Genomic DNA, 110,240 nt, shown 5'->3' with positions numbered 1-110,240 from the left:
CCGGGGGTGTAACCGGCGCCCTTGATGGCCTCGACGATCAGGTCGAGCGCGGCGCGGTTCGACTCCAGGTTGGGGGCGAACCCGCCCTCGTCGCCCAGACCGGTGGCCAGACCCTTCGACTTCAGCACGCTCTTGAGGTTGTGGTAGACCTCGGCGCCGATGCGCACGGCCTCGGCGAAGCTCTCGGCGCCGATCGGGGCGATCATGAACTCCTGGATGTCGACGTTGGAGTCGGCGTGCGACCCACCGTTGAGGATGTTCATCATCGGCACGGGCAGCACGTTGGCGGTGGGGCCACCCAGGTACTTGTAGAGGGGCAGGTCGGCCGAGTCGGCGGCGGCGTGGGCCACGGCCAGCGAGACGCCGAGAATGGCGTTGGCGCCGAGCTTGCCCTTGTTGTCGGTGCCGTCGAGTTCGAGCATGGCCTGGTCGATGCTGCGCTGGTCGGCGGCATCGAATCCGAGCACCTCTTCGGCCAGCGTCTCGGTGACGTTGTCGACGGCCTTGGTGGCGCCCTTGCCGAGGTAGCGCGCCTTGTCCCCGTCGCGCAGCTCGACGGCCTCGAAGGCACCGGTCGACGCGCCGGAGGGAACAGCGGCGCGGCCCTGCGCGCCGTCTTCAAGGATGACCTCGACCTCGACGGTCGGGTTGCCACGGGAGTCGAGGATCTCGCGAGCGTGGACGAATTCGATAAGCGCCATGTGGGCTCAACCTTTCACAGATGGTGTGGTCACGGCTGAGCCTACCGCTGGCCCCTCCTGAACCGCGCGGGCGGGTGCCACGTGGTCACCATGAGTTCACCAGCCGTTCCTCCCTCAGGCCTGCCAGCGCTTCTGGAACTCGGTGAACGCGTCGATCTTGGTCTGCGGGTCGTAGGTCGTGGCGGTCAGCATCAGTTCCTGCACCCCACAGGCCCGGACGAGGTCGCCGACCCGCTCGACCACGTCGTCATGGCTGCCCACGAACTTGGTGGCCGGCATCTGGCTCAGCATCATCTCGTCGAGCTGGGTGAGGTGGCGCGACTGGGCCTCCTCGGGCGTGACGATCGGCTCGCGGGCGTTGCTGCGAATGCCCAGCCACATCACCCGGGCCGGGCCGGCGAGATATTCCGCCTCCTCCTCGGTCTCTGCCGAGATCACCGAGGTGCAGATCATCGCGTGCGGTTCGGCAAGCGCCGGCGACGGCTCGAACCGCGACCGGTAGGCCTCGAACACGGTGGTCGGATTCAGCCCCCCGAAATGATGGGCGTAGCAGTAGCGCAGCCCCAGCATGCCCGCCAGTTGCGCCGAGTAGGCGGACGAACCGAGCAGCCACACCTCGGGAGTGCCAGCGCCGACAGGGGTGGCGGCGAGCCGCTCGACCAGCGGGTCACCCTCGAGGCGGTTGTCGCCCAGCCAGGCCATCACCTGCAGCACATGGTTGGGGAAGTCCTCGACGGAGAGGCCGTCGGGTGAGCGCCGCAGCGCGCTGGCGGTGACCTGATCGGTGCCGGGGGCTCGTCCGATACCCAGGTCGATGCGCCCGGGGTGCAGCGCCTCGAGCAGCGCGAACTGTTCGGCGACCACCAACGGCGCATGGTTGGGCAGCATCACGCCACCGGAGCCGATCTTGATGCGCTCGGTGCGGGCCGCGAGCGCGGCGATCAGCACCGGCGGCGTGGTGGAGGCGACGCTGACCATGTTGTGGTGCTCGGCCACCCAGAACCGCTCGAACCCGGCGCCGTCGAGGGCCTGGGCGACGCGGATGCTGCCGGCAAGGGCGTCGGCGGAGGTCTGACCGGCCGAGACGCTGGCCAGGTCGAGGGCGGAGAGCGGGAGCGCGGTCATGGTTCGACGCTACTGCCGTGTCCCGTGGGGGTGGGCATGGGTTCGCTGACCGCGGAGTGCTCGGCATCCCTCAGTCGCCGCTGGTCGAGTAGGAGCGAGGAACGAGCGACGACGAAAGTTGGGTCGCGCTACTCGACCGACGATCGGGGTGACTCGGCCTCGCGGACCCGGGCCTCCAGGGCCCTCAGCGCGTCCCGGGTCGCCTGATCGGCGTCGACGCCACTGGCCTGCGCCCGCAGCACCAGCGCAACGATGCCCTCGCCCACTTCGTCCGCGGTGACCGGCTCGTCCGGCAGCTCGATGGGCACGTGATGATTGCGGGCTCGGGAGGCCACCTTGGTGGTGCGCGCGATCGCCGACAGCGACTCGGCGATCCCCTCCAGTGCCGACGACCGACCCTTCTCGGCGCGCTTGCGTGCCTCCCAGGTGGCGTGCAGGTCGGCGGGCACGTCGTCGCCGGCAAAGACGTGCGGGTGGCGGGCGATCAGCTTGTCGCTGATGCCGCGGGCGACGTCGTCCAACCCGAAACGCCCCTCCTCCGCCGCGATCTGGGCGTGGAAGTAGACCTGCAGCAACAGGTCGCCCAGTTCCTCGCGCAGGTCGGCGTCGTCTCCGGCCTCGATGGCGTCGACCACCTCACCCGTCTCCTCGACCAGGTAGGTGACCAGACTCCGGTGGGTCTGCTCGCGATCCCAGGGGCAGTCGCGGCGCAGCCTGGCCATCACCTCGACCAGGCGCAGCAGCTGCGACTGCGGAGCCTCGCTCACTGGCCCGTGGACGAACCGAAGACCCGACCCAGCGACGACATCGATCCCGACCGGGCGACGATCTCGGTCTTGGACGAGTTCACGCCGCCGACCGCGGGATTGACCGACACCTCGACATTCTTGAGCAGCTCGGCGGTCTTGTCGGCCCCCAGCTTCTCGGTGAGCAGGCGCGCCCGCAGCACCCCCTTCAGGGCATCGCGGCACTCCCCCGTCAGCTGAGCGGTGCCCAAGCTGTCGAGGCTGGCATCAACGTCCGACTCGGCCACCGTGGTGCCGCTGGCCGACAGCACGCGCGACACCGCCGCGCCGTACAGCCCATTGGCGACCACCGACCGCACGTCGGCCTCCGAGTCGTTCGGGAAGGCGGGCAGGCAGTCCCGGGCCGCGGTGTCGAGCTGGCTGATCGAGACCGTCTGGTCGCCGACGGTGAAGGCCGCCGACGGCGCCTGACCGCACCCGGCCAGCAGCGCGGCCGCGGCCCCCGCCACCAGCATCGTCCGAACCGACAACACCCTGCTGCTCAACACCCTGTTCCTCAACGCAATCACCCGGCCACCCTACCCAGCCCCGAGACCCAGTCCCGACAAGCGCGCTCCCCACCGAGATCGGTCAGCCGGCGACCGCCGGGGCGGGGGCATAGATCAGGTCGATGAACGTCGATGCCCACTCGAGCAGGTCGCGGTCCTCGATCAACGTGCCCGTCACCGACTCCGTGCGCGGACGAGGCACCAGGATCACGTTCTGCTCGGGCTTGTACTTGGCACCGGGATACATCCGCTGCAGGCGCACCAGCCGCGAATCGGGAATGTCGGCGGGGGTGAACCTGATGTAGGGCCCCTGCGCCACCACCTCGTTGACCCCGACCTCCTGGCAACGCAGCCGGAACCGGGCCACCTCGAGCAGCGCCTCGACGGGCGCCCCATACTCGCCGTAGCGGTCGACCAGTTCGGACGAGACCTCGGCGATGTCATCGGACGAGGCCACCTCGGCCAGCCGCTTGTACATCTCCAGCCGCAACCGCTCCGACTCCACGTAGTCGACCGGCAGGTGGGCGTCGATGGGCAACTCGATGCGCATCTCAGGTTCCTCGGCCACATCTTCACCGCGATACATCGCCACGGCCTCGCCGACCAGCCGGATGTAGAGGTCGAAGCCGACGTCGGCGATGTGCCCCGACTGCTCGCCGCCCAGCAGGTTGCCGGCGCCGCGAATCTCAAGGTCCTTCATCGCGATCGACATGCCCGCCCCCAGATCGGTGTGCGCGGCCATGGTGGCGAGCCGGTCGTGGGCGGCCTCGGTCAGCGGCTTGTCGGGCGGATACAGGAAGTAGGCGTAGCCGCGTTCGCGGGAGCGGCCCACTCGTCCGCGAATCTGGTGCAACTGCGACAGGCCCAACAGGTCGGCACGGTCGATGATCAGAGTGTTCGCGGTCGAGATGTCGAGCCCGGCCTCGACGATGGTGGTGCAGACGAGCACGTCGGCGCGACGCTCCCAGAAGTCCTGCATCACCTGCTCGAGGCGGGTCTCGCCCATCTGTCCGTGCGCGGTGGCGACGCGGGCCTCGGGCACGAGTTCGCGAATCCGCTTGGCCGTCTTCTCGATCGACTGCACCCGGTTGTGCAGGAAGAAGACCTGTCCCTCGCGGGCCAGCTCGCGTCGGATGGCGGCCACCACCTGCCCCTCGTCGTAGGGACCGGCGAAGGTGAGCACGGGGTGGCGTTCCTCCGGCGGGGTGGCGATCACGCTCATCTCGCGCAACCCGGTGATCGACATCTCGAGCGTGCGCGGAATCGGCGTGGCCGACATCGACAGCACGTCGACATTGAGGCGCAGCTTCTTCAGCGCCTCCTTGTGCTCGACCCCGAAGCGTTGCTCCTCGTCGATGATCACCAGACCGAGGTCCTTGAACTCGATCTCGGAGCCGAACAGCCGGTGGGTGCCGACGACCACGTCGACCTTGCCGCTCTTGAGACCCTCGCGGACGGCCTTGGCCTCGCCGTCGGACTGGAAGCGCGACAGCGCCTGCACGTTCACCGGGAACCCGGCGTAGCGGTCGATGAAGGTCTGGGTGTGCTGGGTCACCAACAGCGTGGTGGGGACGAGCACGGCCACCTGCTTGCCGTCCTGCACGGCCTTGAAGGCGGCCCGCACGGCGATCTCGGTCTTGCCGTAGCCGACGTCACCGCAGACCAGGCGGTCCATGGGGACGATCCGCTCCATGTCGGTCTTCACCTCGGCCAACGTTCCCAACTGGTCGGGGGTCTCGACGTAGGCGAAGTTGTCCTCGAGCTCACGTTGCCACTGGGTGTCGGCCGAGAACGCGTGGCCCCGGCTGGCCTGCCGGGCGGCGTAGAGCTTGATCAACTCGGCGGCGATCTCGCGCACCGCCTTGCGGGCCCGCGTCTTGCGGGCACGCCAGTCGGCGCCACCCATGCGGTCGAGGGCGGGCGACTCCCCGCCGACGTAGCGGGTGACCAGGTCGAGCTGGTCCATGGGCACGTACAGCCGGTCGCCGGGCTGGCCGCGCTTCGAGGGCGCGTACTCGATCACCAGGTACTCGCGCGTCGAGCCGCCGGCGGTGCGGGTGACCATCTCGACGTAGCGACCGACCCCGTGACTCTCGTGGACGATCGGATCGCCGGCCTTCAGCTCGAGCGGCTCGATCTGGTTCTTGCGGCGACTGGGCATGCGCCGCTGCGACTTGTCGGCGACCTGCTGGGCAGCGAGGTCGCCCGTGGTGAACAGGGCGAGCCGCAGCTTCTCGGCCCGGAAGCCGTGGCGCTGCTGGGCGGCCACGATGGTCACCAGACCCGTCTGCGGGGCCTCGTCCAGTTGTTCGACGACGGTGGCAGGCAGCTCGTGCTCGCGGAGCACCTCGGCCATGCGCTGGCCGAGGCCGGGCCCGTCGACGGTGAGCACGACGCGCCAGCCCTCGCCGACGGTGTGCTTCATCGCCAGTACCGCGGCCTCGACGTCACCGCGCCAGGGGTCGATCGCCTCGATGTCGAGGGTGATCGACTCGACGTGGTCGGCGCCGGTGTCGGACGAGTCCAGGGCGCTCGAGAAGTCGATGATCGAGCCGTCCTCGGCATACACCGGCTCGTGCCCGGTCGCTTCGTCGGGGGGAGGGCCGGCGGCGAACGGCGACAGCGACCACCACGCCTGTCCGCGGTCGAGCGCGACCCTCCTGATCTCGGCGAGGTCACGGTAGGCGGACGAGCCCAGGTCGATCGGTGCGCGGCCGCCGCCGGCGGCCGCCGACCACCCAGCGTTGAGGAACTCGCGGCTCGTCTTGACCAGTTCGACCGCGCGGGTGCGCACCAGTTCGGGGTCGCTGACCAGCACCATCGCATCGGTCGGCAGCACCTCGACGAGCAGTTCGAGCCCGTCGACCAGCGCGGGGGTCAGCGCCTCCATGCCTTCGACGTAGTGCCCCTCCGAGAGCTTCTCGAGCATCTCGGACAGTTCGGGATGGTCGGGGATCAGCGCCTTGGCGCGCGCCCTGACGTCATCGGTGAGCAGCAGTTCGCGGCAGGGATCGGCCTGCAGAACCGGGAAGGTGTCGGCGGCCGAGCGCTGGTCGGCCACGGTGAAGCTGCGGATCTCTTCGACGGTGTCGCCGAAGAAGTCGACGCGCACCGGGTGTTCCGAGCGGGGCGGGAAGATGTCGACGATGCCACCGCGCACCGCGAACTCGCCGCGCCGCTCGACCAGGTCGACCCGGTTGTAGGCGGCGTCGACCAGGGCCTGGGCCAGGTCGCCGATCTCGATCTCGGCGCCGACGGTGAGGGTGACGGGTGCGATGTCGGCCAGCCCGGCGGTCTGGGGCTGCAGCACGGAACGAATGGGAGCCACCACCACCTTCGGGGCAGGCAGGTCGCCCTTCCCGGCGATGCGGCGGAGCACCTCGAGTCGGCGGCCCACGGTGTCGGAGCGGGGGCTCAGGCGCTCGTGCGGCAGTGTCTCCCAGGCCGGGAAGTAGGCGACCTCGTCGTCCGAGAGCCACGAGCCGAGGGTGGCGACCAACTCTTCGGCCTCGCGGAAGGTCGACGTGACCAGCAGCACCATGCGGTCGGCCTGGGTGGCCAGCAGGGCGGTGACCGCCGCGCGCGACGAGGCGGGGGTGGTGAGGTCGAGGGTGCTGCCGCGGCCCGGGCTGCCATCGGTGGAGGGTCGGGGCGCACGGCGGCGCGCCCGATCGAGGGCATGCGCCAGCCCCGGATCTGAAGCGAGAAGGTCAACCAGCCCGTGCAGAGTCACCGGACGAGCCTACCGCGGGGTGCGCCACACCCTCAGACCAAGCTCGTGCCCTTCTCGCCATCGACCAGGTCACGATCACCGAGCGATTCGGAGAGCACGCACTCGAAGGCGCCCGCATACGCCGGACCAATGCCGGGCGGAACCGACGATGGTCGGGGCCGTGGCGGCGCATCGGTGACCCAGAGCTTCACGGCCGTCTGCCCGTACTCCACCTGGCAGGCCAAGGGGATGGGGTCGGGAGTCGGCACGGAGATGGTGAGCGACCAGTGCAGATCGTCGGCACCCTGGGTCGCGGACAGAATCGCGTGCGTCTCGTAGGGATAGGGCTCTGCCGCCGGCGAGCACCCCGCCAGCAGGGCAGCGACGAGCAGCGCCATCGCCACACGCTTCTTCATGACCAGACGGTACCTCCGCCCGGCCCCGGCCACCCAACGAACGTCAGCGATTGAAGAGGTTCTGGGCGCGCTCCAGCCCCTGCCGGAGCAGCGCCTCGACGGCCTCGACGACCCTGGTCGTCTCGACCGCATAGTCCTCGCGAAGCTTCGCCGGGATGGGCGACAGCACGTAATCGGCCGTGGGCTGCTGACCCGGCGGTCGTCCGATGCCGTAGCGCACCCGGAAGTAATCGCCGGTGCCCAGGTGCGCGCGAATCGACTTCAGACCGTTGTGGCCGTTGTCGCCGCCGCCGAACTTCATGCGCAGGGTGCCGAAGTCGAGATCCAACTCGTCGTGGATCACGACAATGTGATCGGGTGCCACCTTGTGGAAGTCGGCCAGCTTGCGCACCGCCTTGCCCGAGTCATTCATGAACGTGCGCGGCTTGGCCAGCACCACGGACGAGGCCTCAGCCCCCGGTACTCCCCACCCCGCGGACGACAGGCGGGTCGTCCCGACGTCGGCGTGCATGCCCCGGGGGGCAGACAGCGACACCCGGCCGACGCGGGCGATCTCGTCAATGACGAAGAAGCCGACGTTGTGCCGGGTGTGGGCGTAGGTCGGGCCCGGGTTTCCGAGCCCGACCAGCAGCCAGGTGGTGTTCACTGTCGCGGAGTGAGCCGCAGCGCTCAGGCGTCCTCGCCCTCGGCGGGAGCCTCGGCGTCGCCCTCGGCGGCCTCGTCACCCGCGGGGGCCTCGTCCTCGGCGCCGGCACCGGTCTCTTCCTCGGACTCGGCGATCTCGGCGTCCAGAGCCTCCTGCGAGATCTGCTGGGTCACGTTGACGACCAAGGTCTCGGGATCGACGTCGGTGGTGACGCCCTGGGGCAGCTTCAGGTCGGAGACGAGCACCTGCGTGCCGGCCTCGAGGCCCTCGATCGAGACGACGATCTCGTTGGGGATGTGGGTGGCCTCGGCGTGCACCGACAGCGAGGTGATGTCGACGACCACGACGGTCTCGGGACCGGCCTCACCCTCGGTGACGACGGGAACGTCGACGACGACCTTCTCGCCGCGCTTCACGATGACCAGGTCGACGTGCTCGATGAAGCCCTTGATGGGATCACGCTGAACCTGCTTGGGCAGGGCGAGCTGGCTCTTGGCGCCGTCGATGGCGATGTCGAGCAGGGCGTTGGCCTGACGCAGGGCGAGCAGGGTCTCGTGACCGGGCAGCGAGATGTGGACGGGGTCACCGCCGTGCCCGTAGATGACGGCGGGCACCTTGCCGGCGCGACGCAGGCGACGCGAGGCGCCCTTGCCGAACTCGGAACGGGCCTCGGCGGCGAGCTTGATTTCAGCCATGTGTTGGTCTCCTCAACCTTGTGCAACGTGGTGGGCACCCAGCACGGTGCCCGATGTCTCGGCAGCAAGGGAGGTCAGCGTCATGCCTTCAGCATGCAGATGTCGATCACGGACGCCCACGTCCCTCGCCAAGCAGCCTGACGAGCTTACCCCGAAGCGGGCGGCGGTGGAAATCGGCGGGCTCCGTGGTCGCGACACGCTCGCTTCGCTCCCTACTCGACCGACGATGGGGTCGCCTACTCGACCGGGGTGCGCACCACTCGGGCGACGCCGATGGCCTCGTCGGCCATGCCGTAGAAGCAGAACAGCTCCTCGCCTCCCCCGGGCTGGGCCACGGGAACGATCGCCGTCGGGAAGACCACGTTCCCGACGATGCCGATGCGCTCCTCGTCGGTCTCAGGAGCGAGCAGCGGCTCCTCGGTGCGCGCCACCACCAGGGTCGGGTCGTCCGCGGAGAGAATCATGCCGCCGGCCGCATAGAAGACGTTCTTCTGCTGGTCGAAGCTCGAGCCAGCCATCGTGCCCGACACCCCGTGGTGCAGGAACAGCCAGCCCTCGGGCACCCGCACGGGCGGCGGACCACCGCCCACCTTGAGCACCTCCCAGTCACACTCGCTGGCGGCCAGCTGCCGATGCCCCCACGGACGCAGCAGCGCGCGCGGGTCGGCCAGCGCCGACTCGAGGTCGACGAAGCTGATCCAGATGGCGGCCCGGTCGTCCGTGACACCCGTCGGCAGGGTCGGCTCCTGGCCCTCGATCTCCCACATCGGTCGATGGATCAGCGCGAGACAGTCGCGGCCGTCGGGGCCCGGAACGGCCTCGGGGAACCAGACGATGTCTTTGTTCGGGAAGAGGTTGAGGTCGGTGCCCAGCGACTCCTCCCACGCGAACTGGATCGGCCCCCAGCGTTCCCAGGTCTGCAGGTCGGACGACACCAACAACGCCGGACGAGGCCCGAGCGGGCCATAGGCCACATAGGTCATCACCCACAGCGACAGCGGTTCGACGAAGGTCAACCGCGGGTCCTCCACTCCCCCGTGGTCGGAGCCGTGCTCCCAGCCCTGGTCGGGGGCGAGCAGTACGTCGTCCAACCGGAACCCGGTGGGCACCCCGTCGGTCACCTCGACCTCGCCGACGCCGATGCGCGAGCGGTTGCCCTCGGCGACCAGTCGGGGGTACATCAGCACTCGTCCGTCGGGGGTGACGGCCGCCGCCGGGTTGAGCACTCCCTCGACCTGGTGGGGGTCGTCGCGGTCGGGGCGCATGACGATGCCGACCCGCTCGAGGCGGTAGGGGAACCTCATCAGTGCAGGTCGCCGAACAGGCTGGTGACCGAACCGTCCTCGAAGACCTCGACGATGGCCTTGGCCAACAACGGAGCGATCGAGAGCACGGTCAACTTGTCGATGCGGTTCTCCTCGGCGATCGGCAGCGTGTTGGTGACGATCACCTCATCGAACTTCGACGACTTCAGTCGCTCGATGGCCGGGCCCGACAGCACCGGGTGGGTGGCCGCCGCGATCACGCGCGAGGCCCCCCGCTCGATCAGCGCCTCGGCGGCCTGGCAGATGGTTCCGGCGGTGTCGATCATGTCGTCGACCAGCAGGCAGGTCTTGCCCTCGACGTCGCCCACCACCTCGTGCACGGCCACGGTGTTGGCCTTGTTGGGGTCGCGGCGCTTGTGGATGATCGCCAGCGGGCAGTTGAGCTTGTCGGTCCACATGTCGGCCAGCCGCACGCGACCCGCGTCGGGCGAGACCACCACCATGTCGTCGACGGCGTACTTCTCGGCCACGTAGTCGGCCTGCACGGGCATGCCCCACAAGTGGTCGACGGGGCCGTCGAAGAAGCCCTGGATCTGGGCGGCGTGCAGGTCGACCGACATGATCCGGTCGGCACCGGCCGCCTTGTACAGGTCGGCCATCAGCCGGGCCGAGATGGGCTCTCGTCCGAGGTGCTTCTTGTCCTGCCGGGCGTACGGGTAGAACGGCGAGACGACCGTGATGCGCTTCGCCGAGGCGCGCTTGAGCGCGTCGACCATGATCAACTGCTCCATCATGGCCTCGTTGACCGGGGCGCTGTGGCTCTGGATGACGAACGCGTCGCAGCCGCGCACCGACTCCTCGAAGCGCACGTAGATCTCGGAGTTGGCGTAGGTGACCGACTTCGTGGGGGTCAACTCCACGCCGGCCAGTTCGGCGATCTCGGCGGCCAGCTCCGGGTAGGCGCTGCCCGCGAACAGCATCAGCAGCTTGTCATTGGGTCGCTTGCTGCCGCTCATGCCTGTCCATCCTCATTGCTCTGGTTGTCCGCGTTCTGGTTCGCAGCATTCTGGTTCTGGGCGTTCTGGCTCTGGGCGTTCTGGCTCTGGGCGTTCTGATTCGGGGCATTCAGTTCGTCCCGCTTGCCCGCGACCGCCCCATGCACCTGCCCGGACGACCCGCGCGCCGCCTCGTCCCACTTCGAACCCGGGCGCGTGCGTCCGATCCAGTTGGACGAGTTGTGCTGCCGCCCTCGGGCGACGGCCAGATCACCGGCGGGCACGTCCTCGGTGACGGCAGAACCGGCCGCGACGAAGGCGCCGTCGGCGATGTCGACCGGGGCGACCAGCACGGAATTGGAGCCGACGAAGGCGTTGCGGCCCACATGGCTCGGGGACTTGTTGACGCCGTCGTAGTTGGCGAAGATCGTGCCGGCGCCGATGTTGGCTCCCTCGTCGATGAACGCGTCACCGGCGTAGCTGAGGTGGGGCACCTTGGCCCCGGCGCCGATCTTGGCGTTCTTGGTCTCGACGAAGGTGCCGATCTTGCCCTTGGCCCCGAGCTCGGTGCCGGGACGCAGGTAGGCGAAGGGACCGACCTCGGCGTTCTCACCGATCACCGCGAGCGAGCCATGGGTGCGGATGACGTGCGCCCCGGCACCCACCTCGACGTCGATCAGCGTGGTGTCGGGCCCGACCACGGCGCCCTCACCGATGCTGGTGGCGCCCTCGAGCGAGGTGTTGCGCAGCAGGGTGACGTCGCGTTCCAGAGTGACGTCCTCCTGGATCCAGGTGGTGTCGGGGTCCTGCACCGTGACGCCGGCGCGCTGCCACTTCTCGACGATGCGGCGGTTGACCTCGCGGTTCATCTGGGCCAGCTGCACGCGGTCGTTGACACCCTCGGTCTGCCACAGATCGGTGATCTGGTGCACGCCCACCCGCTCGCCGCGCTCGTTGGCGATGCGGATGACGTCGGTCAGGTAGAGCTCGCCCTGGGCGTTGTCGGTGGTCAGGTTGGCCAACCCGTGCCGCAGCGTGGCCGCGTCGAAGACGTAGATGCCGGAGTTGATCTCGTCGACCTCGGCCTCCTCGGCGGAAGCGTCCTTCTGCTCGACGATCCGCACCACCTGGTCGCCGTTGCGGATGACCCGCCCGTAGCCGGTGGGGTTCGGAACCCGGGCGGTGAGCACGGTGACCTGGGCGGCCCCGGCGCGGTGGGAGGCCACCAGGTCGGCCAAGGTCTCGCCGGTCAGCATGGGCACGTCACCGTAGGTGACCACCACCTCGCCGGACAGCTCGCCGAGGTCAGCGAGGCCGCACTGCACGGCGTGGCCCGTGCCGTTCTGCTGGTCCTGCACGGCGGTCTGCACGTGCGGCGCGATCTCGTCGAGGTGCGCCAGCACCTGCTCGCGCTCGTGCCCGACCACCACCACCAGATGCTCGGGCGTGAGGTGCTGGGCCGCGGCCACGGCGTAGCTGAGCATGGTCTTGCCGGCGACCTCGTGCAGCAGCTTCGACTTGCTCGATTTCATGCGGGTGCCGCCGCCTGCGGCCAGCACGACCACGGCGGCGACGGGAGCGCCTGCCGTCGTGGTCTCCTCGGCGGATTCGTGGGTGGTCACGGTCGCTCCTCCACTGGTACCTGGCCCCGGAGCGGGGCCGCCATCGCACTCAGCCTATTGAGTTCGCACGACCGTCGCAGAATCGCCGGGCGCGCGGCCGCACCAAACCCTCAACCCATACCTGTGAGTATCTGAGAAAAAGTTGAGATTCCCTCAGCGTGTGCTTACGGTGGTGGGCGCCCCGAGGCCGTCCAGCCCCCCAGGCCGGCGACGGCCGCTCCCCCGAGCGGCCCGGGGCTCCGTGGTGACGGACGTCGCTGCGGTCGGCGCGGTCCGGTGTGCTCCTGAGCCACCAGCCGGATCTGATCGGGAGAGCCCCGAGCGTCCTGGTGGAGGACTTCCCCTCAGGAGCACGACCTAGGACCCGAAAGGCCCACGCATGAAGAAGTTCTCCCGCATCACCGCCCTCGCGGCCGCCTCGGCCGTCGGAGCCGGGCTGGCCATCGCCGCCTCCCCCGCGACCGCCCACGCCGACACCGGTGTCTGGGACCGCGTCGCCGCCTGCGAGTCCAGCGGCAACTGGGCGATCAACACCGGCAACGGCTTCTACGGAGGCCTGCAGTTCACCCAGCAGACCTGGGCCGGCTTCGGTGGCACGCAGTACGCCCCGCGGGCCGACCTGGCCACCAAGGCCCAGCAGATCGCCACCGCCCAGAAGGTGCTGGCGGTGCAGGGCCCGGGCGCCTGGCCCGTGTGCTCGGTGCGCGCCGGCCTCACCAAGGCCAACGGCGGCGCCTCGACGAGCGCCGTCGCCCCCAGGACGACCACCGTGAAGACCAGCACCGTGAAGACCACCCCGGCGAAGAAGACGGTGACCCAGAAGGCCACCACCAAGCGCAGCACCGCGGTCACCCGGTCGACCACTCGTCCGGCCGTCACTCCCGCGACCAAGACCGTCAAGGTCGGCGCCGGGGACACCCTCAACAAGATCGCCGCTCGTCACGGCGTCAAGGGCGGCTGGCAGAAGCTGTTCCAGCTCAACCAGGGTGTGGTGAAGAACCCCAACCTGATCTTCATCGGCCAGACCCTGCGCCTGGCCTGAGGCCCAGCCCGTCAGGGGTCCTGAGTTCTGCACCCGAAACGCCCCGTCGTCCCATCGCGGACGAGCGGGGCGTTTCGTCGTCAGCGGCGCGTCACGAACCGGCGGCGCGAGCGGCCTTCAGCTCGCGCACCCAGGACAACTCGGCATGCACCGGTCGTCCGACCACGAGCGAGTCGCCATCGACGAATCCCTCCTCACGGTCGCGCAGGTGCTCGACCAGCCGCGAGCGCCACTGGGCCACCTCGTCGGCCCGGGCCGGGTCGCCGGTCAGGTCGTGGCACTCCTGCGGGTCTGCCTCGAGGTCGAAGAACTGCTCCAGACCCGATCCCGACCACCAGATGAACTTGCGTCGTCCGTCGGTCACCCACTGCACCGACTGCCAACCGAAAACGGCGTGCACGTGCTCGCCGTGCAGGTCGTCACGCCACGACCCCGCCTCGGATTCCATCAGCGGCAGCACACTTCGTCCGTCGACCCCGTCGGGGCACGGCACGCCCGCGATGTCGAGCACCGTCGGCAGCACGTCACGCAACTCGACGACCTCGTCGGCCACCGGACGAGCCGGACGACCCCCCGGCAGCGTCACCAGGAACGGCACCCGGGCACTGCCCTCGTAGGGCACCGTCTTCCGGTAGAAGTGGTGGTCGCCCATCATGTCGCCGTGGTCGGAGACGAACACGAAGGCCGTGTTGGCCAGCACCCGGTGGTCGCTGAGCGCTTCGAGGAAGCGGTTGAGCTGGTTGTCGATGTGGGTGATGTTGCCGTAGTAGCCAGCCACCGCCCGCCGGTGCATGTCGGGGTGCTGAGCACCGTGCTCACCCTCGGCGGTGAAGTCCTTGCGGTGGTCCGCGAACGCGTCGACCCAGTCGCCCACGGGCGGCTCCGGCATTTCCGCGTCGCGGTACTGGTCGAACGCGTAGGCGGGCGGGTCGTGCGGCGCGTGCGGACGGTGGAACGAGAGGTACAGGAAGAACGGCACCGTCGGGTCACGCCGGTCGAGGAAGTCGATGGCCTCGGTGACGGCCCAGGTCGTCGGGTGATACGCCTCGGGTTTGTCCCACGGACGGGCGATGTGGGAGTTGCAGCCCACCCCGTGGTCGGTGTGGTCGGCATCGGCCATGCCGGGTTGGCGGCGCAGCCAACGCAGGTAGTCGTCGTTGGCCTCGAGGTGGCGATCACCGTGCTGTCGCGCGAAGTGCAGGAACCCGTCGTGCAGCGTGACGTTGTCGAAGCCGCAGCGCGCGCGTTCAGGGTAGACGTGCATCTTCCCGATCGCTTGGGTCTGGTAGCCGGCCTCGCCCAGACAGCCCTGCATGGTCACCGGGTGGGCCTCCTGGAAGGGCACGCCCTCGGAGTAGCCCACTCGTCCGTGATTCTCCTGGGCCTTCCCGGTGAACAGCGCGACCCGGGCGGGCACGCAGGTGGGCGTGGCGCTGTAGGCATGCTCGAAGCGGGTGCCCTGTGCGGCCAGTGAGTCGATCCACGGGGTGCGGACGACCGGGTGGCCGGCGGCACTGAGGGCGTCGCCCCGCATCTGGTCGACACAGATGAGCACGATGTTCGGACGGGCATCGGGTGAGGGCATGCTCCACCCTTGTCCGAACGCGCGCTCCGACGCAACCGCCGCGATCGGTTCGCTCCACCGGCGTGGCGGTTGCCCCGGCGCAAGGTTCGGGGGTTGTCTGGTCGCATGTCGACCACTCCCGCCACCCGCGGCTCCCGCATCGTCCGCAGTCGAGTCCCCTGGCTCACCGACCTCTCGCTGGTCGGGGCATCGGGGCTGTGCGCGGGCCTGCTGTGGTTGGTGGTGGCCCAACTGGGCAAGGTCTCGCTGGTCGTTCCGATCGGGGACGAACCTCGCCCCGTCACCCTGCCGGCCGTGCTCGGCGCCGCCATGATCGGCTCACTGGTGGGCATCGTGGCGTTGCGGCTGCTCGAACGGTTCACCACGAAGGCACTCATGACCTGGGTGGTGCTGGCCTGCGTGTTCACCCTGTTCTCGCTGATCGCGCCGCTGGGGGCCACGACCGCCGCAGCGATCGGCACCCTGATGGCCATGCACCTGCTGGTGGCCGCCATCACCGTGGTGGGCGCGGTGCGCGCACGCAGGGTGTTCGGCGAGGCCTCCTGATGATGACCGGTTCGAGGCAACCGAACGAGCACGCCGCCGCGTTGTGAGGGTGACGGGGCCCACCCGGGACCCCCGGACCAAAGGAGAGCGACCATGTCTCACGTGAGAACGGCCGTCGCCATCAGCACCACCCTCGTCGCTGCAGCCGGCTCAATCACCCTCGCAGCCCCCTCGGCGACCGCAGTCACCACCTGCAACGGCCTGGCCCCTGTCAGCCAGCTCAGCGCCACCACCTACGCCGACCGGCTGATCCGAGCCTGGGGGCGGGGCGACACGCGCACCACGGCGTGCTACACCAGCGCCGCGGCTCGATCGACGCTGTGGGCCATCTCTGACACCGGAGGGGCCGGATGGGCCCGCACCGGTGTCGAAGGCGCCGCCGGCACCATCTACGTGACCTACACCCAGGCCACCACCCGGGCGACGATCGTCGTCGGAGTGCAGAACATCGGCCTGCGCGGCAGCGGCGGATGGCATGCCGCCTACACCGCGAGGTCGTCCGGTCGTGTGGTTCACGCGCCTCGCGCCGACGCGTTCGTGCGCAGTTGGGGGCAGGGCGATCGGACGGCTGCCGCCTACTTCGGCACCGCGACGTCGGTGAACCAGCTGTTCTCGTGGCGCTCCCGCGGCGGCGGCCAGTGGTACCTGGTGCGGGCCGAGGGCACGGCCGGAAGCACCTACTCCACCTACCGCGACCGCACCTCGGGCCACGTCATCGTGGTGCGGGCGCTCGACCCGGGAGCGACCGGCTCCTGGGCGCACGACGTGGTGAGCGTGTCCATCCGGTGACCGACCCGACAGCCGACCCCGGCATCGCCAGCTTCACGGCGTACGTGCACGCCCACCAGCGCAGGCTGGTGGGCTTCGCCGAGGCCCTGTGTGGCGACCGCGCCACCGCCGAAGACCTGGTGCAGAACGCCTTCGCCAAGGCGTGGCTGCGCTGGGGTCGGCTGTCATCGCCCGGATTCGACACCGATGCCTACGTGCGGCGCATGATCGTGAACGAGAACAACAGCTGGTGGCGACGAGCCTTTCGACGCCACGAACGAACCAGCGACGCCCCACCCGAACGACCCGTGCACGACCCCGACCTTCCCGATGACGAGGTGTGGCGGGCTCTGCAGTCCCTGCCCCCGCGCCAGCGGGCGGTGGTGGCGCTGCGGTTCCTGGCCGATGCCGACGTCGCCGAGACGGCCCACCTGCTGCAGTGCAGCGAGGGCACCGTCAAGAGCCAGACCTCGAAGGCGATGGCGACCCTGCGCGCCCGCCTTCCCCAGGAGACATCATGATTGACCCCCATTCCTCCCAGCCCTACCCCGACGATTCCCGCGCGGACGAGACCGACCCGCACGAGTTCGCCCACGACGAGGTGGCGGCCGCCCTCAGAGCGCACGCCTCCCGACGGACGACCCCTGACCTGGCCGCCGGGGCCTTCGTCCGGGCGACCGAACTGCGACGACGCCGGGCTGGAGTGGCCGCGGCCGCCGTCGCCCTCGTGGTGGCCGGCGGGGCAGCCGTCGCGGTGCAGGCCCTGCGCCCGCCACCCTCGGTGCAGGTGGCGACGGCCTCACCCTCGGTCGACCCCAGCCTGCCTGCGACCACGGCCCCCACGCGATCGACGACCCCGACCCGGTCGACGACCAGTGGCCCGCCGCAGCCCTCGACCACCGCCGATCCGTCGGCGCCCAACCCGACCAGCCCCGGCCCCACGGCCAGCGGACCCACGACCGGCGCGCCCGACTCTCCGGCCTCGACCGCCGTCCCCGGTGCCACGACCGGCGCTAGTAGCCCGAGTGGAACTGGTCGCCCGGGTGGGGTGGCCGCGTGCGGGCCGTCGTCGGTGCGCCTGCAACTGGTCGCCGACAACGCCGGCGCGGGGCACGTGCAGTACCGGTTGGTCGCCACCAACTCCGGCACGGTCGCCTGCCAACTGGCTGGCTACCCAGGGGTGTCGATGGTCGATGCGGCCTCGGCCCAGATCGGGGCGCCTGCGGACAGAACGGCCGTGGGGTGGTCGGCGGTGACGCTGGCGCCCGGTGCCTCGTCCACCGCGTGGATCGAGGTCACCCAGGCGGCCAACTACGGCTGCAGTCAGGTGCAGGCCGCCGGGGTGCGGGTGTACCTGCCGGGGCGCACGGACTCGTCCGTGGTGGCCGAGAAGCTGACCGGCTGCCGCGAGACCGACGTGGTGCTGATGCAGGTGAAGCCCTTCGGAGCTCCCTGACGGGCGGGGTGTCGCAGCGGCGCTGATGGGTGGCGAGGCAGGCGCGCACCGCGTGAGCTCCCCGGGTAGGAGTCGAACCTACGTCGCTTGTCCTGATTCAAAGTCAGGCGGGCCCTGCCGGCAGACCAACCGGGGAACGTCGCCGCTCGACCGAGGCCCGCGGGACCCGCTCAGCTTACCCGCGGCCAGTCGGCGGACGCACCTTCGCCGGGCGCGCGGGCAGGTGGCAGACTGACCCCATGCCCGCATCCCGCTCCACCGAACCCGCGGTGAGACCGGGAGCGCACGTTTCCGCGGACGACGCCGACACCCGGACGACCTCCGGCCGTGCCCGCCGCGGGCGGGTGCGGATGAGTTCCTCGGAGCGTCGGGAGCAGTTGATCGACGTCTCGCGCGGACTGTTCGCCACGCACGGCTTCGAGGGCACCTCGGTGGAGATGATCGCGCAGCAGGCGCAGGTCTCGAAGCCAGTCGTCTACGAGCACTTCGGCGGCAAGGAGGGCCTCTACGCCGTCGTCGTCGACCGCGAGTCCCGAAGGCTGACCGAGGCCATCCGGTCGTCGCTGACCAAGTCGGGGGCCTCGAGTCGGGAACTCATCGAGCGCGGTGCCATGGCCCTGCTCGACTACATCGATTCCGAGCCCGACGGCTTCCAGATCCTGGCTCGCGACTCGAGCGTGGGTTCGGCGGCTGGAACCTTCGCGAGCATTTTGTCGGACATCGCCTCGAAGGTGGAAGACCTGCTCGCCGAGCCGTTCGAGCGCCACGGCTACGACGCCAGCTTCGCGGGGCTCTATGCCCAGGCTCTGGTGGGACTGGTGGCCATGGTCGGGCAGTCCTGGCTCGACGTGCGCGAGCCGTCGAAGGAAGTGGTGGCCGCGCACCTGGTGAATCTGGCCTGGAACGGCATGCGCAACCTCGAGGAGGAGCCGATGTTGCTCAAGGACGCCCGCCCGCGCGAGGTTCCGCGCCGCGCCCGCCGAGGCTGACCTTCACACCGATCCGAAACGGCGTTACCGTGCGCGTTCTTGCCACCGGGAGGCAAGAACTCGCAGGGTAACGCCGTTTCCGATCGCCCAAGGTCGCAGACCCATGCTCACTGCGCGTCGGAGACCCAGCCTCACTGCAGGCGCAGCAGGGCCCGCAGGTCATCCGCCAGCCGCAGACGCCGCTCGGCCGGAAGCGCCGCCAGCAGTGCCTCCTCGGCGACCAGCAGGCTCGACAGGGCGGCGTCGACCACCCCGCGGCCCTCGAGCGTGAGCCGCACGAGCACCGCCCGCCCGTCATCGGGATGATTGCCGCGCTCGACGAACCCGCGCGCCACCAGCCGATCGATGCGGTGGGTCATGGTGCCCGAGGTGACATGGGTCTGGGCGGTCAGTTGCCCGGGGCTCAACTGGTACGGCTCCCCCGCCCTGCGCAGCGCCGCCAGCACGTCGAACTCGTGCACGTCGATGCCGTGCTCCGCATAGGACTGCCGACGGGCCGCGTCCAGATGCTGCTCCAGTCGCTTGATGCGCGACCAGATGTTCATCGGCTCCGTGGCCAGATCGGGGCGCTCGCGATCCCACGCCGCGATCAGCGCATCAACCTCGTCGGGCACGAACTCGTCCGGCACGGCCACCTCCCGGCAGACAGTCTGACATGTCGCGGGGTGGTCGTCGCGGCAGCCGCCCTGGGCTCCCGCCTCAGGCCGTCGGACGAGCCCCCGGTACGGGGCCCTTGGCCCGGCGCACCTGACGCACATCGGGGTGCCGGCTGAGGCTGGCAGCCACGTCCATCGCCACCGTCTCGGAGGCACACAGGAACGCGCAGGTCGGGCCGGACCCCGACAGCACCGACGCCAGTGCCCCCGCCCGCACACCGTGCGCGAGCACCTCCCCCAGCTCCGGGCGAAGGTCGACCGCAGCGGGCTGCAGGTCATTGCGCAGGTGCCGTGCCACCTGGTGAACGTCGCCCACGGCGAGAGCATTCAGCAGTTCCTGCGCCACCGAGATGTCGTCGTCCGCCCCCGAACCGGCCGACCCCAGCTCATCGAAGCGCCGGAACACCGCCGGGGTCGACAGCCCCTCATGCGCCATCGCCAGCACCCAGTGGTACGAGCCACGGCTGAGCAGCGGCACGAGTTCGGTGCCTCGTCCGGTACCCAGGGCGTTGCCACCGGTGAGCGCGAACGGCACGTCGCTGCCCAGCTCGGCGGCGAGATCGTGCAACTCGGGCGGGTCGGTGTCGAGGTCCCAGAGCATCGAGCAGGCCAGCAGCGCGGCGGCACCGTCGGCCGATCCCCCGGCCATGCCGCCGGCCACCGGGATCTGCTTGCGGATCTCGAGGTCGACGCCCACGTCGAGCCCGAACCGGTCGATCAGCAACTGGGCCGCCTTCACCGCCAGATTGCGATCGTCGGTGGGCAACCGGTCGGCACCCTCGCCCTTGTGTTCGAGGACGATGCCCGGCTCGTCACGGCGGCGGGCGATCACCTCGTCCAGCAGCGAGACGGCGTGGAACACCGTTCCCAGCGGGTGGTAGCCGTCGTCCCCGAGCGGGCCGACCCGCAGCGACAGGTTGATCTTGGCGGGCACCCGCACGCGCACTTCGGCCAACGGCTCGGTGGGCGTTCTGCGCAGGGTCACGCTGCGAACCTAGCGAACGAGCCTGCCGCTCGTCGTTCACCGCCCGAAACCGTGGGGGAACCGTGCCTCGCTCTCACCGGGCAGCGAGCTGTTCGGCGATGCGCGCGAACTGGGCGATGTCGAGCATTTCGCCGCGCAGTTGCGGGTCGATCCCGGCAGCCTCGATGGCGGACGAAGCCGCCGCCGACGAACCCGCCAGGCCCGCCAAGGCCGCCCGCAACATCTTGCGGCGCTGCCGGAAAGCCTCGTCGACGACCCGGAAGACCTGCTCACGGGTGGCCGTGGTCTCGGGAGGCTCGCGACGGATCAGCCGCACCAGCCCGGAGTCGACATTGGGCACCGGCCAAAACACCTTCGGCGGCACCGTGCCCACTCGGGTGGCCTCGCAGAACCAGGCGATCTTCGCGCTGGGTACGCCATACACCTTCGACCCCGGCGGCGCGGCGATACGGTCGGCGACCTCCAGCTGCACCATCACCAGGCCCGTCGTCCACGTCGGGAAGGTCTCGAGCAGGTGCACGAGCACCGGCACCGACACGTTGTAGGGCAGGTTGGCGACCAGCGCGGTCGGCGCCTCTCCCGGGAGGTCGGTGACGGCCATGGCGTCGGAGAGCACCACCCGCAGCCGGTCGGCAGCCCCGGGCATGCGCTCGTCCACGGTGCGCGGCAGCCGCTCGGCGAGGATCTGCTCGATCTCGATGGCGGTCACCCGCGCGCCCGTCTCGAGCAGCCCCAGAGTCAGCGAGCCGAGCCCCGGGCCGACCTCGATGACGGTGTCGTCGGCCCCGACGCCCGCCAGCTGCACGATGCGGCGCACCGTGTTGGCGTCGATCACGAAGTTCTGGCCGCGCTGTTTGGTCGGACGAAGCCCGATCTCGTCGGCCAGCTCCCGAATGGCGGTGGCGCCCAGCAGCCCGCTCACCAGGCACCCCCGAAGGCGGCGAAGGTGTTGGCCGTCAGCTGGTCACACAGGGCGGCCAGGTCGTCCGGGGCGTCGCAGCCCCACTGTTTGGCGACGAAGCGCACCGTGTGCGGTAGCAGGTAGGGGGCGTTGGGTCGTCCGCGGGTCGGCACGGGCGTGAGGTAGGGGGCGTCGGTCTCGACGAGCAACCGGTCGCGGGGCACCACCGCCAGGGCATCGCGCAGGTCCTGCGCCGACGAGAAGGTGACCACTCCGGGGAAGCTGAGCCAGGCGCCCCGGTCGAGGCACTGCTTGGCGAAGGAGGCATCACCCGAGAAGCAGTGCATCACCACCCGCTCGGGCACTCCGACCTCGTCGAGCACCTGCAGCACCTGGTGGTGGGCATCGCGGTCGTGGATCACCAGGGTGAGGTCGCGGGTGGCGGCGATCTCGATGTGTGCGGCGAAGGAGTGCACCTGCAGGGCACGCCCCTCGTCGTCGCGGGTGCGGTAGTGATCGAGCCCGGTCTCGCCGACGGCGCGCACGTGGTCGCCCGAGGCGGCCAACTCGTCGATGCGCAGCAGCATGCGGTCGAGCTCGTTGCCGGCGCGGGCGGCGTCGTTGGGATGCACCGCGACCGACGCGATCACGCGGGGGTCGCGGGCGGCCAGGTCGACGGCGAACTCCGACGACGCGACATCGCAGCCCACCTGCACCACGCGGGTGACGTTGACGCTGGCGGCCAGGTCGAGGTTGAGCGCGGGGGCGAGCCCCGAGAGCTCGGCCGTCGCGTCGGCGTGGGTGTGGGAGTCGACGACCGGTCGCGGCAGGGCGTCGGGCAGGCCGGGCAGCCCCGAGGCCGACCACTGCTCGAGCGTGTCGATGGGTGTGGTCATCGGGTCACTCCTGATGGCTGTGTGCTGGGGGCTGTGGTGGACGACCGGCTGGCCAACGCCGCCGCGTACAGCTCCTTCTTGTTCGCCCCCGTCAGCTTGGCCACCTCGGCCACCGCCTGCGACAGCTTGGCGCCGTCGGCGATGCGGGCGTGCACGAGGGCGAGGGCCTCGTCCGGTGTGGTCTGTTCGTCCGCGCGACCCTGGACGACGACGGTGATCTCGCCGCGCGCATGATCGACGGCCCAGGCGGCGAGCTCGGCCAGCGGCCCGCGGCGCACCTCTTCGTAGGTCTTGGTGAGTTCCCGACACACCGCGGCCGGACGATCCTCGCCCAGATTGGTGGCGGCGTCGGTGAGGAAGTCGGCCAGTCGGTGCGGCGCCTCGAAGAAGACCATGGTGCGGGGCTCGTGGGCGAGCTCGGTCAGTCGTCGGCTGCGTGCCTCGGACTTGCGCGGCAGGAACCCCTCGAAACAGAAGCGGTCGACGGGGAGACCGGACACGGCCAACGCGGTCAGCACCGCGGACGGGCCGGGAACGGCGGTGACCTCGATGCCGGCCTCGAGACCCGCGCGGACCAGTCGGTAGCCGGGGTCGGAGACCGAGGGCATGCCCGCGTCGGTGACCACCACCACATCGGTGCCGCTCTGCAGGGCGGCGAGCAGCTCGGGAGTGCGCCGGGCCTCGTTGCCCTCGAAGTAGCTGACGACGCGCGCTTCGGTGGTGATCTCGAGGCGGCGAAGCAGGGTCTGGAAGCGGCGGGTGTCTTCGGCGGCGATCAGGCTGGCCTCGCTGAGCAGGCGGCGGAGGGCCGGTGAGGCGTCGTCGCGGTCACCGATGGGGGTGCCGGCCAGGATGATGCGGCCGGTGGTGGTGGAACCCGAGTTGACCTGGCCCTGGTCGACCTGGCCCGAGTTGTCGTGGCTGGGTTTGACGACGCTGGGCGTGGCGGCGGAGTGCCGTGCGGGGTCAGCGGTCATGGGCTCCATCATGGCGCACCTTGCCCTCCGCGGACCGCATCGACCTTCTGGAGGATTCAACGACCCCACCGCACCCGTCATCAGCGCCACAACCCGCACGCGGGCTGCGCGCACCCCCCTTGTTGGGCCTCTCACGAAGCCCGCGTGCGGGTTGTGGCGGTGACCTCGGGCCTCCGAGGCGGGCTGACGCTAGATTGACCAGCCATGGAGGCCACGATTCGCGCCATCGAGCGCCGCGACGCCATCCCGCTGGCGGCGCTGCGGCTGCAGCAGGACCGCGAGGCGGGCCAGACGACCCGCCCGGGCTTCCTCGACGAGTACGCCGAGGCCCTGCTGGCCGAGTTCGACTCCTGGCGAGGGTTCATCGCCGAGCTCGACGACGGACGGCCCGTCGGCTGCGTGCTGGCCCAGCGGGTGCGCAAGCTGCCATGGCTGCATGGCCCCGGGCGAGCCGAGTGGTGGTACGTGCAGCAGGTGTTCGTGTGCCCCGACCAGCGCCGGCTGGGCATCGGTCGGCGGTTGGTCAGCCAGGTGCAGCTGGCGGCGGCCGAGGCCGGGGTGCGCTGGCTCGACCTGCGCACCTCTGCTGCCGGGCGGGCACTGTTCGTGGCGTGCGGGTTCGAGGCCCTGCCCGAGCGGGCGCTCGAGTGGCGGCCGTGATCGCGGCGCCGCCTACTATGGCCGCGTGATGCACAGCGCCGACGAGACCCCCGCGACCGAGGGCCACCCTTCCGGCTCCGTGATTCCTGGCCCGGTCACCTATGGTCCGGTGGTCGATGACTCAGGCAGTGACGTCACCCCCGACACGCGGCCCGCACCAGAGAGCGGCTGGCTGGGTTCGTCCCCCGAAGCCTGGTTCCCCCCGCCGACCAACGGACCGACCGCGATCGAGAAGCTGCAGGACGGTCCGCCCAGGTCGACCTGGCGAGGGTGGCTGGTCACGCTGGCCATCGCCGCACTGGCTCTCGCGATTCGGCTGCCGTACCTGTCTCGTCCGAAGAATCTGGTCTTCGACGAGACCTACTACCCCAAGGACGCGTGGGCGCTGCTGCGCTACGGCTACGAGGCCAACTACGTCGACGGCGCCAACGACCTCATTCGCGACGGCAAGCTCGACAACCTGTTCAAGAACGGGGAGGCCTCCTACATCGTGCATCCGCCGCTGGGCAAGTGGTTGATCGCCGGGGGCGAATGGCTGTTCGGCATGAACTCCTTCGGGTGGCGATTCCCCTCGCTGGTCTTCGGCGTGCTCATGATCGTGCTGGTGGTGCGGCTCGGGCGGCGACTCTCGCGCAGCATGTTCATCGGCACCCTGGCGGGGGTGTTGCTCACCTTCGACGGCCTGCACTTCGTGATGAGTCGCACGGGGCTGCTCGACATCTTCCAGGCCACCTTCCTGGTGGCTGCCGTCCTGGCCGTGGTCAAGGACCGCGACTGGTTCCGGCATCGCCTCGCCCGGCACCTGACGGCGCGGGGGCTGGTCGACCTCGACGGGGCCTACGGTCCGTGGCTGGTGGTTCGTCCGTGGCGCATCGTGGCCGGTCTGATGTTCGGTTGCGCCATCGCGGTGAAGTGGAACTCGGTCTTCGTGCTGGCCACGATGGGCGTGATGAGCGTGCTCTGGGACGTCTCGGCGAGGCGGCTGGCCGGGGCTCGCGGCAAGGCCTGGTGGGGGCTCGTGCGCGACGGCCTGCCCGCGTTCGTGTCGATGGTGCTGCTCGCCGTTCCCGTCTACCTGGCCACCTGGGTGCGCTGGCTGCAGACCCAGGGCGGTTACTACCGGCAGTGGGGCGCCGAGAATCCCGATTCCGCGTCGGTGAAACTTCTCGGACGACCCCTGGCCTCGTTGTGGCACTACCACGTGGAGATCTACAAGTTCCACACCGGCGACTACATGGCCAACCAGACCCACACCTACGAGGCGAACCCGGCCGGCTGGTTGGTGGTGGCGCGCACCATCGGCATCGACGCCGTCAACGGCATCAAGCCCGGCGAGCAGGGCTGCACGGCGACCGGCACCGACACCTGCCTGCGGGTGATCAGTGGCATGGGCACCCCCTTCCTGTGGTGGTTCGGGGTGATCGCCATCATCGCCGGGCTGTGGTTCTGGCTGGCCAAGGGCGACTGGCGGTTCAGCGTGCCCCTGGTGGCGCTGCTGTCGACGTACCTGCCGTGGTTCAAGTACGCCGATCGTCCGCTGTTCTTCTTCTACGCGATCTGCATCATCCCGTTCACCGTGATCATCCTGGCGATGTGTCTGGGCAAGGTCATCGGGCCGGTCAGGGGCCACGAACGCCGCTTCCGGTCGCTGGTGGCCGGCGCCGTCGTCGCCCTGATCGTGGCGAACTTCGCGTTCATCTACCCGATCCTCACCGATCAGTTGTTGACCCGCACGCAGTGGCTGTGGCGCATGTGGTTCAACAGCTGGATCTGACGCCTCCCGAGGGCCGCTCCCCTACGATGCTCCCGGGATGACCGCGGAGGTCAGCCATGAGAGGGAGCCATGATCTGGAAGTTGCACGGCAACGGACATCTCGCACCGGGGGCCGTCGTGGCTCCCGACGAGCGACTGACCTGGGGCAAGACCATCGGTCTGGGCGCCCAGCACGTGGTCGCCATGTTCGGCGCCACCTTCGTCTTCCCGCTGCTGATGGGGCTCAACCCGCAGCTGGCCGTGATGATGTCGGGCGTCGCCACGCTGCTGTTCATCGTGCTCACCAAGAACCGGGTGCCCAGCTACCTGGGGTCGTCCGCCTCGTTCACCGGGGTCGCGGCGGCGATCTACGCCCAGGGCGGCAACCCCGCGCACGTCACCGGAGCCCTGCTGATCACCTCGCTGGCGCTGCTGGTGATCGGTCTGATCATCCATTTCGTGGGCGCCCGGGTGGTGCACGCGGTGCTGCCGCCGGCCGTCACCGGCGCTGTGGTCATGCTGATCGGATTCAACCTGGCGCCCGTGGTGGCAGGTGTCTACTGGCCCAAGGACCAGCTCACCGCCTTCATCGTCATGCTGGTCGTGATCGTGCTCTCGGTGGGGCTGCGCGGGTACCTCGGACGCATCGCGATCTTCCTGTCGCTCGTCTTCGGCTACGCCCTGTCGGCCGTGTTCGACCGCGTGCTGGGACCGGTCACGCTCACCAATGCCGATGGGACGACCTCGCAGTCGCTGCGCATCGCCTGGAACGGGGTGCGCTCCGCAGACTGGTTCGGCCTGCCGCCGGTCACCGACCTGTCCCCGTGGACCTACGGCGGAACCGCCAATGTGGTCGGCTTCCACACGCCGCAGTTCTCGTTCGCGTTCGCGCTGATCGCGCTGCCCGTGGTGATCGCGCTGGTCGCCGAGAACACCGGGCATGTGAAGGCGGTCGCCGAGATGACCGGCGCCAATCTTGACGGCGAGATGGGACGAGCCGTCGCCGCCGACGGATTCACCTCGTCGATCGCCTCGGCCGTGGGTGCCGGACCGACGACCACCTATGCCGAGAACATCGGCGTCATGGCCTCGACCCGGGTGTACTCGACGGCCGCCTACATGGTGGCAGCCATCGTGGCGATCGCGTTCGGCTTCTCCCCCAAGTTCGGGGCCGTGGTCTCGGCCACCCCGTCGGGCGTGCTGGGCGGCATCACCGTGGTGCTGTACGGCATGATCGGCCTGCTCGGCGCGAAGATCTGGAAGGAGAACAAGGTCGACTTCGGCAACCCGGTGAACCTGGTGCCGCTGGCCGCGGGCATCATCATCGGCATTGGCAACGTCACCCTGACCTTCTCTGACTCGTTCTCGCTGGGCGGTATTGCGCTCGGCACCCTGGTGACGGTTATCGGGTACCACGTGGCGCGGGCGCTGGCCCCGAGGACCCCCGAGGACGACGGCGGCGCGAACCTGGTGTTCGACGCCCCCGGCATCTACACCAACGATGACGCGGGAGCCGCGGATGGAGGGGACCTCGGTCGGCACGGCCGCCCCTGACAGCCTCACCCGCCGCGGCCACCACCCCCACCACCGCGGCCACCACCCCCGCCACCGCGGCCACCACCCCCACCGCCGCGGCCACCACCCCCACCGCCGCGGCCACCACCCCCGCCACCCCTCAAACTCCCAGGAAAACGTTCGGCCCACAGGAAACTTCCTGTGGGCCGAACGTTTTCGTGCCGGTCTGTCGAGTGGAGGGGCCGGGCGGGGGGATGGCCGGGTGGGGGGATGGCCCCGTGCTGGGGCTGATGTGTGCTGGGCTGCCGAGTGCTGGGGTCAGACGATCAGCAGGATGATCACGATCAGGAACACCACCGCGGTCGCGATCAGCAGACCCAGCGCCAGCGGTGTGAGTGAGCGGAACCAGTCCATGACCGACTCGGCCTGCCCGGGCTGCATCTGGCCGGGCTGAACCTGTCCGGCCTGCATCTGGCCGGGCTGGTTCTGGCCCGGACCCGCATAGGGCTGGCCCGGCTGCCCATAGGCCTGCTGGGGGTACTGCTGCTGGTCGCCGTAGCCGCCCGGGTAGGCCGGTTGGTTGGCCGTGGGGTACGACCCTCCGGCACCCCACTGCTGGTTGCCCGGGCCGCCCTGGGGTGACGAAGAACTCGGCTGCGACCCCGCCCAGCCGGAGTTCGGGCCGGGGTTCGGCCCCTGGAAGGTCGGCGCAGAACCCTGCGACACTCCCCACCCGCTGGCGGAGAGCTGTTGCTGGTATCCGGTCTGCATGCCACCGGTGTGCGGAGGCTCGGCCGATGCCTGCGAGGCCACGAAGGCAGTCATCGGCTGGCCCTGCTGCGACTGGTAACCGCTGCGGGTCTGGGTTGGCGTGAACCCCTCGGATCGTACCTGGGTGGGCGCCTGGGCCGGCCGATTCGGCAGCGGGCCCTGTTCCGTCCAGCCCTCGGGCAGCGAGGGAATGAGGTCGGGCACGTCGAGACCCTGACGCTGTGTCGGCAGGTCGATGGCATTCAGGGCCGCGCGGGCATCAGCGGCGGTGGCCACGCGGGCATCCTCGTCCGCCAACAGGCTGGCGATGAACCGACCCAACGGCACCTCGGCCGCCGCAGGTGGGATGACGGGCTTGCCATCCTTGGGCGGGCGCTGGCCGGTGAGCATCTCGAGCAGCACGACGCCGACCGAGTACAGGTCCTGCTTCGGTTCCGGGTCGAGCCCGATCGCCGCCTCGGGCGACATGTAACCGGGGGTGCCGATCACCTCGGTGACCCGGGTCATGCGCGGCTCTCCGACCGGTGCGGCAATGCCGAAGTCGGTGAGCATGGCCTCGGGTCGCTGGCTGGCGGAGGTCGGGTTGAGCAGCAGGTTCGCGGGCTTGATGTCGCGGTGGACGAGCCCCTGCGCGTGCACCTTCTCGAGCGCGTCGAGGAGCTGATCGGTGATGGCTGCAGCGAACCCGGCAGGCAGGGCGCCCTTGTGCTTGATGAGCCCCGAGACGGACCCACCGCGCACCAGCGGCATGGTGAACATGACCCGGTCGTCCTCACCGACCCAGCCGAGCGGCGTCACCACGTGCGGGTGGTTGATCCGCCACCCGGTCTCACGCATGAACCTCAGCAGCGACGCGGAGTCGGACTGCTTGAGCACCTTGGCGGCGCGAAAGACGTTCTCGCGCACATCCCAGACACGCCAAACGACGCCGGAACCCCCGCTCGCCAGCGGATCGACCAGCTCGTACCGACCACCAAAGACTTCACCCATCGCAGACAGCATGCCATCTCAGCGGGCCGAGGACCCCCTGCGTGGCGCGGTCGAGCGCGCGATGAGACGCACGAGCAGGCCCACGGCCAGCACCGCGAGACCCACCGCGGACGACTGCCAGGGCAGCGTGACCACCAACACCAGACAGAGCACCACTCCCAGCACCTGCAGCGCGCGGGGGTAGCGGCGGCCCTCACTCTGACGCAAGGCCGCGAGGTTGGCCACCGTGTAGTACAGCAGCACCGCGAAACTGGAAAAGCCGATGGCGCCCCGCAGATCGACCAGCGCCACGACGATCGAGACGATGACTCCCAGCAGGATCTCGGCACGATGGGGCACTCCCGTGCGCGGATGCAGAGCGGCCAGCGCGGTGGGAGCGTCGTGTTCACGGGCCATGGCCAAGGTGGTGCGGCCGATGCCGGTCATCAGGTTCAGCAGGGCTCCGGCGGTCGCGAGCGCGGCCGCCACCCCCAATGCCACGAGCAGCCCCTGTGCAGCGACGAGCCCCGATGCCCACCGGTGGGCCGCCTCGGCCAGCGGCCAGTCCGGCAGCACCCGCCGGTCACCCACCCAGACGCTGCCCCGGAAGATGCGCCACAGCGTGACAGCGATCAGCAGGTAGACGACCACCGTGGCGGCGAGTGCTACGACGATGGCGCGGGGGATCGTCCGGGCCGGATCGCGCACCTCCTCCCCCATCGTGGCGATCCGCGCATAGCCGGCGAAGGCGAAGAAGATCAGGCCGGCCGATTGCAGCACGCCCCAGACCGAGGCGGCGGGCACATCGGGGATCGAGGCAGGCCCCTCAGTGGCGCCGACGGGGTGGACGAACGCCATCGTCACGCAGAAGACCGCCAGCACCAGCAGAACGATCGTCACGATGATGCGCGTCAGCCGGGCCGTGCGGGTGACCCCCAAGCAGTTGACCCAGGTGAGCAGCGCCACCGCCACGATGCCGACCACCTTGTGCAACCACGGTGCGGAACCCGCCGGCAGCACGTAGCCCGCGAACGTCATGGCCATGGCGGCGCAGGAGGCGGTCTTGCCGATCACGAAACACCACCCTGCGGCGAAACCGAACCAGGGCCCGAGCTCTTCGCGCCCGTAGACGTAGGAGCCACCCGCCACCGGGTAGCGGGCCGCGAGTTGGGCCGACGAGGTGGCGTTGGCGAAGGCCACCACCGAGGCGATCAACACTGCCACCACGAGCCAGCCCACCGGCGTCGTGCGCGAGGCCGGTGCCCACACCGAGAACACGCCGGCGCCGATCATCGACCCCATGCCGATCACGATGGCGTCGGTCAGTCCGAGGCGTCGCTGCATGGACGAGGGGCCGGCGCTGGTGGCCGCGGTGGTGCTCACCTGCCGAAACTAACGGTGCCGGGCGCAGGGACCCACCAGCGCCACGTGAACATCAGGCGACAGGTGACCCTCAGGCTTCGAGTCACGATCAGGCCACGGGTGTCACCCACGTCCACGGTGGGTCCTCCCCCACCCGGCCGTCGATGGCCTCGCGAAGCAGGTCGGCGTGGCCGGTGTGACGCGAGTACTCCTCGATCACGTCGTGCATCAGCCGGCGGAAGCTGACGTGCACCTCGGCGCCGTCGTCCTGGGTCCACGCCAAATGGGCCGGACGATCGAAGCCGCCCTCGTCGATGACGCGCTGGAGGCGGGCTCGGGCTCGTCCGACCCCCTCCGACCACGCCTGACGCACGTCGGCACCCGTCTGACCGTCGTCGAGGGTGAACATCCACAGGTCGTCGTCATCGTCTTCGTGACCCTCGTTGAAGCGGACGAAGTTCTCGGGTCGCTCGCCGAAGAACTTCCAGCCGAACATCTCGTCCTCGACGCAGGCCAGATGCTTGAGCAGGCCGGCGAGGCTGAGGTTCGAGGCACCGATGGTGCGGGTGAGGTCGTCGTCGCTCAGGTCCCACGCCTTCCACGAGAAGGTGGCGCGCATGCGCTCGAGGGAGGCGACCAGGTGCTGGGTGTCGGTGCCAGCCAGAGGCGGTTCCCACGCTGGTTCGGGTGGGGACTGGTCGGGGTTCGTGGGCTCGTCGGGGTCGATCGGCTGCTCGGGCTGGGGGCTGGCGTCGTTGCTCATGACACGACGGTAGGCCGAGGCTCGGACAATTTTGGGCGACGGTACCCCGGTTGCACGGTCCCAGTGAGAAATGTCGGAGCCGGCTGCCACCATCGATCCATGACGGACAGCGACCTGGTGGTGGGGGACGACGGGCTGGCGCGGCCGACGTGGGCGGCCACCGATCCCCTGATGAAGCGGTACTACGACACCGAGTGGGGCATGCCGGTGCGCGACGAGCGCGGCGTCTTCGAACGGTTGAGCCTGGAAGCGTTCCAGTCGGGGCTGAGTTGGGCGACGATCCTGCGCAAACGCGAGAACTTCCGCGCTGCCTTCGCCGACTTCGAGCCCGATGCGGTGGCCGCCTTCGACGAAAACGACGTCGCTCGACTGATGGCCGATGCGGGCATCGTCCGCAACACGCGCAAGGTCGAGGCGACCATCGCCAACGCCCGGGCCACCGTGGCATTGCGGGACGACGGCGGGTTGGTCGGGTTCATCTGGGGGTTCCAGCCCGACGAGACCCCTCGTCCGACGTCGTACGCCGAGGTGCCGAGCCAGTCGCCGGAGTCGGTGGCCTGTGCCAAAGCGCTCAAGAAACGCGGGTTTCGGCATGTCGGGCCGACCACCATGTTTGCCTTGATGGAAGCAATCGGCATCGTGGACACCCATCTGGTGGGCTCACACCGGCGGGGGTCCAGCGGAGTCTGGACTGACTGAGACGAGGAACACCATGGCAGCGACCATCCAACTCACCTTCGACGCCCATGACGCCGAGGCACTGGGCCTGTTCTGGTGCGAGGTACTGGGCTACACCGTTGACCCGCCGCCGGGCGGCCAGGTCGGCTCCGTCGCCGACACGCTCGCCGCCTGGGACGCGTTCCTCGACAAGGCAGGCGTGCCCGAGGACGAGCGCACCGGACGATTCGCCGTGATCGACCCCGATCGCAAGGGCCCGCGGTTGTTCTTCCAGCAGGTGCCCGAGCCCAAGACGGCCAAGAACCGGCTGCACATCGACGTGCGCACCGCCGTCGGGCTCAAGGGAGACGAACGCATGGCAGCCCTCGAGGCCGAGGCCGAGCGGCTGGTCGCTCTGGGGGCCAGCCGCGGCGAACGGTTCGACCCCGGACCGCTCGACAACGGCTTCATCGTGATGGCCGACCCCGAGGGCAACGAGTTCTGCCTCGACTGAGTGAGGGGACTGAGCGGTGGGTGCGTCCCGGGCTGACGACGGACGACCCCCGCCCGGGTTGGGGCTCTCCCACGCACGGTGCTACGCTGTCGGATGCCGATTCGGGTTCCGTCGACGACGGTCCCCGGGGACGCATGGGGCTATGGCGCAGTTGGTAGCGCGTCTCGTTCGCAATGAGAAGGCCAGGGGTTCGAATCCCCTTAGCTCCACAATCGATGGCTCCAACCCCTGCTGATCTTGGGCAGGGTTGGAGCCCTCTTCCTTGCTGGGCACCGGACCGGGCGCCGCGTTGCGCGAGCCAGCCGCGATGCCGGGCCCCGCTGGCTAGGTTGAACCCATGAGCTACGTCATCGCCTCGGTGCACACGCCGCACCCGGAGCACCGCGACGCCTTGATCGAATCGATGCACCGGTTCGGAGCCGCCCTGCAGGGCCAGCCGGGCCTGATGTCGGTGCAGACCCTGGCCGATGCCGGCACCGACAGGCTGGTGGGGCTGGCCATTTTCGAGTCCGAGGAGGCGTGCCAGCGCATCATCCACCTCGCCCGCGACGCCGTCGCCGACGACCCGTTCGACGTGTGGGAGGCCCAGCCGATCGAGGGTTTCCGGCTCACGACGTGTGATCCGACACGGTGCCCAGTGCCCGATCGGCGTGGCTCCTCCCCAATCTAGGCTGACGGAAATTCCGCCGACACCCACCCTGATCGGAGATCCCATGGGACTGCTGGACCGGTTCAAGCGCAACGCCAACGAGCCGCCGGAGCAACCCCGCTCCATGATCCTGCCGGCGCTCACCGAGGCCCAGTACGCGACCTTCGTCCGCCTGGCCCGGGAGACCTTGGCCTCGATGGGCTGGGAGTCCACCGTCAACTCAGAGGGCGTGCTCCAGCTCGCCGACGGCCGACTCTTCGGTCTGCACAACGTCTCAGTGGAGGCCTCCTCGCTTCCCGAGTCCGAGTGGCCCCAGCTGCTGCAGTACCACTTGGGCAACATGTCAGCCCTGATGTCGCCGGAGCAGCCCACCGCGGCGGACCCGAGCACCGTGTACCTGAAACTGCGCCGTGCGAGTGACCTGCCGGACGCCCCCCTGCACCCCGCCGGTGAACCCCTGCCGGGAGTCCTGTCGGTGGTGGCGCTCGACCTGCCGACCCACGTCGAGGAGCTCTACGGGGAACTCGACCAGACCGGCATGAGCCTCCAGGCCGCCAAGGAACTCGGCCTGCGCAACCTCGACAACCTGCCCGATCCCCAGCTCACCCAGGTGCTGGCAGCCGAGGCCGACCCCACCTCCGAGGTGCTCCTCTACACCTCGGACGACTTCTTCGGGGCCAGCCGCCTGCTGGTGTTTCCCCAGCTGTTCGAACGGCTGCCCGGACGCTGGATCGGCAAGAACGGCGTCTTCGTGATCGTCCCCAACCGCCACCTGCTCGCCGTCCACGAGCCGATGGGTCGGGCGGGCACCCTCGCGGCTCTGGAGATGCTGGTCGACCTGTGCATGCGCGAGTACGACCAGAAGGGTTCCGTCAGCCCGTTCGTGTATCTGCTGATGCCCGACGGTCAGGCACACCAGGTGACCTACCTGGACGAGAACGGCCAGCCCGTGGTGCAGGCCACCGGCCAGGTGGGCGACACCCTGCGGAGCGTCGGACTGGTCCAATGATGCTCAGCCGGTGAGCCCCGTCACCCGCAATGTGATGTTGATCCGCCCCGACTCTAGTCCACACCCCTCAGGCGCCGTCCCCGGCAGCACCTTCGTCACCCCGTGGAACGCGAACCTCGCCGGCCCGCCGAAGACGAACAGGTCCCCCGACCCGAGGGTGAGGTCGACGTAGGGCTTCGTCCGCGTCTGGGTGTTGCCGAAGCGGAACCGGCACGCGTCCCCGATCGACAGGGACACAACAGGGTCGGACGAGCGCTCGTCCTTGTCCTGGTGCATGCCCATGTGGGCGGCCTCGTCGTAGAAGTTCACCAACGCCGCGTCGGGACGATAGGCCTCCCCGGCCCCCTGGTCTCCGGTGGCCTCGGCAACGGCCCGCTGCCCCACCCTGACCATCCAGTCAGGAACCTCGAGCACCCGGTTGCCGTTCACGTCGACGGCCTCCCGCGTGTACGCGTAGGGGCGCCAGTGCCACCCCAGGCAGACGGTGCGAACGCTCATCTCGTGACCGCGCACCGTGGCCGCCCGCAGCGGGACCGGCCCCGTCGTCCACTCGTGGAACCGGGCCACGATCCAGGCCTGCTGCTCGAGCATGAGCCAGCCCGGCAGGTGGTGCGCCCCGACTGGCAGTTCGACCGGTGCCGACCCGGCGGGCTCGAACAGCGGCGCCTGGCCGCTCACGCCGCCCGCTCCAACTCCAGCAGCGCGGCCTTCGCCTCGAGTCCGCCGACGTAGCCGCCCATGGAGCCGTCGCTGCGGGTGACCCGGTGGCAGGGCACCACCACCGGCAGCGGGTTGGTGGCGCAGGCCGTGCCCACCGCCCGCACGGCCGTGGGCCTGCCCACCTGCTCGGCCACCTGCTTGTACGACATGGTCTGCCCATAGGCGATGGTCGGCAGGAAGCGCTGCACCTGGTCGCGAAAGCCGACGGAAAGCCGGTGGTCGAGCACCAGATCGAAGCGGTGACGTCGTCCGGCGAAGTACTCCTCGAACTGGCGCGCCGCGTCGTCGAGCCGAGCCGGCGCCTCCAGCACCCGGACGCTGACCCGTTCGGCGAGCGCGGCGACCACGTCGTCGAGGCCTTCCCGTTCGTATGCCACCCGCACGAGCCCGATCGGCGTCGCCGCGAGCAGCAGGCGCCCCACGGGGGTCTCGACGGTGCGCAGGGCCACGTCGAGCAGCCCTTCCGCGTCGGCCGCGCCCGCGAGCCGAGCCGTCAGCCGCTCCAAGTGGTCACCGGAGACGGGGAACACCCCCGTGAGGTTCTCGTGGTCGAACTTCACGTCGTCCTTGGTCGTGTTCATGGTCGTGCTCCCGTCAGCTGGGCTCGTAGATTCTTGATGCCGTCGCTCGCGGCTCGGCGTACCGCGGCGGGCGTGCTGCCGATCAGCTCCGCGGTCTCGGTGTGCCGCAGCCCGCCCAGGTAGTGGTAGGCAACCGCCAGTCGTTGCTTCTCGGGCAATGCCGCCACCGCCGACCACACCTCCTCGCCCGTCTCGCCGGGCACCCCCACGGACGACGTTCGCTCGGGCACCTCGGCGGTGGGCACGGCGTGACGGGCCCTCGTCCGGGTGATGTCGAGCGCCTTGCGATGGGCCACGGTGACCAGCCAAGCGCGAACATTGGTGTCGTCGGGCAGGTCGGTCCACACGCGCAGGGCGGCCAGGAAGGCCTCCGACCACGCGTCGTCGGCGTCGGGGCCGGGGCCGAGCACGGCGCGGCACACCCGCAGCACGGTGGCGCCGTGGGCGCGGGCCGCTTCGTCGAAGGGCTGTTTCATGGTCATCACACGGTAGACGCGCCAGCCGACACAAACGTGAGGTCGGCTGCGACACATCCGTGGCCCGTGACGGGCCGGGAGACCAGACCATCCCAGCACCCCCGCCCCGCGCCCACGCTCTGAGGGGCCCCCCGCCCCCCAGAAATCGGGGATGGTGCTCCAACCGGCGCCGGGTGACACTGGAACCATGGGGCAACACTCACCGCGACGCGCGTGGCTCGCGACGTCGACGTACTCGCGCGTGCCGGGCTCGATCTCGAGACCTTCCTGACCGAGACCGCGCATGCGATCATGCGGGCGATCCCGCACTCGGCGAGTTGCATGGCTCGCTCGACCCGAGCACGTTGATGCTCACCAGCACCTTCAAGCTGGGCAGGCTCGAGGGCTGGGACGACCACGACCACGAGCGGGGGCTGATCGAGTTCAGTGAGCCGGAGCCCTCGTCGTTCGACGTGCTGGCCGCGGCCGCGACACCGTCGATGGCGGTCAGGCTGCAGTCGCCCGAGTCGCGGCGGGCCAATGAGTTCATGGCCCCCGTCTACGGCTTCGGCGACGAGTTGCGGGTGACGATGCGCGACCGCGGTGGGGTCTGGGGATGCCTGGCCCTGCATCGCGATCGCGGTCAGCCCCACTTCAGCCTCGCCGACGTCGCCCTGCTCGAGGAGCTCTCGCCGGTGCTGGCTCGTGGGGTCAGGTCAGGCATCCTCACCCTCGCCGCCCGCGAGGCCCTGCACCACGCCGGCCCCGCGGTCATCCTGGTCGACTCCAGCGACCAGATCCTGATGCTCAGCGACACGGCCGAGGAGCGGTTGGCCGAGCTCACCGCCCCCGACGGCGGGGTCGTACCCACCGGCATCATCGCCGGCCTGATCGCCGCGGCCCGCCGCTACTCATCGGGCGAGAGCACACGCCCCCCGCGGTGCCGGGTGCGCGGCGGCAGCGACGCCTGGTTCAGTCTCTACGCCACCTCGATGCAGGGTCGCGACGGCGAGCGCGGGCAGGTGGCCGTCACCATCGACGAGGCCCGACCACCCGAGATCGTCCCGCTCGTCGTGTCGGCGTTCAACCTGACCGAACGCGAGCGTCCCGTCGTCGAGCGGGTGCTGCAGGGGCTGGACACCAAGGAGATCGCGGCGGCCCTGTTCGTGTCGACCTATACGGTGCAGGACCATCTGAAGGCGATCTTCGAGAAGGCCGGGGTGCGCAGCCGCCGGGAGTTGGTCTCGCGGGTCTACTTCGACCAGTACGTGCCCCGCATGAACTCCCCGTTGGGGGCCGAGGGCTGGTTCGCCTCGGCCTGAGGGTCGCCCCCGGCGCGTCACGACTCGAGACGTGGCTTCAGTTGTTCACCGTGGCACCCGTCCTGAAGCGAAGCCACGTCACCCCACCGAAGCTGAGTCGGACGATCGCGCCAGGCAGTGTTCGGCCGTGATCTCCCCCACCCGCGGCAACCCGAGCCGCTCGAACTGCGACTCCGGCGCGTCGTTGACCACCATCAGGTCGCGCAGCAACGTGGCCATGCGCAGCTCGACGCCATTGTCCACAACGGGCGACAGCTGCCCCGGGTCGTTCTCGAGGTCCCACAGCAGGGTGCCGAAGTCGGTGGGTGATCCCATGGTCGAGCCAGGCATGCGCAGCACCTTCAGCCCCTTGGTGAAGTCAAACCCCTCGACCAGTTCGGCGGCGGCCAGTTCGTCCACCGAGAACCGCGACGTCATGTGAGTCGGCATCAGCGTGTGTTCGAGCAGAGGCCGGTTCTCGTCCGCGCACGAACGCATGTAGACGTAGCGTCCGTCGGTGACGTTCACGTGGCCACCGAAGATGCCGAAGATGCCCGCCTCGCGCACGGGCTCACTCCTCGCGACCACCGGAGCCAGATCACGCCCCTGCATGTCGGGCGGAACCGCGACCCCGAACCACTCCAGCAGCGTCGGGGGCAGGTCGATCGTCTGCACGAGCTCGGCGCGCCGCTCCCCCGCGATGCCGGCGCGTGGGTCCCAGATGAACAACGGGGTGTGGATGTTCTCCTCGTACCAGGGCTGCACGTTCTTGCCGTACCAGTCGTGTTCCCCGAGCAGGAACCCGTGATCGGTGCACACGATCAGCAGGGTGTCGTCCCACAGCCCGTGCTCGTCGAAGGCATCGAGCACCCGCCCCAGCGAGGCATCGCACATGGCCAGCAGGGCCGCGTATTCGCGCCGCAGGTGCTCCACCTGCTCGGGAGTTTCCTCGACCCGCTTGTAGTCGGGCCAGTCGAAGGTGGGCCCGCGGTAGTCCGACGGCACCAGCTCGTGGGCCTCGGGCGTCGAGAAGAACGGCTCGTGGGGGTCGAAACACTCCAGCCACAACAGCCAGCGGTCACGGTCGAGGTTCTCGGTGACGAAGTCGAGGCCAGCGTTCACCGTTCGGGTCTGCGGATGGTTCTCGTGACCCTGCAGGTACTGCCGATTCACCAGGTCTTGCCGGTACAACCGGTTCTTGCGTCGGCGCAGTGTCGGGGGCTCCTGGACACCGCCGACCCTGCCCTTCCACGCGTCCCCCTCCTGCCCCCGGAAGAGTTCGTAGGTCGTGAACCGGTTGTGATAGGTCGCGCCGCCGTCCTCCCAGTAGTGGTAGTGGTCGGTCACCAGATGGGTGTGCACGCCGGCCTCGTCCAACAGCTGAGGCATCGAGTCGTCGAAGGGCTCGAGCGGTCCCCAGGAGCGGTGCAGGAAGTTGTGTCGCCCGGTGTGCAGCTCGCGCCGAGCGGGCATGCAGGGCATCGATCCGGCGTAACAGGTGTCGAAGGTGACCGTGCGCTCGGCGAGTCGTGCGAAGTTCGGCGCGTGCGTCCAGGTGCAGCCGTAGGGCGGCAACATCAGCCGGTTGAGGCTGTCGAACATCAGCACGACGGCGCGCATGTCAGCCCTCCGAACGGCTGGTCGGTTCAGGGCGGACGGCCCGTTCGCGCCACCCGGTCACCCGGGCATCGAACGTTGTCAGCGCCGGGGCCAGCCGCTGCCGTTGGGTGGGCTCGGAGGCGATCAGGTTGCGGGTCTCGGCCGGATCGTCGGCCAGACAGAAGAGGGCATCGGGCTCGGTGTCCTCGTCGGATCCCAGCCGGTCACGGGGTGCGGTGACCAGCTTCCAGTCTCCGTCGGAGACCGCCCGCTGGCCCTCGTACTCCCAGAACAACAGCCTCGGCTCGGGGGTGTCGGACTCAGCCGTCAGCAGCGGCAGCAGCGAGCGCCCGTCGAGCTCGTCCGCGGTGTCGACTCCCGCCGCCGACAGCAAGGTCGGGGTGACGTCACTCATCTGACAGCTGGCGTGCAGCGTCTGCCCGGCGGGGATGCGGGCGGGCCACGACCACAGCCCCGGCACCCGAATGCCGCCCTCGTACAGCGACCCCTTGTGGCCACGCAGTCCCCCGGTCGAACCGCCGGCGAAGGCGAGCTCGTCGCCGTTGAGCCAGTTGCGCGCCTCGGCCGAGGGTCCGTTGTCGGAGGAGAACATGATCACGGTATTGTCGCGCAGGCCCTCGCGCTCGAGGGTGGCCACCAACTCGCCGACCCCGTCGTCGACGGCGGCGATCATGGCGGCGATCATGCGCCGGTCATCGGGCAGGTGCCCGAAGCGGTCGACGTATTCCTGGGGTGCGTGCAGCGGGTAGTGCGGGGCGTTGTAGCTGACCATCAGGAAGAACGGATCGTCACCGCGTTCCTCGATCACCTGGCAGGCGGTCTCGGTGATCATGTGCGTGAGGTAGCGACCGTTGCGCCAGACCTCGTCGGACTGCTCCCACAGGTCGTGCACCGGCAGCGTGCGCCCCCAGTACATGATGTGGGAGTAGTAGTCGACGCAGCCGGCCAGGAAGCCGAAGAAGCGCTGGAACCCCGAGCGCAGCGGGTGCGACTCCTCGGTGGTGCCCAGGTGCCACTTGCCGACCAGCGACGTCCGGTAACCCGCCTCGGCCAACCGGGAGGCCAGCGTCGGCTGGGGCAGCAGCCCGTGCACCGACCCCCGGTCGGAACCCAGGATCGCGCCCACCCCGGCGTGGATGGGGTGACGACCGGTGAGCAGCGCCGCCCGCGAGGGCGAGCAGACCGGCGAGTTGGAGTACCAGCGGGCCATCACCGCGCCGGAGGCGGCCAGCGCGTCAAGGTGGGGGGTGGCCACGTCGGTGGCGCCGTTGAAGCCGACGTCACCGAACCCGAGGTCATCGGTGTAGATGACGATGATGTGGGGGCGGTCGGCGGCGGAGGACGAGGGGGTCATCGGGCTCTCAGTGGTTGGCGGGCTGGGGGTGGTCGGCGGGCTGGGGCAGGCTGGTGGTGGGCCGGTGTTCCGAGACGACGGTGTCGAGCACGGTCGTGGTGAACGGCTCGTCGGGGTGGCTCAGGCGGCGCACCATGGTGTCGGCGGCCCGCCGGGCGAGTTCGTGGAGGTCGCCGTGAATCACGGTGAGCGGCACGGGCACCAGTTCGGGCACGTCGATGTCTTCGTAACAACACACGTCGAGGCTGATCCCGACCGAGACCAGGTGCCGCAGCACCCCCACCAGCATGGGGATCACGGTGACCACCAGGGCGGTGGGCGGGTCGGGCAGGGCGAGCATGCGGGCCAGGGCCGGGCCTGAGGTGTGCCAGAACGTGTCGACGGCGATCAGGGCCTCGTCCGGTTCGACGCCGTGGTCGCGCAGGCCGTCGCGGTAGGCGGCGATGCGCCGCGAACCGGGGTCCTCGAGCACGTTGCCGCCGATGAACGCGATCCGCCGGTGCCCGGCCTGCCACAGCCGGTCGATCTGCTGCCGACCGGCGCCGTAGTAGTCGAAGGTGACCACGTCACCGTCCATCGCCGTCGGGTACCGCTCGACGAAGACGGTGGGCAGATCGGACGAACCCACCCGCCGCGCCGTGGTGGCGTCCCCCGAGGCGGACACCACGAACAGACCGTCGACCTGCCGGGCTGCCATGGCGGCCACCACCTGACGCTCCCGCTGCACGTCCTTCTGCGTGGTGGCGATCAGCAGGGTGCGGCCGTGCTCGAGGGCACGCTGGGTGAGCGAGTCGGCCAGACCCGAGAAGAAGGCCGACTGCAGGTCGTCGACGAGCAGGGCCCAGGTCATGCTCTGGCGCGACCGCAACGCCCGCGCCGAGACGTTGGTGACGTAGTTGAGTTGCTTCGCGGCGGCCTCGACGGCACGACGCCGGCCGGGGTCGACGCGGTCGGATCCGTTCAACACGCGCGAGACCGTGGCGGTGCTCACGCCCGCCAGGGCTGCCACGTCACGCAGGGTCGCTGGGGCCATCGTCACTCCTTCACACCGCCCACGGCCAGCCCACCGACCAACCGCTTCTGAGCGATGGCGAACAACACGATGGTGGGCACCGAAGCCAGAACCGAGGCTGCCATCACGAGGTCCCAGCGGGTGGTGAACTCGCCGAAGAAGTTGGCCAGCCCCACCTGCACGGTCTTGAGGTTGTCGTCGGTGACCAGCACGCGGGCGAACAGATACTCCTCCCAGGCCATGATGAACGTGTTGATCGCGACGGTGGCGATCCCCGGCCAGGCGACCGGGAGCACGACCCGGAACAGGGTGGCGAGAGTGCCGCACCCGTCGACGCGGGCGGCCTCGTCCAAACTCTTCGGGATCGTCTCGAAGAAGCCCATCATCAGGTACGTCGCGAACGGCAGGGTGATGGCCACGTAGGCGATGACCAGGCCCGCGAGGGTGTTGAGCAGGTGCACCTCGCTGAAGAACGAGTACAACGGCGTGATCAGGATCACGAACGGGAACAGGTGCACGGCGATGATGCTCACCATCACGAAACCGCGGCCGCGGAAGCGATAGCGCGACAACGCGTAGCCCGACATGCTCGAGAGCACCACGGCGATCACCATGGCGACCAGCGAGACCACCAGCGAGTTGCGAATGTAGGCCAGGAAGTTCGAGGCCGAGAAGAGCTCGACGTAATTGGCCAGCGTGGCCGTGCCCGGGTCGGGCAGCAGTCGATCGGGGTCGAACAGTTCGGCCGACGGGAAGAACGACGTCAGCACCATCCACAGGAAGGGGAAGGCGATCAGCACACAGATGATTGCGGTGACGACGAGGATCACCACGTCACCGACGCTGGTCCGGCGGCGACGCAGCGCCTGGTCGGCGACGGGTCGGGTGAGCGTGGCCTCAGTCATCGTTCCCCCTGAAAGTGACGTACAGATAGACGCCGGCGAACAGCACCATCACCGCGCTCATCAGCAGGCCGACGGCGGCGCCGGCACCCAACTGGTTGTCGATGAAGGCCGTGGTGAACAACTGCGTGGCCAGCACCTGGGTGTAGCTGCCAGGGCCTCCGCCGGTGGTCAACCAGACGTACACGAAGTTGTTGAACGAACCGATGGTGATCATCAGTGAGATGATCACGATCACCGGGCGCAGATTGGGCAGGGTCACGTACCAGAAGGTGCGCCAACCTGAGGCGCCGTCGATGGCGGCGGCCTCGTACTGATCGGTGTTGATGGCCTGCAGACCCGCCATGAACGCGATCACCACGAACGGCAGTTCACGCCACACCAGGATCGACACGATGCTGGGCCACACCGTCGAGGTCTGCGCCAGGAACGGGATGCCCTGGTCGATCAGGCCGGCATTGACCAGCAGCTTGTTGATCAGGCCTGATCGACCGTCGAGCAGCCATTTCCACGCGGCCACCGCCACCGTCGGCGGAATCATCCACGGCAACAGCACGATGGTGCGCGCCAGCCCGAGCACGCGCAGCCGCCGCAGTACCGAGGCCTGCAGCAGCATCGCCAGGGCCAGGCCGAACACGATGCGGAGCACCACCGTGGTGAGGGTGAGCCAGACGACGGTGTTTCGTCCGTTCACCCACGTCTGGGGTGAACCCAGCACGGCGCGGAAGTTGTCGAGTCCCACGAAGGTGCCGTCGCCAAGGGCGTCGTAGGGCGTCACCTTGTGCAGGCTCAGCCACAGGTTGTAGAGGCCGGGCAGCACGAACAGCACAGCCAACAGGGTCAGCGTCGGGGCGAGCAGGGCGTAAGGCGCCAGGGGTTGACGCCGACGCCGGGCCGCCGGGCGCCGATCCGATCGGACGAGGGGTGGGGACGCGGTGACCTGAGTCATCCAGCTCAGCCCTTGATGGCCTGGGCGATGTCGTTCACGAGGGCCTGGGCGGCCTTGTCGCTGGTCTGCTGGCCCGAGTAGACCGAGCCGAAGGCCGCGCAGGAGAGCTTCTGCAGGGTGGCCACCGGCACCGGACCCTTGATGTAGCGGGCGAAGGAGCGCGAGTGCGGCAGCTGCTGCTGGTAGCCCTCTTCACCGGCATTGACCTTCATGTCGCTCAGCACGGTGGTGGCCGCCGGGAACTGCGGGATCGTCTCGAACGCCTTCGCCGACGACAGGAACTTGATGAACTCCCAGGCCTCCTCCGGGTGCTTGCTGGAGGCATTGATGCCCAGGGATCGTCCGCCCAGGTGGGTGGCACCATCGGTCAGCCCATCGGGCATGACCGCCGAAACCACCTTGTCGGAGGTCTGTCGGGCGTTGCGGAGGGTCTGCGGGGCCATCATCGTCATGGCGGTGTCGCCCTTGCCGATGCTGGAGATGATCTGCGGATCATTGGCCGACTCGACGGCCATCATCGACTTCGGCGTGGCGCCACTGGTGAAGAACGAGTTGAAGTAGTCCATGGCGCTCTTGAACTGGTCGGCGGTGGCCCCGGGCGCCCAGGCGTCGCCATCCTGCTCGATCAGGCTGAAGCCCTTCGACCACATGTAGTAGTTGAGGGCGAACCACTGGCCGGCGACAGGGCTGCTGGCGCCCGCGAAGGCGAAGCCGGTCTTGCCCTGACCGCCGATGGTGGCGGCGGTCTGCTGCAGTTCCTCCCAAGTGGTGGGCGCCTTGGCGCCGCCCATCGCATCGGGGTTGTAGGTCATGGCGAAGGTGTCCACGGTCCACGGCAACGCCCAGGTCTGGTCGTCGAAGACGTTCATGTCGAGGGCCAGGAACTTGTCGAGCGGGGTGTCGAGCGCTGACTTGTCGATCAGGTCGCCGATCGGCTTGAGGATCTTCGGCTTGGCAAGGTCTTTCACCGACACGTAACCGAGCTGGACGATGTCGGGGCCCGACCCGCTGTTGGCCTCGCGGGCGAACTGCTGGGCCGTGTCGGCCCCGCTGAGGGTCTCCATCTTGATCTGGATCTTCGGGTTGGCGGTGTTCCACGCGTCGACGGCCTTCTGAAGGCCGGCGATCTCGGTGGGCGGGTCGAACTGACGGAAGGTGAGGTTGACGGTTCCTCCGGAGCTTCCGGTGGACGAGGAACCGCAGCCGGCGGCGGTGACGGCGGTGGTCGCCGCCGCGGCTGCCAGGGATGAGAGAAAGAGTCGACGCTTCATGTCCACTTCCTTGTGAGAGAGCTGCGCGGGTTCGGTGGGTGGGTGCGGCGAGGTGGTGTTGTGCTGTCGCCAGCACCTGACGCTACGTGAGAACGATTTCACGGTCAATGGATTTGGTGAGGATTTTCACGCTCAGAGATGCCCGTGACAGCTCGTGTAATCGGTGTCAAACTCGCGCGCGGGTGGGGCTGGGTGGCGGCAGGATTCGGGGCGGTGCTGGGGTTCGGGGGGCTGGGGTGGCGGCGCCGCAGGTGCGCCGGCCGGTGGCGGGAGGCGGCCGTTCGGGACGGTTCCACCAAGCGGGGCATGCTCGCAGCGGTTCGGGGCTGGAATTGTCCAGCACCCCCCTCGTGGCTGCCCCAATTGGCGCAGCCCTCCCCGACCGTGACCACGATGAGGCGACGAAAGGGCGGACGATGGCGCGAGTGCTGGTGACGGGATCGGCGGAGGGACTGGGGCACGGGGCTGCGGCAGCCCTGCTCGACCAGGGACACCAGGTGGTGGTGCACGTGCGAACGCCCGGGCGAAGGCCCGCGGTCGCCGATCTGGTGGGCCGGGGCGCCGCCGTGGCGGTGGGCGATCTGGCCCACCGTCACGAGGTGACGTCGGTGGCCGATCAGGTGAACACCCTCGGGAGGTGCGATGCCGTGATCCACAACGCTGGCGTGGGCGACGGCCGCACGGTGCTCGCTGTCAACGTGGTGGCCCCGTACCTGCTGACAGCGCTCATGGATCGTCCCTCGCGACTGGTGTACCTCAGCAGCGACATGCACGCCGGCGGACGGGCACGGCTCGACGGCATCGACTGGGCGCAGCCACAGGGCTCGACCTACTCCGACAGCAAGCTGTTCGTGACAACGCTGGCCGCAGCGGTGGCCCGACGGTGGCCACAGGTGGTGTCGTCGGCGGTGGACCCGGGTTGGGTGCCGACGCGCATGGGCGGCCCGAGCGCCCCGGACGACCTCGTGGAGGGCCATGTCACGCAGGTCTGGTTGGCCACCTCGGACGACCCCGCCGCTCTGGAATCGGGGCAGTTCTGGCACCACCGACGGGTGGCGCGCCCGCACCGGTCTGTGGGTGACGTGCAGTTCCAGAACGGGTTGCTGGCGTCGCTGGCGGAGTTCACCGGGGTGGAGCTGGGCCGGTGAGGCCTGGCGTCACCACCCCGGTCACGGCTCCCATTGGTCAAACTGCAGCAGCTGAGCCCGGGCGATCCGTGGTGTGGATCGATCGCCCTCAGCTGCTGCGATTTGACCACGTCGCGTCAGGTCGAAGGAGCGGCGATCTGTGCAGATTCCCTCGCGTGGCCCCCGAAGTGGCCGGCTGAAGGCAACAATCGCCGCTATTCAACGGAATCTGCACGGTCGATGCCGATGTGGAAGGTCTCGGCGAACTGCTCCAGCAGCGCCGACTCCCCCGACACCACCTCCCACACACCCTGCGCGAGGGCATCGTCCGCGGTCAGCTCGCCCGAGATCACACGGCGGATCCCCGGACCGGCCGCGATCACCACATCGGCCTCACCGGAGACCGAGGACGACCGGGCCGGGTCAACCGGTCGTCCGCTGTCAACCTGCACGACGGACAATCGGTCGCCCCGCACGATCGCGCGCAGCACCACCTCGCCGACGTGAAGCTCGTAGTCAGCCCGCGGACGTTCGGCGGCGACCGCTGACTGGAAGGCCGTCCGCAGCGCCATCGTCAGGGAGTCGGGCGTGACCACGTCGTCGTCCCCTGGGTCACCCATCGACCGGAACCCCCACCGCCCCAGAGCGAGCACGACGGGCTCGAGCTCACGCCCGTAGTCGGTGAGCTCGTAGACCAGTCCGCACCGGGGCAGCGGCACCCGCCTGACCACGCCGGAGTCCTGCAGCTCCTTGAGCCTGGTCGACAGGATGTTGGTGGGGATCTTGGGCAGCCCCTGCTTCAGATCGGTGTAACGACGAGGGCCGACGAGCAGGTCGCGGACGATGAGCAGGGCCCACCGCTCGCCGATCAGCTCGACGGCCGTCGTCACGCCGCAGTACTGCCCGTAGCTGCGGGCTGCCATGTCAGACGGTCGCCCCCTGCTCGGCCAGGTAGGCCTCGGGGCCCTGCTCGACCGCCGCGGGCTCCATGAACAGGAAGTCGATGCCGTTGCCATCGGGGTCCTCGATGGCCCGCGAGTACATGAAGCCGTAGTCCTTGGCCTCGTTGAGTTCGGTTCCTCCGGCCGCGATGCCGGCTTCCACCGCCTGGTCGACGGCGGCCCGCGACTCACGGCTGAGCGACAGCAGGGCCATGGAGTGCGTCTTCGGGTCGCACACCTCCTTGTCGGTGAAGGTAGCGAAGAACTCGCGGGTCAGCACCATGAAGAAGACGTTCTCGTCCCACACGATGCAGGCGCCGTTCTCGTCGGTGAAGGTCGGATTGATGGTCGCTCCGAGCGAGGTGTAGAAGGACTTGGCCCGCTCGAGGTCGTTGGTGGGGATGTTCACGAAGATGTGCGTCATTGCCGTGCTCCTGGTGGTGGTGGGTCCTGCAGAGCCGATCGGCCACGCAGGGATCATCTGTTCCTAGCTTGCGAAAAACAAGCCAGCTTGTCAATAGCAAGCAGTTTGTGGACAGGTGGGCGAGTCCCGATGATTTGTCCACAGGTTGGCCCGACCCCCTCGCGCACCGACCCCTCGCCGTGAGAGTTTCGAGGCTCGTGGCGGCAGCGGTCGCCTCCGATCCCGAGGGGTCCGAGTGAGAGTTCGGACGATCGCCTGCGCCGCGCTGGTGGCGGGCCTGATGTCGGCCTGCACCCCGTCGGGGCAGTCGACGAAGTCAGTCACCACCACATCATCCATGCCCCTACCGATCGGCGAGTTGCGGTCGGTGCTGGTCGCGGCGCCCGGTTCCTGAGCCAACGCGACCACACCAGCGCACCAACTCTCAGGCGTTGAACCCCACGCCACCGGTCAGTTGCTCCACCAGGATGTCCAGGTGCCCCGCGTGCCGGGCCGTCTCCTGCACCATGTGGCCGTAGATCCACCGCAGCGAGACGTCGCCCAGATGCGGGTTGTGGCCGACGGCGTCGAGCTCGAGCCCGGCCGTGATCGTCCGCGATTCGTCGACCGCCGCGAGGTACTCGTCCACCAGCACCGCGAGCCCCTCGTCGCCCACCCGGAACTGCCACTGCGGGTCGTCCGCACGCCAGGCCGGGCGCGGCTCGCCGGCCAGCGCCTCCACGAACCAGGCGTGCTCGACCCACCGAAGATGGCGGACGAGCCCGGCCACGCTCGTCCCCGACTCGACCACGGCCCGACCGGCCAGGTCGTCCGACAACCCCTCTACCTTGCGCACCACGACGGCGCGGTACATGTCGAGGAAGCCCTCGAGCAGGCTGCGCTCGTCGGAGTCACCAGGCGGTTCGGGCAGGGCAGGGGGTGTGGGCCTCATGGTCGAACCCTAGGTGACGCAGGCGCGCGGGAGTAGTCTTCCCACGTGTCCCCCCGCACGCTTCGGCAGGCTGCCGATGCAGCCGATGCCGCCCGTTTTGTCGGTCGCTCGGCCGAGTTGGCTGCCGTCAATGAGCTGCTCGAACCCACCACCCCCACGCGCCTGCTCTACGTGCACGGTCCGGGTGGCATCGGCAAGTCGACCCTGCTGCGTGAACTGGTCCGACACCTGCGCGATGGAGCCGGCCACAGCGTCGTGCACGTCTCGGCGCGCGACCTCGCCTCCGACCCGGAACGGGCCGCCGACGATCTGATCGCCGCAGCACCGTCGAGGCGCAACGGCGAACTGGTGTGCTTCGTGATCGATGACGCCGACTCCCTGGACAACCCGGACCGGAAGCGCCCCCAGCTCAACACCCTGCTCGACCGCCTGCGTGACCGCCTGCTCGATCGACTCGACGACTCCTCCCGGCTGATCGTCGCCGGTCGCCGTGCGCCGGGGCCCTCGTGGCGTCAGCACGGGCTCGACGCCATCACGATCGACCTCCCGCTCCCTGTCCTCAACGACGACGAGGCTCGACAGCTGCTGCGCGACCGGCAGGTCGACGAGTCCCGCCTCGACACGCTCGTCGAGTGGGCCCAGGGCTCACCGTTGGCCCTCACGGTGGCCGCGAATGACGTCACCGGACGACCCCCGCTCCACGACCCCGCCGGCCTCGAACGGCGCCTGACCACGTGGCTGACGGGCGAACCCCTGCTTGACGCGCCCCCCGACCTGCTCGAGGTGGCGGCCCTGGCACGCGTCGTGGACGCCCGGCTGTTGGCCGCCGCGCTGCCCGGTCGCGGCACCCGCGACGGTCTGGCTCGCCTGGCCGCCCTCCCCGTGGTCGAGCGGGTGGGCGATGCCGTCGCGGTGCATGCGGTGTTGGCCGCGGCGATCCGTGCCCGCCTGCGCGCCACCGAACCCGAGCGCGAGAACGCGCTGGTGCGCAGGATCGCCGTGCACCTGGCGAACCGCGCGCGATTGGGCGACCTGGGAGCACTCCTGCGGCTCACCGAGTTGATCGAGAACCGGCAGGTGCGCGCCACCATCGGCCAGCACCCCGGCGACACCTTCCACGCCGACACTCCCACTCCCGGCGAACTCGAGGAGTTCGGACGAGCCGAAGGTTTCGCTCGGTCCACCGAGTGGCCGCAGGTACTGGCCTGGTTCGAGCGCTGGCCGAGCCAGGTGCGCGTGGTGCGCCGGGTCACGGGCGCGCCGGTGCAGTTGGGTTGCTACGTGCGCGTCTCAGACCTCACCCCGGGTGACCGGTTGTCCGACGGCCTGCTCGCGGCGGCCGCCGCGGTCGGGGTCGACCCGGCCCGAACGTTCGCTGGCGTCGTCCTCTTCGCCGACGTGGACGAGCACACGGCCCTGACGGCGACGCGGCTGGGATCGGGCGCCTTCATGCTGCAGCGCGGGGTGGGCGACCTGCAGACCATGCTGTTCCACTTCCCCACTCCGAACCGTGCCCCCGTCGTGCCCACCCCGCTGATGCACCCCACGCCGCCGGGCCTTCCGCTGCCGGTCGCGGTCAGCGACTTCCGCCCCTTGGGAGCCATCGGCACCGTCGAGGCGATGGTGCTCGCCGAGCGAGGCTTCCGACCCGAACGCGACCGCTCGAGCCTGCTCCTGACCGACACCGACCCCGCACGCATCGAGGCCCTGACGGCGGTGCTCGGCGAGGTCTTCTCCTCCAGCGAGAACGACCTGCGCATGCGCCGCGCGATCGAGTTGGTGCACCTCGGCCGCAGGCACTCCGAGCAACAGTGCCGAGAGACCCTTCACGTCAGTCGCCGGACCTGGTACCGACTGCTGCGCAGCGCCCGGGAACGCGTGCTGACTTCGTAAAACGTTGCGGTCGCCGGGCCGGAGTTCGTCCACACCCAGAAGAATTTCACGCGTGAATCTTCGGCACCGATGTGGCACTGAAACGGCGTTTTCTGCCAGCTAATCTCGGCAGTGGCCCACGAGGCCAGGGGGATGCAGCTCTGGGTGGTCTGCCCGGCACCACGACCATGTCGACACGGCGGGCAGATCACCCATGGAGCCAGCTGGTACCCTCACTCACCGACGGCGCGGGGGCGGCCTTCGTCCGACTCGATCGTTGTCTCGTCGGCCATTGTCTCGTTGAGGGTTGTCTCGTTGACGGTTGCCTCGTTGATGGGGGACTCGATCGCCTGGGTGTCGTTCGTGACCGGGATGCGGGGTGCCACGAGACCCGGAGCCGACAGGTCGATCGTGCGCACGGTGCGCGGCACCAGCGGCTTCGAGACATAGGTGGGCGTCGTCACCGGAATCGGGTCCCACAGCGAACCGGTCAGGGCGATCGGCCCGCTCAGTTCGACGCTGACCTCGTCACGGTCGGACGACGTCTCCCGCAGCTCCGCCGGCACCTGGAAGCTGATGGTGTCGTCCTCCCAGCCGGAGCGGATCAGATCGACCCGCTGGTCGAGGGTGCGCTGCAACGACACCACCGACCACCGCGCCACGGCGAGGAACGCGACCAGCACACCCCCGGGGATGGCGCAGGCCCACCAGGGCACCCGCGGCAGGGCCACCGGGAGAGCGGGCAGCACCAGCGGAAGCACAGCGGTGACGACCGTCAGCGCCACCAGCGTCAGGGTGACCCGTCGACGACGGATGGCGGCGGCCCGGTGTGACTGATTGACCTCGTACAGGGCGGCTCGCCGGGTCATGGGAGTGGAGACCTCACACTCGTCGGCATGCTCGTCGACCAGCACCCCGGCGCGACGAATCAGCGTCATCGACTCGGCGAAGGCCTCGGGTTCCTCCTCCTGGGCGCCCTCGGTGCGACGAGCGGCGAACCACGGAATCAGGTAGGCAAGACCGGCGATCACGATGATCGAGACGATGATGCCGGTACCCATGCGGAACACCGTACGGGTGACCCCTCAACCCTCGACCCAAGCTCGACGGTGTGTCGGGCAAACCCTTGACAGATTGCCGCAGGGGTGACCCCAGGGCGTGCTGAAGTGATGTCCGCACAACCAGCCGCACCCCTTCAGAAAGGTCTTCCGTGAAGAAGAAGCTCGCGTCCCTCGTCGTCGGCGCCGTCGCCGCCACCGGCGGTCTGCTGACCGCCACCGCCCCGCAGGCCCAGGCCCTGCCGATGTGCAACCAGGCCAACTGGGTGGCGGGAACGCTGCAGCCGACGTACTACGGATCGACCAACTGCGTGCTGATGCGAGGCGCCCAGGGTCAGGCGGTTCGGGCCCTGCAGTACATCCTGACCTGCGCCGTGGGCGACTTCCACCCGATTGACATCGACGGCAGCTTCGGCGACGACACCAAGTACGCGCTCATGGTGGCGCAGAACATGCTCGGCCTGCAGGCCGACGGCGTGTACGGGCCCCAGTCACGGGCGGCGTTGCCCAAGGTCTACGGCTATTCCGGCACCCCGGGACAGGGCACCTGGGGCGTCTCCTGTTCCTACCGTCTCTACCGCTGAGCGGGGCCGGTCAGTACAGGGGGGCCGGTCAGCCCAGCAGCACGCACCGCACCGAGCCGCCGGCGGTGACCACCTCGGTCTCGGCGTCCAGCACCACGAGCGCATTCGCCGTGGCCAGGTCGCTGAGCCGCTGGGACTCCCCGCCACCGATGACCTCGACGCGGTGCACCCCGGTCTCGTCCCTCACCCGGGCGGGCAACACGGTGGTCACCCCGGCCGGTGAACGCAACACGGTCGGGGTGATCGCCCTCACCAGGGGCTGCACGGCGGGCTCGACCCCCATCAGCGCCCGGATCAGCGGGCGTGCGAACAGTTCGAAACTCACGAACGCGCCCAACGGACGAGCCGGCAGCATCAGCATCGGCACCTTGTCATCGCCGATCAGCCCGAATCCCTGATCTCCACCGGGCCGGAGCGCCACCCGGGCGAAATCGGTGAGCCCCAGCTCCGGCAGCACCTCGCGCACCAGGTCGTCCGACCCATCGGCGACGCCACCGGTCGAGATGATCAGATCGGCTCGGATCAACTGGTCAGAGATGGTCTCGCGAATCTCGGCGGGGTCGTTCGAGACCACCCCTACACGCCAGACCTGGCAGCCAGCCTCCTTGGCGGCGGCGGCAATCATGTAGCCGTTGGCGTCGTGCACCTGATCGTCCGAGGTCAATCGACGACCCGGCTCGACCAGCGATCCGCCCACGGACAGCACGACCACGCGCGGGCGCGGACGCGCCAACACCTTGTCGAAGCCGAGTGCCGCCAGCAAACCCGCCGAACGGGCGTCGAGCAGCTGCCCCTCGCGCACCAGCACGTCGCCGTCGCTGACATCCGATCCGCGACCGACCACGTACTCACCGGACCGGACGGGTTCGAAGACCTTCACGGACTGCTCACCGCGGTCGGTGAAGGGCAGCGGCAGCACGGCGTCGGCCCCCTCGGGCAGTTGGCCGTTCGCCTCGACCCGGGCGACGGAACCCTCGGGGAGTTCTCGTCCCGGGGCGACGTCGACGACGGCGAACTCGAGCGGCTCGTCGTTGCTGGCGGCGGCCACCTCGTCCGATCGCACGGCGTAGCCGGCCTCCGTCGCCAGCGACAGTCGCGGCAGATCGGAGTGGGCCGTGATCTCTTCGCACAACGCGAGACCGAGGGCATCGAGCAACTGCATGCCGAACGGTGGCAGCGGTTCGACCAGCGACAGCAGGTAGTCACGGTGTGCGGCGTGGTCACGCAGCCCGTGCTCATCGGTCTCGGGGCCCTGGGGAAGGGTCGGCTTGGGGGGCTCCACCTCGACGATGGGCTCCTTCTTCTTGCGTCCGAACAGCGGCATGCTCCTTACGATAGGCGAATGACCACCCCCGACCCGCCGTCGACCGACCCCGATCTGCAGTCCGTGCGGCTCAGCAAGCAGCTGCTGCGCCAGGCCAGTCGGTCGCGGCGCGCCACCGTGTCGGACGAGGCCCGAGCTGCCGCAGACCGCGCGCGGAGCCGCCTGGTGTGGAACGCGCTGGCGCCCGGCGATCGGGTGGCGAGCTACCTGTCGAAGGCCCCCGAACCCGACACGCTGGCGCTCACCCGGGTGCTGGTCGAGGCCGGACGACCGGTGCTCGTGCCGGTGCTGCGCGGGGGCGGCGGCGAACCCGATTGGACGCTGCTGCGCTCGATGGACGACCTGCGGCCCGGGCCGTTGGGCATTCCTCAACCGGCGACCACAGGTCTGGGGGCGGACGCGCTCGGGCATGCCGACGTGATCCTGGTGTCGGGACTGGCGGGCACCCTCGACGGCGGGCGTCTGGGGGTGGGCGGCGGCTGGTTCGACCGCGCGCTGGTGCACGCCCGGCCCGATGCGCGGGTCGTGCTGATGCTCAACGAGTCGGAGCTGTGCGCCGAGCTTCCGCTGGAACGCCACGACCGGCGGGTGCGGACGATCGCCACCGAGGAGCGTCTCATCTCCTGTTGGTGAGGGCGCGCGCTGGGTTCCGGGACGGCGCTCTCCGCGCAATCTGTGCAGAATGCGCACCCGAAACGGGGTTCGTTCCCCACCTGAGCCGCGAAGGCGCGTTCGGGTGCTCGATTCACACACCGGCGGTCGCCCCACCGGACCCCGCGAACGGTGGCCGGTTCCTCGATCTCGCCCCCCGGCGTCTACACTGCCAAGGGCTGGCCCTGCCGCCCACTCCACGCAACACCGCCCAGAAGAGACGCCCATGCCCACCTATCAGTACCGCTGCACCGAATGCGGATCCGATCTCGAGGTCGTGCAGAAGTTCACCGACGACGCCCTGACCGAGTGCCCCACCTGTGGCGGCGATCTGCGCAAGGTGTTCAACGCGGTGGGCGTGGTGTTCAAGGGCTCCGGGTTCTACAAGACCGATTCCCGCGGCAGCAAGAGCGCCTCGACCCCGGCTGCCTCGAGCTCGGGGGCCGCCACGTCGGCCGGCTCCTCGTCCGCCCCTTCGACGTCGGGTGATCAGTCGTCGTCGACCCCGGCGGCCTCGAGCGATGCGGGTTCGTCCACCGCGGCGAAGGCCTCGTCCACCACCACGGCGAAGGCCAGCTGAGGCCCCTGCCATGACCGGGCTCGTGACCGAGACGTTCGACTTCGACGGTGGACGCCGGGTCACGGTGCACGTGCCCGACGGCACCCCTGAGGCGGTGGTGTACGCCGGCGACGGGCAATTGATCGCCCCTTGGGGTGCCGATCTCTCCTCGGTCGACGCTCCGCCCACCCTGGTCGTGGGCGTGCACCGGCTCGACACTCCCGGCACGAGCGGCGACCCCGAATCGGACGATCCCGAGCTGCGGCGCCTGGCCGAGTACTCCCCCGGCTTCGCCCCCGCGACCTTCGCCGCCCACGAGAACTTCCTGCTCAGTGAGGTGCGTTCGTGGGTGCGCGCACGGTTCGGCGTCGATCCACCGCGCGCCCGCACCGCGATCTGCGGCGTGTCGGCGGGCGGTGAACTCTCCCTCGCGCTGGGGCTGCGCCACCCCGACCTCTTCGGGCACGTCTTCTCGGCGTCACCGGGGGGTGGCTTTCGTCCGTCGGACGAGTGGCCCTCACCCCTGCCCGGCGCTTACCTGGTGGCCGGCCGGCAGGAGCCCTTCTTCCTCGACAACGCCAGCCGCTGGGCCGATGCGTTGCGCGCGGCCGGGGCCGAGGTGGTGTTCGAGGAACGCGAGGGCGACCACGGTGACCCGTTCTGGCGGGCGGAGTTCCCGCGCATGGTCGCCTGGGCCTTCGGCCGCTGAGCGCCGCGGCACATCGAGAGGGCCTCGTCAAGGGGTTGTGAGTAATCCACAGGCCGGTGGCTCTCGGAAAGAAACCCTGTGGACAACTGGGACGAATCGGCCCCCAAGCACCACAACTGAGGTGTGAAGATTGCCAGAGCCCGCGACTCCTTCGTTTCCGCCCTGCGCTGGCACCGGCGCACCCTGGCCGCCCTCGTGGCGGGGCTGGCCGTGCTGGGTGCCCTGTCGGTGCTGCGTCCGCCTGATCCCGTGACGGCGCCCGTGGTGGTGGCCGCCCACGACCTCTCCCCCGGTACCCGGCTCGCGGCCGCCGACCTGCGCATCGCGCACGTGCCGCCCGAGTTCATCCCCGCCGGCGCGCCCACCACCACGGACGAGGTGATCGGCCTGGTGCTGGTGGTCCCTCTGCCCGGACGATCGGTGGTGACGACGGCCGTCACGCTCGGCACGCGGCAGACCCGCCCCGGCGAAGTGCTGGTTCCGTTCCGCCTTTCCGACCCGTCGGTGGCCGCCCTGCTGAAGGTGGGCGACCTCGTCAACGTGGTCGCCCAGTCGACCGACGGCGGTTCGGCCACCATCGCCACCGGGGCGCGCGTGACCGCGTTGATGACCGACGAGCAGGCGGCCGGGCCCCTGGGCACGGGCAGCAGTTCCGAGCCCGGAGTCATCGTGATCGCGACCGATCCGGCCTCGGCCGCACGGGTGGCGGCAGCCTCGTCCACCGACGGGTTGGCTGTCACCCTCGGAACGCCCCGATGAGCCTCACCGGGGGGGCAAACCCGCCTGAACACAGGCAGACAATGTGCTGACTTTCCGACCACGCACGGGCCGCGTCAATGGCACCACCCCCGTACGGGCGGGTACGCTCCGACGGCGGAGTGGGTCCGTCTGCCCGAGTCTTCGGGCTGCCACTCCCACAACAGAAAGGGAGATCCCATGAAGGGCTTCAAGGACTTCATCATGCGCGGCAATCTCGTCGAGCTTGCCGTCGCGTTCATCATGGCCACCGCATTCGCCAAGGTTGTCGAGACCTTCACCGCCATCATTCTCGCCCTCCTGGGCAAGCTGGGCGGCACCCCCAACTTCGACACCCTGCGCCCCGGCGGCATTCCCGTCGGCGTGTTCCTGACCGCTCTGGTGGCCTTCATCATCCTCGCCGCCGTGGTCTACTTCGGCATCGTCAAGCCCTACGAGGCCGCCAAGGCTCGTTACGCGAAGGATCCCGAGGTTGTCGAGGAGGCCTCGCCCGAGGCCGTGCTGCTGACCGAGATCCGCGACCTGCTCAAGGCCCCCCGCGTCTGAGCACGAGCGCCTCGCCCACGGCGGCGCACCACCCCCAGTCGGGACCGTCCCGGCGACAGGTCGAGCCCCCACCACAACGGAGTGGTGGGGGTTCTTCCCTGTCCGGGGACGTTGGGGAGGTCACACGTTGCCGTGGTGCGGCGGACGATCCGCCAGCAGCCGCTGCTCGGCCGCACCGATCACGCGCGGCCCCTGTCGGCGGGTCGCCCTGAGCCCCGTCAGCCCGGTCAACCGCCTGACCTCGCCCAGCACGGCGTGGAACTGGCCCGCACCGAGGGCCGCCACTCGCTCGGCCGCCTCGGGGTGCGGCCACGGCAGTTCGGCCCCCTGCCGCTCGGCCCGGTGGGCTCGCAGCCGCTCGGCGTCCCACCCGGACGAGGCCAGCGCCGCCACCAGGGCCACCGGATGAGGGCCGACGGCCCCCGACGACGCTGCGAAGGACGACCCTGCGTCAGCCACTCCAGGTCTGTCCGGAACCACCCCGGTCAGGGCGATCGCGACCGCCTCGAACCAAGGATCCGCCGTCACTGCCAGGACTCGTCCACCGTGGTACCGCGGGCGATCGTCCGCGGTTGGTCGGCGGTGATGGTGACGTCGCCGACCACGGTGACGTCGGGCTCGAAGGTGACGTCACCTTTGACCCGCAGGGCCGTGGCGCGAGCCAGGGACGGCGCCACGGGAATGCGGGCGTCGAAGTCCCTCATCACCTTGTAGTGGTCACCGTCGAGGTCGACCAGCGGGGTGTCGTCGACGACGGCCGTGAGCCGACCCAGCTCGTCGGTGCGGTAGCAGTCGGAGCGCACCAGCAGCAGTTCGTTGGTGGTCTTCACGGGCAGGAACCGGGAGCGGTCGACGCAGATGGCGGTGGCGCCCTCGAACACCTCGATGGCCGCGCCCATGGCCGACTCCACCTGGATCACCTTCGGCGAGGTCTTGTCTGCGGGGTCGACCGTCTTCTCATTCTTGATCAGCGGCAGGCCCAGCACCGAATCACGCTCGGCGAGGGTGTCACGCAAGGCCTGCAGGTCGAACCACAGGTTGTTGGTGTGGAAGAACGGGTGACGGTGCTCGTCGGTGAAGTAGTCCATCTCGTCGGGGGCCGTCTGGGCGGTGTCGCGAAGAATCAGCTGGCCGTCACGCTTGCGGATCGCCAGGTGCCCGCCCTTGCGGTCATTGACCGTGCGCCGACAGACCTCGGCGGCGTAGGGAGCCCCGGAGGCGGCGAACCAACCGGCGATGCGCGGGTCGGGGGCGGCGCCGAGGTTGTCACCGTTGGAGACCGAGGCGTACTGGAAGCCGGCGTCGAGCAGCTGATCGAGCAGGCCGGAGGCCTCGAGTGCCGTGTAGAGGTCACCGTGGCCCGGCGGGCACCACTCGAGCGACGGGTCGTCCGGCCACGAGATCGGTTCGAGCGTGGCGGCGTCGAGCTTGGGTTCCTGGTTCTGCAGGAAGTCCAGCGGCAGCCCCTCGACGGGCAGGTCGGGGTGTGCAGCCAGCGCCGCGAGCGCGTCGTCGCGGGTGCGGAAGGAGTTCATCAGGATCAACGGCAGGCGAGCGTCGTGGGCCTGACGGGCGGCCATCACCTGCCCGACGATCAGGTCGAGGAATGTCTTTCCGTCGCGCACCTCGAGCAAGGTCTTCGCCTTGTCGAGCCCCATCGACGTCGCCAGCCCACCGTTGAGCTTGATCAGGACGGTGCGGTCGAGCGCGGCGGCCGCCTCTTCGTCGGTGATCTCGATGTCGGCCAGCATCGGCACCTCGAGCATCGGCTCGATGGTCTCCTCGAGGATCAACCCCGACGCGCCGGTCTCGAGCTGCCCGTAGTAGTGGCTGAACACCTCGATCGCCGGTTCGGCGACGCCTGCCTCGCGCATCTTCTGCTGGGCCTTGGCCAATCCCTGCTCACTCATGCCGCCAGTCTAGGGAGGATTTCGGGGCACACGGCTCGTCCCTCTATCGTTGGGTCGTCGGGCCGAGCCGGCCCCCACGGGCGCCTTGGCCCTGTAGCTCAGTGGATAGAGCAGAGGTTTCCTAAACCTTGTGTCGTAGGTTCGACTCCTATCAGGGCCGCCACGGGTTCCCCCGACGCGACGAAGACCCCGCCACCGATCACGGTGGCGGGGTCTTCTGCCTTGTCAGGCCCATGGGGTCGATCAGGCTTCGGCGTTCTCCTTGGCCTTGGCGAGCTCCTCGGCGGGAATCGCCTTGACCTGGCTGATCAGGTCGTCGAGCTGGCGACCGTTCAGCAGGCCGGCCTGACGAAAGACCAGCTGGCCCTCGCGGAAGGCCATGATCGTGGGGATCGAGCTGATCTCGAGGGCGGCGGCGACGTCACGCTCCTCCTCGGTGTCGAGCTTGGCGAAGGTCACGTCCTCGTGGCGGGTCGAGGCATCCTCGTAGATCGGGCCGAAGCGCATGCACGGGCCGCACCAGCTGGCCCAGAAGTCGATCAGCACCACGTCGGATCCGTCGATGGTGCTGGCGAAGTTGTCCTTGTTCACGGCAACGGTGGCCATGTCACGTCCTCTCGTCAGCCCGCCTCACTCGGACGGGCGCGTTCTTGGGTGAAACGTCGGGTCAGGCGTCGAGTATTCCCTGAAGCAGAGTCACGGGCCCACTCACCCCGGCCGCGTCACACCGGACGGACGAACAGCCCCTCGGCGAAGGTCGGCGACAACTCGCACACCCGGTCGTCGATCGACAACCGATAGCCGAAGGGCGAGACCTGCACGCTCAACTCCACCCCCGGACGAACCCCCGCCTCGGCGAGATCGGCCAGCACGTCGGCCTCGGCCTGCACGTGCTCACTCATCCGCACGAGGACGACCCGAGCCTCCCTGTCGGCGGTCACCGCCTGGGGCAGCGGCAGATTGTTGTCGCGGAACTCCGCTGGCGCCTCGGTAACGCCCAGGTCGACCAGCCCCGGAATCGGGTTGCCGTACGGCGACTCGTCGAGTTGGCCGAGCATCGCCACCAGCCGCGCCTCGACCTCGTCCGAGATGACGTGCTCCCAGCGGCAGGCCTCGTCGTGCACGAGTGCCCAGTCGAGGCCGATGACGTCGGTCAGCAGTCGCTCCGCGAGGCGGTGCTTGCGCATGACGGCCACGGCGAGGTGGTGGCCCTGCTCCGACAGCAGAATCTGGCGGTCGTCGCGCACGGTCAGCAACCCGTCGCGTTCCATGCGCGCCACGGTCTGCGAAACGGTCGGGCCGCTCTGGTGCAGACGCTCGGCGATCCGCGCCCGCAACGGCGGGATGCCCTCCTCGATCAGCTCGTACACCGTGCGCAGATACATCTCGGTGGTGTCGATCAGCTCACTCATGCTTCGTCCCCCTCCAGCCACTCCCCGCGGCGCATCACCCTCCGCAGGGACGCATCGTCGTCCAACACACACAGGTTCGCGAGCCTGCCCGGTGCCAGCATGCCCACCTCGTCGAGTCCGTGCCACCGGGCGGGGGTGGACGAGGCCATCACCGCGGCCTCCGGAATACTGCAGCCCACCTCGCGGACGACGAACTCCACCGCCTTGTCCATGGTGAGGGTCGAGCCTGCGATGGGGCCGGGCTCGTCCGTGTCGACCACGATGCGGGCCACGCCGTCGATGACGTCGACCTGCAGGCTGCCCAACCGGTAACGCCCGTCGGCCTGCCCGGTGGCCGACATGGCGTCGGTGACCAGGGTCACGCGCTCGATGCCGGCGCTCTCGATGGCCAGCCGGATGGTGTCGGCGTGCAGGTGGGTACCGTCGCAGATCAGTTCCACCGAGACGCGGTCGTCGGTGAGCAGCCACGGAATGGGGCCTGGCTTGCGGTGATGGATGCCGGTCATGGCGTTGAACAGGTGGGTGACCGTGGTCACGCCGGAGTCGACCGCGGCGCGGGCCTGCCGGTGGTCGGAGTCCGAGTGGCCGAAGGCGACGCAGACCCCGGCCTCAGCGAAGCGGAGCACCGCGTCGAGACCGCCGGGCAGTTCGGGGGCGATGGTGACCATGCGCACGGCGCCGCGACCGGCCTTCACCAGGGCGTCGACGGACTCGGGGGTGGGCGCGGTCAGCAGGTCGGCGTCATGGGCGCCCTTCTGCCGCGGCGACAGGAACGGCCCCTCGAGGTGGATGCCGTCGATCTCGCCTGACTCGACGAAGCCGGCCAGTGAGGCCACCTGGGACTCGAGCGAGTCGAGGGTCTCGGTCACGGTCGACGCGAACAGGCTGGTGGCGCCGTGGCGACGATGGTGGGCGACGGCGGCCAGCACGTGCTGGGGGTCGGGGTCGCCGTAGCCGTACCCGGCAGCGCCGTGGTTGTGCACGTCGACGAACCCGGGGACGATCCAGCCCTCGACCAGGGTGGCGGCCGCGTCGATGCCGGGAGTGACCGACGTGATGCGTGCGCCCTCGATGGTGAGCGTCGCCTCCCCCACGACCGGGCGGCCGGCCTCGGTGGCACCGGTGACCACGCGGCGTGCTGCCAGCAGGTGCATTCGGGCTCCTCTTCGCGGGGTGGGAATGGTGCCAGTCTGTCAGATTCGGCGACACTGCTGGGGTGAGCGAACGATGCGTGAGCGTGCCCGCCGAACGAGTGGTGCGGTGGTTCGAGAACTTCGCCGCGCGCCACGGTGAGTACGCGCTGTCCGGCGTCTCGGGAGCGGTGGTCGCCGAGGCGGCCGATGGTGCGCGGGCCGAGGTGCGCTCGGGGTGGGGTCCGATTCCCGCGGTGGCATCGTCCGCCGAGCTGGCCAGGTGGGTCGGGCGGGATCGCCGCGTGGGGGTGCTGCTGGTGCGCAAGGGTGCCCACGCGGTCGGCATCTTCTCGGGGCTGGAGCGGGAGACCAGCAAGGTCGACACCCACTACGTGCAGGGTCGCACCAAGGCGGGCGGCTGGTCGCAGCAGCGTTACGCCCGCCGCCGCGACAATCAGGCGACGAAGGCCCTGGCGGAGGCGGCGGACGAGGCCGTGCGCCTGCTCCTGCCCGAGGTCGACCGGCTGGAGGCGCTGGTGTGCGGCGGCGACGGCCACGCGGTGACCACCGTGCTCGCTGACCGCCGGCTGGAGGCACTGCGCGGGTTGGTGAGCGACCACGGCGTGCTACCGACCCCGGAGCCGCGGCAGGCGACCCTGGCGGCGGTGGTGGAGCAGGCGCGAGCGGTGACCATCACCCTGAACGAGCTCGCCTGAGTCGTTGGCGAGGCGTTCGGGCCGGTTCTGGCCCGCCGGAGCGCGGCCTGCCCGCACCGATCCGTGTGAAATGCGCACCCGAAACGGGGTTCGTCCCCCACCTGGGCAACGAAGGCCAGTTCGGATGCGCATCTCCCACACGCGTGACTTCGAACGGCACAAGAAGGCTCGAGAAAGTTGTCCACAGCCCCCCGAATCGAGGCTGGCGCGACCCCGGCGCGAACCACAGTGGGCCCCATGCGGCACCACGACGAGATCCAGCACCTCCTGATGCTCCACCACGGAGTGATCCGGGTGAATGCACACCCACATCTGCGCGGCGCCATCGACCGCATGGTTCAGGCGAGGCACCTGCAGCGGGTGGTTCCCGGGCTGGTCGCCGTGCCCTCGATGCTGGGCCAGGTCGAGACCACGCTGCAGATCGTGCGCTGGTGGCAACCCGGGGCGGTACTGCTGGGCAGGGCGGCCATCGCCACCAACTGGTTCCGCGCCGTCAACGTCGACGAGGTCTGGATCGCGACCAAGTCGAGGGCCGCGGGGCGCCTGCCGGGGCTGCACGTCGTGCCGCTGACGATCCCCGGGCCGCTCATCGTGCAGCGCGGCGGCCACCAGACCCTCACCCGATCGGCCGCCGCCCTGTGGTGTGCCGCCCACGACGACTGGGATCCCCTGTGTTTGACCCTGCGCAAGAGCCGCAGCACGCCGGACACCCTGCTGCAGGCAGCGCGGCTGGCCCCGCGATCAGAGGCGGTGGCGTGGCGTGCAGCGGCAACCCGTGCCCGCGGCAACCCCTGGTCGGTGTCGGAGTTGGAACTGCACGACGACCTACGGGCGGGCGGGATCATCGGATGGGAGGGCAACCCCGAGATGTGTCTCGAGGGGCGCAGGCTGTACCCCGACGTGCGCTTCAAGGCGTCGCGCACCATCGTCGAGGTCGACTCCGAGGCTCACCACTCCTCCCCGAGGGAGCGCGCCGACGGTGACGTGCGGCGGAATCTGTTCACCAGTCATGGGTGGAAGGTGCTCAACATCGCCCCGAAGGACATCACCGCTCGCCCGGACGAGGTGATCGAGCGCATCAGGATGGTGCTGCACCGTCGAGAGATGACGGTTCCCCCCGGTGAACGCCTGCCCAACGTCGCCTGAGACCACCCGCCGGCCACGACGCGCGACCCCGCCACGAGACCGAACTCGACCCCACCGGCAGGCGGTTGCGGTTAGAAACGTGTGAAATGCGCGTCCGAATCGGGGTTCGTTCCCCACCAGGGCAACGAAGGCCGGTTCGGGTGCGCATCTCCCACACCGACCGGCATCCACGCCACTGAACTCAGGGGTTGAGCCGCTCCACCTGCCACCCTGACTCCGCGCGGGTCGCCGCCACCCGATCGTGCAGGCGGCTCGGCTGACCCGTCCAGAACTCGAACCGGTGCGGCGTCACCCGGTACCCGCCCCAGCCGGGCGGGCACGGAACCGGCTGGCCCTCGAAGCGACGCTCGGCCTCGGCCACGGCCGACTCCAACGCAGCCCGCGAGCCCAGCGATTCGCTCTGCCGCGACGCCCACGCGCCCACCTGCGATCCACGCGGACGCGAGGCGAAGTACGCCTCCACCTCGGCGCGCTCCACCGGCGACACGACCCCCTCGACGCGCACCTGGCGCATCAGCGAGGGCCACCAGAACAGCAGGCTCGTGCGATCGAACTCCGCAAGAGCCCGCCCCTTGCGCGAGGTCTGGTGGGTGTAGAACACGAAGCCGCGGTCGTCCCACTCCTTCAGGAGCACCACCCGCGAGCTGGGCTGCAGCACATCACCGGCGGTCTCGACGGTCGACACGACCATCGCATTGGGCTCCTGCAACCGCCCGGCCGCCTTCTCGGCCATCGCCGCATCGAACCACGCCTCGAAACAGGTGAACGGGTCGAAGCCCGCGAGGTCGTCCGGCAACAAGTCGCCGTGGTAGTCGAGACGCTGGTCGTGCAGATCGTGGAAGCCCTCTGACATGGGCACCATTCTCCACCCGCGCCCACCTGCGCGAGAATCACCCCATGACCTTGCGCCTGCCCGCCGACCTGCTGCCCGCCGACGGACGCTTCGGGTCCGGCCCGACCAAGGTGCGCCGCGACGCGCTCGAGGCCCTCGGACGAGCCCACGACCTGATCGGCACCAGCCACCGCCAGGCACCCGTCAAGTCCCTGGTGGCCCGCGTCAAGCAACAGCTCGCCGACCTGTACTCGGCCCCCGACGGCTACGAGGTGGTGCTGGGCAACGGCGGCTCCACCCTGTTCTGGGACGTGGCCGCCTGCTCCCTGGTCGAGCGGCGCTCCGCCCACGGCGTGTACGGCGAGTTCAGCCGCAAGTTCGCCGACACCACCGCCCGCGCCCCCTTCCTGGCGGCGCCGGTGATGACCGAGGCCGAACCGGGGTCAGCGGCCATCCCCACCGCGACGGCCGACGTCGACACCTACGCCTGGGCGCAGAACGAGACCTCCACGGGGGCGTGCGCTCCGGTCGTCCGCCCCGAGGGTGCCACCGACGACCAGCTCGTGCTCATCGACGCCACTTCGGCGGCCGGTGGCATGGCTGCCGATCTCTCCCAGACCGACGTGTACTACTTCGCGCCGCAGAAGAACCTGGCCTCCGACGGTGGACTGTGGCTGGCGTTCTGCTCCCCCGCAGCCCTCGAGCGCTCCGCCCGACTCACCACGTCCGACGACCGCTGGGTGCCCGATTCGCTGAACCTGACCCTGGCCGCCACCAACTCCGCCGCCGACCAGACCCTGAACACGCCGGCACTGGCCACGCTGTTCCTGCTCGACCACCACCTGACCTGGCTGCTCGACAACGGGGGCCTGGACTTCGCCACCAGCCGCACCACGGCCTCGTCCGGCATCGTCTACGAGTGGGCCGAGAACCACCCGCTCGCGACCCCGTTCGTGGCCGATCCCGCCCACCGCAGCCCCGTGGTGTGCACCATCGACTTCGCGGACGAGGTGGACGCCGCCGCCCTCGCCAAGCAACTGCGCGGCAACGGCATCGTCGACGTGGAGCCGTACCGCAAGCTCGGTCGCAACCAGCTGCGGATCGCCTGCTACACCGCCATCGACCCCGACGACGTCGCCCGGCTCACCGGCTGCATCGACTGGCTGCTCGAGCAGCCCGACCTCACGGCCTGAGCGACCTCACAGCCTGAGCGTCCCGACCACCCCACGACTGCCCAGGGTCACCGACGCCGGCTGATCAGCGTGAGCGCACCGGCGATCACCGCGACCACGAACGCGATCCCGACCGCCAACAACGTGCCCGAGGTCTGGCTCTCCCACACACTCGGGGCCGTGGTCGCGGCCGCCGTCGGGGCGGCACTCGCCCCACCCGAGGCGGACGATCCCGACGACCCGCCCGCCGACGGCGACGGAGTGGGCGTCGGCGTGGGAGTGGGGGCCGGAGGGGTGGCGGTGGAGATGCCCTGCGGCAGCGCCATCGGCGCGACCCGGGCCCCGCCCGAGCCCAGCTCGCCGACCATCAGGGGCGCGCCGTTGATGCCGTTGGTCAGCGCCTCACCGGCGGGCCAACCCTCGATGGGGCCCCGCGCGGTGGTCGCGAACGTGAACGCGTTGACAAGGGTCACTCCCAGCGGGCTGCGCATCGCGAGCTGCTGGCCGTCGGGGGTGAACACCACGTCGGAGACGTCCGCGGGAGCGTCGGCCACCCGAGTGAGGGCCACCGTGGCGCCGTTGACGGGCTGCGAGACGGGCCGGTAGATGCCGGGGTTCTCGCCGCGCGTGACCAGGTAGAGGTTGCCGCGCGGGCTCACGGTGAGCGCGGCGGCATCGTGGGCGCCGTCGGGGTAGGTGAAGGTGAACACCTGCGGGTTGCGCTGCCCGTCGCGGGGCTCGGCGATGCGCAGCACCTGGATCGACGCCCTGTTCCCCGCGCGGTCGCCGATGTCGCCCACGTAGAGCACGCTGTCGCGCCAGGCCAGCGCCTGCACATCGGTCACCTTCACCGACGCCCAGCTCACGGTGGCCTGCTTGGCGCCGGTGCCGTCGACCGCCGTCACCTGGTTGGCGGTGGCGTCGGTCACCACCCAGAACCACGAGCGCTCCGGGTCGGCCGCGATGCCGGTGAGTGCCTTCGACGCGTCGGTGGCCGTCACCCCGGCGACGTCGAAGGCCGCATCGTCGGCGAGGGCGGGGGCCGCCCCGATCACCGTCGAGGCGCTCACACACGTGCCGACAAGGGCTGCGGCCACCCACCGCCGCGCAGAAGTCATGTCAGCCATGTTCCCACGACAACGATCGCGACCAGAGCAAGCAGCACTCCGGTGACGATGAGGCGACGCGATCGTGGGTTCACGCAGACCAGCGTAAAGCCCCGCCCCATTGGTTACGGTTGCCGCATGGGTGAGTTGCGAATGCATGCGTTGTCGATTCACGAGGTGCGCGACATGTTCGGCGCCGACCCGGAGTTGGCGGCCCGGCTGCGCGCCATCGCCTCCGACAGCTTCCAGGTGCCCGCCGCCGAGCAGAAACCGACCGGACTGCTGGGCCGCCTGGGGCCGCTGTTCCGCAACAATCCGGGCCCGGTGGTGCCGCACGGCACGCCGCTCCCCTCCGACTGGGAGAACCTGATCCGCGGGCAGTACGTCTCGCCCGACCGGCTCGAGGTCAGTTGGAAGGTGCTCGACGCCTGGGTCGACACCCTCGACTGGGACACCTGGCATGCCGACCTGTCACCCCGCGAGCTCGACGACCTCGACTTCGCGCTCACCAAGGCCGGCCTGCCCAGCCGGTTCGGGCTGCGCAAGTTGCTGCAGGACGATCCCCAGCTGCCCCTGCGCCCCTCCACCGGCATGCGGATCGGCTACTCCAAGGCCGGGCACGTCGCCGCCACGGCGGAGGAGCTCGCCGCGGTGCTCGACGACGTCGAGGGCGACCGCAATCAGCAGGTGGCCCGTGACCTGGCCGGCTTCCTGACCCGGTTCGGCACCTTGGCCGCGCGCGCCGACGAGGCCGGACGACCCCACCCCGATCTGTTCCTGGTCTGGTGGGAGACGCCCCGCGGGGCGCTCGGCGTCAGCTGACCAACACCCTCAGGCGCTGATCGGCGCTGATCAGCGGATCACCAACAGCAGGTCGCCGCCCTCGCTCTGGCGCGTGCCCTGCACGGCCAACCGCTCCACCACCCCGGCGATCGGAGCGGTGATCGAGGCCTCCATCTTCATGGCCTCGATGGTGGCCACCGACTGCCCGGCCTCGACCCGATCGCCCTCGGCGACCGAGACGGTGACCGCGCCCGCGAACGGCGCCGCCACGTGCCCGGGGTTGGACGAGTCCGCCCGCTCCGCCGCCTGCACCTCGGCCTTGATCGACAGGTCGCGCACCCGCACCGGACGAAGCTGCCCGTTCAACAGCGTCATCACCGTGCGCTTGCCGCGCTTGTCGGCCTCGCCGATGGCCTCGAGCCCCGCAATCAGGGACACACCCGGCGACAGGGTGACCACGGTCTCCTGGTCGCGCTGCAGCCCGTACAGGTAGGGAATGGTCGGCACCGCCGAGAGGTCACCGTAGGTGTCGCGGTTCTGCTGGAACTCCTGGGTCGGCCCGGGGAACAGCAGACGGTTGAGCGTCTCCTGCCGCACCCTGCCCGGGGTCGCCAGCCGGGCGAGGTCATCGTCCGGCACCTCGGTCTGACGCACGGGCGCCTTGCGACCGGCGAGTGCCTTCGAGCGGAACGGCTCGGGCCAGCCGCCGGCGGGGGTGCCGAGCTCGCCGTTGAGGAAGCCGATCACCGAGTCGGGGATGTCGAACTTCTGCGGGTCGGCCTCGAACTCGGCCGGGTCGGCGTTCACGGCCACCAGGTGCAGGGCGAGATCGCCCACCACCTTTGACGAGGGGGTGACCTTGGTGGGTCGTCCGAGAATCTTGTCGGCGGCGGCGTACATCGACTCGATCTGCTCGAACCGGTCGCCCAGACCCAGCGCCTTCGCCTGCTGGCGCAGGTTCGACAGCTGACCGCCGGGGATCTCGTGGGTGTAGACGCGCCCGGTCGGGCTGGGCAGCCCCGACTCGAACGGGGCGTACACGCGGCGCACCGCCTCCCAGTACGGCTCGAGGTCGGCCACCGCGCGGGGGTCGAGGCGGGTCTGCCGGCGACCGTGTTGCAGGGCCATCACCAGGGCCGAGGCCGGCGGCTGCGAGGTGGTGCCCGACATCGGGGCCGAGGCCACGTCGACGGCGTCGACGCCCGCATCGATGGCGCGCAGCAGGGTGGCCAGCTGGCCGCCCGCGGTGTCGTGGGTGTGCAGGTGCACCGGCAGGTCGAAACGCTCACGCAGCGCCGTGACCAGCGTGAACGCGGCGGGCGGACGAAGCAGCCCGGCCATGTCCTTGATCGCCAACACGTGGGCGCCGGCCTCGACGATCTTCTCGGCGAGGGCGAGGTAGAAGTCGAGCGTGTAGATCTTCTCGCCGGGGTCGGAGAGGTCGGAGGTGTAGCACAGGGCGACCTCGGCCACGGTGGTGCCGGTCTCGAGCACCGCCTCGATCGCCGGGCGCATCTGGTCGACGTCGTTGAGGGCGTCGAAGATGCGGAAGATGTCGATGCCGGTGGCGGCGGCCTCGGCCACGAAGGCGCGGGTCACCTCGGTCGGGTAGGGCGTGTAGCCGACGGTGTTGCGGCCGCGCAGCAGCATCTGCAGGGCCTGATTCGGCATGGCGGTGCGCAGGTTCGCGAGGCGTTCCCACGGGTCCTCACCGAGGAAGCGCAGGGCGACGTCGTAGGTGGCGCCACCCCAGCACTCCACGCTCAGCAGCTCGGGGGTCATCTTGGCGATGTAGGGCGCCACCGAGGTCAGGTCGCGGGTGCGCACGCGGGTGGCGAGCAGCGACTGGTGGGCGTCACGGAAGGTGGTGTCGGTCACCTCGACGTGGTCGGAGTCACGCAGCCACTGCGCGAACCCCTGCGGGCCGAGCTCCTGCAGCCGCTGGCGCGAGCCGGGCACCGGGTCGTCCTTCAGAGAGACGGGGGGCAGCTTGGCCGAGGGGTCGAGGCGGGTGCGGGCCTCGCCGTTGGGCTGGTTGACGGTCACGTCGGCCAGCCAGCGCATCACCTTGGTGCCGCGGTCGGCCGGAGTGCGGGCGGTCAGCAGGTAGGGACGTTCCTCGATGAAGTTGGTGGCGACGTCACCGGCCTGGAAGTCGGGGTCGTCGAGCACGGCGCGCAGGAACGGGATGTTGGTCGACACCCCGCGGATGCGGAACTCTGCCAGGGCACGACGGGCGCGGGCGCAGGCCATCGCGAAGTCGCGACCGCGAGCGGTCATCTTCACCAGCATCGAGTCGAAGTGCCCCGAGATCTCGATGCCGGTGCCGACGGTGCCACCGTCGAGGCGGATGCCCGCACCGGACGCCGACCGGTAGGTGGTGATCATGCCCGTGTCGGGGCGGAAGCCGTTCGCGGGGTCCTCGGTGGTGATGCGGCACTGCATGGCGGTGCCGCGAATCTCGACCGTCTCCTGCGAGAGCCCGAGGTCGGCGAGGGTCTCGCCCGAGGCGATCCTCATCTGCGACTGCACCAGGTCGACGTCGGTCACCTCCTCGGTGACGGTGTGTTCCACCTGGATGCGCGGGTTCATCTCGATGAACACGTGCTGGCCGGCGCGCTCCCCCTCGGTCTCGACGAGGAACTCCACGGTGCCGGCGCAGGAGTAGTTGATCGACCGCGCGAAGGCGACGGCGTCGCGGGTCAGCGCCGCGCGCAGTTCCTCGGAGATGTGCGGGGCCGGGGCGATCTCGATCACCTTCTGGTGACGCCGCTGGATCGAGCAGTCGCGCTCGAACAGGTGCATCACGTTGCCCTGCTGGTCGGCCAGGATCTGCACCTCGATGTGGCGCGGACGAGCCACCGCCTGCTCGATGAACACCGTGCTGTCGCCGAAGGCCGACTCGGCCTCGCGCATGGCCGCACCCAGGGCCTCGCGCAGGTCTTCGGGACGATCGACCCGACGCATGCCTCGTCCGCCACCGCCGGCGACGGCCTTCACGAAGACGGGGAAGCCGACCTCGTCGGCTCCCTTGACCAGTTCCTCGACATCGGTCGAGGGTTCGGTCGAGGCGAGCACGGGAATCCCGGCCTCGCGGGCCGCCTTGAGGGCGCGCACCTTGTTGCCGGCCAGCTCGAGCACGTCGGCGGGCGGCCCCACGAAGATGATGCCGTTCTGGGCGCAGGCCTCGGCCAGACCCGGGTTCTCGGAGAGGAATCCGTAGCCGGGGTAGATGGCGTCGGAGCCCGACTCCTTGGCGGCGCGGATCATCTCGTCGATGTCGAGGTAGGCCCGCACCGGGTGGCCCTCGTCACCGATCTGGTACGCCTCATCGGCCTTGATGCGGTGTTCGGCGTTGCGGTCTTCGTGGGGGAAGACGGCGACCGTCCGGCAGCCGAGCTCGTAGGCCGCACGGAACGCACGGACTGCGATCTCGCCACGGTTGGCGACAAGAACCTTGGAGAACATGGGACTGACAATACCGACGGCCCCCACCGCCTCTTCGCGCTTCTCAAAGCGCCAGCAGTGGGGGCCGTCGATCGTCCGGGTGGAGCGGACCACCCGTGGGGTCACCGGGTCAGTGCAGCAGGCTGCCCAGCAGGCCCTGGGCGAAGTAGATGACGAACAGTGCCGCCACCACCCACAGCAGCCAGTGCACCTGGCGGGCCTTGCCCTTGACGATCTTGATGGCCGCCCAGAAGATGACGCCCGCGCCGATGCCGACGGTGATCGAGTAGGTGAACGGCATCAACACGATCGCCAGGAAGGCCGGAATGCCCTCCTCCACGTCGTCCCAGGGAATCTGCACGACCTGGCCGATCATCAGGAAGCCGACGAACACCAGGATCGGGCCCGCCGCCTCCGAGGGGATCATGTTCACCACGGGCGCAAGGAAGATGGCCACCAGAAAGGCCAGACCGGTCACCACCGAGGCGAGACCCGTGCGGGCACCCTCGCCGACACCGGCGGTCGACTCGATGTAGGAGGTGTTGGACGACACCGAGCCCACACCACCGGCGACCGCGGCGAGCGAGTCGACGATCAGGATCTCCTGCAGGTGCGGTGGGTTGCCGCTCTTGTCGAGCAGACCCGCTTCGGAGCCCACGGCCACGATGGTGCCCATGGTGTCGAAGAAGTCGGCCAGCAGCAGCGAGAACACCAGCAGCAGCACACCCAGGAAGACACCGAGCGAGAAGGTGCCGTCGGGCTTCAGGAAGCCACCGATCAGGTCGACCTTGCCGATCAGGCCGAGGTTGGGGGTGACGAAGTCGCCGGCCTTGGGCAGGGCGGGCACGTTCAGCGACCAGCCGGTCACGTTCTCACCGATGCGGGGCCCGATCTTGAGCACCGTCTCGAGCACCAGCGCCACCGCCGACGACACGATGATGGCGATCAGCATGGCCCCCTTCACCTTGCGCACGTGCAGCAGCACCAGCAGCAGGAAGGCGAACACCGCCACGGCGATCGGCCACCCCTGCAGCGAGCCGTTCACGCCCAGCTGCACCAGCGGGTTGCCGGGGCGCACCAGCCCGGCGTCGGCGAGGCCGACCAGGGTGATGAACAGGCCGATGCCGATCGAGATGGCCGCCCGCAGGCTCGCGGGCACCGCCCTGAACAGGGCCTTGCGCACCCCGAGCAGCACCAGCACCAGGATCAGGATGCCCTCCCAGACCACCAGCCCCATGGCCTGCGGCCAGGTCATCTGCGGTGCGATCGCGTAGGCCAGCAGCGCGTTCAGGCCGAGGCCGGTGGCCAACGCCAGCGGGAATCGTCCCCAGACACCCATCAGGATGGTGAGCACACCGGCGATCAGCGCGGTGGCGGCGGCCACCATCAGCTTCGACTCGGTCAGGGCGGCGTCATTGAGCTGCGTCTTGGCGGCATCGAGGAACTTCGGTGCGCCGTTGATCAGGTTGCCGTTGCGGTCGTCGGCGGTGCCGATGATCAGGGGGTTGAGGGCCAAGATGTAGGCCATCGTGAAGAAGGTGACCAGGCCACCGCGGATCTCGGCGGCGGTGGTGGACCCTCGACGGGTGATGTGGAACCAGCGATCGATCGCGCCCTTGGGCGGCGCCGAGTCATGCGTGGCGGTGTCAGGCCGCGGGGCAGCCTTCGGGGAGTTGGTGACCATGTGCGCATGGTAGAGCCGCAGTTCACCTGTTCGTAAACTCGGACGTATGCCGAGCGATCGCCCTGACTCCCCGACCCGTGTGCGGGGTCTGGTTCAGGCCCCCATCGAGCCCGTGGACGACTCCGGGGTGCGGGCTGCCGTCGTCGGCACCGTGCTGTTCGCGATCGCCACCGTGGTGCTGGCGGTGCGCCATGCCGCGCTCGCGGCGGCCGGCCACGGGTGGTACCTGGGGGTGGCCGTGGCCGGTACCGTCCTGGGCGCCGTGGGTCTGGCGTGGACGATCCACCACGCTCGACGGGTCAGTCGAACAGCGACTCGTCGACACTGACCGTGTCGAACATGGGCGGCGGCAGTTCGATGCCTCGCTCGTCCGCCACGACGGACGAATGCCCGCCGCAGCCGTGGTCCATCGACACCACCTGGGCGTCCGACGGCGAGTACTCGTTGGTGCAGACGCCGAACATGGTGCCCAGCCGGCCCTGCAGCCGCACCAGATAGCCACAGCTCGAGCACTCGGCCGGGGCCTGACGGCTCAGCTGGTTGTCGGCACCGTGGTCACCGGCGCTCCAGCGCTCGGCGGCGAGGTCTCGTCCGTGCGACGACAGCACCCGCTCGCGACCCAACCCGAGCTCGGCGACCACCGAGCGGGTGATCGCCCATTCGGCGGGATCGGCGTCCGCGGCCTGCTCGCCACCGGTGAACCCGGGCTCGAGCCGCGGATCGTTGTCGGCGGTGGGCAGCAGCATGCCAGGAGCGACGTCACCGGCCTGGATGCGGTCGCCCCACGGCACCCAGGTGGGCGCCAGCTCCGATTCGGGGGTGGGCAGCAGCGCCACCTCGTTCACCGTGGCCACCCGGGCACGCGAGGCGCGCACCAGGGTGACGGCCCAGTTCCAGGTCAGGTAGGCCGGGTGGGTGCAGGCGAACAGGTGGGTGACGACGCGTTCACCGTCGATGACGGTGCCGAGGTGGTCGCCGACCCCGAAGTCCTCGGCCACCTCTTCGGCGGCCTCGCGCGCCAGCTCGACGGCCGCGGCGGTCACGGCGTCGAGCTTGGGGCGGGTGGCCCGGGTGGTCTTGGCGGCTTCGGTGGTCAGCGTCACGCTCACAGCTCCAGTTCGTCGGCGACGGCGCGCAGCAGGGCCGCGGTCTTCGCCGCTGCCTTCGGGTCGGGGTGGCGACCGTGGCGGTAGCCGTTGCCCAGTCCGTCGAGCAGCTTGATCAGGTCTTCGGTCAGTCGGGCCAGGTCTTCGGGCTTCTTGCGCTGTGCCTTCGACAGCGACGGCGGGGCCTCGAGCAGACGCAGCGACAGGGCCTGCTCCCCGCGACGCCCTTCGGCGACGGAGACCTCGACCTTCTGCCCCGGCTTGACGGTGGTCACACCGCTGGGCAGCACGTTGCTGCGGAAGTGGACGTCGCCGCCCTCGTCCTTGGTGATGAAGCCGAAACCCTTCTCGGCGTCGTAGAAGCGCACCTTGCCGATGGCCACGTCACAAACTCCTGCTCAGGCCGGTTCCCCGGCAGTCAACTGAACGCTCATCCTACCGTGACCCTCGGGGGCGAACTCAACCGGGTTCCGGGGCGCTGGAGCGCACCGCAGGCACGAGCCGCGCGTCCCACCATGAATCCCCGTTCACGCCGGCGGCGGCATGGTCCTAGGCTTGTCTCACCCGCCCGTTGGGCGCCGTCACGCACCGCCTGACACCACCCCGCCACACCTCCCCACTGGTGCCTCATGACCACTGCTGTTCCCTCCCTTCCCCTCTGGCGTCGCGGCGCCCTCGGCGAACCCGGTTTCGCGCGCTATCTCACGGCCATGCTGCAGGGCGCCACCGGCTACTGGATCGCCCGCATCGCGCAGGACTGGCTGCTGCTCAAGCTCACCGGTGACGTCTCCGCGGTGGGCATCGCCGCGGCCCTGCAGTTCGGCCCGATCCTGATCTTCGGGCTGTGGGGAGGCGTGCTGGCCGACAAGTTCAACGTGCGCGGCCTGGTCGCGGCCGCCCAACTGCTGCAGGCCAGTGGCGCCTTCGCCGTAGGCGCCATGGCGCTGGCGGGTCTGGTCGAGCCGTGGCACGTGTATGCCGCCGCCACCGTCACCGGCCTGTCGGCGGTCGTGGAGCAGCCGGCGCGCTCGTCGATGATCGTGCAGTTGTCGGGACGACACATCGCCCAGGGGCTGTCGATGAACTCGATCGCCTTCCAGGCCGCCGGGTTCTGGAGCCCGCCGGTCTCGGCGGCGATCGTGGCCGCCAGCGGCCCGGGGATCGCGTTCATCATCAACGGCCTGGGCTGCTGCATCACTGCGGCGCTGGTCTTCCGCTCACCCACCGCCGATCCCCGACCGCGTGACGCTGGCGAGCGGGTCACCCTGCGCGACGGGCTGCGGACGATCCGCGAGACCACCGAGATCGGGTGGACGATGGTGCTGCTGGCCTGCGTCTCGTTGCTCGGGCTGGCCATGCCGCTGGTCTTCGCGGGGATGGCGAACACCGTCTTCAACACCGGCATCCCGGGCTACTCGCTGTTCAACTCGGTGATGGCGGTGGGCTGCGCGGCCGGCTCGCTGCTCGCCGGGCGCACCCGCGGCAAGGCTCGCCTGCGCCATCTGGTGCTGCTGCTGGGCACCTCGTCCGCGCTGATCGCGATCGGGTCACAGGCGCCGAACGCCTATGTCTACGCCGCTTTGGTGATCGTGCATTCGGTGACCATCACGCTGTTCCAGTTGCTCAGCCAGGCGCTGGTGCAGATGAGCGTCGACCCGGTGGCCCGGGGTCGCGTGATGGGCCTCTACCTGCTGATCGCCTTCGGTGGCATGAGCGTGTCGCAGCCGGTGGTCGGCAAGGTGGTCGACACCATCGGCGCGCGCGAGACCCAGTTCGTGCTCGCCTGCCTGATGGCCGTGGGCACCGCGCTGGCCGCGTTGGCGATCGGACGATTCACCGGTCAGAAGGTGCGGGTCGACCGTCGCGGCCTGCGCATCCAGGAGCCGGACGTTCCCCGGTTCGTCCGGATCGCCCTGCAGGACGCCGGGGCGGCCATCGAGCGGGCCAGCGAAACGGTGGATCGGGCCGAGAAGGCGCCCCGTCGTCCGGTACCGATGCCCACCCAGGCCGACCAGCAGCGCCAGTTCGACACCTCGTCGCCCCAGACCCCGGCCTGACGAGCGGGTCAGGGAGACGGACGAGCGGTGCTCAGACCGCGGGCACCTGCCAGTCGGGCAGGTGCTCGAAGGTGTCGCGGTAGTAGTCGGTGAGCGTCAGCTTGCTGGCGGCCGCCTCGTCGACGATCACCACGGCGTTGCGGTGGAACTGCATCACCGAGGCGGGGCACACGCTGCTCACCGGCCCCTCGACGGCGGCGGCGATGGCGTCGGCCTTCTTGCGCCCGGTCGCGACCAGTACGAGGCGGCGGGCGTCCATGATCGTGCCCAGGCCCTGGGTCACGCAGTGGGTGGGCACCTGCACACCGTTGGTGAAGAAGCGACGATTGTCCTCCCGCGTGCGCACCGTCAGCGTCTTGATGCGGGTGCGCGACGACAACGACGAGGTCGGTTCGTTGAAGCCGATGTGGCCGTTGGAGCCGATGCCGAGAATCTGCACGTCGATGCCGCCGGCGGCGACGATGGCGTCTTCGTAGGCCTGGCAGGCGGCCTCGATGTCGTCGGCCATCCCGTCGGGCACACGCACCAGGTCGGGGTTCATCCCGCAGGGCACGGTGACGGTCGTGCGGATCGTCTCGGCGTAGCTCTGCGGGTGGGTGGGCGGCAGTCCGACATACTCGTCGAGGGCGAAAGCGCGGGTGGTCGACAGGTCGATTCGACCGGACGAGTTCAACGCCGCCAGCTGGTCGTAGATGCGCAACGGCGAACTTCCCGTGGCAAGGCCCAACACCGGGTCGGGGCGCTTGGCGAGGGCGCCGACGATGCGCCCGGTGGCGGTGCGCGCCACGGCGGCGGCGTCGTCCCTGATGATGACCTCCATCGCACCTTCCTCAGCTCGTCGGTGCCCCAGTCGGCGCCCGGTTCGCCCAATATGTCAGGGGCTTTGAGCAGACCCCACACCCACACCCCCAAGCGCGCAGGGTCGGTGCTCACCCTCACGTCGATAGACTGCTCGGCATGGCTGACTGGCGAGACGGTGCCGAGTACGCGCCCGCGGAACGACCCGACGGTTTCGCGACCCCGCGCACGTCTCCCCTGAGCGTCGCCACCCCCGATCCCCACCCCGCCGAGGGCCTGCCGCCGATGGCCCCGGACGGCTTCCAGCCGAGCCCGACACCGACCCCGCCGTTGGCGGCGCTGGTGCCCTCGACCGCCCCGACCCGCGACCCGCACCAGGCTTTCGACTCGGGCATGACGATCGTCGAGGGGTCGGCCTGGGGGTCCGCGCACAACGGCCCCGGCGGCGCCACCCCGGTGAGGGACCCCAGGCAGCCGATCGTCACCACCAGCAGCTTCGGCCCGCTGGCGGGCCAGGCCCCCGATCACGGCGCCGGCGACGCGTGGCAGGGGTCGTCCGCCCCCGACCCCGCGACCCGGTTCGCGCCCCCCACCGGCGCCCCGGTGAGCATGGGAGCTCCCGGCCCGGGCGGGCCCGCGAACCAGCACCCGCAGCCGCTGACCTGGTACCCGTCGCCGACCGGAACTCCGGTGCAGAACAGCGCGTTCATGACAAAGGTGAAGGCGATGGGCTACGCGCTGGTGATCGTGCTGGTGGCGGGAGTGTTCATCTCGCCGCTGTCGTTCGTGCTGCTGCTGGCGGCGATCCCGCTGTCGCTGATGGCCACCGTGAAGAAGCAGACCCTAATGAGGATCGCCGCGGTGGCCACGGCCGTCGCGCTGCTGATGGGCCTGATGTTCCCCGGTGACAACGACACCCTCGACGCCATCATCAGCTACACCCGGTGGGCCTGTCTGGTGGTGCTCGCCCTCGACCTGACCGTGGTGTGGAGGTCGTTCGGGAAGGGCCAACGCTGACCACCACCCCGGCTCCGAGATCGATCGCCGACGTCGTGCGAGGTCTCGACCGCACCCAGCTCGCGAATCTGCTTCGCCTGCGCCCCGATCTGGCACTGCCCCGACCCGCCTCGCTCGCCGAAGTGGTGGAGCGGGCCGGCACGCACGCCTCGACGAGGGCCGCCATCGACTCGCTCGACGCGTGGCAGCGCCGCGTCTGTCATGGGTTGGCTGCCTGCCCCGACGACGTCTCGGTGCGCCACCTCGCGGCCCTGCTCGGCGGTGAACGAGGCGCCGTCGAGCACGCCGTCCGTGGCCTGCGCGACCGCGCTCTCGTCTGGGGGGACGACGGCCACGTCCGCGTCACCCAGGCCGTCCGCGCCTGCTTCGGCTCGCACCCGGCCGGACTGGCCCAGCCCAGCGCGACGCCCCTCACCGATGCCGAGATCGACCGCCGACTGCGCGAAGCGGGCGCCGACAGCGCACCGTTGGTGGACCAGCTGCTCTGGGGCAACCCGGTCGGGCGGGTGACGGGCGCCGACCGGCCCGTCACGCTCGAGCAGGCCGAGAGCCCCACCGAGCGACTGCTGGCGCTCAAGCTGCTGCGCCCCCTCGACGCCGACACCGTGGTGCTGCCCCGTGAGGTGGCGCTGCGCGTGCGCGGCGGACGGCTCTTCCCCGACCGGATCGCCACCCAGGTGCCGGGCTGGCCCGCCGGATCGACCTCCACCATCGTCGAGCAGGCCGGCCTGGGCACCGCGCAGGCCCTGGTGCATGCCGTCGCCTCCGTCGTCGACGAGGTCGAGCGGATGTCTCCTCGTCCGCTGGCGACGGGTGCCTTCAGCCGCCGCGACCAGGCGCAGATCGGGCAGGCGACCGGCACCGACCAGACGGTGGTGTTGCTGCTTCACCTGGCGCACCGCCTCGGGCTGGTCGGGCGCAGCGCCATGGCGTGGCTGCCGACCGCGGGCTTCGACCAGTGGCTGGCCCTGACCCCGTTCGCCCGCTGGCAGGGACTCGTGAAGGTCTGGCTCGACCTGCCCGGCTGGCCGCTGGAGCCCTCAGCACAGACGGGGCGCACCGACGCCGACTCCGGCGAGCGCAGCCTGCCCGAACGTGGCCGCATCGCGGCGGCACGCGAACTGCGCGCGGCCCCGGTCGGCGCGGTGCTGGAACCGGGTCTGCTAGCCGATCGACTGGCCTGGCGGCACCCGACCTGGTCGCGGGTCGAGATCGACCACGCCGCCGAGCAGACGTTGGCCGAGGCCGCGCATCTCGGGCTGGTCGCCCACCTCGACCATGCGGGGCGCCCCCGCCGCACCAGCCTGTGGGAGGTCACCGACGACCCCGGCTTCCCCGAGGCCACCACCGACTTCCTGGTGCAGTCCGACCTGACCGCCGTCGCTCCCGGGCCGCTGCGCATCGACATCCAACGCGTGCTCGACCTGGTCGCCGACCGCGAGTCGCCGGGCCCGGCGAGCGTGCACCGGTTCACCGCGTCGTCGGTGCGTCGCGGGCTCGATGCCGGCTGGACCGGCGAGCGGCTGCTGGCGTGGCTGGCCGAACATTCGGTGACGCCGATCCCCCAACCGCTCACCTACCTGGTCGGCGACGTCGCGCGCCTGCACGGCGCGATCCGTGTCGCCAGTGTCGGTGCCCTGTTGACGATCGCGGACGAGGCCACCGTCGCCGCCCTGCTGCGGCATCCGCAGGCCTCGGTGCTCGGTCTGCGGCAGGTGGCGCCCGGGCTGGTCGCGGCCCGCGCCGAGGCCGCCGACGTGGTCGACCTGTTGCGCGACCTGGGCCACGCACCCGTCGCCGAGGACGACCGGGGCGATGTCGTCCCCACGCCCCCGACCCGACGGCTCAAGCAGGTGGCCGCCCCGCGCAGTGGGCGGGCGAGCGTTCCGTCGTCCGACCAGGTGAACCAACTGGCGGGTGAACTGTTGGCGCCCAGCCAGTCGGTGCAGGCAGCGGTCGACGCCGAGTCGATGCTGGCGGCGCTGCTCGAGGCCCAGACCGGAGGCTCGTGGGTGACGCTGACCCGCGTGGACGATTCCGGGCGGTCGAGCCGGGTGCGAGCCAAGGTGCTCGCCGTGGCGTCGGGCCAGGCGCGCATCGTCGAGCAGGCCAAGGGACAGTCGGTGGTGGCGCTCTCGCGCATCGTGCGGGTCGAACCGGTGAGGGTCGAGGGCGCATACTCGTAGGCGATGCCTGCTTCTGCCTCGTCCCAACCCACGTCCGGCCAGCCCGGGCCCCTGATCGTCCAGTCCGACCGCACGCTGCTGCTCGAGATCGACCACCCCGACGCCCACGCCTGCCGCATCGCGATCGCGCCGTTCGCCGAACTCGAACGCGCCCCCGAGCACGTGCACACCTACCGGATCACGCCGCTGGGGCTGTGGAACGCGCGCGCCGCCGGGCACGACGCCGAGCAGATCGTCGACGCCCTGCTGACCTGGTCGCGCTACCCGGTGCCCAGTTCGCTGCTGATCGACCTGACCGAGACCATCGGACGATTCGGCCGCCTGCGCATCGAGAAGCACCCCACCCACGGGCTGGTGCTGGTCTCGACCGATCGTGCGGTGCTCACCGAGGTGCTGCGCTCGGCCAAGGTGAAGGGCCTGGTCGGGTCGCGGATCGACGATGACACCGTGGTCGTACACCCCTCGGAGCGCGGGCACCTCAAGCAGGTGCTGCTGACGCTCGGCTGGCCCGCCGAGGACTTCGCCGGTTACGTCGACGGAGAGGCCCACGAGATCGGGCTGGACGAGGGCCCCTGGCAACTGCGGCCCTACCAGCAGCAGGCGGCCGAGAGCTTCCACGCGGGCGGGTCGGGGGTGGTGGTGCTGCCCTGCGGCGCCGGCAAGACCATCGTCGGTGCCGCCTCGATGGCGCTCACGAAGGCGACCACGCTGATCCTGGTGACCAACACCGTCGCCGCCCGACAGTGGCGCGACGAGTTGATCAGGCGGACGACGCTGACGGCCGACGAGGTCGGCGAGTACTCGGGGGCGGTCAAGGAGATTCGTCCGGTGACGATCGCCACCTACCAGGTGATCTCGACCAAGCGGAAGGGCACCAATCCGCACCTGGAGCTGTTCTCGGCGCGCGACTGGGGTCTGATCATCTACGACGAGGTGCACCTGCTGCCGGCGCCGGTGTTCCGCATGACGGCCGACCTGCAGGCGCGCCGGCGGCTCGGGCTGACGGCCACGTTGGTGCGCGAGGACGGTCGCGAGGGCGACGTGTTCTCACTGATCGGGCCGAAGCGGTACGACGCGCCATGGAAGGACATCGAGGCCCAGGGCTGGATCGCTCCGGCCGACTGTGTCGAGGTGCGGGTGACGCTGACGGAGTCGGAGCGACTGCTGTGCGCGACGGCCGAGCCCGATGTGCGCTACCGGCTGGCCTCGACGGCCGAGTCGAAGAATGCGGTCGTCCTCGATCTCGTGGAACGCCACCGCGGGCAGCCGACCCTGGTGATCGGGCAGTACGTCGACCAGTTGCACGACCTGGCCGACCGGCTCGACGCCCCGGTGATCACGGGCGAGACGTCGACCAAGCAGCGCGAGGTGCTGTACCAGCAGTTCCGGGACGGGGAGATCTCCCTGCTGGTGGTCTCGAAGGTGGCCAATTTCTCGGTCGACCTGCCCACCGCCGAGGTGGCGATCCAGGTGTCGGGGGCGTTCGGTTCACGCCAGGAGGAGGCGCAACGGCTGGGCCGCATCCTTCGCCCCAAGGACGGACTGGTGGCGCGCTTCTACGCGCTGGTCAGCCGCGACACGGTGGACGCCGAGTTCGCCGCGCACCGGCAGAGGTTCCTGGCCGAGCAGGGCTACGCCTACCGCATCGTCGACGCGGACGACCTGGACGAACTCGACGCCCCCTGATCGGGGGAGGGGTCCACCCGGGTCACTCGGCGCCGGCCTCCGTCGACCGTGCCGGACGAGCGCCCAGCTCCGCATCGAGACGCAGCAGACCCGGGCCGTCGTCCCCGATCAGTTCGATCCGGCCGACGATCTCGGAGACGGTCGACTCCTCTTCGATCTGCTCCTCGAGGAACCAGTGCAGCAGCGGCCGCGAATCCAGGTCGCCGGCCTTGTCGCACGTGCGATACAGCTCGCGGATCGCCTCCGAGACGCGCTGCTCGTGCTCGTAGGCCGCCGTGAAGACGTCGACCGGGGTGGCACTGGCCTCCACCTTCGGTGCCGAGACGGCACCGATTGTGGGGTGCGATCCGCGGTCGACCACGTGGTCGATGAACTTGTTGGCGTGCACGATCTCTTCGTCGGCCTGGTGGCGCAGCCACGCCGCCATGCCCGGCAGGTCCTGCACATCCATCTCGATGGCGAGCTGGCGATAGACGGTTGAGGCCTCGAACTCGAGCGTGATCTGCGCGTCGAAGGCCTTCTGGAGGTCTGCTGAGAGCTTCATGACCCCACGCTAGCGCGCTCGTCCGGCCCGCCGATCGGGTTGGCGCAGACTCCCGCGAGCCAGGCATGACCGCCACGGGCGTAGGCTGGTGCGTCCGTTCCAGAGCTCGCGGGCGCCCTCTGTCACCGTGCAGGGGTCAGCCGGCGCGAGTCGTCCGTCGGGTGGTCCCGCCGGGCATGCCAGCCGTCCCCAAGGATCCGCATGTCTGAACCAACGTCCGATCTCGAGGCCGAACGCGCCCATCTCGTCCGCTCCCGCGAGGCGCTCACCGCCATGCGCGCCCAGACGCGCGACTGGCGCACCGTCACCGGTGCCAACCATGTCAGCACCCAGTACCTCAAGCAGATGCTGTTCCGCCGCGCCGAATCCCTCGTGGACGACCCCACGGTGCCACTGTTCTTCGGCCGGATCGACTACTCCGAGCACCTGGGCGCCGAACGCGATGAGGTGATCCACGTCGGACGACGCCACGTCTCCGCCGACTTGGGCGAAGACCCCCTGGTGATGGACTGGCGTGCCCCCATGGCCCTGCCGTTCTACCGGGCGTCGTCGGTCGATCCGATGCACTGCTCGCTGCGGCGCCGCTTCGGCTTCCGCGACGGCGAGATCACCGCCTTCGAGGACGAGTCCCTGACGGCACCCAGCACGGGACCGTCGCAGATCCTCACCGACGAGATCGAGCGACCCCGCACCGGCCCGATGCGTGACATCGTGGCCACCATTCAGCCCGACCAGGACGTGCTGGTGCGCACCGACCTCGAGCAGTCGATGGCCATCCAAGGGGCACCCGGCACCGGGAAGACCGCCGTCGGCCTGCATCGTGCCGCCTACCTGCTCTACGCCTTCCGCACCCAGCTCTCGCGGGCGGGCGTGCTGGTGGTCGGGCCGAACGCCTCCTTCCTCAGCTACATCGGCGACGTGCTGCCGGCGCTGGGAGAGATCGACGCCGACCAGCAGACCGTGCAGTCGCTGGTGGAGGCGTCGTCCGGTCTGGTCGTGAACCAACCCGATGACGCCGCCCGAGGGGTGCTGCTGGGCGATGCTCGCATGGCTGAGGTGCTGCGCCGGGCCGTGTGGGGGCATGTCAGCGAGCCGACCGAGGTGCTGGCGGTCAAGGCGGGGCACCGCGTGTTGCGGGTGCCGCCGCATCTGCTGGCCGATGCCGTCCGCGGGGTGGTGAGCCGGGGCGTGCGCTACGAGGCGGGCCGCGTCATGCTGCCCCAGCGGATGGCCCACCAGGTGTTGCTGCGCCTCGAACTGGCCGGGGAGGCCACCGACGACCGGGTGCAGAACCAGGTGGCCCGCTCCCCCGAGGTGAAGGCATTGGCCAAGCAGCTGTGGCCCCCGTTGAAGGCACCCACCCTGGTGCATCGCCTCTTGTCAGACCCCGCTTTCCTGGCCGCGAACGCCGACGGCGTGTTGACCGCCGAGGAACAGCTGGCGCTCGGCGACACCGCGCCGAAGAAGTCGCCGGCGTCACGCCGGTGGACGCTGGCCGAACTGGTGCTGGTCGACGAGGTGACCGACCTGCTCCAGCGCACCCCGAGCCTGGGGCACGTGATCGTCGACGAGGCCCAGGACCTCTCCCCGATGATGCTGCGCGCGGTCGGACGACGCGCCACCACCGGCTCCGTGACGCTGCTGGGCGACCTCGCCCAGGCCACCACTCCGTGGGGCGCCCGCTCGTGGGACGAGTCCCTGACCCACCTCGGCCACCCCGAGGCGACGGTCAACGAACTGGTGGAGGGGTTCCGGGTTCCCGGCGACGTGATCGACTACGCGGCCCGACTGCTGCCGGCCATCGCGCCTGGGCTGACCCCACCCCGGTCGATCCGCCACGCGCGCGGTGAACTCGACTTCAGGCGCGTGGACGACCTGGTGCCCGCACTGGCTGCGGCCGTGACGGAGGTGTCGGCGCGCGAGGGCATGATCGGCATCGTGGTGCCCGACGCGCTGGTCGACGCCGTCGCGCAGCAGCTGGGGGTTCCCCACGTGGTGGTGGGCCGCGACGACCAGCCGCTGCCCGACGGAACCGACGACGAGCAGGCCCGGCGCGTGCCGGTCGAGCTGGTGCCGGCGTCGCTGGCCAAGGGTCTGGAGTTCGACCACGTCGTGCTGGCCGAACCGGCCGCCATCGTCGCTGGCGAGGCCGACGAACTCACCGGACTGCGGCGGCTGTACGTCTGCCTCACCCGGGCGGTGACGAGCCTGACGATCGTCCACGCGGACGATCTACCGCCCCAGTTGGGTTGACCTCACTGCTGCGCCTCGAGCAGCCACGTGAGCAGTCTGAACACCAGCCCTACCAGCAGGAGAGCCGTGATGATGACACCCGGCTGCAGCACCCGCTTGGTGGCCATGGCGGTCAGCCGCTCGCGAGCGCTCGCCGGCGTGGGAATCTCCCGCGGGTCTCGCGGCGGCCCCGGCGTGACTGCGGTGGCGGGCACCTCGTCAAGCAGACGCGTCGCGAGTTGGTCGCCGTTCTTGAGCAGGGCAGGCTCGAACTGGGCGGGAAAACCTTCGTGGTCCACCACCAGCAGGCCCCCATCGGGATAGACGGTGACACCTTGCACCCTGGCCGGGTGGATCATCCGATTTCGGCCGCTCCTGGCGCCGAAGTAGACCTGATCACTCCCCCACGTCCACCCCAGCACCTCATCGGCCGGAACCTCCAGCAAGGGGTGGAACGGCTCGTCCGGTCGCATCGCCATCGGAGCTTGCGACTCGCGGAAGCCCGGGGGTACCAGAGCCCGAGGGGGGAGTCCGAGGAACAGGCTGTCGACAAGATGGCGCAGCTGTTCGTTGACGTCGTCGGCGGTGACATCCTCCATCCGTCTCCCCGCGTCGACCCCCTCACCGGCCAGCGTCTGGTAGCCCTCGCCCACCGCCCGGTAGAAGGCCGACTGCTCGGAGGCCTCCCACGGCTGCCGCTGTGCTCGGAACTCGTCGACCTCTGGCTGGGTGAAGCCCATCTTCCCGACCTCGTCCAACCACTCCATGAAGACCTGCGAGCTTTCGGCCTGGTGCTGGGGCTCGATCCGACACGTCAGCATGACCACCGAGGTCGCTGCTCCGATCCGCTCCACCACCACCTCTGGGGCGTAGGCCCAAGCCAGTTCGTGGCGGAACCGCTGCACGAACCTGTCCGACAACAGCGCGACCATCACGCCCGTCGCCCAGGTGCGCTCGACCCGACCGGAGGCGGCAAGCCATTCACCACCAGCAGGTTCGGGGTACCAAACGTGGCGTGGGCCCACGATCGCCTCTGGCTCGGTGGGGGGACGATGGTTTCCTCGCGGTAGGCCGAGCCTGAAGTCCGCGGGCAGGTCACCGGCGACGACCAGCACCGCGTTCTCGGCGGTGAACCAGTGCCGCGCGTGCTCGCGCAAGGACTGCTCCGTGGCGCCCGGCAGACCTGGCTCGCCGTAGTGGACGAGGCCGGGACCCGCCGCACCGAATCGTTGTGCCAGCGCGTGTGAGATCAGGTTCGTTCCCCGGTGCCGATTCTCCTGCTGCAGGATGGTTGCCTCATGGGCAAGCCCGGGGAAGGCGTCGTCGCCCAGGCGATGGGCGATGGTGGCAAGCCCGTCCATCACAGCCGCGGGTGGACCCTGCAGCTGGAAGGTGGTGTCGATCAGGCTCGTGCTGGCGTTCGAGGCCACCGACTTGTCACTCACGCTGCCCGCCGCCAGATGCTCCACCAGGTGGGTCCAACCGGCGGTGGACCACGTCTCGTCGGCCATGCCCACCCGGAAGGTCAGGCTCGCTGTCATCAAGTGATCGCTGGGCGCTGGGACGCGCAGCATTCTCAGCCCATCCACACCCGTTCCTCGGGCTCGACCTGCGACATGCGGCCACTCTCACGACGGGAGAAGACCTTGTCAAGCACCATCACCGAGTGGCGTCACGCCCAGCCCGGACGACCGGGCACCAACGGACTCAGTGGTCAGGATGCAGCACCACAGAGGAGGCGTTGCGCAGCAGGGAACGCTCGGCCTGTGCTGCTGCATCCTGACCGCCATTGGCCGACAACCGCCGGTGCGTGTCAGAACCAACGCGCCAAAAGGCTTGGAGCATCTGGCACCTCCTCCGCAGGTCGCTCGGGACCTGGTACGTGCACAGCCTCAGGGACGAGTTCGGCGATCCGATGGCCCAGCTTCACGCCGTCGCGAACCAACCGGGGCTCGAACACTGTGACCAATCCGTCCTCGGCAACGATGAGCATGCCTCCGTCGGGATGTCGCGTCAGCCCGATCACCGCACGAAGATCGATGACCCGATGAGGCCCGCCCTTGGCTCCCGCCGACAACCTGGTGCCGTCCAACATCCAGCCGTGACCTCGCAGGCCTCGTCCCAGCATGGGGAAGTACTTACCTGAGAGGCCGCAGGTGGCCTCCTCCACCCTCTCCGCGATACCGTCAGGCGGTTCGGCCCCGATGGGAACTCCCACCAGCAGGCTCGCCCACAGCCGTTCGAGTTCGTCATGGATCTGCTCGAGGGTCAGCGACGGGGCCTCGCGCTGATCGCGATCCGGGAGACCGACGAGTTCGTGGCTCGCCTCAAGGACGGCAATCTCCACCCGCTCGACCCCTGTTCTGTCCCACAGGTTGGCGCCCGCGACCAGCTCATCCAGGGCTGCCTGACTGGCCAGCGAGCCGCGCTGACGAGCGATCCAGTCAACGACCGTGCGTGCGCTCGCCCCGAGGACGTCTGGCCCGATCGGTACGACCAGGATGACGTGGGCGTCCGTACCGCTGATGGGCTGGTAGATCGCCTCGGGCGCATACGACCAGCCCAACGTGTCACGGAACATCTTCATCAGACCGTCGTTCAGAAGGTCCACGAGAGCCGAAGCTGCCCAGCAACGGCGAACGATGCCTCCTGCCACCACGGCCTCCAGGCCCGGCGGCAGTTCGAACCACTGACGACCAAGCGTGCGCTTCTTCGGCAGGACCGGAGTCCGTCGCTCGCCGCGAGGCAGCGGCAGGGGCTCCATGTCTGGAAGAGCCCGATCAACCACCAGTTGCGCGTTGTCAGCAGTGAATCGAGATCGCGCGAACTCCCTCAGGAGCGTAGATGTTGCCGCTGGCAGTCCCGGTTCGGGGAACAGGATCAACCCGGGCCCCCTGGCGCCGAACCTCTCAGCCAGGAGCAGCCCGTCCACGGTGCCCTCACCCGTCTCGTGACGCTCCTTGGTCAGGATGTTCACCTCGTGGGTGACGTCGGAGGGCCCTCCCTCTGACAGCCTCTCGCAGACGATGCGGAGGGCACGCCAGACGTCGTCGGGTGCCCCCTGAAACCAGAGCTGGGTAAGCAGCAGGTCGACCTGCCCATTGACCTGCAAGCCCCTAGAGCCCAACCCGTGCAACGTGCCGTGCTCGATCAGGTGGGTCCACCCAGCGGTCAGCCAGGTCTCGTCGACCACCCCCGTCCGAAAGGTGAGAACTGCCGTGGCGAGCTTCGTGTGCACCGGATCGATCTCGAAGACCTGTAGGCCGTTCCAGAAACGCCCCGCCACAGTGCTCTCGTCCATGGGCCCTGATTGTTGCCGGACCACCACCCCCCGATCAACCACCGCACCGCGAGTACGGTGAAGGCATGTACGCAGTCCCCGACCAGAGCGGCCGCACCGCCGTCGTTACCGGCGCCAACTCGGGCACGGGATTCCACACCGCCAAGCGCCTGGCCGCGGCCGGTGCCACCGTGATCATGGCCTGCCGCAGCCAGACCCGCGGCGAACGCGCCATCGACGCCATCCGCGCCGACGTCCCCGACGCGTCGCTCGACCTGCGCATCATCGACCTGTCCAGCCTCACCTCGGTGCGCGCGTTCGTCCGCTCGCTCACCGACGACCTCGACCACCTCGACCTGTTGGTCAACAACGCGGGGGTGATGACCCCGCCCGAGCGCATCGAGACCGAGGACGGGTTCGAACTGCAGATGGGCAGCAACTTCTTCGGTCCGTTCGCCCTCACCGTCGGGCTGCTGCCCCTGCTCAATGCAGCCCCCGCACCGCGCGTGGCGACGATGGCCAGCGGCATGGCCAACTTCGGGCGGATCGACTTCTCCGACCTGAACTGGACGAGCCGCCGCTACCGGGCCGAGCAGGCCTACGCCCAGTCGAAGCTGGCCGACGTGCACCTGTTCCGCCACCTCGCCACACTCGCCCGCGAGCACCACTGGACCCTCACCAGCGTCGGCGCCCACCCCGGCTACGCCAACACCAACCTGCAGACCTCCGGCGCCAACCTCGGCCGCGGCAGCACGATGATGAAGCGGGTCACGGCCATCGGGTCGAGGTTCGGGCAGTCGGCCGCCATGGGCGCCGAGCCCCTGCTGATGGCGGCGACCGTTCCGGCCTCGACCCTGCAGACCGGCGGCGACTACTTCGGCCCCACCGGACTCTTCGGCATGCGCGGCCCCGGAGGTGCCGCCAAGCTGAATCGCCGTATGTCCGACGCCGAGACCGCCGCGCGACTCTGGGAGGTCGCCGAGCGCCTCACCGACGCTCACCCCGGCTCCTCCGCCTGACCACCGCCCGCGCCTGTTCGACGTGGTCAGCCAGAAGATCCGGGCGCCGATCCAGGGCCCATCGGACGAGATCCATGGCCTGCAGCAGGTCGAGATCACCGAGCGAGGCGTGCACCTCGTCCGCCGTGACCCCGAAGGCTGCCGCGAACGTCGCCGCCTGCTGCAGCCTGTCCCCGGACAGGTGCTCCATGCGGTGCAGGTGCACCAGGTCGCCCCAGGGCACCGGTCCAGCCGCGGCCGACCCCCAGTCGATCAGCACCAGTTCCCCGTCGGGTCGCACCAGCACGTTGCCTGGATTGAGATCACCGTGGTGCAGCCCGAACCGACCACCCGGGGCCCGGCAGGCGTTCGTCCGCTCGACCAACCAGTCGAGATCGTCCGGTTCGTACACGCCCAGCGCGAGCAACCGGTCGCCGTCGCCCCCGTCGCCACGATCGCCGAGTGAGGCGAGGTTGTACTCCACGTGCCGCTGCCAGGCCAGGGGTAGGTCTCGTCCGAATCGACTGAACAGCCCGTCGGGCGCATCGCGCAACGACACCGTCGCGAGGCTGGCCGCGTACTCCCCCAGCCGCTCCCACAACGCCGGGGTCTCAGACGTCGGATGGGTGCCCTCGACGAATCGCTGCACCTGGTACGGCACGCGCCCCGACTCGAGGTCGTCCGCCGGCAGTTCGTCGACCACCAGCACCTCGACCGTCGGTACCCCGACCGCGGCGGCCGCCCGGGCGCACCAGGCCTCGCGCTCGAACTCCCCGACGTCGCTGACCGTGCCGCGCAGCGGGTCGCGGGCGAACCGCACCACCTCGCGTCCATTGGTGAACACGTGGTTGGTCTGCCCCTCGGTCAGCCGACTGAAGGCACCCGTCAGGTCGTGGCGACGGGCGATCAGGGTCAGCGTCGATTCCGGGTCCACCCCGCGAGCCTAGGGCAGGCAGACTGGGCCCATGCCGCTCGCTGCTTGCCCCACCCCGCCCATGGGCTGGAACTCCTGGAACGCCTTCCGCACCAAGATCGACGAGCAACAGCTCGTCCAGATGGCCGACCTGATCGTCTCGACCGGCCTGCGTGACGCCGGCTACGAGTACCTGGTGATCGACGACGGCTGGCAGGCGCCGCGCCGCACGGCCGACGGTTACCTGACCAGCGATCCCGTCCGCTTCGGGCAGGGCATGGCCTGGCTGGCCGACCAGATTCACCAGCGCGGGCTGAAGCTGGGCATGTACCTCACTCCCGGACGAGCCACCTGCGCCATGATCTACGACGCCTATCCGGGCGAGGGGCTGGGCAGCTTCGGCCACGAGCGCGACGACCTCGACACCTACACCTCGTGGGGCGTCGACTACCTCAAGTACGACTGGTGCGAGGCCTGCCGCGACGACACCGGGCTCAGCTACCGCCAGGCCTTCGAACACATGGGCGGGCTGATCGCCGAATCGCCCCGCACCTACGTCTACTCGATCTCGGAGTACGGCCGCACCAACCCGTGGGAGTGGGCCCCCGGCGTGGCGAACCTGTGGCGCACCACCCCCGACATCGAGCCCTCCTTCCGCTCCGTCAGCTGGCTCGCCGAGTCCCAGCGAGGTCTGGAGCAGTTCTCACGGCCCGGAGCCTGGAACGATCCCGACATGCTGCAGGCCGGCAATCCCGGGTTGAGCATGCCCGAGTGCCGCTCCCACGTCGGGCTGTGGGCGCTGCTGGCCGCCCCGCTGATGGCCGGCAACGACGTGCGAACGATGACCCGCGCCGTAGCCGACCTGCTCATCAACCCGCGCATGGTGGCCATCAACCAGGACCCGCTCGGGCAGCAGGGTCGCCGCATCCACCGCGAGTTCCGCTTCGACGTGTGGGCGCGCCCGCTGTCGGGAGGTCGGCTCGCGGTCGGCGTGCTCGGTCAGGGTGAAAGTTTCTCTGAGCCCACTCGTCCGCTCGATATCACGCTGCGCGATGGGCTGCTGCGCGTCGACAACGGCACCGAGAACGTGCTCGACCTGACCGGTCTGCTGGGCACCGACTACGGACGAGTGACCGAGGTCTGGTCGGGCGAGGAACGCGACACCGCGCAGATCGGGGCCCGCGACCTCGCCCTGTTCACGATCGGCTGAGGGTCACGATCGGCTGAGGGTTCACGATCGGCTGAGGGTTCACGATCGGCTGAGGCCAGCACCGACCAAGGCCTGGCGCCGGGCCTCAGCGACCCAACTCCGCGATGGCCCGACCGGCCGCCAGGCAGGCATCCTCGGCCCACTCGGGCAACTCTCCGCCCACGTAGGGTCGCACCAAACCGTACGGGCACAGCCGGGTGGCCACCCGCAGTACCGCCACCCGACGCTCGGTGACCTCGCCGTAGAGCCGCCCTGCGAGCGCCACGGTCTCGTCATCGATGGCGTCGTTGGCGTGCACGACCCGGGAGTGCAGGTCGTCCTGGGCTCCGGCCAGCGAGGCAGCCAACCGGGGTTGGCGTTCGGAAGCTGCTCGCCCCCGGTGCCACCGGTCGCATCCCTCAGCGCTGGGCCAGCCTCGCCAGTTGGGGCTGCTTGGCGAGCGTGCTGCCCTCCATCGGCTGGCGCATCGCCATGCTGGCGGGCGCCGACACCGGCTTCGCGCTGGCGCCGCTGTTCCGGTCCAACCCCGAGGCGATCCGCTACGTGCTCACCCTCGACGTGCTCCAACTGGGCGGGGCGATCGCCTGCGTCGGGTTGGCCCGGCGCTGGGGCGAGCGCTGGTTCTCGTGGCTGCCGGTCATCGGCGGTCGGGTGATCCCCCGCCGGGGCCCGGTCGCCCTGGCCGAGCCTGCTCACGGTCGCGATCATCGGGTACTGGCGCCGTCGACGCCCCACCGGGTCAGCAACGGCGCCCACCCCGTCAGCGCCCGCTCGCACCCCGTCGGCGACCTCTCCCACGCTGACCGGCCTCGCACCTACGATGAGGGTCAGCACACCGACCGAGAGGCCCGCCGATGCAGACCCAGATTCGTCACCAGCCCTCGTTCGCCGTCGCGCGACTGCACCTGGCACCCGGTGAACCGGTGCGCATCGAGTCGGGCTCGATGATGATGCACTCGGCCGGTCTGCAGATCTCCGCCGACACCGGCGGCGGGCTGATGGCCGGCCTCAAACGCTCGGTGCTCTCCGGCGAATCCTTCTTCGTCACCACCGCCACGGCCGGTCCGCAGGGCGGATGGGTCGACGTCTCCGCGGTACTGCCCGGGGATCTGATCGCGCTCGACCTGACCCCGGATCGTCCGTACTTCGTCACCCGCGGCTGCTGGCTCGCCAACAGCCATGGCACCGAGGTCACCCCCAAGTGGGGCGGCATGGCGAACCTGTTCGGCGGCGAGGGCGGTTTCGGCCTGCACGCCGCGGGCCACGGTCAGGTGGTGCTGTCGGTCTACGGTGCCCTCGACGTCGTCGACCTGCAGCCCGGCGACACCGTGGTGGTCGACACGGGTCACGTGGTCGCCTACGACCTGGGGGTGCGCTTCGAACTGCGGCGAGCTGTGCGCGGACGAACCCTGCAGTCCATGAAGTCCGGCGAGGGGTTCGTCTTCGAGTTCACCGGCCCCGGGCGACTGTTCCTGCAGTCCCGCAACCCCGACGCGTTCCAGGGTTGGGTGCGCCAGAACGCTCCCAGCGAGAGCGCCAGCGGCGGCGTGCTCGGGGGCCTGTTCAGCTGACCCGGATCAGCCGAGGTGCCCGATCTCGGTGTCGATCAACGCACGCCAGCTGTGCACCAGTGAGGCATCGACCCACGCTTTGTAGGAACGGTCCGGACGAGCGGGCGTGCCGATGTGGAAGGCCCGCACTCCGGCCCTGACCAGCCACGGCACGTGCTCGGCGCTCAGCCCGCCGCCCGCCATCACGACCGGCGCGGCCGCAGGCTCGTCCCGACAGACGGCCAGCACCTCGTCCAACCCGTGCTCCAACCCCCGGGACGACCCGGCCGTCAGCACTTGGTCGAAGCCCTCGAAGCCGAGCACGGTCGACCAGGCCTTGCGGTAGTCGAAGGCCCAGTCGATGGCGCGGTGGAAGGTCCAGGGCACGCCGATGCCGGTGGTGAGGTCGCGCACCACCTCGATGTCGACCTCGCCGAGCCCGTTGAGGAAGCCCACCACGACCCCGTCGGCGCCGGCGTCGACGTAGGCGCGGATCAGCCCCTTGAGGCGGGTCGCCTCTCCCCCGTCGGTCGACCAGCCCTCGCGCAGCCTGACCATCGGACGAATCTGGATCGACGTGGCGGCGCGGGTGCGCTCGACCAGCGCTGGTTCGGGGGCCATGCCCTCGTGGTCCATCGACCCGAGCAGTTCGACCCGGTCGGCGCCACCCTCCTCGGCGCGGCGCGCATCGTTCTCGTGCAGAGCAATCACTTCGAGCAGTCCCGACATGGCACAAGTCTGGCGCACAACGGCCGACGGGCGGCCCTCTTGCGAGGACCGCCCGTCGGCGTGTCGTTCAGACCGGTGGTTCGACCGGACTCGGATCGTTGCCGATCAGAAGTCCATGCCGCCCATGCCGCCGTCACCGGCGCCCGGAGCAGGCGCAGCCTTCTCGGGCTTGTCGGCGATCACGGCCTCGGTGGTCAGGAACAGCGCGGCGATCGACGCGGCGTTCTGCAGCGCCGAACGGGTCACCTTGGCGGGGTCGATGATGCCGGTGGCGATCATGTCGACGTACTCACCGGTGGCCGCGTTCAGACCCTGGCCGGGCTCGAGCGAGGCAACCTTCTCGACAACGACGCCACCCTCGAGGCCGGCGTTGACGGCGATCTGGCGCAGCGGAGCAGCGGCGGCCGAGAACACGATCTGCGCGCCGGTGGCCTCGTCGCCGGTCAGCCCGTCGACGTTGGCAGCCTTGGCGGCCTGCAGCAGGGCCACGCCACCACCGGCGACGATGCCCTCCTCGACGGCAGCCTTGGCGTTGCGCACGGCGTCCTCGATGCGGTGCTTGCGCTCCTTGAGCTCCACCTCGGTGGCGGCGCCGACCTTGATGACGGCCACGCCGCCAGCCAGCTTCGCCAGGCGCTCCTGCAGCTTCTCGCGGTCGTACTCCGAGTCGGAGTTCTCGATCTCCTTGCGGATCTGCGAGACGCGACCGTTCAGCTGCTCGGCATCGCCGGCGCCGTCGACGATGGTGCACTCGTCCTTGGTGACGACCACCGAGCGGGCCTTGCCCAGCAGCTCGAGGGTGACGGTGTCGAGCGACAGGCCGACCTCCTCGGAGATGACCTGGCCACCGGTGAGGATGGCGATGTCGGTCAGCATGGCCTTGCGGCGGTCGCCGAAGCCGGGAGCCTTGACGGCCACCGACTTGAAGGTGCCCCGGATCTTGTTGACGATCAGGCCGGCCAGGGCCTCACCGTCGACGTCCTCGGCGATCACCAGCAGCGGCTTGCCCGACTGCATGACCTTCTCGAGCACGGGCAGCAGATCCTTGAGGCTCGAGACCTTCGAGTTGACGATCAGGATGTAGGGATCGTCGAGCACGGCCTCCATGCGCTCGGTGTCGGTCACGAAGTAGGGCGAGATGTAGCCCTTGTCGAAGCGCATGCCCTCGGTCAGCTCGAGGTCGATGCCGAAGGTGTTCGACTCCTCGACGGTGATGACGCCTTCCTTGCCGACCTTGTCCATGGCCTCGGCGATGACATCGCCGACGCCGGGATCGGCGGCCGAGATCGACGCGGTGGCAGCGATCTGCTCACGGGTCTCGATCGGCTTGGCCTGGTCGAGCAGCTGGTCCGAGATGGCCTTGACGGCGGTCTCGATGCCCTTCTTCAGCTCGATGGGGTTCGCACCGGCGGTGACGTTGCGCAGGCCCTCACGGACGAGCGCCTGAGCCAGCACGGTGGCGGTGGTGGTGCCGTCGCCAGCGACGTCGTCCGTCTTCTTGGCAACTTCCTTGACCAGCTCGGCGCCGATCTTCTCGTAGGGGTCCTCGAGCTCGATCTCCTTGGCGATCGACACACCGTCGTTGGTGATCGTGGGGGCGCCCCACTTCTTCTCCAGCACGACGTTGCGGCCCTTCGGGCCCAGGGTGACCTTGACCGCGTCGGCCAGGGTGTTCATGCCCCGCTCAAGACCGCGGCGGGCCTCGATGTTGAACTCAATGAGCTTTGCCATGGGGTAAGTCCTCCAGCGTCGGAAACGGTACGCCAGGTCGGTGCCCGCGACGGACGGCCCATGGGGACCTCACCAAGCCTGCCGGTGGCACTCGGACGCATCGAGTGCCAACCCCATTTTTAGCACTCGCACCATGCGAGTGCAAAGGAGTGGCCACGGGCGGCAGGCGATCGTCTCGCCCTCTGGCGCGGTCTTCGTCGGTTCCGGCACGATGGAGGCGTGGACGACACCTCAGCCCGCACGACCCCCTCGGTGATGGCCCGCGTGCGCAACCTCGGCAACTGGGCCAATCTGTCGACGCCGCTCGGTCTCGCGATCGCGAGGGCCGGCGGCAGTCGCGTGCTGAGGGGGCCACGGGGCCTGACCATGGCCGAGGGCTACCGCCTGCCCTTCCCGATGGCCGGGGCGTTCACCGTCGGCAGTGTGGTGATCACCTCGCACCCGACCTGGGCCGACGCCGAGGCGCAGTGGCCCGGCACGCTGGAACACGAGGAACACCACACCTGGCAGTGGACCTTCTGCCTGGGCGCGCCCTTCCTGCCCCTCTACACGGCGGCGATGGCGTGGTCGTGGCTGCGCACCGGCGACCGGGCCTCGGCCAACGCGTTCGAACGCGCCGCCGACCTCAGGCTGGGTGGCTACACCGACCGCGCCAAGCGTCCGCTGCGCGAGGGCTGGCGGCAGGCCCGCACCCTGCTGTTCGAGCGAGGCCGATCGCCACGGGGACGATCTGGGGTCAGCGACCAGTCCTGAGACGCCCGGCCGAGCGGTGCTCGCGGCGGGCCGAGCGCAACCGGCGCAGCCGCTTCACCAGCAGGGGCTTGTGCGCGAGGGCAGCCGGGTCGTCCAACAGTCGGTTGAGAATCTGGTGGTAGACCGCGGAGCTGACCGAGAAGCGCTCCATGATCTCGGCCTCCTTGCCCTGCGGGGCTGCCCACCAGCTGTCCTCGAAGTCGAGGATCTCGCGGTCGCGCGCGCTGAGCGCGGACGCTTCGACGGCAGAGCTTGACTCGTGGGCGGCGGCAGACATGTGCCCCAGTGTAGGTGGGAATCACAGCCATGTCATTAGTCCCTGTGAGGCCCATGAGAATCCGCGAACGGCAGTCGAGGCCACCCCGCGCGCGTGCTTGGATGGGCGCATGACCGACACCTTCAAGCCGGTGGCCGGCGACCGCGTCCGCTGGGGCATCGTCGCCCCCGGGAACATCGCCGAAAAGTTCGCCCGCTCGCTCGCCACCCTGCCCGACGAGGCCGAACTGGTGGCCGTGGGCTCCCGCTCCCTCGACCGCGCCGGCGACTTCGCCGCCCGGCACGCGGTGCCTCATGCGCACGGCTCGTACGACGAACTGCTCGCCCGCGACGACCTCGACGCCGTCTACATCGCCTCACCGCACAACCTGCACCGCGAGCAGGCCATCCAGGCGATCGAGGCCGGCAAGAACGTGCTCATCGAGAAGCCGATGGCCGACACCCTCGAGAACGCCACGGCGATCATCGACGCCGCCCGCGCCCACGGCGTCTTCTGCATGGAGGCGATGTGGACGCGCTGCCACCCGCTGGTGCTGCGCGCCCGCAAGCTCGTCGAGGACGGCCTGCTCGGCGATCCCCGATTCCTGTGGTGCACGTTCGCGTTCCGCTTCGACGGGGACGATGACCACCGCCTGCTCAACCCCGACCTCGCCGGTGGGGCGATCCTCGACCTCGGTGTCTACCCGATGCACGCCGCGCACGTGATGCTCGGCAACCCGACCTCGCTGTCGGCGGAGGGCACCAACCACCCCCGCACCGGGGTCGACGCCACCTCCGTGGCGCACCTGCGCTGGGACGCCCTGGCCGGTGACGCCTGTTTCGGCACGCTGGTGAGCTCGCTCGACGCCCGCGGCGACCAGCGGCTGACGTTGTTCGGCACCTTGGGCCAGCTCGAACTGGTCAACTTCCTCAACCCGCAGACCCTGCTGTTCACCCCCGAGGGCGGCGAGACCCAGACCTTCGTCGCGCAGGACGCGGGCTTCGTCCACCAGATTCAGGAAGTGCACCGCTGCCTGCGGGCCGGTGCCGTGGAGTCGGCGGCGGTGCCGTGGCAGGCGACCCTCGAGGTGGCCGGGCTGCTCGATCAGTGGCGGGCCGGAGTGACCGGCTGATGCGGGCACTCACGGGGGTCGTCAAGGACTACGCCTGGGGGTCGGTCGAGGCCATTCCCACCCTGCTGAACACCGAGATCACCGGCGAACCCCAGGCCGAGTACTGGCTCGGGGCCCACGCGGCCGGGCCCTCCGTGGTGGAGGGTGACGGCACCCTCGACCGGCTGGTCGCCGAGCATCCCGAGGTGCTGGGTGAGCGCAGTCGGGAGCGCTTCGGCGACCGGCTGCCGTTCCTGCTGAAGGTGCTCGCGGCCGACCAGCCGCTCAGCCTTCAGGCCCACCCGTCGCGCGAACAGGCCGAGGCCGGGTTCGCCGCCGAGAATGCTTCGGGTCTGCCCGTGGGCTCGCCCCAGCGCACCTACGCCGACGACTGGCCCAAGCCCGAGATGATCGTGGCCCTGAGCCCCATGGACGCCCTCTGCGGATTCCGTGACCCCCGCGAGACGGCCAGCCTGTTCGACGGCCTGGGCCCGATCGACGGGCTCGAGCAGGTGATCGGCCCGCTCACGCAGCGAGCGGGCGATGCCGGCCTGGCCGAAGTCTTCCTCGACGTGCTCAGCCTGGACGACGACCGGGTTCACCTGGTCAATGAAGTCGTCGCCTCGGCCGTCAACCACGTGTCAGACGACGGCCCGCTGGGTGAGTTCTGCCGCACGGCCGTCGAACTGGACGAGCACCACCCCTCGTCCCCGGGGATTCTGGCGGCGCTGCTGATGAACCGCGTGCGACTCGAGCCCGGCCAGGCGATCTTCCTGCCCGCCGGCAACATGCACGCCTACCTGCGGGGCACCGGGGTGGAGGTGATGGCCAACTCCGACAACGTGCTGCGGGGTGGGCTGACCAAGAAGCGGATCGATGTCGACGCCCTGGTGGCGGTGGTCGATTTCGCCGCCGCCCCGGTCGACGTGCTCGCTCCCCACCCGGAGTCGCCGGGTCGGGAATCGGCCGGAGTCCTGCGCTTCCCCACCTCGGCGCCGGAGTTCTCGCTGTGGCAGATCGATGCCCGTGGCGACCAGTCGGTGATGCTGCCGGGCGTGGACTCGGCGCGGATCCTGTTCGTGGTGGCCGGCCACGCTGCGCTGGCGACGGCCGACGAGACCGTCGAACTGGTGCAGGGCAAGGCCGTCTTCGTGCCGGCGGGCGAGATGGTGCAGTTGGACGGGAACTGCCGCGCCTTCCTGGCCGCGGCCGGAGTCTGAGCCGGGTCGGATCGCTCGTCCCTGACTCCTACGCGATCAGCGGCGGCCGAGCACGGCCACCAGGAAGGTCGAGTCCTCCTCGAAGGGGCGAAGGTCCCAGGTCGACAGTCCGAGCTGCAGCTCAAGTCCCGCCTGATGGGCATCACGGATGAAGTCGGTGAACTCGTAGCCGCGGCCCTCGCCGAAGCCGATGACGGCGCGGCCGTCGTCCGTCAGATGGCGCGCGAATCGCCGGAGCGCCTCGACGCGGGTGGACGGTGCGAGGAAGGCCATCACGTTGCCGGCGCAGACGATCGCGTCGAACGGGTCGGCGATGCCGCGCCCCGGAAGGTCGAGTTCGGCGAGGTCACCGACGAGCCAGGTCGGGCCGGGCTCGTCGGCCTCGGCTGCCTCGATCAGCACCGGGTCGAGGTCGACTCCCACCACCCGGTGGCCGCGGCGGTGCAGTTCACCGCCCACCCGGCCGGGACCGCAGCCGGCGTCGAGCACGTGCGCACCGCGCGCCACCATGGCATCGATCATGCGGGCCTCACCGTGCAGGTCGGCTCCGTTGGCGGCCATCGTCTTGAACCGCTGCACGTAGCGGTGGCTGTGGTCGGGGTCGGCGGCGATGACGCGCTGCCATTCGTTCTGCTCACTCACGCAGACGATTCTGGCATCCCCGCCGTTGGCAACCGGTCAGCGGGTGGCGGCTCTCCCGGGTTGGCGACACTCACGGGCGCTGCGCCACAATGGTGCGAGTTCGCGGCCGGACCCGGTCGCGCGCACGCCTCCTTAGCTCAGCGGCCAGAGCACCTGTCTTGTAAACAGGGGGTCGTGGGTTCGACTCCCACAGGGGGCTCCACCTCGTTTCCGCGCGCTCGACCACAGGCCCATCTGCCGCCTCTGGTGACATCTGCCCACGTTGCACCATGGTGCAAACGCGACAAGAGGCGGCAGATGCGAGTGACGTGGGCGGCAACACTCGACCGCCGGAACTCATGAACTCAGCCGAGGTCGGCGTCGTGCACCCGGATGGCCACCTGCACCCGGTTGGTCGCCCCGAGCTTCTCGAGAATCCGGGTGACGTGCGCCTTCACCGTCGCGATCGACATGTACTGCGAGCGCGAGATCTCGGCATTGGTCATCCCCTTGCCGATCGCCAGCGCCACCTCGTGCTCACGCTCGGTGAGCAGCGCCAGCGAGGAGAGCGCCTCGTCCTTGCGCGTCGATCCCTGCCCGTGGGTGGCGGCGGCGATCACCTGCGCCGTGACCGTCGGCGACAACGAATGCTCGCCGGCAGCCACCTGGTGAATGGCCTCGACCATGCGCGCCGGCGGTGTGTCCTTGAGCAGGAACCCGGACGCGCCGATCGACAGTGCCCGCAGCACCATGTCGTCCGCGTCGAACGTGGTCAGGATGACCACCTTGGGCGGGTTCGGACGCGCCAGCAGTCCCTCGGTGGCGGTCAGCCCGTCGACACGCGGCATGCGGATGTCCATCAGCACCACGTCGGGACGGTGCTCGTCCACCAGCCCCTCAGCCTCGGAACCATCCGCGCCCTCGCCGACGACGACGAGGTCGGCGCTTCCGCCGAGGATCAACCTCAGCCCGGCCCGGACGAGCGGATCGTCGTCCACGAGCAGGATCGTGATCGGACTCACCATGGCAACCACACCTCCAATGCGAACCGACGGTCGTCGGTGACACCGTGACCGATCCGGCCGCCCATGACCTGGGCGCGCTCGGCCAGTCCCAACAGTCCCAGCCCCGCCCCGGGCAGCCCCGCGGTCCCCGTGCTCAGGGGGTTCGTGCAGCGGATCACCAACCCCTCCCCCGGACGACCCGACAGCTCCAGGGTGACGCGCGCATGGGGCGCGTGCTTGCGGGCGTTGGTCAGCGCCTCCTGCACCACCCGGTAGGCGTGCCGGCCGGTCAGCGCTGGCAGCAGTTCGGGGTGCTCCACCTCGTTGACGAAGTCGATCTTCTCCCCGGCGTTGCGGGCGTCGGCGACCAGATCGCCGACCTGGTGCATCGTCGGCTGGGGCTTCTCGACGGGTGCGGGTTCGCCGTCGGCCGGCTCGGGCCCGTCCTGCCGCAAGGTGCCGAGCACCGTGCGCAGCTCGGTCAGCGACTGGTGCGCGTTCTCCTGGATGAGCGAGGCGATCTCCTGGGTCTGGTCGGCGCTGAGGTCGGTGCGGTAGGCCAACACGCCGGCATGCATGCTCACCAGCGAGATGCGATGGGCCAGCACGTCGTGCATCTCGCGGGCGATGCGGTTGCGTTCGGCCGACTGCCCCTGCAGCACCATCAACTCCTGATTGCGCTCGGCGTCCTCGGCGCGCTGCCGAAGGCTCGCCAACAGGTCACGGCGGGCGCCGAGCGAGAATCCCACGGCGATCGAAATGCCGATCCCGAGCACGGTCCAGGCCAGGGTCTGCAGGAAGACGGCCCAAACGGGCATGGTGGCCGTGTTGACGATGCGGAAGACCTGCAGTTGCAGCATCACGCTGAGCATCGACAACACGGTGCCGGCGGCCGCGAGCGGCAGCACCTCGCGCCAGCGGCGACGCGTGGCGACGTGCACGAGTGCCCATCCCGAGACCAGCGAGGCCGAACTCGCGAAGGTGGCCATCGCGAGCATGACCACGGCCGTCAAGATCGGGTACCGATGGCGGAATCTGATCAGCAGCAGCGCCGCAGTACCGAGCACCACGTCGGCGACCACGAGCGCTGGGCGCATGGTCACTTCCTGCTGCCCGCTGACCTGCAGCGCGATCAGCACCAGCCACGTCAGCGCGGCATAGATGATCGCCAGCCCGTACCGCCACACCAGCGCCCAGCCCGTCGGGCGCGTCTGGGCGGGCAGGGACTCGGACATGCCAGCCAGCCTAGGGCCGGGCCGTCGGGCCGTCCGCCCCCACAGGTCGACCAGCACGCGACTTTGGTCGCAGAGTGCCGGTCGGTTGGGCGGTGGCGGCATCGCCCTTCGCCCGTGGCGGCGCCCCGGGTGGCCAGAGCAGGCTGACGGCCATGATCACCATCTCGAACCTGACGAAGCGGTACGGCGACGTGCTCGCCGTCGACAACGTGTCGTTCACGGCCGAGCCCGGTCTGGTGACCGGATTCCTCGGTCCCAACGGAGCCGGCAAGTCCACCACCATGCGCGCCGCCGTCGGGCTGACGCGCCCGACGTCCGGCGAGGTCACCATCCTCGGCCGCGCCTACACCGATCTGCCCAACCCGGCCGCCACGGTGGGCATCCTGCTCGACGCGTCGGCCCAGCACGCCGGTCGTACCGGACGAGAGGTGCTCGCTCTGGGAGCCCTCGCGATGGGCATCCCCTCGTCCCGGGTCGACGCGGTGCTCGAACTGGTCGGACTCACCCAGAAGGAGTCGCGCAAGCGGGTCGGGCAGTACTCGCTGGGCATGCGCCAGCGGTTGGGCATCGGCCATGCCCTGCTGGGCAACCCCGAGGTGCTGATCCTGGACGAGCCCGCCAACGGCCTCGACCCGCACGGCATCCACTGGATGCGTGGGCTGCTGCGCGGCTTCGCCGACCGTGGCGGCACTGTGCTGCTCAGCTCGCACCTGTTGCACGAGGTGCAGCAGGTTGCCGACCGCATCGTGATGATCGGCAACGGCCGCATCGTCGCCGACGGCACCATCGCCGAACTGCTCTCCGAGGGCCAAGACCTCGAGCAGATGTTCCTCGAACGCACCATGTCGACCTCACGCGAAGGAGTGGCAGCATGACCACGACCCAGACCCAGCCCGCTGGCGTGACCAGCGCCAACGCCGCGATCCGCACCCTTCCCCCGGTCGCTGTCGCCGACCGCGTCAGCTTCGACCGGCTGGTGCGGGTCGAGTTCCGCAAGCTGGTCGACACCCGCGCCGGCATGGTGTTGATGGCGATCGCGGTGTTGGGCTCCGTCGCCGTCGCCGCCGGGGTTGCGCTGCTCTATCGCCAGTTCTCCGACGCCCTCTCGACGACCGCGTGGGCGGCACCCTCGAACTTCGTGGCGCTGCCGGTGAACATCCTGGTTCCCGTCGTCGTGATCCTGCTGTTCAGCCAGGAGTGGGGCCAGCGGACGACGCTCACCACCTTCGCCATCGAACCCCGACGCGGACGAGTGCTCGCCGCCAAGGGTGTCGTCGCCGTGCTGATCAGCCTGCTCGGATGGCTCTGGGCGCAGGGCTTGTCGGCGTTGACCTCGGTGATCGGGGCCGGCCTCGCCGACCGCAGCGTCGACTGGCACACGGACGCCCAGCAACTGGCGGGGCTGCTCGCCGGGTTCCTGCTGTCGAACGGCATGGCCGCGGCGTTCGGACTGCTGCTGATGAACAGCGCCGCCGCCATCGTGGTGTTCCTTGCCATCCCGCAGGTGACCGGCGCCCTCGTGCTGGCCGGTGACAAGGTGCAGGCCGTGATGAACTGGATCGACCTGAACACCGCCTCGGTCGTGCTCTATGCCAACGAGCCTCCCCACCTGGGCTGGTGGAAGCTGGCGACCGCGGTCGGCCTGTGGGTGCTGGTGCCGGGAGCGATCGGGGTGTGGCGCAACCTCACCCGCGAGGCCAAGTGAGCTGACCCCGCCCCCGGCCCACCCACGGCCCATCCCTCACGCAGAACACCAGCCTCTGCTCACACGCCCACCGTCTCCGGTGGTGTTTCGAGCAGAGGCTGGTGTTCTGCTGTGGGGGCGGCCGAAGCCTCAGGCCTGACGCTGCTTGCCGCCGTTGCGGAAGGCGGTGAACACGACGAAGACCACCAGGGCGATGGCCACGTAATTGGCGTACTTCGCGTAGGTCTTCAGCAGCGCCACCGCGGGTTCACCCACCAGCCAGCCGAAGCCGAAGTAGACGGCCAGCCACAGCGTCGAGGCAATGAAGTCGAGCACCATGAACCGCTTCCAGCTCATGCCCGAGGCCCCGAACAGCACGAAGATCACCTGCATCAGCGGCAGCGGGATCGGCACGTAGGCGACGAACATGCCCAGCCACCCGAGCTTGCCGGCCCATCGCTCGGCGCGGGCGTAGTTCTTGGCGGCTCGTTCGCTCTTGCCGGCCCAGACCTCGATCATGCCTCGGCCCCAGAGCTTGCCGGCCCACCAGAAGACCCAGTCGAACTTGATGCTCATCAGCGATCCCGCCACGGCGGCCAGCGGCCACCACGAGGGAGCCAGGCCCTGCGAGGCGAGGGCCCCGGTGGCGGCGGCACCCGTGCGTGACCCGGTGAGCGCCAACAGCAGTGGCGGGTCGAGACCCAGCAGCCACCCGCGCAACGGCAGCATGGCCAGCCCGAACAGCCCCATGAACACGATCCAGCCCATGCACCACTTGTCGGCGCTGGTCGGCTTGTGCTTCCACGGCATGCCCTCGGCCTGCCACCACTCCTGTGGCTGCCCGTGAGGCTCGGCGGGCGGCTGCCCGGGCGGCTGCGTGGGGGTGGCGCCCGCCGTCGCCTGAGCCTCGTCGGTCTCGACGACGGGAGGCGGCAGTTTCGACAGGTCCGGTTCGCTCACGCCGCAAGGCTACCCGCCGTCGGTCTGCCCGACCGAAGCACCAGAACTCGGTTCCAGTTCGACCGGACCCCCCGCGATGGCGGCCGGTCCCCCAACTGGAACCGAGTTCTGGTGCACCTCCCGTCAGCTCCCCGCCCGAGCGTTCACCTCGTAACTGGTGTTGATCGACTCGAAGAAGTTGACCAGCTGCAACGTGTCGTTGGCCGTCGCCATCCACTTGGCCGGGTTCGCATCGCCGAAGTGCGGCTCGAAGCCCAGCTCCTCCAGCCTCCGGTCCGCGAGGTGGCGCACGTAGGCGTTCACGTAGTCGGCGTTGAGACCCGGAATGCCCGTGGGCAGCAGGTCACGGTTGTAGGCCTCCTCCATGACCACCGCATCGATCACCATCTGCCTGATCTCGTCGGCGAACTCGTCGGTGGCGATCTCGGGGTTCTCCTCGAGCACGGTCAGCACGAGATTGATGCCGAACTTCAGGTGCAGGCTCTCGTCGCGCACGATCCAGTCGATCAGCGACCCGAAGTTGCGCAGCAGGTTCCGCTGGCGGAACGACAGCGCCACCATGAACCCCGAGTAGAACCAGATGCCCTCGAGAATCACGTTGTAGGCCACCAGGTTGCGCACGAAGTCCTGCTTGCCCTCGGCGGTCGAGATGTCGAGGGTCTCCTCGGTCATCCGCCGGATGTAGCGCACCTCGAACTCCTCCTTGGCCGCCATCGACGCGACTTCGACATGCGCCCCGTAGGCCGCCTCACGGTCGATGGGGAAGGTCTCGAGCACGTACTCGAAGCTCATGCAGTGGTTGGCCTCCTCCCACATCTGCTTGGCCAGGTACAGGTGGCACTCCGCGGCGTTCAGGTACGGGTAGACCCCGAACGCGAGCGCCTTGTTGACCAGCAACTCGTTGGGGTTGAAGTAGCTCATCAGGTGGGTGAGGGCATGACGTTCGTCGTCGGTCAGCCGGGCGAAGTCGGCCAGGTCTTCCCCCAGCTGCACCTCGTTGGGGAACCACGTGTTCGCGACCGCCTGCTCGTACAACTCCATCGCCCACGGGTAGGTGACGGGCTTGAGCAGCAGTCCTTCGGCAATGCCGGTACCGAGAATCCCCATCACTGGCAGCTCTCGCACTGCAGCCGCTCCATCGGGTCGGTGGGGCAGGCGTCGTCCGTGTCTGCGGACGCCACCAGCTCCACCGCCACCAGGTTTGGACGACCCGCCGGCATCGCAACGGCTGTCGCCCCGGGAGGTGCCGCCACGTGGGGGGCGGGCCTTCGTCCGAAACCTCGCGAGCCCGAGCCGACCTGTTCGGCCTTGTTCACCCGCACCGTCGACTGCTCGGCGGTGTGACGGGGCTGCATGTGCAGGTAGTAGGTGGTCTTCACGCCCATCCGCCAGGCCGCCGAGTAGAGCTCGACCATGCCGCCGATGTCGCGGCTGGCGAGGTAGATGTTGCGGCTGATGGCCTGGTCGATCCACTTCTGCGCGCGGGCGGCGATCCGGACGAAGGCCGCCGGGTCGAGCTGGAACGAGGTGCGGTACACGTGCTTGAGCCGGTCCGGCACGCCGGGCACCTGCTGCAGGTCGCCCTGGTGGCGCAGCAGTTCGCCGCGCACGTCGTCCCACAGCCCGATCGCCTTGAGGTCGGCGACCAGATTGCGGTTGACCTCGAGGAACTTGCCGGACGAGGTGGCCCGGCTGAACAACTGGCTGAATCGCGGATCGAGCCCGGGCGTGGTGCCGGCCACCAGACCGATCGAGGCCGTCGGCGCGATCGCCATCAGGGTGGCGTGGCGCATTCCCCCGCGCACCTTCGTCCGCAGCGCCGCCCAGTCAAGTCGCGCCGAGCGGTCGACCTCGACGGGAACTCCGCGGTCGTCCGCCAGCCGGTCGAGGGTGTCGATCGGGACGAGCCCGCGCGACCAGCCGGAACCGGCGAAGTTGGGGTAGCTGCCGCGAAGGCGGGCCAGGTCGCAGGAGGCGTCGATGGCGTGCCAGCTGATGAACTCGGTGATGCGGTCGACAAGGTCACAGGCCTCGGGTGAGTCGTAGGCCAGCCCGAGTCGTTCGAGCACGTCGGTGAAGCCGAGCATGCCCAGCCCGATCGCCCGGTTGGCGCGGTTGGAGGCCTCCGACTGGGGCACCGCCGACAGCGTGATGTCGATCAGGTTGTCGAGCTGGCGCACCGCCGAACGCGTCGACCGGGCCAGCAGCTCCCAATCGATACCCGAAGCTCCGAGGTGCCGGGAGAGGTTGACCGAGGCCAGGTTGCAGACCGAGATGTTGTCGCGATCCTGCGGCAGGCAGATCTCGGTGCACAGGTTCGACAGGTGAATGGTGCCGGTGTTGTCGTTCAGCGCCCGGGTGTTGATGGTGTCCTTCCACGTCAGCCACGGGTGGGAGGTGGTCTGCAGGGTCACCAGGATCGCCCGGAACTGCTCGCGGGCCTTCAGCTTGCGCCAGCGGACGAGCTCCCCCGCCTCGGCCTGGGCGACGTACTCGGCGTAGCGGGCCGAGAAGGCCGCCCCCGTGAGTTCCACCAGATCGGGAACGTCGAGCGGGTCGAACAGGTACCAGTCGGCGTCGGCGTCGACGCGCTTCATGAACTCGTCCGAGATCCACAGGGCGGTGTTGGCGGTGCGGGTGCGCCGGTAGGGGTCGCCGGAGTTCTGCCGCAGGTCGAGGAACTGGTCGACGTCGAGGTGCCAGTTCTCGAGGTAGAAGCACAGGGCCCCGAACTTCTTGCCGCCGCGACTCACTGCCCGCAGCGTCGAGTCGATGGTGTGCATGAACGGGATCGGCCCGGTCGAGGTGGTGTTGTTCGATCGGATCGGCGAACCCTCGGCCCGCAGCTTGGTCACCGACAACCCGATGCCGCCGGTGCCCTTGGTGATCCACATCACGTCGCGCAGGCTGGTGCCGATGTGTTCGATCTCGTCCTCGAGTTGCATCACGAAGCAGTTGGACAGCTGCGGGTGCGCGGTGCCGGCGTTGACCAGGGTCGACCCGGCGGCCAGGTATTCCAGCTGGCTCATCGACGCGTAGAAGTCGAGGGCGGCGGCGGTCGGGTCGTCCTCGTTCAGCGACAGCCCCATCGCGACGCGCAGCCAGAAGTACTGCGGGGTCTCCAGCGGGCGACGGTCCTCGCCGGTGAGCAGGTAGCGGGTGCGCATCGTCTGCAACCCGGTGTGGTCGTACAGGTCATCGCGGGTGGGATCGATGGCCGCCGCCAAGGCGGTCAGGTCGAAGAGTCGGACGAGCCTGCGGTCGACCAGCCCACGATCGACCAGGCCGTGCAGGTGATCGGCGAACCGGTCGCGATGCAGGTGGGCCACGGTCTCGGGGTCGGCGTCACCGAACAGGTCGTGGGTGTCACCGAAGACCCCCTTGTAGAGCTGCTTCACCAGCAGCCGGGAGGCGATCCGGTCGAAGGCGGGGTCGTCGTGCACATTCTGCAGGGCGACCTGGATGACGGCCTCGTCCAGTTGTTCGGAGGTCATCTGGTCGAAGATGACGATGTCGAGCTCACTGAGCAGTTGCACGGTGCGGGTGACGGCGTCGTCGATGCCGCGGGCCGCGTGCTCGATGGAGCGGGCGATCTCGGCGCCGTCGTAGGGCGCCAGACTGCCGTCGCGCTTGCGAATGCGGACGGTCGGGCCCGAGCTGGTGGAGCCAGAACTGGTGGAACTGGTGGGTGGGGTCATGTGCAGGTCCCTCGTGACGTGACGTGAACGGGTCACGACAACGCGAGAAGGGTGCACGGATCACCCACCTCGACGAGATCGCTGAGGGCAACCAGCGGCGGGCCCTCCCACGGGACCGTGACCACGACCCCGCGGCGCGGGGCCGTCGCTGGCAGGTCTTCGGACTCATGGGCCCGGGTCACGTCGAGGCGTGAACCCTCCTACTGGCCGTCGCTTCCCAGGATCACTCCCAGTGCGTGATGACGGCGGTCGTTCCCACTCACCGCTGCGGGGCAGTTCCGGTCTTCCACCGGATTCCCTCTTGCCTCGCGTGCCCCCCGGAGGGACCCGCGAACCAGCAACGAGACCACCATATACAGGAATCCGGGCCGGTGTTAGCCCCCAGATGTTGTGTCCGCGTGTCGGGCGTGTCGAGACCTAGTCGGTCGCGCGGGGGGGCGGGCCACCGCAAACCCGCAGGAAACGATGCGGCCCTCATGAAGTTTCCTGCGGGTCGCACACTTTGGTGCCGGTCTGCTGGAAGAGCGGGCCCCTGCGGCGTCGAGACGAGGCCCGGTTCCGTCGGACGAGAGGTCGCCTGGGATCACCAAACCCGCAGGAAACGATGCGACCGTCAGGAAGTTTCCTGCGGGTCGCACACTTTGGTGCCGGTCTGCGCTGGAACAGCCGCCCCAGGCCGCGTCGAGACGAGGCCCGGTTCCGTCGGACGAGAGGTCCCCCGAACCACCGCAAACCCGCAGGAAACGATGCGGCCCTCATGATGTTTCCTGCGGGTCGCACACTTTGGTGCGGGTCTGCGACGAAACAGCCGGCCCGCGCCCCGATCCTTGCAGGACCCTGGCGACTCAGTCGTCCGCGTGAGCGGCGTCGCGAATCTCGCCGACCAGTTCCTCCAGCACGTCCTCGAGGGTCGCGAGGCCGATCGTCTCGCCCTCGTCATCGACCACCCGCGCGAGGTGGGCACCCTTGCGCTGCAGTGTCTCGAGGCCGTCGTGCAGCACATCGGTGGCGCGCACGGTCGCGAACGGACGGATCCACTTGTCGTCGACCACCCGCCCCCGCCGCTGGGGATCGGTCTCGAGCACGTCCTTGACGTGCAGGTAACCGAGCAGGTCGCCACCTCCGGACCTCACCGGGAACCGGCTGAAGCCCGTGCGCGCGCACAGGTCCTCGACCTCGACCGCGGTGCACCCGCGCTCCACGGTCGCGAGGTCGTCCAGCGGCAGCAGCACCGCACTGATCGTCCGTTCGGTGAAGCCCAGGGCGCCGGCGAGCCGGTCGTACTCGTCGTCGGCCAGTAGCCCCTCACCGCGGGACTCCTCGACCATCACCGCCACCTCTTCGCGGGTGAACGCGGACGAGACCTCGTCCTTGGGTTCGACCCGCAACAGCCGCAGCACCAGATTGGCGGTCGCGTTCAGCACCACGATCAGGGGCTTCAGCACGGTGACCAGGCCCATCATCGGCGGGCCGAGCACCAACGCCGATCGCTCCGGACCGGCCAGAGCGATGTTCTTGGGCACCATCTCGCCCAGCACGACATGCAGGTAGACGACGACCACGAGCGCGATCACGAACGAGATGGGGTGCACCAGATCATGGGGCACGTGCAGCGACTCGAACACCCGCTCGAGCAGGTGCGCGACCGCCGGCTCGCCGACGGCACCCAGCCCCAGCGAGCAGATGGTGATGCCCAACTGGGCCCCAGCCATCACCTGCGAAACGTTCTCCATGGCGCGCAGGGTGGTGCGGGCGGCCCGCGACCCAGCCAGAGCGCGGGGCTCGATCTGGGTGCGCCGAGCCGAGATCAGTGCGAACTCGGCGCCGACGAAGAAGGCATTGAGAGCCAGCAGCACAACCGCCAACCCCACCGCGAGCAGGTCATGCATGATCGGCCTCCGTCGCCGGGCGGGTCGACAACCGCAGTCGGTCGATGCGCATGCCGTCCATGCGCTCGACGGTCAGCTCGGCCACGCGGCGCGGCAATTCGTCATCGTGATCGTCCAGTTCGACGGGTAGCAGCACGGTCACGAGATCGCCGGTCTCGGGCACTCGTCCGAGGGATCGGAGCATCAGGCCGGCGACCGTGTCGTACTCGTCGTGCTCGGGCAGCGTCGCGCCGGTGACGTCCTTGACCTCGTCGGGTCGCAGCAGCCCCGACAGCGACCACGAGCCGTCACCGCGGCGTCTGGCGCGGGCACCGAGGCGGTCGTGTTCGTCCGCGATGTCACCGACGATCTCCTCGACGACGTCCTCGAGGGTGACCACCCCGGCGTGACCGCCGTACTCGTCGAGGACGATGGCCAGCTGGAAGCCGTCGCGGCGCAGCAGCGCCAACAGCGGGTCGAGGCGCAGCGAATCGGGCACGACGATGGGTTCGACCATGATGGCGCCCACGCTGGTGGTGCCGCGGTCGCCGGCCGGAACCGACACCGCGTGCTTGACGTGCACGGTGCCCACCACCTCCTCGTCGCCGTTGAGCACGGGGAAACGCGAGTGGCCGCTGTTCCTGGCCAGGTCGATCACGGCGGTGACGCTGTCGGACTCCGAGAGCCAGCGGGTGCGCACGCGGGGCGTCATGATCTCGCCGGCCGTGCGGGTGCCGAACTCGACGGATCGCTCCATCAGTTCCGCGGTCTCGCTGGCCAGCGTGCCCTGATCGGCGGAGCGGTGGATCAGCGACGCCAGCTCGGCGCTGGTGCGAGCCGATCGCAGCTCCTCCTGAGGCTCCATGCCCAGACGTCGGACGATCCAGTTGGCCGACCCGTTGAGCACCGTGATCGGGCCTTTCATCACCGCGGTGAAGGCACGCTGCGGACGAACGGTGGCGGTGGCGGTGCGCAGCGGATTGGCGATGGCCAGGTTCTTGGGCACCAGCTCGCCGAAGATCATCGTGCCGGCGGTGCTGAGGATCATCGCGAGGGCGATGGCGGTCGGGTGCGCGGCGCTGGTGGGCAGTCCGGCGGCGGCCAACCACGGGCGCACGATCGTGGCGATGGCCGGCTCGGCGAGGAAGCCGATGGCCAGATTGGTGATGGTGATGCCGACCTGCGCCCCGGAGAGCTGGGTCGACAACGAGGTCAGCCCTAGCAACACCGATGCGGCACCGGCGTCACCGTCGGCGGCGGCCTTCTCGACACCGCTGCGGTCGACGGTCACGAGGGAGAATTCGGCAGCCACGAAGATGCCGCAGGCGAGCACCAGCAGGACGGCCACACCGAGCAACAACCAAGCGGTCATCGGCGTTCACCCCTGCGGATCGCCGTGGCGCGGGGCCGGGGGTCTGGACAACATGAGGGGGGCCCGGGAACGGGCCTCGGACTGTCGTGCTCCATGGTGGGGCGTCAACTACCTTCGGGTGGGGATGCTGGCCCCACTGTAGTGGGCCGGACGATCACCCGCGTCGCGCTGGACCGACGAGGCTCCGGGCCGTGGTCTCGACCCGGACGTGGCGCGGTCGTCCCACCGCGGACTCGTACCAAACCGTGCGACCCGCAGGGTGGAGTCAGGGTGTCAGTGCAACACGTTGTTCGGAGGTGTTGCATGCGTCGTGGGAATCCGGGTTACCCGGGGTGGATGCGGGAGTGGGTGCTGTGGTTGGCGGCGTCGGGGTACTCGGCGCAGAGGGCCGCGGATCAGGTGGGTGTGAGCGCGGGGACGGCTGCTGGTTGGTTGCATGCTGCTGGCATGGATCTGAAGCGTGGTCGTCATGGCGGTCTGGTTGTTGAGGTCGAGGTTGTACGGCCGGTGCTGCCGCACCCGGCGCCGTCACACGGGGCCCGGTTGTCGTTGGCGGATCGGACGTTGATCCATGTCGGGTTGGTCCAGCGGTGGTCGTTACGGCGCATCGCCGGCCAGCTGGGGGTGTCGGCGTCGACGGTCAGCCGAGAGATCGCCCGCAACTCGACACCGACCGGGTATCGGGCTGAGGCTGCCGAGACCGCGGCCGCGGGCCGTCGGGGACGTCCGAAACGGTCAAGGTTGGACGATCCCGTGCTGCGGCAACGGGTCGTCGAGGGGTTGAACTCTCACTGGTCGCCCCGGCAGGTGTCGATCCGTCTGGCGGCGCAGCATGGCAAAGATGGTTCCGTGAGCCACGAGACGATCTACCAGGCCCTCTACGTCCAGGGCAGGGGTTCCCTGCGCGAGGAACTGAGGATCGACAAGGCACTGCGATCCGGACGGACCCACCGCATCCCCCACTCGAAGCTACCGCCCCGGACGGGACGACCATGGCTGCAGGGTCATCACATCTCCACACGACCGGCCGAGGCAGCCGATCGAGCGATCCCGGGCCACTGGGAGGGTGACTTGGTCCTCGGAGCACGCAACCAGACCGCCATCATCACCTTGGTCGAACGCGCCTCACGGTTCGTCCTGCTCCATCGGCTGCCCGACCAACACGACAGCACCACCGTTGTCGACGCGTTGATCGCCATGGCCGCCACCCTGCCAGCGCAGATGCAGATGAAGTCACTCACCTGGGACCAAGGATCCGAGATGGCCGAGCACCCCACGTTCAGCCTCGCCACCCACACCCAGGTCTACTTCTGCGACCCCCACAGCCCGTGGCAACGAGGCAGCAACGAGAACACCAACGGCCTGATCCGCGACTTCTGGCCAAAACCCACCGACTTCGCCCAGATCACCGACGCCGAGATCCTCCACGTCCAGAACCTCCTCAACGACCGACCCCGCGAAACTCTCAACGCCCTCACCCCACGTGAGAAACTGCAACAACTACTCACCGTTGCACTGACCGATTGAGACCACCCAGGA

General features: G+C 69.6%; 106 protein-coding genes, 4 tRNA genes and 1 riboswitch (1 of these 111 running past the window's edge). Of the genes, 47 read left to right on the top strand and 63 right to left on the bottom strand.

Annotated elements, in window-relative coordinates; genetic code table 11:
• The 11 genes from eno to glmU form a co-directional block, all read right to left on the bottom strand.
• A protein-coding gene (gene eno / locus ACSDQ9_RS09930; RefSeq protein WP_435146556.1) for a phosphopyruvate hydratase crosses the window boundary here: on the bottom strand, positions 1 to 701 show its 5' portion. It extends 580 nt beyond the left edge of the window; the window shows 701 of its 1,281 coding nt (coding positions 1-701); its start codon is at positions 699 to 701; its stop codon lies beyond the left edge, outside the window.
• A 114-nt stretch (positions 702 to 815) separates the two neighbouring features.
• Positions 816 to 1,826: an LLM class flavin-dependent oxidoreductase gene (locus ACSDQ9_RS09925; protein ID WP_435146554.1), complete on the bottom strand. Its 1,011-nt coding sequence runs from the start codon at positions 1,824 to 1,826 to the stop codon at positions 816 to 818.
• Between the two features lie 128 nt (positions 1,827 to 1,954).
• A complete protein-coding gene (locus tag ACSDQ9_RS09920; RefSeq protein ID WP_435146851.1) occupies positions 1,955 to 2,548 on the bottom strand; it encodes a nucleoside triphosphate pyrophosphohydrolase in 594 nt (197 codons plus the stop codon).
• A 41-nt stretch (positions 2,549 to 2,589) separates the two neighbouring features.
• Positions 2,590 to 3,117 (bottom strand): hypothetical protein, encoded by a 528-nt coding sequence (locus ACSDQ9_RS09915; RefSeq protein WP_435146552.1) that lies wholly within the window; start codon positions 3,115 to 3,117, stop codon positions 2,590 to 2,592.
• Between the two features lie 85 nt (positions 3,118 to 3,202).
• Positions 3,203 to 6,853: a transcription-repair coupling factor gene (gene mfd, locus ACSDQ9_RS09910; protein ID WP_435146551.1), complete on the bottom strand. Its 3,651-nt coding sequence runs from the start codon at positions 6,851 to 6,853 to the stop codon at positions 3,203 to 3,205.
• A 32-nt stretch (positions 6,854 to 6,885) separates the two neighbouring features.
• Positions 6,886 to 7,248: a hypothetical protein gene (locus tag ACSDQ9_RS09905; RefSeq protein ID WP_435146549.1), complete on the bottom strand. Its 363-nt coding sequence runs from the start codon at positions 7,246 to 7,248 to the stop codon at positions 6,886 to 6,888.
• Between the two features lie 43 nt (positions 7,249 to 7,291).
• Positions 7,292 to 7,894 (bottom strand): aminoacyl-tRNA hydrolase, encoded by a 603-nt coding sequence (gene pth / locus ACSDQ9_RS09900; protein WP_435146547.1) that lies wholly within the window; start codon positions 7,892 to 7,894, stop codon positions 7,292 to 7,294.
• 23 nt (positions 7,895 to 7,917) lie between these two features.
• Entirely contained in the window at positions 7,918 to 8,589 is a 672-nt protein-coding gene (locus ACSDQ9_RS09895) for a 50S ribosomal protein L25/general stress protein Ctc (protein ID WP_435146545.1), read from the bottom strand.
• A 236-nt stretch (positions 8,590 to 8,825) separates the two neighbouring features.
• Positions 8,826 to 9,893: a glycoside hydrolase family 130 protein gene (locus ACSDQ9_RS09890; RefSeq protein ID WP_435146543.1), complete on the bottom strand. Its 1,068-nt coding sequence runs from the start codon at positions 9,891 to 9,893 to the stop codon at positions 8,826 to 8,828.
• Positions 9,893 to 10,870, bottom strand: coding sequence for a ribose-phosphate diphosphokinase (locus tag ACSDQ9_RS09885; RefSeq protein WP_435146541.1), 978 nt, complete (start codon positions 10,868 to 10,870; stop codon positions 9,893 to 9,895). The genes ACSDQ9_RS09890 and ACSDQ9_RS09885 overlap by 1 nt, the downstream gene beginning before the upstream one ends.
• The gene (gene glmU, locus ACSDQ9_RS09880; protein WP_435146539.1) at positions 10,867 to 12,471 is read right to left on the bottom strand and encodes a bifunctional UDP-N-acetylglucosamine diphosphorylase/glucosamine-1-phosphate N-acetyltransferase GlmU; all 1,605 of its coding nucleotides are present in this window, start codon (positions 12,469 to 12,471) and stop codon (positions 10,867 to 10,869) included. The genes ACSDQ9_RS09885 and glmU overlap by 4 nt, the downstream gene beginning before the upstream one ends.
• A 379-nt stretch (positions 12,472 to 12,850) precedes the next feature.
• Here glmU and ACSDQ9_RS09875 point away from each other — a divergent pair, with 379 nt between their 5' ends.
• The gene (locus ACSDQ9_RS09875) at positions 12,851 to 13,513 is read left to right on the top strand and encodes a transglycosylase family protein (RefSeq protein WP_435146536.1); all 663 of its coding nucleotides are present in this window, start codon (positions 12,851 to 12,853) and stop codon (positions 13,511 to 13,513) included.
• 91 nt (positions 13,514 to 13,604) lie between these two features.
• Here ACSDQ9_RS09875 and ACSDQ9_RS09870 read toward each other — a convergent pair whose 3' ends face one another.
• Positions 13,605 to 15,098, bottom strand: a complete 1,494-nt coding sequence (locus tag ACSDQ9_RS09870) for an arylsulfatase (protein WP_435146535.1) — start codon at positions 15,096 to 15,098, stop codon at positions 13,605 to 13,607.
• A gap of 105 nt (positions 15,099 to 15,203) precedes the next feature.
• Here ACSDQ9_RS09870 and ACSDQ9_RS09865 point away from each other — a divergent pair, with 105 nt between their 5' ends.
• The 4 genes from ACSDQ9_RS09865 (at position 15,204) to ACSDQ9_RS09850 (ending at position 17,868) form a co-directional block, all read left to right on the top strand.
• Entirely contained in the window at positions 15,204 to 15,644 is a 441-nt protein-coding gene (locus tag ACSDQ9_RS09865) for a DUF6069 family protein (protein WP_435146533.1), read from the top strand.
• Positions 15,645 to 15,737: 93 nt separating this feature from the next.
• Positions 15,738 to 16,433, top strand: coding sequence for a hypothetical protein (locus tag ACSDQ9_RS09860; RefSeq protein ID WP_435146531.1), 696 nt, complete (start codon positions 15,738 to 15,740; stop codon positions 16,431 to 16,433).
• Entirely contained in the window at positions 16,430 to 16,933 is a 504-nt protein-coding gene (locus ACSDQ9_RS09855) for a SigE family RNA polymerase sigma factor (RefSeq protein ID WP_435146529.1), read from the top strand. The genes ACSDQ9_RS09860 and ACSDQ9_RS09855 overlap by 4 nt, the downstream gene beginning before the upstream one ends.
• The gene (locus ACSDQ9_RS09850; RefSeq protein WP_435146527.1) at positions 16,930 to 17,868 is read left to right on the top strand and encodes a DUF4232 domain-containing protein; all 939 of its coding nucleotides are present in this window, start codon (positions 16,930 to 16,932) and stop codon (positions 17,866 to 17,868) included. Before ACSDQ9_RS09855 ends, ACSDQ9_RS09850 begins: the two co-directional genes overlap by 4 nt.
• A 57-nt stretch (positions 17,869 to 17,925) precedes the next feature.
• Here the strand turns inward: ACSDQ9_RS09850 and ACSDQ9_RS09845 are convergent.
• Positions 17,926 to 18,004 (bottom strand) — tRNA-Gln (locus ACSDQ9_RS09845).
• Positions 18,005 to 18,218: 214 nt separating this feature from the next.
• Here ACSDQ9_RS09845 and ACSDQ9_RS09840 point away from each other — a divergent pair.
• Positions 18,219 to 18,857 carry a TetR/AcrR family transcriptional regulator gene (locus ACSDQ9_RS09840; RefSeq protein ID WP_435146849.1) on the top strand — a complete coding sequence of 213 codons (639 nt, stop codon included), beginning with the start codon at positions 18,219 to 18,221 and terminating at the stop codon, positions 18,855 to 18,857.
• A 131-nt stretch (positions 18,858 to 18,988) separates the two neighbouring features.
• Here ACSDQ9_RS09840 and ACSDQ9_RS09835 read toward each other — a convergent pair whose 3' ends face one another.
• The 5 genes from ACSDQ9_RS09835 to rsmI form a co-directional block, all read right to left on the bottom strand.
• Complete coding sequence (locus ACSDQ9_RS09835; RefSeq protein WP_435146525.1) at positions 18,989 to 19,492, bottom strand: MarR family winged helix-turn-helix transcriptional regulator; 504 nt, start codon at positions 19,490 to 19,492, stop codon at positions 18,989 to 18,991.
• A gap of 64 nt (positions 19,493 to 19,556) precedes the next feature.
• The gene (locus ACSDQ9_RS09830) at positions 19,557 to 20,498 is read right to left on the bottom strand and encodes a 4-(cytidine 5'-diphospho)-2-C-methyl-D-erythritol kinase (RefSeq protein WP_435146523.1); all 942 of its coding nucleotides are present in this window, start codon (positions 20,496 to 20,498) and stop codon (positions 19,557 to 19,559) included.
• Positions 20,499 to 20,571: 73 nt separating this feature from the next.
• Complete coding sequence (gene rsmA / locus ACSDQ9_RS09825; protein ID WP_435146521.1) at positions 20,572 to 21,420, bottom strand: 16S rRNA (adenine(1518)-N(6)/adenine(1519)-N(6))-dimethyltransferase RsmA; 849 nt, start codon at positions 21,418 to 21,420, stop codon at positions 20,572 to 20,574.
• A complete protein-coding gene (locus ACSDQ9_RS09820; protein ID WP_435146519.1) occupies positions 21,417 to 22,295 on the bottom strand; it encodes a TatD family hydrolase in 879 nt (292 codons plus the stop codon). The genes rsmA and ACSDQ9_RS09820 overlap by 4 nt, the downstream gene beginning before the upstream one ends.
• On the bottom strand, positions 22,292 to 23,272 hold the full coding sequence (rsmI, locus tag ACSDQ9_RS09815) for a 16S rRNA (cytidine(1402)-2'-O)-methyltransferase (protein WP_435146518.1): 981 nt from the start codon (positions 23,270 to 23,272) through the stop codon (positions 22,292 to 22,294). The genes ACSDQ9_RS09820 and rsmI overlap by 4 nt, the downstream gene beginning before the upstream one ends.
• A 204-nt stretch (positions 23,273 to 23,476) precedes the next feature.
• Here rsmI and ACSDQ9_RS09810 point away from each other — a divergent pair, with 204 nt between their 5' ends.
• The 3 genes from ACSDQ9_RS09810 (at position 23,477) to ACSDQ9_RS09800 (ending at position 27,239) form a co-directional block, all read left to right on the top strand.
• Positions 23,477 to 23,932: a GNAT family N-acetyltransferase gene (locus ACSDQ9_RS09810; protein WP_435146516.1), complete on the top strand. Its 456-nt coding sequence runs from the start codon at positions 23,477 to 23,479 to the stop codon at positions 23,930 to 23,932.
• A gap of 28 nt (positions 23,933 to 23,960) precedes the next feature.
• On the top strand, positions 23,961 to 25,706 hold the full coding sequence (locus ACSDQ9_RS09805) for a dolichyl-phosphate-mannose--protein mannosyltransferase (RefSeq protein ID WP_435146847.1): 1,746 nt from the start codon (positions 23,961 to 23,963) through the stop codon (positions 25,704 to 25,706).
• 69 nt (positions 25,707 to 25,775) lie between these two features.
• Positions 25,776 to 27,239 carry a uracil-xanthine permease family protein gene (locus tag ACSDQ9_RS09800; protein ID WP_435146514.1) on the top strand — a complete coding sequence of 488 codons (1,464 nt, stop codon included), beginning with the start codon at positions 25,776 to 25,778 and terminating at the stop codon, positions 27,237 to 27,239.
• 279 nt (positions 27,240 to 27,518) lie between these two features.
• On the opposite strand, the gene ACSDQ9_RS09795 is transcribed toward ACSDQ9_RS09800, so the two are convergent.
• The 3 genes from ACSDQ9_RS09795 to ACSDQ9_RS09785 all read right to left on the bottom strand — a co-directional run bounded on the left by ACSDQ9_RS09795 (position 27,519) and on the right by ACSDQ9_RS09785 (position 31,065).
• On the bottom strand, positions 27,519 to 28,961 hold the full coding sequence (locus ACSDQ9_RS09795) for a protein kinase domain-containing protein (RefSeq protein ID WP_435146512.1): 1,443 nt from the start codon (positions 28,959 to 28,961) through the stop codon (positions 27,519 to 27,521).
• 18 nt (positions 28,962 to 28,979) lie between these two features.
• Entirely contained in the window at positions 28,980 to 30,323 is a 1,344-nt protein-coding gene (locus ACSDQ9_RS09790; protein WP_435146510.1) for an APC family permease, read from the bottom strand.
• Positions 30,324 to 30,411: 88 nt separating this feature from the next.
• Entirely contained in the window at positions 30,412 to 31,065 is a 654-nt protein-coding gene (locus tag ACSDQ9_RS09785; protein ID WP_435146508.1) for a mycothiol transferase, read from the bottom strand.
• A gap of 99 nt (positions 31,066 to 31,164) precedes the next feature.
• Here ACSDQ9_RS09785 and ACSDQ9_RS09780 point away from each other — a divergent pair, with 99 nt between their 5' ends.
• From ACSDQ9_RS09780 to ACSDQ9_RS09760, 5 genes are all read left to right on the top strand, one after another.
• Positions 31,165 to 31,764 carry a DNA-3-methyladenine glycosylase I gene (locus tag ACSDQ9_RS09780; RefSeq protein ID WP_435146506.1) on the top strand — a complete coding sequence of 200 codons (600 nt, stop codon included), beginning with the start codon at positions 31,165 to 31,167 and terminating at the stop codon, positions 31,762 to 31,764.
• Positions 31,765 to 31,777: 13 nt separating this feature from the next.
• Entirely contained in the window at positions 31,778 to 32,236 is a 459-nt protein-coding gene (locus ACSDQ9_RS09775; RefSeq protein ID WP_435146504.1) for a VOC family protein, read from the top strand.
• Between the two features lie 136 nt (positions 32,237 to 32,372).
• Positions 32,373 to 32,445, top strand: a tRNA-Ala gene (locus tag ACSDQ9_RS09770).
• A 128-nt stretch (positions 32,446 to 32,573) separates the two neighbouring features.
• On the top strand, positions 32,574 to 32,906 hold the full coding sequence (locus ACSDQ9_RS09765; RefSeq protein ID WP_435146503.1) for a hypothetical protein: 333 nt from the start codon (positions 32,574 to 32,576) through the stop codon (positions 32,904 to 32,906).
• 43 nt (positions 32,907 to 32,949) lie between these two features.
• Complete coding sequence (locus ACSDQ9_RS09760) at positions 32,950 to 33,894, top strand: hypothetical protein (RefSeq protein WP_435146501.1); 945 nt, start codon at positions 32,950 to 32,952, stop codon at positions 33,892 to 33,894.
• Between the two features lie 3 nt (positions 33,895 to 33,897).
• On the opposite strand, the gene ACSDQ9_RS09755 is transcribed toward ACSDQ9_RS09760, so the two are convergent.
• The 3 genes from ACSDQ9_RS09755 to ACSDQ9_RS09745 are packed head-to-tail and all read right to left on the bottom strand — an operon-like array spanning position 33,898 to position 35,671.
• Complete coding sequence (locus tag ACSDQ9_RS09755; protein ID WP_435146499.1) at positions 33,898 to 34,572, bottom strand: alpha-ketoglutarate-dependent dioxygenase AlkB family protein; 675 nt, start codon at positions 34,570 to 34,572, stop codon at positions 33,898 to 33,900.
• Positions 34,569 to 35,195 (bottom strand): methylated-DNA--[protein]-cysteine S-methyltransferase, encoded by a 627-nt coding sequence (locus tag ACSDQ9_RS09750; RefSeq protein WP_435146497.1) that lies wholly within the window; start codon positions 35,193 to 35,195, stop codon positions 34,569 to 34,571. Before ACSDQ9_RS09750 ends, ACSDQ9_RS09755 begins: the two co-directional genes overlap by 4 nt.
• Entirely contained in the window at positions 35,192 to 35,671 is a 480-nt protein-coding gene (locus tag ACSDQ9_RS09745) for an RNA polymerase sigma factor (RefSeq protein ID WP_435146495.1), read from the bottom strand. Before ACSDQ9_RS09745 ends, ACSDQ9_RS09750 begins: the two co-directional genes overlap by 4 nt.
• Before the next feature lie 213 nt (positions 35,672 to 35,884).
• Here ACSDQ9_RS09745 and ACSDQ9_RS09740 point away from each other — a divergent pair, with 213 nt between their 5' ends.
• Together ACSDQ9_RS09740 and ACSDQ9_RS09735 are read left to right on the top strand one after the other, a co-directional pair.
• Positions 35,885 to 36,019, top strand: a complete 135-nt coding sequence (locus ACSDQ9_RS09740; protein WP_435146493.1) for a hypothetical protein — start codon at positions 35,885 to 35,887, stop codon at positions 36,017 to 36,019.
• Complete coding sequence (locus ACSDQ9_RS09735) at positions 36,019 to 36,972, top strand: LuxR C-terminal-related transcriptional regulator (protein ID WP_435146491.1); 954 nt, start codon at positions 36,019 to 36,021, stop codon at positions 36,970 to 36,972. Before ACSDQ9_RS09740 ends, ACSDQ9_RS09735 begins: the two co-directional genes overlap by 1 nt.
• 78 nt (positions 36,973 to 37,050) lie before the next feature.
• Here ACSDQ9_RS09735 and ACSDQ9_RS09730 read toward each other — a convergent pair whose 3' ends face one another.
• From ACSDQ9_RS09730 to ACSDQ9_RS09705, 6 genes are read right to left on the bottom strand one after another with little or no spacing between them, the layout of a single operon-like run.
• Positions 37,051 to 38,571: a sulfatase gene (locus ACSDQ9_RS09730; protein WP_435146490.1), complete on the bottom strand. Its 1,521-nt coding sequence runs from the start codon at positions 38,569 to 38,571 to the stop codon at positions 37,051 to 37,053.
• A 1-nt stretch (position 38,572) separates the two neighbouring features.
• Positions 38,573 to 39,925, bottom strand: coding sequence for a sulfatase family protein (locus tag ACSDQ9_RS09725; RefSeq protein WP_435146488.1), 1,353 nt, complete (start codon positions 39,923 to 39,925; stop codon positions 38,573 to 38,575).
• Positions 39,926 to 39,932: 7 nt separating this feature from the next.
• Positions 39,933 to 40,958, bottom strand: coding sequence for a LacI family DNA-binding transcriptional regulator (locus tag ACSDQ9_RS09720; protein WP_435146486.1), 1,026 nt, complete (start codon positions 40,956 to 40,958; stop codon positions 39,933 to 39,935).
• 2 nt (positions 40,959 to 40,960) lie between these two features.
• Positions 40,961 to 41,842 carry a carbohydrate ABC transporter permease gene (locus ACSDQ9_RS09715; protein ID WP_435146485.1) on the bottom strand — a complete coding sequence of 294 codons (882 nt, stop codon included), beginning with the start codon at positions 41,840 to 41,842 and terminating at the stop codon, positions 40,961 to 40,963.
• Complete coding sequence (locus ACSDQ9_RS09710) at positions 41,835 to 42,788, bottom strand: carbohydrate ABC transporter permease (protein WP_435146483.1); 954 nt, start codon at positions 42,786 to 42,788, stop codon at positions 41,835 to 41,837. Before ACSDQ9_RS09710 ends, ACSDQ9_RS09715 begins: the two co-directional genes overlap by 8 nt.
• Positions 42,789 to 42,793: 5 nt before the next feature.
• Positions 42,794 to 44,059: an ABC transporter substrate-binding protein gene (locus ACSDQ9_RS09705; RefSeq protein WP_435146481.1), complete on the bottom strand. Its 1,266-nt coding sequence runs from the start codon at positions 44,057 to 44,059 to the stop codon at positions 42,794 to 42,796.
• 416 nt (positions 44,060 to 44,475) lie between these two features.
• Here ACSDQ9_RS09705 and ACSDQ9_RS09700 point away from each other — a divergent pair, with 416 nt between their 5' ends.
• Positions 44,476 to 45,207 (top strand): SDR family NAD(P)-dependent oxidoreductase, encoded by a 732-nt coding sequence (locus tag ACSDQ9_RS09700; protein WP_435146479.1) that lies wholly within the window; start codon positions 44,476 to 44,478, stop codon positions 45,205 to 45,207.
• A gap of 194 nt (positions 45,208 to 45,401) precedes the next feature.
• On the opposite strand, the gene ACSDQ9_RS09695 is transcribed toward ACSDQ9_RS09700, so the two are convergent.
• The gene (locus ACSDQ9_RS09695; RefSeq protein ID WP_435146477.1) at positions 45,402 to 46,109 is read right to left on the bottom strand and encodes a winged helix-turn-helix transcriptional regulator; all 708 of its coding nucleotides are present in this window, start codon (positions 46,107 to 46,109) and stop codon (positions 45,402 to 45,404) included.
• Position 46,110: 1 nt separating this feature from the next.
• Positions 46,111 to 46,551, bottom strand: coding sequence for a VOC family protein (locus tag ACSDQ9_RS09690; RefSeq protein ID WP_435146475.1), 441 nt, complete (start codon positions 46,549 to 46,551; stop codon positions 46,111 to 46,113).
• Between the two features lie 235 nt (positions 46,552 to 46,786).
• Here ACSDQ9_RS09690 and ACSDQ9_RS09685 point away from each other — a divergent pair, with 235 nt between their 5' ends.
• Positions 46,787 to 46,945, top strand: coding sequence for a hypothetical protein (locus ACSDQ9_RS09685; protein ID WP_435146473.1), 159 nt, complete (start codon positions 46,787 to 46,789; stop codon positions 46,943 to 46,945).
• Positions 46,946 to 46,975: 30 nt separating this feature from the next.
• Here ACSDQ9_RS09685 and ACSDQ9_RS09680 read toward each other — a convergent pair whose 3' ends face one another.
• Positions 46,976 to 47,482 carry a DinB family protein gene (locus tag ACSDQ9_RS09680; protein ID WP_435146472.1) on the bottom strand — a complete coding sequence of 169 codons (507 nt, stop codon included), beginning with the start codon at positions 47,480 to 47,482 and terminating at the stop codon, positions 46,976 to 46,978.
• A 45-nt stretch (positions 47,483 to 47,527) separates the two neighbouring features.
• Between ACSDQ9_RS09680 and ACSDQ9_RS09675 the strand changes: the two genes are divergently transcribed.
• Positions 47,528 to 49,375: an ATP-binding protein gene (locus ACSDQ9_RS09675; protein ID WP_435146470.1), complete on the top strand. Its 1,848-nt coding sequence runs from the start codon at positions 47,528 to 47,530 to the stop codon at positions 49,373 to 49,375.
• 212 nt (positions 49,376 to 49,587) lie between these two features.
• Here the strand turns inward: ACSDQ9_RS09675 and ACSDQ9_RS09670 are convergent, their stop codons facing one another.
• Positions 49,588 to 50,415, bottom strand: a complete 828-nt coding sequence (locus tag ACSDQ9_RS09670) for a hypothetical protein (RefSeq protein WP_435146468.1) — start codon at positions 50,413 to 50,415, stop codon at positions 49,588 to 49,590.
• Between the two features lie 149 nt (positions 50,416 to 50,564).
• Between ACSDQ9_RS09670 and ACSDQ9_RS09665 the strand changes: the two genes are divergently transcribed.
• A complete protein-coding gene (locus ACSDQ9_RS09665; RefSeq protein ID WP_435146466.1) occupies positions 50,565 to 50,996 on the top strand; it encodes a peptidoglycan-binding domain-containing protein in 432 nt (143 codons plus the stop codon).
• Between the two features lie 28 nt (positions 50,997 to 51,024).
• Here the strand turns inward: ACSDQ9_RS09665 and ACSDQ9_RS09660 are convergent, their stop codons facing one another.
• The gene (locus ACSDQ9_RS09660) at positions 51,025 to 52,320 is read right to left on the bottom strand and encodes a molybdopterin molybdotransferase MoeA (RefSeq protein WP_435146464.1); all 1,296 of its coding nucleotides are present in this window, start codon (positions 52,318 to 52,320) and stop codon (positions 51,025 to 51,027) included.
• An 18-nt stretch (positions 52,321 to 52,338) separates the two neighbouring features.
• On the opposite strand from ACSDQ9_RS09660, the gene ACSDQ9_RS09655 reads away from it, so the two are divergent.
• The 5 genes from ACSDQ9_RS09655 to mscL all read left to right on the top strand — a co-directional run bounded on the left by ACSDQ9_RS09655 (position 52,339) and on the right by mscL (position 55,541).
• Complete coding sequence (locus ACSDQ9_RS09655) at positions 52,339 to 52,953, top strand: 5-formyltetrahydrofolate cyclo-ligase (protein WP_435146463.1); 615 nt, start codon at positions 52,339 to 52,341, stop codon at positions 52,951 to 52,953.
• 244 nt (positions 52,954 to 53,197) lie between these two features.
• Positions 53,198 to 53,551 (top strand): FmdB family zinc ribbon protein, encoded by a 354-nt coding sequence (locus ACSDQ9_RS09650; protein ID WP_435146461.1) that lies wholly within the window; start codon positions 53,198 to 53,200, stop codon positions 53,549 to 53,551.
• 10 nt (positions 53,552 to 53,561) lie between these two features.
• Positions 53,562 to 54,239: an alpha/beta hydrolase gene (locus ACSDQ9_RS09645; protein ID WP_435146459.1), complete on the top strand. Its 678-nt coding sequence runs from the start codon at positions 53,562 to 53,564 to the stop codon at positions 54,237 to 54,239.
• Positions 54,240 to 54,362: 123 nt separating this feature from the next.
• Positions 54,363 to 54,998, top strand: coding sequence for an SAF domain-containing protein (locus ACSDQ9_RS09640; RefSeq protein ID WP_435146457.1), 636 nt, complete (start codon positions 54,363 to 54,365; stop codon positions 54,996 to 54,998).
• Between the two features lie 177 nt (positions 54,999 to 55,175).
• Positions 55,176 to 55,541, top strand: coding sequence for a large conductance mechanosensitive channel protein MscL (gene mscL, locus ACSDQ9_RS09635; RefSeq protein ID WP_435146455.1), 366 nt, complete (start codon positions 55,176 to 55,178; stop codon positions 55,539 to 55,541).
• Positions 55,542 to 55,661: 120 nt separating this feature from the next.
• Here mscL and ACSDQ9_RS09630 read toward each other — a convergent pair whose 3' ends face one another.
• Both ACSDQ9_RS09630 and ACSDQ9_RS09625 read right to left on the bottom strand, forming a co-directional pair.
• Positions 55,662 to 56,000, bottom strand: a complete 339-nt coding sequence (locus ACSDQ9_RS09630) for a hypothetical protein (protein WP_435146454.1) — start codon at positions 55,998 to 56,000, stop codon at positions 55,662 to 55,664.
• 65 nt (positions 56,001 to 56,065) lie between these two features.
• Positions 56,066 to 57,451, bottom strand: a complete 1,386-nt coding sequence (locus ACSDQ9_RS09625) for a UTP--glucose-1-phosphate uridylyltransferase (protein WP_435146453.1) — start codon at positions 57,449 to 57,451, stop codon at positions 56,066 to 56,068.
• 87 nt (positions 57,452 to 57,538) lie between these two features.
• Between ACSDQ9_RS09625 and ACSDQ9_RS09620 the strand changes: the two genes are divergently transcribed.
• Positions 57,539 to 57,614: transfer RNA gene (locus ACSDQ9_RS09620), tRNA-Arg, on the top strand.
• A gap of 80 nt (positions 57,615 to 57,694) precedes the next feature.
• Here the strand turns inward: ACSDQ9_RS09620 and trxA are convergent.
• From trxA to nagA, 3 genes are all read right to left on the bottom strand, one after another.
• A complete protein-coding gene (trxA, locus tag ACSDQ9_RS09615) occupies positions 57,695 to 58,057 on the bottom strand; it encodes a thioredoxin (RefSeq protein ID WP_435146451.1) in 363 nt (120 codons plus the stop codon).
• A gap of 116 nt (positions 58,058 to 58,173) precedes the next feature.
• A complete protein-coding gene (locus tag ACSDQ9_RS09610) occupies positions 58,174 to 58,863 on the bottom strand; it encodes a metal-dependent transcriptional regulator (protein WP_435146449.1) in 690 nt (229 codons plus the stop codon).
• Positions 58,860 to 60,017 (bottom strand): N-acetylglucosamine-6-phosphate deacetylase, encoded by a 1,158-nt coding sequence (gene nagA, locus ACSDQ9_RS09605; RefSeq protein WP_435146447.1) that lies wholly within the window; start codon positions 60,015 to 60,017, stop codon positions 58,860 to 58,862. Before nagA ends, ACSDQ9_RS09610 begins: the two co-directional genes overlap by 4 nt.
• A gap of 62 nt (positions 60,018 to 60,079) precedes the next feature.
• Here nagA and ACSDQ9_RS09600 point away from each other — a divergent pair, with 62 nt between their 5' ends.
• On the top strand, positions 60,080 to 60,712 hold the full coding sequence (locus ACSDQ9_RS09600) for an acVLRF1 family peptidyl-tRNA hydrolase (RefSeq protein WP_435146445.1): 633 nt from the start codon (positions 60,080 to 60,082) through the stop codon (positions 60,710 to 60,712).
• A gap of 237 nt (positions 60,713 to 60,949) precedes the next feature.
• Positions 60,950 to 61,858, top strand: a complete 909-nt coding sequence (locus ACSDQ9_RS09595) for an endonuclease domain-containing protein (RefSeq protein ID WP_435146443.1) — start codon at positions 60,950 to 60,952, stop codon at positions 61,856 to 61,858.
• Positions 61,859 to 62,039: 181 nt separating this feature from the next.
• Here the strand turns inward: ACSDQ9_RS09595 and pdxH are convergent, their stop codons facing one another.
• On the bottom strand, positions 62,040 to 62,711 hold the full coding sequence (pdxH, locus tag ACSDQ9_RS09590; protein ID WP_435146441.1) for a pyridoxamine 5'-phosphate oxidase: 672 nt from the start codon (positions 62,709 to 62,711) through the stop codon (positions 62,040 to 62,042).
• 44 nt (positions 62,712 to 62,755) lie between these two features.
• Here pdxH and serC point away from each other — a divergent pair, with 44 nt between their 5' ends.
• A complete protein-coding gene (serC, locus tag ACSDQ9_RS09585) occupies positions 62,756 to 63,883 on the top strand; it encodes a phosphoserine transaminase (protein ID WP_435146439.1) in 1,128 nt (375 codons plus the stop codon).
• A 47-nt stretch (positions 63,884 to 63,930) separates the two neighbouring features.
• On the opposite strand, the gene ACSDQ9_RS09580 is transcribed toward serC, so the two are convergent.
• Positions 63,931 to 64,980: a hypothetical protein gene (locus ACSDQ9_RS09580; RefSeq protein WP_435146437.1), complete on the bottom strand. Its 1,050-nt coding sequence runs from the start codon at positions 64,978 to 64,980 to the stop codon at positions 63,931 to 63,933.
• A gap of 126 nt (positions 64,981 to 65,106) precedes the next feature.
• Between ACSDQ9_RS09580 and ACSDQ9_RS09575 the strand changes: the two genes are divergently transcribed.
• Positions 65,107 to 65,790 carry a DUF7691 family protein gene (locus ACSDQ9_RS09575; protein WP_435146434.1) on the top strand — a complete coding sequence of 228 codons (684 nt, stop codon included), beginning with the start codon at positions 65,107 to 65,109 and terminating at the stop codon, positions 65,788 to 65,790.
• 30 nt (positions 65,791 to 65,820) lie between these two features.
• Here the strand turns inward: ACSDQ9_RS09575 and ACSDQ9_RS09570 are convergent, their stop codons facing one another.
• Positions 65,821 to 69,219 (bottom strand): pyruvate carboxylase, encoded by a 3,399-nt coding sequence (locus ACSDQ9_RS09570; protein WP_435146432.1) that lies wholly within the window; start codon positions 69,217 to 69,219, stop codon positions 65,821 to 65,823.
• A 109-nt stretch (positions 69,220 to 69,328) separates the two neighbouring features.
• A complete protein-coding gene (locus ACSDQ9_RS09565; RefSeq protein WP_435146845.1) occupies positions 69,329 to 70,726 on the bottom strand; it encodes an NCS2 family permease in 1,398 nt (465 codons plus the stop codon).
• Between the two features lie 202 nt (positions 70,727 to 70,928).
• Here ACSDQ9_RS09565 and ACSDQ9_RS09560 point away from each other — a divergent pair, with 202 nt between their 5' ends.
• Entirely contained in the window at positions 70,929 to 71,210 is a 282-nt protein-coding gene (locus ACSDQ9_RS09560; protein ID WP_435146430.1) for a hypothetical protein, read from the top strand.
• On the opposite strand, the gene ACSDQ9_RS09555 is transcribed toward ACSDQ9_RS09560, so the two are convergent.
• Together ACSDQ9_RS09555 and ACSDQ9_RS09550 are read right to left on the bottom strand one after the other, a co-directional pair.
• Complete coding sequence (locus tag ACSDQ9_RS09555; RefSeq protein ID WP_435146428.1) at positions 71,182 to 71,985, bottom strand: DUF3027 domain-containing protein; 804 nt, start codon at positions 71,983 to 71,985, stop codon at positions 71,182 to 71,184. The two genes, ACSDQ9_RS09560 and ACSDQ9_RS09555, sit on opposite strands and share 29 nt — an antisense overlap.
• A 2-nt stretch (positions 71,986 to 71,987) precedes the next feature.
• Complete coding sequence (locus ACSDQ9_RS09550) at positions 71,988 to 72,371, bottom strand: cold-shock protein (protein WP_435146426.1); 384 nt, start codon at positions 72,369 to 72,371, stop codon at positions 71,988 to 71,990.
• 246 nt (positions 72,372 to 72,617) lie between these two features.
• On the opposite strand from ACSDQ9_RS09550, the gene ACSDQ9_RS09545 reads away from it, so the two are divergent.
• The gene (locus ACSDQ9_RS09545) at positions 72,618 to 74,045 is read left to right on the top strand and encodes an MFS transporter (RefSeq protein WP_435146424.1); all 1,428 of its coding nucleotides are present in this window, start codon (positions 72,618 to 72,620) and stop codon (positions 74,043 to 74,045) included.
• 31 nt (positions 74,046 to 74,076) lie between these two features.
• On the opposite strand, the gene nagB is transcribed toward ACSDQ9_RS09545, so the two are convergent.
• Positions 74,077 to 74,865, bottom strand: a complete 789-nt coding sequence (gene nagB / locus ACSDQ9_RS09540) for a glucosamine-6-phosphate deaminase (protein WP_435146422.1) — start codon at positions 74,863 to 74,865, stop codon at positions 74,077 to 74,079.
• Positions 74,866 to 75,002: 137 nt separating this feature from the next.
• On the opposite strand from nagB, the gene ACSDQ9_RS09535 reads away from it, so the two are divergent.
• Genes ACSDQ9_RS09535 through ACSDQ9_RS09525 form a run of 3 tightly spaced genes read left to right on the top strand, consistent with a single transcriptional unit; the run spans position 75,003 to position 79,732 of the window.
• A complete protein-coding gene (locus tag ACSDQ9_RS09535) occupies positions 75,003 to 75,860 on the top strand; it encodes a hypothetical protein (protein WP_435146420.1) in 858 nt (285 codons plus the stop codon).
• A 35-nt stretch (positions 75,861 to 75,895) separates the two neighbouring features.
• Positions 75,896 to 78,046 (top strand): helicase-associated domain-containing protein, encoded by a 2,151-nt coding sequence (locus tag ACSDQ9_RS09530; protein ID WP_435146417.1) that lies wholly within the window; start codon positions 75,896 to 75,898, stop codon positions 78,044 to 78,046.
• A 3-nt stretch (positions 78,047 to 78,049) separates the two neighbouring features.
• Positions 78,050 to 79,732 (top strand): DNA repair helicase XPB, encoded by a 1,683-nt coding sequence (locus tag ACSDQ9_RS09525; RefSeq protein WP_435146415.1) that lies wholly within the window; start codon positions 78,050 to 78,052, stop codon positions 79,730 to 79,732.
• 22 nt (positions 79,733 to 79,754) lie between these two features.
• Here the strand turns inward: ACSDQ9_RS09525 and ACSDQ9_RS09520 are convergent, their stop codons facing one another.
• Positions 79,755 to 80,276 (bottom strand): ferritin, encoded by a 522-nt coding sequence (locus tag ACSDQ9_RS09520; RefSeq protein WP_435146412.1) that lies wholly within the window; start codon positions 80,274 to 80,276, stop codon positions 79,755 to 79,757.
• Between the two features lie 201 nt (positions 80,277 to 80,477).
• On the opposite strand from ACSDQ9_RS09520, the gene ACSDQ9_RS09515 reads away from it, so the two are divergent.
• Positions 80,478 to 82,529 carry a HelD family protein gene (locus tag ACSDQ9_RS09515; RefSeq protein ID WP_435146411.1) on the top strand — a complete coding sequence of 684 codons (2,052 nt, stop codon included), beginning with the start codon at positions 80,478 to 80,480 and terminating at the stop codon, positions 82,527 to 82,529.
• A gap of 2 nt (positions 82,530 to 82,531) precedes the next feature.
• On the opposite strand, the gene ACSDQ9_RS09510 is transcribed toward ACSDQ9_RS09515, so the two are convergent.
• Together ACSDQ9_RS09510 and ACSDQ9_RS09505 are read right to left on the bottom strand one after the other, a co-directional pair.
• Entirely contained in the window at positions 82,532 to 84,049 is a 1,518-nt protein-coding gene (locus ACSDQ9_RS09510; RefSeq protein WP_435146409.1) for a peptidase M16 family protein, read from the bottom strand.
• A 272-nt stretch (positions 84,050 to 84,321) separates the two neighbouring features.
• Positions 84,322 to 85,809: a peptidase M16 family protein gene (locus tag ACSDQ9_RS09505; protein ID WP_435146407.1), complete on the bottom strand. Its 1,488-nt coding sequence runs from the start codon at positions 85,807 to 85,809 to the stop codon at positions 84,322 to 84,324.
• Between the two features lie 65 nt (positions 85,810 to 85,874).
• On the opposite strand from ACSDQ9_RS09505, the gene ACSDQ9_RS09500 reads away from it, so the two are divergent.
• On the top strand, positions 85,875 to 86,807 hold the full coding sequence (locus tag ACSDQ9_RS09500; protein ID WP_435146405.1) for an SDR family oxidoreductase: 933 nt from the start codon (positions 85,875 to 85,877) through the stop codon (positions 86,805 to 86,807).
• Here ACSDQ9_RS09500 and ACSDQ9_RS09495 read toward each other — a convergent pair.
• Entirely contained in the window at positions 86,776 to 87,720 is a 945-nt protein-coding gene (locus tag ACSDQ9_RS09495) for a phosphotransferase family protein (protein WP_435146403.1), read from the bottom strand. The genes ACSDQ9_RS09500 and ACSDQ9_RS09495 overlap by 32 nt on opposite strands.
• A 31-nt stretch (positions 87,721 to 87,751) precedes the next feature.
• Here ACSDQ9_RS09495 and ACSDQ9_RS09490 point away from each other — a divergent pair, with 31 nt between their 5' ends.
• Positions 87,752 to 88,909: an alpha-galactosidase gene (locus ACSDQ9_RS09490; RefSeq protein WP_435146401.1), complete on the top strand. Its 1,158-nt coding sequence runs from the start codon at positions 87,752 to 87,754 to the stop codon at positions 88,907 to 88,909.
• An 85-nt stretch (positions 88,910 to 88,994) separates the two neighbouring features.
• Here ACSDQ9_RS09490 and ACSDQ9_RS09485 read toward each other — a convergent pair whose 3' ends face one another.
• The gene (locus ACSDQ9_RS09485) at positions 88,995 to 89,255 is read right to left on the bottom strand and encodes a hypothetical protein (RefSeq protein WP_435146399.1); all 261 of its coding nucleotides are present in this window, start codon (positions 89,253 to 89,255) and stop codon (positions 88,995 to 88,997) included.
• 95 nt (positions 89,256 to 89,350) lie between these two features.
• Between ACSDQ9_RS09485 and ACSDQ9_RS09480 the strand changes: the two genes are divergently transcribed.
• Both ACSDQ9_RS09480 and ACSDQ9_RS09475 read left to right on the top strand, forming a co-directional pair.
• Complete coding sequence (locus ACSDQ9_RS09480) at positions 89,351 to 89,857, top strand: hypothetical protein (RefSeq protein ID WP_435146397.1); 507 nt, start codon at positions 89,351 to 89,353, stop codon at positions 89,855 to 89,857.
• Positions 89,764 to 90,480, top strand: coding sequence for a TIGR00266 family protein (locus tag ACSDQ9_RS09475; RefSeq protein ID WP_435146396.1), 717 nt, complete (start codon positions 89,764 to 89,766; stop codon positions 90,478 to 90,480). The genes ACSDQ9_RS09480 and ACSDQ9_RS09475 overlap by 94 nt, the downstream gene beginning before the upstream one ends.
• Positions 90,481 to 90,486: 6 nt before the next feature.
• On the opposite strand, the gene ACSDQ9_RS09470 is transcribed toward ACSDQ9_RS09475, so the two are convergent.
• On the bottom strand, positions 90,487 to 91,188 hold the full coding sequence (locus tag ACSDQ9_RS09470; protein WP_435146394.1) for a copper homeostasis protein CutC: 702 nt from the start codon (positions 91,186 to 91,188) through the stop codon (positions 90,487 to 90,489).
• Positions 91,189 to 91,293: 105 nt separating this feature from the next.
• Positions 91,294 to 92,919 carry a chaperonin GroEL gene (gene groL, locus ACSDQ9_RS09465; protein WP_435146392.1) on the bottom strand — a complete coding sequence of 542 codons (1,626 nt, stop codon included), beginning with the start codon at positions 92,917 to 92,919 and terminating at the stop codon, positions 91,294 to 91,296.
• Between the two features lie 219 nt (positions 92,920 to 93,138).
• Between groL and ACSDQ9_RS09460 the strand changes: the two genes are divergently transcribed.
• A complete protein-coding gene (locus ACSDQ9_RS09460) occupies positions 93,139 to 93,672 on the top strand; it encodes a hypothetical protein (RefSeq protein ID WP_435146390.1) in 534 nt (177 codons plus the stop codon).
• Here ACSDQ9_RS09460 and ACSDQ9_RS09455 read toward each other — a convergent pair.
• A complete protein-coding gene (locus ACSDQ9_RS09455) occupies positions 93,656 to 93,949 on the bottom strand; it encodes a DUF3263 domain-containing protein (protein ID WP_435146388.1) in 294 nt (97 codons plus the stop codon). The two genes, ACSDQ9_RS09460 and ACSDQ9_RS09455, sit on opposite strands and share 17 nt — an antisense overlap.
• A 109-nt stretch (positions 93,950 to 94,058) precedes the next feature.
• Here ACSDQ9_RS09455 and ACSDQ9_RS09450 point away from each other — a divergent pair, with 109 nt between their 5' ends.
• Positions 94,059 to 95,060, top strand: coding sequence for a Gfo/Idh/MocA family protein (locus ACSDQ9_RS09450; RefSeq protein ID WP_435146386.1), 1,002 nt, complete (start codon positions 94,059 to 94,061; stop codon positions 95,058 to 95,060).
• Positions 95,060 to 96,259: a mannose-6-phosphate isomerase, class I gene (gene manA, locus ACSDQ9_RS09445; protein WP_435146383.1), complete on the top strand. Its 1,200-nt coding sequence runs from the start codon at positions 95,060 to 95,062 to the stop codon at positions 96,257 to 96,259. The genes ACSDQ9_RS09450 and manA overlap by 1 nt, the downstream gene beginning before the upstream one ends.
• A 36-nt stretch (positions 96,260 to 96,295) precedes the next feature.
• On the opposite strand, the gene ACSDQ9_RS09440 is transcribed toward manA, so the two are convergent.
• The gene (locus ACSDQ9_RS09440) at positions 96,296 to 96,901 is read right to left on the bottom strand and encodes a class I SAM-dependent methyltransferase (protein WP_435146381.1); all 606 of its coding nucleotides are present in this window, start codon (positions 96,899 to 96,901) and stop codon (positions 96,296 to 96,298) included.
• Between the two features lie 126 nt (positions 96,902 to 97,027).
• Between ACSDQ9_RS09440 and ACSDQ9_RS09435 the strand changes: the two genes are divergently transcribed.
• Positions 97,028 to 97,103: transfer RNA gene (locus tag ACSDQ9_RS09435), tRNA-Thr, on the top strand.
• Positions 97,104 to 97,245: 142 nt separating this feature from the next.
• Here the strand turns inward: ACSDQ9_RS09435 and ACSDQ9_RS09430 are convergent.
• Both ACSDQ9_RS09430 and ACSDQ9_RS09425 read right to left on the bottom strand, forming a co-directional pair.
• On the bottom strand, positions 97,246 to 97,905 hold the full coding sequence (locus ACSDQ9_RS09430) for a response regulator (RefSeq protein ID WP_435146379.1): 660 nt from the start codon (positions 97,903 to 97,905) through the stop codon (positions 97,246 to 97,248).
• Complete coding sequence (locus tag ACSDQ9_RS09425) at positions 97,899 to 99,119, bottom strand: sensor histidine kinase (protein WP_435146377.1); 1,221 nt, start codon at positions 99,117 to 99,119, stop codon at positions 97,899 to 97,901. Before ACSDQ9_RS09425 ends, ACSDQ9_RS09430 begins: the two co-directional genes overlap by 7 nt.
• Before the next feature lie 152 nt (positions 99,120 to 99,271).
• Here ACSDQ9_RS09425 and ACSDQ9_RS09420 point away from each other — a divergent pair, with 152 nt between their 5' ends.
• Positions 99,272 to 99,994, top strand: coding sequence for an ABC transporter ATP-binding protein (locus ACSDQ9_RS09420; RefSeq protein WP_435146375.1), 723 nt, complete (start codon positions 99,272 to 99,274; stop codon positions 99,992 to 99,994).
• Positions 99,991 to 100,824: a hypothetical protein gene (locus ACSDQ9_RS09415; protein ID WP_435146373.1), complete on the top strand. Its 834-nt coding sequence runs from the start codon at positions 99,991 to 99,993 to the stop codon at positions 100,822 to 100,824. Before ACSDQ9_RS09420 ends, ACSDQ9_RS09415 begins: the two co-directional genes overlap by 4 nt.
• A 129-nt stretch (positions 100,825 to 100,953) precedes the next feature.
• Here ACSDQ9_RS09415 and ACSDQ9_RS09410 read toward each other — a convergent pair whose 3' ends face one another.
• The 5 genes from ACSDQ9_RS09410 to ACSDQ9_RS09390 all read right to left on the bottom strand — a co-directional run bounded on the left by ACSDQ9_RS09410 (position 100,954) and on the right by ACSDQ9_RS09390 (position 108,701).
• Complete coding sequence (locus ACSDQ9_RS09410) at positions 100,954 to 101,763, bottom strand: DedA family protein (protein WP_435146371.1); 810 nt, start codon at positions 101,761 to 101,763, stop codon at positions 100,954 to 100,956.
• Between the two features lie 123 nt (positions 101,764 to 101,886).
• Positions 101,887 to 102,870: a ribonucleotide-diphosphate reductase subunit beta gene (locus ACSDQ9_RS09405; protein ID WP_435146369.1), complete on the bottom strand. Its 984-nt coding sequence runs from the start codon at positions 102,868 to 102,870 to the stop codon at positions 101,887 to 101,889.
• On the bottom strand, positions 102,870 to 105,461 hold the full coding sequence (locus ACSDQ9_RS09400) for a ribonucleoside-diphosphate reductase subunit alpha (protein WP_435146367.1): 2,592 nt from the start codon (positions 105,459 to 105,461) through the stop codon (positions 102,870 to 102,872). Before ACSDQ9_RS09400 ends, ACSDQ9_RS09405 begins: the two co-directional genes overlap by 1 nt.
• A gap of 133 nt (positions 105,462 to 105,594) precedes the next feature.
• Positions 105,595 to 105,815, bottom strand: a riboswitch (cobalamin riboswitch).
• 491 nt (positions 105,816 to 106,306) lie between these two features.
• The gene (locus tag ACSDQ9_RS09395) at positions 106,307 to 107,350 is read right to left on the bottom strand and encodes a hemolysin family protein (RefSeq protein ID WP_435146365.1); all 1,044 of its coding nucleotides are present in this window, start codon (positions 107,348 to 107,350) and stop codon (positions 106,307 to 106,309) included.
• Positions 107,343 to 108,701: a hemolysin family protein gene (locus ACSDQ9_RS09390; protein ID WP_435146363.1), complete on the bottom strand. Its 1,359-nt coding sequence runs from the start codon at positions 108,699 to 108,701 to the stop codon at positions 107,343 to 107,345. Before ACSDQ9_RS09390 ends, ACSDQ9_RS09395 begins: the two co-directional genes overlap by 8 nt.
• Positions 108,702 to 109,148: 447 nt before the next feature.
• Here ACSDQ9_RS09390 and ACSDQ9_RS09385 point away from each other — a divergent pair, with 447 nt between their 5' ends.
• On the top strand, positions 109,149 to 110,228 hold the full coding sequence (locus ACSDQ9_RS09385; protein ID WP_435143774.1) for an IS30 family transposase: 1,080 nt from the start codon (positions 109,149 to 109,151) through the stop codon (positions 110,226 to 110,228).
• Positions 110,229 to 110,240: the final 12 nt, after the last annotated feature.

The sequence above is a fragment of the Aestuariimicrobium soli genome (genome assembly GCF_051192575.1).
In the GTDB taxonomy this organism is placed as follows: Bacteria; Actinomycetota; Actinomycetes; order Propionibacteriales; family Propionibacteriaceae; genus Aestuariimicrobium; species Aestuariimicrobium soli.
The sequence above is the reverse complement of the archived record's forward strand: the minus strand, read 5'-3'. Positions and strand labels throughout refer to the sequence as shown.

What these genes read in the sequence shown, in the direction of transcription:
- ACSDQ9_RS09925 (WP_435146554.1), bottom strand. Translation starts at nt 1,826, where the DNA reads ATGACCGCGCTCCCGCTCTCCGCCCTCGACCTGGCCAGCGTCTCGGCC.
- ACSDQ9_RS09920 (WP_435146851.1), bottom strand. Translation starts at nt 2,548, where the DNA reads ATGGCCAGGCTGCGCCGCGACTGCCCCTGGGATCGCGAGCAGACCCAC.
- ACSDQ9_RS09905 (WP_435146549.1), bottom strand. Translation starts at nt 7,248, where the DNA reads ATGAAGAAGCGTGTGGCGATGGCGCTGCTCGTCGCTGCCCTGCTGGCG.
- ACSDQ9_RS09895 (WP_435146545.1), bottom strand. Translation starts at nt 8,589, where the DNA reads ATGGCTGAAATCAAGCTCGCCGCCGAGGCCCGTTCCGAGTTCGGCAAG.
- ACSDQ9_RS09890 (WP_435146543.1), bottom strand. Translation starts at nt 9,893, where the DNA reads ATGAGGTTCCCCTACCGCCTCGAGCGGGTCGGCATCGTCATGCGCCCC.
- ACSDQ9_RS09885 (WP_435146541.1), bottom strand. Translation starts at nt 10,870, where the DNA reads ATGAGCGGCAGCAAGCGACCCAATGACAAGCTGCTGATGCTGTTCGCG.
- ACSDQ9_RS09875 (WP_435146536.1), top strand. Translation starts at nt 12,851, where the DNA reads ATGAAGAAGTTCTCCCGCATCACCGCCCTCGCGGCCGCCTCGGCCGTC.
- ACSDQ9_RS09870 (WP_435146535.1), bottom strand. Translation starts at nt 15,098, where the DNA reads ATGCCCTCACCCGATGCCCGTCCGAACATCGTGCTCATCTGTGTCGAC.
- ACSDQ9_RS09865 (WP_435146533.1), top strand. Translation starts at nt 15,204, where the DNA reads ATGTCGACCACTCCCGCCACCCGCGGCTCCCGCATCGTCCGCAGTCGA.
- ACSDQ9_RS09860 (WP_435146531.1), top strand. Translation starts at nt 15,738, where the DNA reads ATGTCTCACGTGAGAACGGCCGTCGCCATCAGCACCACCCTCGTCGCT.
- ACSDQ9_RS09850 (WP_435146527.1), top strand. Translation starts at nt 16,930, where the DNA reads ATGATTGACCCCCATTCCTCCCAGCCCTACCCCGACGATTCCCGCGCG.
- ACSDQ9_RS09840 (WP_435146849.1), top strand. Translation starts at nt 18,219, where the DNA reads ATGAGTTCCTCGGAGCGTCGGGAGCAGTTGATCGACGTCTCGCGCGGA.
- ACSDQ9_RS09820 (WP_435146519.1), bottom strand. Translation starts at nt 22,295, where the DNA reads ATGACCACACCCATCGACACGCTCGAGCAGTGGTCGGCCTCGGGGCTG.
- rsmI (WP_435146518.1), bottom strand. Translation starts at nt 23,272, where the DNA reads ATGACCGCTGACCCCGCACGGCACTCCGCCGCCACGCCCAGCGTCGTC.
- ACSDQ9_RS09810 (WP_435146516.1), top strand. Translation starts at nt 23,477, where the DNA reads ATGGAGGCCACGATTCGCGCCATCGAGCGCCGCGACGCCATCCCGCTG.
- ACSDQ9_RS09805 (WP_435146847.1), top strand. Translation starts at nt 23,961, where the DNA reads ATGCACAGCGCCGACGAGACCCCCGCGACCGAGGGCCACCCTTCCGGC.
- ACSDQ9_RS09800 (WP_435146514.1), top strand. Translation starts at nt 25,776, where the DNA reads ATGATCTGGAAGTTGCACGGCAACGGACATCTCGCACCGGGGGCCGTC.
- ACSDQ9_RS09795 (WP_435146512.1), bottom strand. Translation starts at nt 28,961, where the DNA reads ATGGGTGAAGTCTTTGGTGGTCGGTACGAGCTGGTCGATCCGCTGGCG.
- ACSDQ9_RS09785 (WP_435146508.1), bottom strand. Translation starts at nt 31,065, where the DNA reads ATGAGCAACGACGCCAGCCCCCAGCCCGAGCAGCCGATCGACCCCGAC.
- ACSDQ9_RS09780 (WP_435146506.1), top strand. Translation starts at nt 31,165, where the DNA reads ATGACGGACAGCGACCTGGTGGTGGGGGACGACGGGCTGGCGCGGCCG.
- ACSDQ9_RS09775 (WP_435146504.1), top strand. Translation starts at nt 31,778, where the DNA reads ATGGCAGCGACCATCCAACTCACCTTCGACGCCCATGACGCCGAGGCA.
- ACSDQ9_RS09765 (WP_435146503.1), top strand. Translation starts at nt 32,574, where the DNA reads ATGAGCTACGTCATCGCCTCGGTGCACACGCCGCACCCGGAGCACCGC.
- ACSDQ9_RS09760 (WP_435146501.1), top strand. Translation starts at nt 32,950, where the DNA reads ATGGGACTGCTGGACCGGTTCAAGCGCAACGCCAACGAGCCGCCGGAG.
- ACSDQ9_RS09750 (WP_435146497.1), bottom strand. Translation starts at nt 35,195, where the DNA reads ATGAACACGACCAAGGACGACGTGAAGTTCGACCACGAGAACCTCACG.
- ACSDQ9_RS09745 (WP_435146495.1), bottom strand. Translation starts at nt 35,671, where the DNA reads ATGAAACAGCCCTTCGACGAAGCGGCCCGCGCCCACGGCGCCACCGTG.
- ACSDQ9_RS09735 (WP_435146491.1), top strand. Translation starts at nt 36,019, where the DNA reads ATGCTCACCAGCACCTTCAAGCTGGGCAGGCTCGAGGGCTGGGACGAC.
- ACSDQ9_RS09730 (WP_435146490.1), bottom strand. Translation starts at nt 38,571, where the DNA reads ATGCGCGCCGTCGTGCTGATGTTCGACAGCCTCAACCGGCTGATGTTG.
- ACSDQ9_RS09725 (WP_435146488.1), bottom strand. Translation starts at nt 39,925, where the DNA reads ATGACCCCCTCGTCCTCCGCCGCCGACCGCCCCCACATCATCGTCATC.
- ACSDQ9_RS09720 (WP_435146486.1), bottom strand. Translation starts at nt 40,958, where the DNA reads ATGGCCCCAGCGACCCTGCGTGACGTGGCAGCCCTGGCGGGCGTGAGC.
- ACSDQ9_RS09715 (WP_435146485.1), bottom strand. Translation starts at nt 41,842, where the DNA reads ATGACTGAGGCCACGCTCACCCGACCCGTCGCCGACCAGGCGCTGCGT.
- ACSDQ9_RS09710 (WP_435146483.1), bottom strand. Translation starts at nt 42,788, where the DNA reads ATGACTCAGGTCACCGCGTCCCCACCCCTCGTCCGATCGGATCGGCGC.
- ACSDQ9_RS09705 (WP_435146481.1), bottom strand. Translation starts at nt 44,059, where the DNA reads ATGAAGCGTCGACTCTTTCTCTCATCCCTGGCAGCCGCGGCGGCGACC.
- ACSDQ9_RS09700 (WP_435146479.1), top strand. Translation starts at nt 44,476, where the DNA reads ATGGCGCGAGTGCTGGTGACGGGATCGGCGGAGGGACTGGGGCACGGG.
- ACSDQ9_RS09695 (WP_435146477.1), bottom strand. Translation starts at nt 46,109, where the DNA reads ATGGCAGCCCGCAGCTACGGGCAGTACTGCGGCGTGACGACGGCCGTC.
- ACSDQ9_RS09690 (WP_435146475.1), bottom strand. Translation starts at nt 46,551, where the DNA reads ATGACGCACATCTTCGTGAACATCCCCACCAACGACCTCGAGCGGGCC.
- ACSDQ9_RS09680 (WP_435146472.1), bottom strand. Translation starts at nt 47,482, where the DNA reads ATGAGGCCCACACCCCCTGCCCTGCCCGAACCGCCTGGTGACTCCGAC.
- ACSDQ9_RS09670 (WP_435146468.1), bottom strand. Translation starts at nt 50,415, where the DNA reads ATGGGTACCGGCATCATCGTCTCGATCATCGTGATCGCCGGTCTTGCC.
- ACSDQ9_RS09660 (WP_435146464.1), bottom strand. Translation starts at nt 52,320, where the DNA reads ATGCCGCTGTTCGGACGCAAGAAGAAGGAGCCCATCGTCGAGGTGGAG.
- ACSDQ9_RS09655 (WP_435146463.1), top strand. Translation starts at nt 52,339, where the DNA reads ATGACCACCCCCGACCCGCCGTCGACCGACCCCGATCTGCAGTCCGTG.
- ACSDQ9_RS09650 (WP_435146461.1), top strand. Translation starts at nt 53,198, where the DNA reads ATGCCCACCTATCAGTACCGCTGCACCGAATGCGGATCCGATCTCGAG.
- ACSDQ9_RS09645 (WP_435146459.1), top strand. Translation starts at nt 53,562, where the DNA reads ATGACCGGGCTCGTGACCGAGACGTTCGACTTCGACGGTGGACGCCGG.
- mscL (WP_435146455.1), top strand. Translation starts at nt 55,176, where the DNA reads ATGAAGGGCTTCAAGGACTTCATCATGCGCGGCAATCTCGTCGAGCTT.
- ACSDQ9_RS09625 (WP_435146453.1), bottom strand. Translation starts at nt 57,451, where the DNA reads ATGAGTGAGCAGGGATTGGCCAAGGCCCAGCAGAAGATGCGCGAGGCA.
- trxA (WP_435146451.1), bottom strand. Translation starts at nt 58,057, where the DNA reads ATGGCCACCGTTGCCGTGAACAAGGACAACTTCGCCAGCACCATCGAC.
- ACSDQ9_RS09610 (WP_435146449.1), bottom strand. Translation starts at nt 58,863, where the DNA reads ATGAGTGAGCTGATCGACACCACCGAGATGTATCTGCGCACGGTGTAC.
- nagA (WP_435146447.1), bottom strand. Translation starts at nt 60,017, where the DNA reads ATGCACCTGCTGGCAGCACGCCGCGTGGTCACCGGTGCCACCGAGGCC.
- ACSDQ9_RS09595 (WP_435146443.1), top strand. Translation starts at nt 60,950, where the DNA reads ATGCGGCACCACGACGAGATCCAGCACCTCCTGATGCTCCACCACGGA.
- pdxH (WP_435146441.1), bottom strand. Translation starts at nt 62,711, where the DNA reads ATGTCAGAGGGCTTCCACGATCTGCACGACCAGCGTCTCGACTACCAC.
- serC (WP_435146439.1), top strand. Translation starts at nt 62,756, where the DNA reads ATGACCTTGCGCCTGCCCGCCGACCTGCTGCCCGCCGACGGACGCTTC.
- ACSDQ9_RS09580 (WP_435146437.1), bottom strand. Translation starts at nt 64,980, where the DNA reads ATGACTTCTGCGCGGCGGTGGGTGGCCGCAGCCCTTGTCGGCACGTGT.
- ACSDQ9_RS09575 (WP_435146434.1), top strand. Translation starts at nt 65,107, where the DNA reads ATGGGTGAGTTGCGAATGCATGCGTTGTCGATTCACGAGGTGCGCGAC.
- ACSDQ9_RS09570 (WP_435146432.1), bottom strand. Translation starts at nt 69,219, where the DNA reads ATGTTCTCCAAGGTTCTTGTCGCCAACCGTGGCGAGATCGCAGTCCGT.
- ACSDQ9_RS09565 (WP_435146845.1), bottom strand. Translation starts at nt 70,726, where the DNA reads ATGGCCTACATCTTGGCCCTCAACCCCCTGATCATCGGCACCGCCGAC.
- ACSDQ9_RS09560 (WP_435146430.1), top strand. Translation starts at nt 70,929, where the DNA reads ATGCCGAGCGATCGCCCTGACTCCCCGACCCGTGTGCGGGGTCTGGTT.
- ACSDQ9_RS09545 (WP_435146424.1), top strand. Translation starts at nt 72,618, where the DNA reads ATGACCACTGCTGTTCCCTCCCTTCCCCTCTGGCGTCGCGGCGCCCTC.
- nagB (WP_435146422.1), bottom strand. Translation starts at nt 74,865, where the DNA reads ATGGAGGTCATCATCAGGGACGACGCCGCCGCCGTGGCGCGCACCGCC.
- ACSDQ9_RS09535 (WP_435146420.1), top strand. Translation starts at nt 75,003, where the DNA reads ATGGCTGACTGGCGAGACGGTGCCGAGTACGCGCCCGCGGAACGACCC.
- ACSDQ9_RS09525 (WP_435146415.1), top strand. Translation starts at nt 78,050, where the DNA reads ATGCCTGCTTCTGCCTCGTCCCAACCCACGTCCGGCCAGCCCGGGCCC.
- ACSDQ9_RS09520 (WP_435146412.1), bottom strand. Translation starts at nt 80,276, where the DNA reads ATGAAGCTCTCAGCAGACCTCCAGAAGGCCTTCGACGCGCAGATCACG.
- ACSDQ9_RS09515 (WP_435146411.1), top strand. Translation starts at nt 80,478, where the DNA reads ATGTCTGAACCAACGTCCGATCTCGAGGCCGAACGCGCCCATCTCGTC.
- ACSDQ9_RS09510 (WP_435146409.1), bottom strand. Translation starts at nt 84,049, where the DNA reads ATGACAGCGAGCCTGACCTTCCGGGTGGGCATGGCCGACGAGACGTGG.
- ACSDQ9_RS09505 (WP_435146407.1), bottom strand. Translation starts at nt 85,809, where the DNA reads ATGGACGAGAGCACTGTGGCGGGGCGTTTCTGGAACGGCCTACAGGTC.
- ACSDQ9_RS09500 (WP_435146405.1), top strand. Translation starts at nt 85,875, where the DNA reads ATGTACGCAGTCCCCGACCAGAGCGGCCGCACCGCCGTCGTTACCGGC.
- ACSDQ9_RS09490 (WP_435146401.1), top strand. Translation starts at nt 87,752, where the DNA reads ATGCCGCTCGCTGCTTGCCCCACCCCGCCCATGGGCTGGAACTCCTGG.
- ACSDQ9_RS09475 (WP_435146396.1), top strand. Translation starts at nt 89,764, where the DNA reads ATGCAGACCCAGATTCGTCACCAGCCCTCGTTCGCCGTCGCGCGACTG.
- ACSDQ9_RS09470 (WP_435146394.1), bottom strand. Translation starts at nt 91,188, where the DNA reads ATGTCGGGACTGCTCGAAGTGATTGCTCTGCACGAGAACGATGCGCGC.
- groL (WP_435146392.1), bottom strand. Translation starts at nt 92,919, where the DNA reads ATGGCAAAGCTCATTGAGTTCAACATCGAGGCCCGCCGCGGTCTTGAG.
- ACSDQ9_RS09455 (WP_435146388.1), bottom strand. Translation starts at nt 93,949, where the DNA reads ATGTCTGCCGCCGCCCACGAGTCAAGCTCTGCCGTCGAAGCGTCCGCG.
- ACSDQ9_RS09450 (WP_435146386.1), top strand. Translation starts at nt 94,059, where the DNA reads ATGACCGACACCTTCAAGCCGGTGGCCGGCGACCGCGTCCGCTGGGGC.
- manA (WP_435146383.1), top strand. Translation starts at nt 95,060, where the DNA reads ATGCGGGCACTCACGGGGGTCGTCAAGGACTACGCCTGGGGGTCGGTC.
- ACSDQ9_RS09430 (WP_435146379.1), bottom strand. Translation starts at nt 97,905, where the DNA reads ATGGTGAGTCCGATCACGATCCTGCTCGTGGACGACGATCCGCTCGTC.
- ACSDQ9_RS09425 (WP_435146377.1), bottom strand. Translation starts at nt 99,119, where the DNA reads ATGTCCGAGTCCCTGCCCGCCCAGACGCGCCCGACGGGCTGGGCGCTG.
- ACSDQ9_RS09420 (WP_435146375.1), top strand. Translation starts at nt 99,272, where the DNA reads ATGATCACCATCTCGAACCTGACGAAGCGGTACGGCGACGTGCTCGCC.
- ACSDQ9_RS09415 (WP_435146373.1), top strand. Translation starts at nt 99,991, where the DNA reads ATGACCACGACCCAGACCCAGCCCGCTGGCGTGACCAGCGCCAACGCC.
- ACSDQ9_RS09405 (WP_435146369.1), bottom strand. Translation starts at nt 102,870, where the DNA reads ATGGGGATTCTCGGTACCGGCATTGCCGAAGGACTGCTGCTCAAGCCC.
- ACSDQ9_RS09400 (WP_435146367.1), bottom strand. Translation starts at nt 105,461, where the DNA reads ATGACCCCACCCACCAGTTCCACCAGTTCTGGCTCCACCAGCTCGGGC.
- ACSDQ9_RS09395 (WP_435146365.1), bottom strand. Translation starts at nt 107,350, where the DNA reads ATGCATGACCTGCTCGCGGTGGGGTTGGCGGTTGTGCTGCTGGCTCTC.
- ACSDQ9_RS09390 (WP_435146363.1), bottom strand. Translation starts at nt 108,701, where the DNA reads ATGACCGCTTGGTTGTTGCTCGGTGTGGCCGTCCTGCTGGTGCTCGCC.
- ACSDQ9_RS09385 (WP_435143774.1), top strand. Translation starts at nt 109,149, where the DNA reads ATGGATCTGAAGCGTGGTCGTCATGGCGGTCTGGTTGTTGAGGTCGAG.